This is a genomic window from Pedobacter zeae, assembly GCF_014196715.1.
GTDB lineage: Bacteria > Bacteroidota > Bacteroidia > Sphingobacteriales > Sphingobacteriaceae > Pedobacter > Pedobacter zeae.
The window spans coordinates 907,930-1,023,272 of record NZ_JACIEF010000003.1; the positions used below are offsets into that span (position 1 = coordinate 907,930).

A 115,343-nucleotide genomic window follows, 5' to 3' on the forward strand; every position below is an offset into this window, starting at 1 on the left:
GTTTCTATACCATTATAGGTTAAGCTTCCTATATTATAGGGAAATGCAAATACACCTGTTGATGAAGGTAGATCTACTGGTACAATCAAAGGATTGGTTCGTTTGTTATAAGCATTGATATAACCGCTCAATCTGTTCTTTAAAAGAACAAATTCAATCGATGTGCTGATCTGTCTGGTCTTTTGAGGTTCTAAGTTGGGATTTCCCAATGTGAGTAAACTTAAACCTTGTCCGAATGAGTTATATTGCGTGTTACTATTGTAGTTATAAATAGAAACCGAACTTAGATTTCCGAAATTTTGGTTTCCAGTGATACCGATATTTGCGGTCAACCTTAATGAATTGAGCCAGGAAGCTTGTTTTGCAAAATCTTCGTTGTGGATATTCCAACCCAGACCAAATGAGTAGTATGGAGAATATTGCTTATTGCTACCATAGGCTGTAGATCCATCTAAGCGGAAAACGAAATCGGCCAAGTATTTGTTTGCGTAAGAATAATTTAGGGCAACCGCACTGCTCAACGAGCGATAGATACCGCTGGTGGCGCTTGGTGCACCATCAAGTGCATAGGCATACGCGAAACGCGGGTTGCCCAAACTTCCGGCTGGAAAACCTTCTGCTTTAGATGAATATGAACTGTTTTTGTTTTGTTGTACGGTACTTCTCCAGTTTGCCGTGATCGAATTTTTCTGACCAAACATTTTATTGTAGCTCAGTGTCAAATTGGCTTGGTAAGAAAAGTTTTCAGCACGATTATCGGAATATGTTCCTTTTCTCAACGTTGGAGTATTAATGAAATCACTCATTTCTGGCGACTTGTATACTTTGGTCGTTGTTGTTCCCTTTGTAATTTGAAGGGCCCCATTAATCCTAAATGCGCTACTGATATCGTAGATTGCATTCAAGTTATTTTGAAATTCGCTATTTTTAGTTTGATCGTACTGCGGCTGTAAGGCATCGTAAATTGGATTGATGACGTTAAAACCAGAACCCGATGTCGTTCGGGGTCTTTCCAGATAAAGGCTTTCACTGTCTTTCCTAAAATATGGATTGGCATTGACGAAGTTTGAAAATGATCCGTACTGCGAATTCTGAGAAGAATAGCCCCTGATATAGGTAATATTATTGACGTTAATTTTCTGTTTTCGATAGTTCAGGTTGATACTGCCGCTATATGTATCTCTTCCAGAGCCGATCATTGCGCCTTGACCTGTTCTGTAATTCATCCCCACATTGTAGATAAATGCATTATCTCCACCGGATGCATTGATAGAATTATTAGTTGAATAGCCTGTTTGCAAGGGTACATTTAGCCAATACGTATTTATTCCTTTACGAACGTTGCCCAGGTGCGCATTATACAATGAATCCAAATACACGTTTTGAACAGGATTTGCTTCTGAGGTAACATATCGCCCAGAAAGTCTCTCAAATTCTAATTTTTCCGTTGCGTTCATCATATTGTATGCGCTTAGATCAGCCATTTCAAGTCTGAAATCTTGCGTGTAGCTAAAGCGCAGTTCTCCTGGTTTTGGTTTAATGGTTTCAATAACCACAACACCATTGGAAGCCTGCGAACCATAGAGCGCAGTTGATGCGGCATCTTTCAGAATGGTAACAGATGCTACCCTGTTCATATCCAAGTCGACGATTGTCTGTAAGGTTGTAGGAAATCCGTCTAACACAAATAAAGGCTGATTGGGATCTGAGCCAAATTGGTCTTTTAATGTACTACTGGGAATACTACTTTTCCCTCTCACCTCTATTACAGGAAGTACGTTTGGATTGGATCCGGCAAGGTTATTTTCAATTTGGAGAAAAGACGGATCTAATGTCCTTAAACTTTGAATGATGTTATTGTTCCCGATTGTCTTAAGCTCTTCGCCAGAGAAAACAGCAGTTGTACCAGTAAAGCTATCTTTCCTCCTGTTAATGCCGGTTCCGGTTACAACAACCTCTTTGTCCAGGCTGGTAGAACTTTCTTTCAAAACCACTGATAATGAAAAAGTTCCCCCATCTTTTACAATCCCTGTTACGATGTTGGATTCATAGCCAATAAAGTTGATGGTAAATCTATATGGCCCTGCTGCTAATCTTACAAAGGTAAATACCCCGTTTTTATCTGATGAGGTAGTCGTTCTTACCCCTGTTTGCACGTTTTGCGCAATAATGGTGGCTCCTACAATAGTTTCTTTGGCATCTTTCACAACTCCCTTAACTGCAGGCGTTTGCGCATAAGCCTTTACCCCGAGGTAAAGACAAAGCAGTAGCAGTAAGGTGCGTTTTGGAACGCTCCTTTTAGTAAAAATTTTAATCATGAAGTTAGTTTGGTTTAGTTGTACTCTGGTTTTATTTAATCTTCTTTATCGTATATCCCACATCAGTTTTATCTACAGTCAGGTTATTTAATGAACCAATCATTTTTAAGAAACCATCAATGTCATCGCGTCCGAATTCATATTGCCCTGTAAATTCCATTTTAATAAGCTCACTGGGAGTAAAATTTATTTTTATGTTAAGTTTAGTTTCAAGAGCATTAAAAACCCCTGACAGCGGTTCATTGTCAAAAACAATCGCTGCCTCGGTTACAATTGCTTTCCCTGGATCCAATGTCTCCAGTTGTTTAGGCGCTTCAACATTAAACGGCTTAACACTAGCCGCATAAGTCTGCATATTTACCGTAAATACCTTTCCCGGCAATAAATAAACCGTTTCTACCCCCGCCGATAGGAGCTTGCTTAGAGGTTTAACCATTACCTTTCCTTCTATTAACCGCACTTTAGTATACAAACCTTTTTTAAAGGCAGTAATTTTAAAAACAGTACCCAAGGCGGTGGTTGCCAGGTTATTGGCAAAAACAGTAAAAGGTTTGGTTTTATCTTTATGCACCCTGAATAAAGCCTGTCCGGTTAAATTAACATCCCTTTTTCCCTGATCAAAAGGGAAATAACTCACTTCACTTTTCGGATACAGTTCAACAATGGTCCCATCGGGTAAAGTATAGTTTTTTTTCACTGCTGACGTATTGGTAATAAACGTTTCAACCCTGGTAACTGGCTTCGAGCGATTAGAAGCAACGTAGCTTGGCTTTGCTACCCGGTTATTCGTCAATTTGTAGGCTACCAATCCTACTGTCGCAATTAATACAATTGATGCCGCGTAAGCCAGGTATCTGAAACGGATACGCCTGGTTTCCCGCTTATCGTGAATATGATCGAGCACCTTGACATAGATCCGGTCCGAAATTTTTTCATCAACCTTTTCAACAGGTTCAAAATGTTCCCATTCCTCGCTGTTTAAGTAAACTTCGCGGTTGTTTTCATCAGCCAGATACTTACTCACCAGGCGGGCTTCCGCGGCAGTACATTGGCCAGAAAAAAACTTCTCCACAAGCTTTTGGTTGATTTGCATAACTACATTACGTTTTTGAAAGTGCTTTACCCCTAGTGAAGTAAAAATATTTTAGATAATTTCTAAAAATAAGGTGCTGAGGTTTAAAAAAGAGAAAATCACTTCTTGATTATGGCCTCCATGATAACAGCCAGTGAAATAATAGAAGAAAAAGCAGCCCTTAGCTGTTTTAATGCCTGAGAAATATGATTTTCTACCGTTTTAGGCGAAATAGAAAGCATTTCTGCAATCTCTTTGTATGAATAACCCTCCACTTTACTCATTTTGAATACCTTTTTACGCACCGGTGCCATTTGTTCTATAGCCTGTTCCAGTGCATGTATCATTTCAGGTTGTTCAGTTTCTGTTTTTAGAGCAAAATGGTCTTCTACAACACTCAGGTGTTTTTTACTTACTGCTTCTTTTCTAAGCTGGTCGATTAAAATAGTTCCGGCAATCCTGAAAATCTGAGTGGAAATGTTGTATTCTGCTGATAAAGTTTCGCGTTTTTCCCATAAACGGATAAAAGTAAGCTGCACCACCTCTTCTGCCATGTATGCTGAATTGGTTTTCTTCAGTACATAAGCATAAAGTTTTTGGTTGAACAAACTGTAAACGGTCTGAAAAGTTTGTAAGCAACCCGACGCTAAATCAGCAACATAGTTCATTAGTTTGCTATCCTAACAAATATTAAAAAGGAATGATTTAATAGTTATTTCGAGAGGTTGATGAACCCAAAGATATTTTTTCATGAAGTAAATATCAACTTATAGTAAAGTTTTTAAAAGATTTTATTGAAAATATGACCTCTAAGTCGTTAAACAAACGTTTGCCTGATTTTAAACGATAAAATCGGTTTTTGCCTATTTTGGCACCAAACTGAAAAACACACGTACATAACCGATTTGTAATAAACACGTTATCCAATTACCGGTTTTCTTTTAATTGACTGGAACAATTTTTACATTTACAGAGATATGGTGAGCAATAATTACAACGATTTATTACGGAAGATAGATGAGTTTATCCGAAAATTTTACCTCAATAAAATTTTACGGGGCAGTATTTATGCCTCAGCTATACTTTTAGCCTTATACCTGATCGTTTTTCTAAGCCTTTATTATCTCAACCCCACAGCTGGTTTCAAAACCTTTGTATTCTTTGCTTATTTGCTTATTGCGGTATTGTTAGTTGGTTTTTTAATTGTTAAACCCCTGCTTTCCATGCTAAAACTGGGCAAACACCTTACTTTCGACGAAGCATCGGTTATCATTGGAAACCACTTTTCCGATATTAAGGATAAATTACTCAATACACTACAACTTCACCGTTTATCAGAAAACCAGCCCAATAATAATCACCTCATTATTGCCAGTATTGATCAAAAAATATTGGAACTTAAACCCGTTCCTTTTTACACTGCGGTAAGCATTAACGACAACAGAAAGTATCTAAAATACCTTTTTGTTCCCCTTTCCATCATTTTATTAATTGCCATCATTGCTCCCGCCATTTTACGTGAGGGTACCAACAGCTTTTTTAAGTACGATGAATACATTGCACCGCAAGCACCATTCAGTTTTAAGCTTTTAAATAAAAGCTTAACGGTTACACAGGGTGATGATATTACCCTAAACCTGAAACTATCAGGCGATCAATTACCTGCTGAAATCTATGTAGAAGACGGAAAAAATACTTACAAACTTCAGAAAGAGAATATCAGCAGGTTTAATTACAGCATTAAAAATATCCAGAACGATAAAAAACTGATTTTTAAAGGCGGAGGCTTTAGTTCTCAGTCGTTTACCCTTACTGTTAAACCACGGCCAGAATTGCTTAATGCAAACGCAACTTTGATTTTTCCTGCCTATCTGGGCAAAAAACCGGAGCATATTGCCAACGTTGGCGACATGCTTCTGCCAGAAGGAACAAAAGTTAGCTGGAACCTTAAAACCGGAAAAAGCAATTCGATCCTGTTTACCCTAAATGGCACAGAAAACGTTTTAAAAGTCGAAAACAACGAATCGGTCTTCAATGCCACTATAAAAAATAATTCGAAGTATAGCATTACCCCTAAAAATGAGTACGTTACCCTCCGCGATTCTTTATCGCACCAGATCACCGTGGTTAAAGACCAGGCCCCTGGTATTACCGTAGAAGAAAAACCTGATTCAGTGAGTAACAAAGCCCTGTATTTTAGTGGTCAGGTTACCGATGATTACGGTTTTAGCCGTCTGAGCTTTAAATACAATATCAAAGAAAACAACCGGATTATCGGTTCTGTAACCAAAAATATTGCGATTAAAAGCAATATTACCGAAAACACTTTCTTTTATTTCTGGGATTTAAAAGCTGCTCCGGTAAAACCAGGACAGGAAATCGAATATTATTTCGAAGTAGCCGACAATGATGAGGTCAATGGTGCAAAAGTTACCCGGTCGGAAATTAAAACTTTTAAACAGCCTACCAAAAAAGAAACTGCAGAACAGGTAAATGCCAATAACCAGGCCTTAAAACAGAAAGTACAATCGGCTATCCGTTTGGCCAACACCATCGAAAAGGAAAGTAAAAAAGTTGCCGAAAGCCTCATTGATAAAAAACAGATTTCTTTCGAAGATAAAAAACAGATTGAAGCCCTGTTGGATAAACAAAAACAACTCGATGAAGCTGTAAAAGAAATTAAAGAACAAAACGACAAAAACATCCAGCAACTGGAAGATCAGAAACAAACCGAAGAACTTTTAGAAAAACAAAAACAGATTAAAGACCTCTTTGATCATGTACTGGATGAAAAAACCAAAGAACTTTTGCAAAAGCTGCAGAATCTGATTAATGAGAAAAATAAAGATCAGACACAGAATGAGCTTTCCAAAATGCAATTAGATAATAAAACCCTTAAGAATGAATTGGACAGGATTTTAGAACTCTACAAACAGTTAGAATTTGAACAAAATCTTCAAGCGGATATCGATCGGCTGAATGAACTTGCTAAAGAACAAAAAGAGCTTGCAGAACAAACAAAAGACAAAAAACTTGACAACGAATCTTTAAAGCAAAAACAGGATGCGCTTAATAAAGAGATGAAAGACCTGAAAGATGATCTTAAAAAGCTGGAAGAAAAAAATAAATCATTAGAAAGGCCCAATCCATTTGAAAACCCTGAAAAAGATATTCAGGACATACAAAAAGAACAACAGGACAGTAAAGATGCTTTAGATCAAAAAGATTCTAAAAATGCGAGCCAAAAACAGCAAAAGGCTGCAGATCAGATGGAAAAGTTGTCAAAAAAAATGAGCGATATGCAGCAGCAGGGTGAAGAAATGGAAAACAACCTGAATGCCAAAGAGTTAAGACGATTATTAGAAAACCTGCTGACCACATCCTTTGATCAGGAAAAAGTAATGCTGGCTTTAAAGAAAATGAGCACAGCCGACCCCTCTTACACCAGCAATGTTCAGAAACAGCGAGGCATTAAAGATAACCTTAAAACCATTGCCGATAGTTTGTATAGTTTAAGCAAACGGGTTCCGCAAATAGAATCGACGGTTAACGAGGAAATGAATAAAATTAATTTCAACCTCGACAAAAGTTTAGAAAGTTTGGGGGATAGAAGAACTGCCGAAGCCAACCGGTTTCAGCAGTTTACCATGACTTCCATCAATAACCTTACGCTCATGCTGAGTGAAGCCTTAAGCCAGCTCCAAAACATGCAGAAAAATGGCAAGGGCGGTTCAGGAAAGAAGCAAAAACAAGGGATGAAACAGCTTTCGCAGATGCAGGATCAACTGAATAAAAGTATGCAGAAAGCAAGGGAGCAAATGCAAAAATCGGGTGGCAATGAAGGTAAGGTAGGTAAAGGACAGATGAGTCAGGAGTTCGGTAAAATGGCACAGCAACAGCAGATGATCCGTCAGGCACTTGAAAAAATCAACCGTGAAGAAAATAAAGATGGAACCGGTAAAATGGGCAACCTGAACGAAGCAATCAAAGAAATGAAACAGACGGAGAGCGATCTGGTTAACAAGCGCTTACAACAGGAAACTTTAAACAGGCAGAAAGATCTCTTAACCAAATTATTAGAAGCAGAGAAAGCAGAACGCGACCAGGAAGAAGATTCAAAACGTGAAAGTAAGGCGGCTAAACAGTTTCCACCATCCTATCAAAAAATGGTCGATCAGTTTAAAAAACAACAGCAGAATGGAAATGATATGTTGCAAAAGTTGCCTCCGAGTTTAAATTATTACTATAAAAATAAAATTGCTGAATATTTAAAATCGTTGAATATCATGCAATAATGTGATAAGTTAAACACAATAACCATCAGGTTTTTCGTTATATTTGATATTATGACCAGTACAGCAATAAGACAACGATTAATTACCTATTTATCTGATGCGGAAGATAATAAGATAAGAGCCATCTACACTTTATTAGAAAAAGAGATCGAAGGTGAACAATCCTTTAGCCTAACTGAAGAGCATTTAGAAATTCTTGATAGAGAAAGGGAACTCCATTTAAATGGCCAAACAAAATCTTATAGCAAAGAAGACTCCTTCGATATCATTAAAGGAATAAAAAGTTTATAATGTATACCATTCAAATAAAGCCTGCCGCCCTTTTGATGGCGAAAGAAGCTTATGATTGGTATGAAGAACAAAAACCAGGTCTTGGCGATCTATTTTTAGCAGAACTCGGCCGATGTTACCTCAAATTAGAAAAGAATCCTCTTCACTATCAGAAATTAAAAAGAAATTAACGGCATTTAGTTTTAAATAAGTTTCCTTACGTTTTAATATTCGAACTCATCGGAGATAAAATTGTGGTTTTTGCAATTTTTCATACTGCAAGAAACCCTAAACTCAAATTCAAGAAATAATTCCCTTTTGAATCTTTTAAAGATGCGAAACAGGTTCCAGCGTAGCAACCACAGAATATTTCTTAAATTTGCACCATAACAAACAACAATATGCCTGCAATTTCATTTTTCTCTGAATCGGTTAGCTATAATCTTCCACAAAAACTAAAAATCAAAAAATGGATTAAAGCTACCATTGAAAAAGAAGGTTATCAATTGCAACAACTCAACTTCATTTTCTGTAGTGACGAATACCTGTTGGGCATCAATCAACAATACTTAAATCACGATACTTATACCGATATCATTACCTTCGATAACTCAGAAGAAGAAAAACAGATCGTAAGTGATATTTTCATCAGCATAGAACGCGTAAAAGAAAATGCCAAAACCTTTAAAACTTCAGAATTTGATGAGGTTTGTCGCATCATGATCCACGGAACCCTCCACCTCTTGGGCTATAAAGACAAGGGAAAGGCCGCCAAAACCCTCATGACCGAAAAAGAAGATGAGCATTTAGGATACAGAATTGAATTTGGATTGGTTTAACCTTCCCAACATTCGCTCATTAGGTTCTGAACCTTCCCTATCCTCTTCATTATCCTTTACAGAGCACGGTATAATACCCTCATAAAAACAATAAACGCCCCAACGCTTCCTGTTTGTTATTGGCATTCGTCTAAAAGTTACTGGCGTTCGTCGACAATTACCCTTGGCTGGTATAATACAGCCAATTTCCTTGCAACTTTTTGTGTTTAGATCAGTCTTATATTCAAAAAACAAAAAAACTGATGTTTTAGAAGCCGTCTTCTAACATCATTCAAGATAAAAGTTTAGTTTTAGTTAATGATTGAAGCAGCGGTGGAGCGAGTCCAACCGCTGTTTTGTTTTATAATATGAAATACAATTAAACGTTCTGAGCGATAAACATCAAGTTTTTGCCATTTTTAGCTGATACAGAAGTCCTTTCAACTTGAATATGCCGTTGCAATTAATTATACTTACCTTTGCACTAATTTTCCTTTATAAATCCGAAATACAAAAAAATTGAGCACATTAATTGCGGCGGAAGGCTTAGGGCATGGTTACCATGACGAATGGCTATTTAAGAATTTAACCCTGGGGATCAACTCTGGTCAGCGCGTAGCGCTGGTTGGTATAAATGGTGCTGGTAAAAGTACACTTTTGAAATTATTGGCAGAAAGGTTTCCTCCCCTTGAAGGTAAAATTGTAAAAAATAAATCTGTTAAAATTGGTTTTCTTGATCAGGAACCCCAGTTTACCGAAGGTTTTTCCATTAGCGACCATATTTTTTCTTTAGAGAATAAACAACAGCAACTGATTAAAGAATATGAGGAACTGATTGAAGATCCCAATCCCGATGAGAAAAAGCTTAACCGTTTGTATGAAGAACTAAGCGAGCATAATGCCTGGGAATACGAGCATCAAATCAAAACCATTCTTAACCGGATGGGGATTACCCATCTTCAGCAAAAAATTGCTACACTATCTGGCGGACAAAAGAAACGCCTGGCTTTAGCTAAACTACTGATTGAAGATCCTGAAATCCTTGTGCTTGATGAACCTACCAACCATTTGGATATTGATACTATAGAATGGCTTGAAAAACTATTAACCACCGGGCAAAAAACAATTCTGTTGGTTACACATGACAGGTATTTTCTGGATAATGTTTGCAATACAATTGTAGAATTGGATAGAGGAAAATTATTTAATTATAACGGAAATTATGCTTACTTCCTCGAAAAGAAAAGCGAAAGGGAAGCTTTAGACGCAACGGTTTTACATAAGAACCAACAGCTATTAAAGAAAGAATTAGAGTGGATGAGGCGCATGCCACAGGCCCGTGCAACAAAATCTCAGGCCAGGATAGATGCTTTTTATAATTTAGAGGAAAAAACCAAGAAAAAGACTGACAATCAGAACATTACGCTTAATATGAAGATGTCCCGTCAGGGAGGTAAGATTATTGAGCTCGAGCATATCAGTAAGTCCTTTGATGGCCGTTCTATCATTAACGATTTCAGCTATACCTTTAAAAAAGGCGATCGCATTGGCCTGGCTGGAAAAAACGGAACCGGAAAATCAACCTTATTAAATATTATAACCAGCCATCTACAGCCCGATGCGGGCAAAGTTGATACCGGCGAAACTACAGTTTTCGGTTATTATAAACAGGGAGGTTTAACATTCGATCCGAAAGAAAGAGTAATTGATATTGTAAAATCGGATGCTGAATATATTAAAATGGCTGATGGCTCCGTTATCACTGCTTCTGCCCTGCTAACCTTATTTCTTTTCCCGCCAAAGAAACAGCACGGCATGGTAGAGAAATTGAGCGGAGGAGAAAAGAAACGTTTGAACCTGATGAAAGTGTTGATGCAAAATCCAAACTTTCTGATTTTGGATGAGCCAACGAACGATCTCGATATCGACACCTTAAATGTACTGGAAGAATTCCTGGAAAATTTTCCGGGTATTTTAATGTTGGTTTCTCACGACAGGTACCTTCTGGACAAAATGAGCGATCAGCTTTTTATTATGGAAGGTGAAGGTGTAGTTAAAATTTATAATGGTAATTATTCAGAATACCGCTTAAGTTTAGAACAACCTAAAACGAAGGCCGAAGCTAAAAAACAACCCGTTCAGGTTGCAGAACAAACGCCCGTTAAAGCCACAAAAAAATTAAGCTATAAAGAACAAAAAGAATTAGAAGAAAGCGAAAGAGGTATTGAAGAAACGGAAAATAAAATAGCCGAATTAACCCAAACCTTAAATCGTATAGATGCTACCGATTATATTAAAATACAGGAAGTATCTTCTGAACTTGAAAAACTTCAGATTAAACTAGACGATTATACCATGCGTTGGCTCGAACTTTCAGAATAAACATGAAACAATTCTATGCTGTTTTCCGCGTTATGTTTCACGTGGAACATCAATAAAAATAAGAGCGATTTCATTCTGATGGGTAAAGGATCTAACGATTCTTATGAGTGCTGATAAAAATAAATAAACCAAATTGTTCCACGTGGAACAATTAATAAAATATAATAAAATGTTTGCAAAATATGATTTGATTGTTGTTGGTGCGGGTCATGCGGGCTGTGAAGCTGCTGCTGCTGCTGCCAACCTGGGATCATCTGTTTTACTGATAACCATGAATATGGGTACCATTGCTCAAATGAGTTGTAACCCTGCCATGGGCGGCGTAGCTAAAGGACAAATTGTTCGCGAGGTTGATGCAATGGGTGGATACTCTGGTATTATATCAGATAAATCGACCATTCAATTCAGGATGCTTAATAAATCCAAAGGCCCTGCTATGTGGAGTCCGAGGGCACAAATAGATAGGATGCGCTTTGCAGAAGAATGGAGATTAGCTTTAGAAAACACACCAAATGTTGACATTTGGCAAGATAGTGTAGTTGGGCTGATCGTTAAAGATCACACCGTTTACGGTGTAAAAACCTCTTTAGGCATAGAGATCGAAAGCACGGCGGTGGTACTAACCAATGGCACCTTCTTAAATGGAATCATCCATATCGGAGAAAAGAAATTTGGAGGTGGCAGAACTGCAGAACGTTCTTCAACCGGAATTACTGAGCAATTAGTAGCTTTAGGTATGGAAGCAGGCAGGATGAAAACTGGCACCCCACCCCGTGTGGATGGCAGAAGTTTAGATTATACTAAAATGGAAGAACAATGGGGAGATGAAAATCCGGGTAAATTCTCTTATACCGATACCACTGTATCTTCAGATCAACGTTGCTGCTGGATCACCTATACCAATAGCGAAGTACATGAAACCTTAAAAGAAGGATTCGAAAAATCTCCAATGTTTACAGGTCGTATTAAAGGTTTAGGTCCCCGGTATTGCCCTTCTATAGAAGATAAAATTAACCGTTTTGCCGAACGAGATCGTCATCAGATTTTTGTTGAACCAGAAGGATGGAACACTTGCGAGATTTATGTAAACGGATTTTCTACTTCGCTTCCTGAAGATATACAATTTAAAGCACTAAGATTAATACCCGGTTTTGAACAGGCAAAAATGTTCAGACCTGGTTATGCAATAGAATATGATTTCTTCCCACCTACCCAATTATCGCTAACCTTAGAAACTAAATTGATCAGCAATTTATTTCTAGCCGGCCAGATAAACGGAACTACCGGTTATGAGGAAGCGGCCTGTCAAGGTTTCATGGCTGGCATAAACGCACATCAAAAAATCAATGATAAACACGAGCTGATCATGAAAAGGTCAGAAAGTTACATTGGTGTTTTAATTGATGACCTGGTAACCAAAGGAACCGAAGAGCCGTATCGCATGTTTACCTCAAGGGCCGAGCACCGTTTACTTTTAAGGCAGGATAACGCTGATATCCGCCTGTCTCCTATTGGCCACGAACTCGGTTTAATTTCAGATGAGCGTTTAGAAAAAGTAAATAAGAAAATTGCAAATGCAGAAGCCCTGGTGAAATTCACGAAGAACCAGAGCATCGAAATGAGTGAGGTTAATCCCGTGCTAGAAAGTTTAGGGTCAAGCTCCCTAAATCAAAATGTAAAAATTCATAGTTTAGTAGGAAGACCGCATGTTGGCTTACAGGATCTGATCAAAGTTAGTAAACCTCTTGCTGATGCTACTAAAGATTTAGATAATGAAACCATAGAACAGGCCGAAATCAAAATTAAGTATGAAAGTTATTTTGAGAAGGAAAATGAAATTGTAGCGAAAATGCTAAAAATGGAAGATAAAGAAATCAAACCTGATTTCGACTACAATAAAATTGTTTCCATTTCAAAAGAGGCCAGGGAAAAATTATTTAAGATCAAACCACGCACTTTAGGCCAGGCATCTCGGATTTCAGGCGTTTCACCTTCTGATATATCAGTTTTAATGGTTTATATTAATAAATAACTGATAATCAGTATTTTAACAAAATAAATACAGGCTTTAAATAAAACGATATAAAGCATTAAAAAGATTTTTTAATATCACAGTTCCAAAAAGTATAAAAATTCGTCAGAACGCTTAAAATATGCCAAATTTAAAAGATCAATATTTTAACCTTAAAAATCTCTTCGCTTTGTTAGCCTTACTCCTATTTTTTGGCTGTGCGAGTATCCAAAGTCCTCAGGGCGGACCAAAAGATACTAAACCGCCAAAAGTTTTAAGTATGACACCGAAGAACCAGACCAGGAATTTTAATGCAAAAAAAATCATAATCGAGTTTGATGAATATTTTAACATCAAGGATGAATTTAAAGAATTTTCAATTTCACCTGATCAGGAAAAACTTCCGGTTTTAAAGAAGCGTCAAAAAAGACTGGAAATAGCACTTCAGGATTCTCTGGAAAAAAACACAACCTACACCTTAAATTTTGGTAAAGCAATTGCCGATGTAAACGAAGGTAATGTGGTTAAAAATTTATCTTACGTTTTTTCTACCGGTCCGGAGATTGATTCGTTATCCATTGGTGGTAAAGTAATCAACTCGCTAAGCGACGAACCTGAAAAAGATGCCACTGTGATGATCCTACCTTTGGAAAGAGATACTATTTTTGGAAAAAAACGTCCATCAATTTACACAACAACCGATAGCGCCGGAACCTATAAATTAAACAATTTAAGAAAAGGCACTTATAAAGTTTATGCCCTTAAGGAAAGCGGTGGTGGTGATAAAATTTACCAGCAAATTTCAGATGAAGTAGGTTTTATTAAAGAACCTTTAGTAATAGACAAAAACCTGGATAACATTAACCTTCAAATTTTTAAGGAATTAGCCCCAGAATTTCGCGTGGTAGATCGAAAACTGAATAACGATGGTAGTATATCAATTATCTTCAATCAGCAGCTTAAAAGCCCTAAAATTACGGTTATGGATCCACCTTCAGTTGATGTTGGAAAATATGTCCACTTTACCAAAAATAACGATACCGCCAAAATCTGGTTAAAGGATTTAAGTTTTGACTCTGTAAAAGTGGCCATTCAGGATCAGGGTAAAGTATTACAGACTTTAAATTTTACCCGCGGTAAAAAAGATACCTATACACGTGATGTAATTGTTAACGATAACCTTTCAGGGGGTAAATTAAATCCGTTCCAGCGGTTTACCCTGACCTTTCCGTTTCCGATGGTCAGTGCAGATCCATCAAAGATTACCCTACTGGAAGATTCTGTAAAACGCACCAATTTTGAGTTGGTAAAAGACAGCGTAGATCAACTGAAATATTACCTCTTATACCCATGGAAGAATAAGAAAACTTATGATCTGAAGCTTGGTGCAGGTGCATTTACGGCTATTTTTAATGCCAAAAATAAAGACGTATCCAAGAAGTTTACATTAGAAAGCCAGGATGCATATACCACGCTTGTACTAAATGTAACCGTTCCTGATACAAGTAAAAGTTACGTGGTACAGTTCCTGACAGAGAAAAAAGATATTATAAAATTCTACCCTGTCAATAAAAATTCAAAGATTACTTTTTCCAAATATCCAGCCGGGAAATACCTGCTGAGGGTAGTTTATGATGATAATAAAAACGGAATCTGGGATACCGGAAGCATTAAAGGCGGTTATCAACCAGAAAAAGTCTGGTACCTAAAAGCCCTGCTTGATTTAAAACCTAATTGGGAACGGGAAGACCCATTGGTAATACCACCTCCAACACCTTAGAAAAATCCGTCACCCTAAATTTATTTCAGGGTCTTAATAAAAAAGATGCTGAAATAAATTCAGCATGACGATACTAAGTGGTAAACCAGCCGGAATACATAATATAATTATCCGGTAATTTATCTAATAAAGCCCTTTGCTCTTCGGTAATAGGCTTTATTTTTTTTGCAGGTGTACCAGCATATAAATAACCGCTTTCGCATATGGTATTTTCCAGAACAACAGAACCGGCGGCAATAATACAATACTCTTCAATAATAGCATGGTCCATTACAATAGCACCCATGCCAATTAAAACATTATCCTTAACCGTGCAGCCATGTACTATGGCATTGTGTCCAACTGATACCCTGTTACCAATGTGCGTAGAAGCTTTTAAATAAGTAGCATGAATTACTGCTCCATCCTGGATGTTTGATTCATTTCCGATCGTAATGGCGTTTACATCTCCCCTGATCACAGCATTAAACCAAACTGAGCATTTATCTCCTATTATAACATCACCAACAATAGTGGCGTTTTCAGCAATGAAATTATCTTTTCCTATTTCAGGATACTTATTTTTTACAGGCAGTATTAAAGGCATTTTCTGATGTAATATGGTTAATGGATGATGTCATAAATCAATTTGTTATACTGACCTTTCTAAACGCATCATAAACGATGTTATAGTAGGTCTTTCGATAGGCCCAGGACGACAATTTTTTGTTTATAATACAAACTTTTTAAATTAATAATTTTACAGAATATTATAAAAACTGAACTAAATTCAGCATAACGATCCAAGTCTCCTTTAAGGGGATTAAAAAACAGTATCTACCAATTCTTTGGCATGTTCAGGATAATCTGTAGTGAAATGTAATCCCCTGCTTTCTTTTCTTTGCATTGCCGATTTAATCACCAGGTAGGCCGTTTGGATAACATTACGCAGTTCGCAAAGTTTAACTGAAACTTTATTCTTTTTATAAAACTCTTCAGTTTCCTGGTAAATTAAAAATAAACGGCGATGTGCCCGCTCTAAACGAAAATCAGAACGTACAATACCCACATAATCGCCCATCACTTTCTGCAGCTCCCTCAGGTTATGTGTTACCAACACATCTTCATTGCTTTGGGTAACACCCTTGGAATCCCACTCCGGGATATGATCCGGGATAATATTGTTTTTAAAATTTTCAACAGCATCCTGGTAAATACGGTGTGCAAAAACAGTAGCTTCAAGTAAAGAATTGGAAGCCAATCGGTTGGCACCATGAAGGCCTGTTGAAGAGCATTCCCCACAGGCATACAGGTTTTTAATTGAAGAACGACCATATTCATCAACAAGGATACCACCGCACATATAGTGTGATGCCGGCGTAACCGGTATATAATCTTTCGTCATATCAATCCCTATTGATAAACACTTCGCATAGATATTGGGAAAATGCTTTAATATATCCGCCTTGCTCCGCATCGTTATATCGAGGTATACAAAATCATCACCCGATTTTTTCATTTCGTTATCCACCGCACGGGCAACTATATCACGTGGAGCCAGCGATTTACGCTCATCGTACTCATGCATAAATTCCTCACCATTTTTACGTCTCAACACACCGCCAAATCCCCTTACTGCTTCTGAAATTAAGAATGATGGGTACTCGCCCGGATGATACAAAGCGGTTGGATGAAACTGAATAAATTCCATATTCCTCACTTTTCCTTTAGCACGATAAACCATAGCCATACCATCGCCTGTTGCAATAACCGGATTTGTAGTGGCAGAATACACATGGCCAGCACCACCCGACGCCATCACAGTCACATTTGCCACAATCTTTTCCACATCGTTAAGCTCTGTGTTAAAGGCATATATCCCATAACAGTTAATATCTTCCGTACGTTTATCCACAAATTCACCCAAGTGATGCTGTGTGATCAGCTCCAATGCAAAGTAATGTGTTAATATCTCTATGTTATTATTCTTGTGAATTTCATTTAACAATACCCGTTCAATCTCGTATCCGGTTACGTCTTTATAGTGCAAAACCCGGTGTTCAGAATGCCCACCCTCTTTAGCCAAATCGTAAAAACCGGAGTTGTCCTTATCGAAGTTTATACCATAATCGATGATCTCCTGAATACGCTGAGGACCCTCTTTTACAACGATTTCCACAATTTTTTCATCACATAATCCATCACCCGCAATCAAAGTATCCTCTATATGTTTCTCAAAAGAATCGCCCTTATCTACCACAACAGCGACACCACCCTGGGCGTATTTTGTATTCGATTCGTCTTCGTTCGATTTAGTAACAATTAAAACCTTACCAAACTTTGCAGCTTTAAGCGCAAAACTTAAACCCGCTATACCTGAACCAATTACCAGAAAATCTACTTTTCTCATCAATAAAACCTTTTAATTATCCACGATGTTAACAACTTATTGATAAATGTTAACTCTGTGTCTAAATTATCATAACAAATAAATTTGAATGTTTAAAGCTACTCTAAAAACACAATTTGCCACAATCTTTTGCGCAATTTTTAAGCAGCTTTATACAAGTAATTAACTTTTTTCCTACTTATAAACAATTAACATTCCAGTATTGATAAAAATTGAAGTGATTTTAGATAGTGCTGAAAATCAAAATTATAATATTAGAAAAATGTAATCTAAATGTTAGTAAACGATTAATAACTTATCTAAACGAAAGAATTTTATAAACTTGCCAACAATATTAACACACTAATAAACAAACAAGATTTATTTATTTAAAATAACTTATTAATTATTGAGACGTGGAAAGCTTTATCTTTGACAAACGTCAAAATTCAAAAAGAAGAAAATTTTAAAATGAACATAGATGTCTTAGAAGAAATCAATAAAAAAGGTTTCGCAGAAGAAGAAATTGATCCTACGCTCGATCTTTTTGCAGAGATTGGGAAATTGAAAAAGGAAAAGAATGCCATAATCCTTGCGCATTACTATCAAGATCCTGACATTCAGGATATTGCAGATTACATTGGCGATAGTTTAGGCTTATCGCAGGAAGCCGCAAAAACGGATGCTGATGTAATTGTGTTTGCCGGTGTACATTTTATGGCCGAAACGGCAAAAATTTTATCACCTAATAAAACGGTTTTATTACCCGATGTAAAGGCTGGATGCTCATTGGCAGATAGCTGCCCGCCACATTTGTTTAAAAAGTTTAAAGAGAGATATCCGGATCACCTGGTTATTACCTATGTAAACTGTACCGCCGAATTAAAGGCTTTAAGTGATATTGTTTGCACCAGTACCAATGCAGTGCAAATAGTAGAGAGTTTACCGAAAGATCAAAAAATCATTTTTGGCCCGGATCGTAACCTGGGTGCTTATGTAGCTAAAAAAACAGGCAGAGACCTCGTATTGTGGAACGGTGCCTGCATGGTACACGAAATTTTTTCGCAGGAGAAAATTACAAAACTGAAAGAACGCCACCCAGATGCCAAATTTATTGCACATCCGGAATGTGAAGAAGTGGTTTTGAAAATGGCCGATTACATTGGCTCTACCACCGGTTTATTAAAGTACACCATTACCAGTCCGGCAACCGAATTCATCGTAGCAACTGAAAGCGGAATTATCCACCAGATGGAAAAGGCAAATCCAACAAAAACTTTTATTCCCGCACCACCGAATAACAGCTGTGCCTGCAATGATTGCCCATATATGAAAAGAAATACTTTAGAAAAACTATATTTATGTATTAAAAACGGTTTGCCAGAAGTAACTGTTCCTGAGCACATTATCGAACAGGCACGTAAACCGATCCAGCGTATGTTGGATATTTCGGCAGAGCTGGGTTTGTAAATAATATAACAAACGTATCAGGTTTTAAAAACCTGATACGTTTATTTGAGCTATATGGAAAAAAACAACATTCTTAAAAATTATTCCGGCTTATTATGGCTTTTGGCAGGCATTACTGTTGGAAGCATAGTAGGTTTAATTTTTGGGAAAAGTGTTGAAAACATAAAACCTTTAGGTGATATATTTTTGAACTTGTTGTTTACTGCCGTTATTCCATTGGTATTTTTTGCTGTATCATCTGCCATTGCGAATATCGACCGGAGCAAAAAGCTCGGGAGATTATTAACCATAATGGTTTTGGTTTTCCTGGCCACGGTATTAATTTCTGCAGTTTTAACACTGGCAGCAACATGGGTTTTTCCAATTCATCAACAATTGGGAAATGCAACTTTGCCTGCCGAACAGGAAAAAATACAATCATTTGGCGAACAAATGACCCAGCTCTTAACGGTTGGCGAATTTTTTGAGATAGGCAGCAGGAAAAATATGCTGGCACTGATTATTTTTTCTGTTTTAGTAGGTTTTTCTACTTTATACGCTGAAAAAAAAGGTGAAAACTTTAAAACATTTCTCATTTCCGGTAATGAAGTGATGAAAAAACTCATCATTCTGATCATGAAACTGGGTCCTATAGGTTTAGGTGCCTATTTTGCTTATCAGGTTGGTGTTTTCGGTCCACAGCTTTTTGGTACCTATGCAAAAGCTTTAGGCCTGTATTATGGCATTGGGGCATTTTATTTTATTGTCTTTTTTACTTTATACGCCTTTATCGCAGGTGGATTTAAAGCGATAAAATTGTTTTGGAAGAATAATATAGTCCCTTCTCTAACCTCAATCGGAACCTGTAGCAGCATTGCCACAATTCCGGCAAATTTGGAAGGGACAACAAAAATGGGTGTACCGGCTTACATTACCAATGTGGCTATTCCCTTAGGATCAACATTGCATAAGGATGGCTCGAGCATTAGCTCCATTATAAAAATTGCGGTGGTTTTTGCCATTTTTGGTAAAGACCTGGCACATGTTGATACCATTATTTTAGCCCTGGGCATTACGGTTTTGGTGAGTATAGTAGAAGGCGGCATACCAAATGGAGGGTATATTGGAGAATTGTTGATGATTTCTGCTTATCAATTGCCACCGGAGGCTTTGCCACCTGCCATGATTATCGGAACTTTGGTTGATCCCATGGCTACTTTGTTAAATGCCACCGGCGATAATGTTGCAGCTATGTTGATTGCCAGGTTTACTGAAGGTAAAAATTGGATGGAAAATAAAGACTTGTCATCCTGACGAAGGAAGTATGTTTGCTATGAATTGCTGGCTTAAATCATTAATGATTCTTCGCTATGCTCAGAATGAGAGTAAATTTTTTAAATAAAAATAAGGGTTTAACCCTAACTAATGGATATGTTTGAGAACAAAGAGCGTACAGATATCAATAAATTAGGCGAGTTTGGATTGATTAAACACCTGACTGCCAATTTTAAAATTAAAAACGATTATTCGATAAAAGGTGTAGGCGATGATGCAGCCGTTTTGGATGCAAAAGGAAAACAGACCTTAATCTCTACTGATTTATTGTTGGAAGGAATCCACTTCGATCTGTCTTATGTACCTTTAATGCACTTGGGTTATAAGGCAGTACAGGTAAATCTGAGCGATATTTATGCCATGAATGGAAAGGCCAGTCAGATTACAGTTTCGTTGGGCTTATCCAGTAAATTTCCGTTGGAGGCCGTTGAAGAAATTTATAAGGGTATTGAGCTGGCCTGCAATAAGTATAACATCGATTTAATTGGTGGTGATACCTCGTCGAGTAAACAAGGTTTAGTGATCAGTATTACCAGTATTGGTTATGCCGATGCAGATAAAGTGGTATACAGAAACGGTGCGCAGGAACATGATTTACTTTGTGTTTCTGGCGATCTGGGTGGCGCTTATTTAGGCCTGCAGATTTTGGAAAGAGAAAAATTAATCTATCTGGAAAATCCTCAGATCCAACCCGATCTGGAAGGAAAGGACTATATCATTGAAAGACAGTTGAAACCGGAAGCAAGGATGGATATTGTTGCGCTCTTAGATGAAATGAATATTAAACCAACTGCTATGATCGATGTTTCGGATGGCTTGGCTTCGGAAATATTACATCTGGCAGAACAATCAGACAAAGGAATTACGATTTATGAAGAGAAAATTCCTTTAGATCCTATGACCTACGAAACAGCCCGTGAGTTAGGTTTAGATCCAACGGTTTGTGCGTTAAGTGGTGGCGAAGATTATGAGCTATTGTTTACCATTAAGCAGGATGATTATAAAAAGCTGAAACATGATGTAGACATTACGGTGATTGGCCATGTTACCGATAAAAATGCGGGATGTAAAATGATTTCTAAATCCAATAATGTACATGAGCTAAAAGCCCAGGGCTGGAATGCTTTTAGTAAATAGATTTTTGTAAAAAACGATACGTCGTCATCTCGACTGAAGCATAGCGAAAAGGAGAGATCTGCTAATATTAGATTTAGCTGTTCTCGACTCGTTGCACTTCGCTCGAAATGACGACATTTTGTAAATGCGATCGTTATACTGAATTTATTAGCAGCATATACTCAGAAAAACAAAAAATAATAAAAAAATCGTCCTAAGGATGTCAATAAAAATCACTAATTTGCCAGGTTTTTCACCTTATTTTTTAAAATAGTAAGAAAATCGAGGGGCTTCGCCCCCCTTTCCTGCAAAAATTTATTATTCGTTCATATCCAGATACTTGGTATCCAGTTGTTTAGTGGCTTTTGCCCCCAGTTTTTTAATCTTTTCTGAAGTATTGGTTAAATTTCCGGCACCTGCTGATAATTTATTAATCGCTTTATCATAAGCATCCTGCCCGTTTTTGATGTATTTACCAATGTTTTCCATATCGGCAACAAAGCCTACAAATTTATCGTACATACTACCGCTTAAACGGGCAATTTCCATGACGTTACGGTTCTGACGCTCCTGTTTCCACATGCTGGCTATGGTGCGTAAAGTTGCCAGCAAAGTAGAGGGGCTTACAATTACTACCCTTCTATCCCAGGCAAAATTGAAGAGTTCTGCATCTTTTTGTACCGCAATACTAAAAGAAGATTCAATGGGTACGAACAATAAAACAAAATCAGGCGAATTGATTTTATATAAATCCTGATAATTTTTTGATGACAGTTCCTGAATGTGATTCTTAATTGAGGCCAGGTGCTGTTTTACATAACCCTCGCGCTCTTCGTCGGTATCTGCCGATACAGAGCGCTCGTAAGCAACCAGGCTTACCTTAGCATCAATAACCAGGTGTTTATCATCAGGAAGATCGATCACCACATCGGGCTGATAACGGCTGCCTTCGGCAGAGGTATGTGAAGCCTGAATGCGATATTCCTGATCGCGTACCAAACCAGATCGCTCCAACACCTTTTCCAGAATGATCTCTCCCCAGTTGCCCTGTTTTTTACTGTCGCCTTTTAAAGCTTTAGTTAAGTTATTGGCATCTTCTTGGATGAGTTTGCTTTGAATCTGCAGTTCGGAAATCACGCCTTTCAGTATATTTCTTTCGTCTGATTCGGCCTTGTAAACCTTTTCTACCTTGTCTTCAAATGCCTTGATATTTTCTTTCAGGGGATTGAGGATGATATCGAGGTTGGTCCGGTTCTGCTCTATAAATTTAGTAGATTTCTCTTCCAGTATTTTATTGGCAATTAATTCAAAATCTTTATTCAATTTTTGTTGTGACTGCTCATAACTTAACTTTTGTTCGGCTAATTTTTCTTTTTCGGCCAGGTAGAACGATCTCGTGCTTTCAAGCTCACGGTTGGCATCTGCCAGGCGGTCGCGTTCGGCCTGCAGTTCTTCAATTAAGCGCTGTTGCTCTTGTTTAAGAAGTGCTGTAATATGCTCTTTTTCAGCCAATAAATTAGAAACGCGTTCGTCGGCTTTCGCTAAACTGATTTTTAGTGTTTCATTTTCGCTTTTCATCCGTTCAAAATCTTCTACTGAAACAATCGATAATGCGGCTTGGGGTTTCTTTAGCAATAAAACGATCAGCGCAATTAAAATAACAATTAGTAAAGCAATGCCAACAAATTCCATAATGATAAAAATTTTAGTAAAAATGAAAATTTAAAATAGATATACCAAAAAAAATTAGTCAGCAGAAGGTCGATAAAACCGTAAAAATTAATTATAATTGGACATTAGTATTTTATAAATGAGCGCATTAACGATCCTTATTTCTTGCCCCGATCAGGTAGGCCTGGTTACCCATATTACCCGTGTGCTGGCCGCACATCAACTTAATATTATTGCTATGCGTGAGTTTGTTGATGAAGCCAATAAAGCTTTTTTTACCAGGATTGCCTGTACCGGAAATTTAGAAGATGCGGAAAAATTAAAGGTTAAGCTTTTGGAAAACCTTCCTAACGCTGCCGAGGTAAATTTAATTTACGAACAGGAAAAACAGATTGCTGTTTTGGTAACCAAAGAATACCATTGTCTGGCTGAAATACTGATCAAAAATCACTTTAAAACTTTAGGTGCCAATGTTACATGTGTGATCGGTAATTATGAAAGTCTGAGGGATTTTACCGAAAAACTGGGTATTCCTTATTTTTATGTAGATCACAACAACAAAGATAAAAGTGTATTCGAAGCAGAAATAAAGGAAGTTATTAACCAATTTGAAATAGATTACCTGGTACTGGCCAAATTTATGCGGATACTTTCAGCTGATTTTGTACAAGATTATGCAGGTAAAATTGTCAATATCCATCATTCTTTTTTACCCGCTTTTATAGGCGCCAATCCTTACCGGCAGGCTTTTGAGCGTGGTGTAAAAATTATTGGTGCCACGGCCCATTTTGTTACGGATAGCCTGGATGAAGGTCCTATTATTACCCAGCATACCAATCATGTCGACCATAACTTTGGGGTGAAAGAAATGGTGCGTGCCGGTAAAGAAATAGAGAAAAAAGTACTTTTGGAAGCGTTAGAGCTTATTTTTGAAGACCGGGTTTTTGTAAGCGGGAATAAAACGATAGTGTTTAAGTAGAGCGGTTAGCGTTTTTGAGAGACTCTACTCACCTACTCATCATTGTGAGCGGAGTGAAACGTAGCCTATAAATCTACCGAAGTAGATCTCTGCATTCCACTGCGTTTCAGTCGGGAAGACGATGCTTTTCGTCCGTAATTTAAATATTAAAACTCCGCGTTCTCTGTGGGACAAGCAATTACAAGTGCTTCAGCAACAGCTCCGCCACATCTTCTCCTGTTTGCGAACCGATGGCAATACCCATGCCATTACACCTGGTTGCACAAAACACGTTTGGACGGATTTCCTTAATAAAGGGCTCTAGTATTTTACCAAAGGCCATAATACCGCTCCAACGGTAATCTATTTCAAAAGCAGTTTTTGGTAGGATTATGGTTTTTAGTAAATTTTCTAAGGCCAGCTGTACCGGTTGGGTTTGTCCGAAATTAGTCGTTTCTTCGGCGTTGAAATTAATATTTCTGCCACCACCCAATAAAACCCTGTTATTTATATTTCTGAAATAGTAATAGCCTTTATCGTAGTGAAAGGTTCCTTTTACCTTTAAATTTTTGATGGGTTTGGTAATTAAAACCTGGCCCCGGCCCGGCTTAATATCAACCTCATGATAAAGGTCTTTGATAAAAGCATTGGTTGTAACGATTAATCGTTTGCAGAAAAAAGTTCCGTTGCTGGTGACCAGGCGGGAACCTTTTGAGTCTTCTTCAATCCGATTTACAGTACACCCGTTAAAAATGCTAATGCCGAGCTGCTGCGCATAGTGGATTAAAGCAGACATCATTTTACCGCTATCAATCTGGGCCTCGTACTGGTTTTCTATTAAAGTACTTATCCCATCGAAACCAAAAGAATTGATTTTTTTATTTTTTAAACTAAAAGCATCAGACCCAATAATACCGTTAACAAGACGGTTAAAATGTTCAATTTTCGATACACCTGTTTCCGCTAAAAAATGATCTTCATTTTTAAATATTTCGTATCCGCCCAAACATTGGTAGTCTATGGTATTATCACCCAGTAAATTGCGTAGTTTGAGCAGGCCTTTCCAACGTTTTTCGATGAGTGCAGCAAGCCCGTTGATACCGATCATTTCTTCTTGCTCAATCAGTTCAGAAATGCTTCCAAAACAGGCAAAACCCGCGTTTTTTGTGCTTGCACCGGTAGGTAGAAATCCCCTTTCGAGTATTGCTATTTTTAGCGATAAGACTGATTTTTTGAGGTGTATGGCTGCGTTTAATCCAACAATGCCGCTGCCAATAATAATGGCATCATAATTACAAAAAAATGATTCTTTTTCCCAGTATGAAAGCTCGGTTGGCATGGTATAAATGTACTGTTTTTTAATACGAAAATAATATGGGAACGCTTTTTGATATATGCTGCGTGGAAAACATACATAAGAAAATGGGAGTTTATTTAATATTAATCGTCCCGGTATTATTGTTGAGCATGTTTGTACAATGGCGTTTTAGGAACAAGTTTTCTATGTATGCCGAAATGCAATTAAGCTCTGGTTTATCGGGAAAGGAGGTGGCAGAAAGAATGCTACATGATAATGGGATATACGACGTGAGGGTGATGAGTACCGAAGGGCAATTAACAGATCATTACAATCCATCAGATAAAACCGTTAATTTAAGTACAGATGTATACTATAGCCGGAGCGTAGCCGCGGCGGCTGTAGCGGCTCACGAATGCGGGCATGCAGTGCAACAGGCGAAATCATATAACTGGTTACAATTGAGAAGCAGCATGGTTCCGGTGGTGAGCATATCATCTAATCTATTACAGTGGGTTTTATTAATTGGCATATTGTTAATCGGTTTTACCGGAAACCCAATTGTTCTGGCCATTGGCGTAGTGGGTTTAGCATTGGTAACGGTATTCAGTATTATTACCCTTCCGGTCGAATTTGATGCCAGTAACCGGGCTTTAGCCTGGTTAAAAAATAATAGCGGCGTAATGCAGACACAGGAAGAAAATGCACAGGCAAAAGATGCACTTTGGTGGGCAGCCATGACTTATGTGGTGGCAGCTGTTGGTGCGCTTGCCAATTTGCTTTACTATGCATCTATGCTTTTTGGACGAAGCAGAGATTAAAAAAGCCTAACTATGAAAAACACCGGGCGGCCAGGATTAAATCCTGGCCGTTTTTGGTTATAATTAGTTTTTCAGGATAGTTTTTACCATACCTTCGTTTAAGCTGAATTTGTTTCAGCTTCATTACACTAATTTTTTGGAATCAGCTTGAGGTGGCACAGTAGGTTGTACTATTTGGGGTTGCAAGGAGCAGAATACTTCTTTTCACGCACTATGCCGTTAACCATTAATAGTAGCAGAATTATTGCATATTAAAGCTGATTGCCGTGAAAAGCCCGTAGCGCGGCGAGGACTTGAAACAAAAAGTAGGACTAACCTGAAAAATGAAATGCTGAAATTGCTTTTCTGACTGCAGATTTTACCCTCCGCTTACACTCGGGGCGAAAATTAATTTAATTTATAAGGGGCTACCAATTGAAATTCAGGAATATCAACATCGAATTCTGAGCCATCTATGTCACGCTTCATCAGGTAAGTGCCTTTCATGCTGCCCATGTCGGTTTTTAGGTTGCAACCTGAAACGTAAACATGTGTTTCGCCAGGTTGGATAACGGGCTGTAAACCAACAACGCCCTCCCCTTCTACTTTCCTGCGGCTGGAGTTAGAATCAAAAATTAACCATTGACGGCGCATTAGCTGTACAGCATAGTCAGAAAGATTAGAAATTTCTACGCGATAAGCGAACATAAAATGCTCGTTGGCCGGATTTGAATATTCTGGCTGGTAAACTGTTTCAACCGAAACTTTAACCCCGTCTGTAATAGCTGTAACCATGATAGTAACGAATGTATGAAAAAAGCTTTCAAAAATCAAGCCAGTACCTTAGTGGCATCATAGTTAGCAAATTTTTCTGCCACTTCTTCTAAAATGCTGTAAATGTTGTTGATATCGGGCTCGGCTACCAACCGCATGCGATATGGTTTAAAATCTGGCAGACCTTTGAAATAGTTGGCGTAATGGCGGCGCATTTCGAAAATTCCTGTTTTTGGACCTTTCCATTCCAGTGATTTATCTAAATGGGTACGGCAAACCTCAATCCTTTCTGCTATGGTTGGTCCGGGAAGGTGTTCGCCGGTTTTAAAGAAGTGTTTTACCTCGCGGAAAATCCAGGGGTAACCTATAGCTGCACGACCGATCATAATGCCATCTACCTCGTATTCCATGCGCCAGTTGGCCGCTTTTTCAGGACTATCTACATCACCGTTGCCAAAAATTGGGATTTTAATGCGCGGGTTGCGTTTAATTTCCCTGATCAGCGTCCAATCGGCTTCGCCTTTATATAATTGTGCCCTAGTCCGGCCATGGATGGTAAGTGCCTGGATACCCACATCCTGAAGTCGTTCGGCAACTTCGTAAACATTTTTGGTATTATCGTCCCAACCTAATCGGGTTTTTACGGTAACCGGCAAATGCGATGCTTTAACTACAGCATCGGTCATTTTTACCATTTTATCAATATCCTGAAGCAAGCTGGAACCAGCACCTTTACAAACCACATTTTTTACAGGACAACCGTAATTAATGTCGACTAAATCCGGGCCTGCGGCAGAAGCAATTTCGGATGCTTCGCGCATGTGTTCGATATCTCCACCAAAAATCTGGATGCCAATAGGCCTTTCGTATTCGAAAATATCGAGTTTTTGCCTGCTTTTAGCTGCGTCACGAATCAAGCCTTCTGAAGAAATAAATTCGGTATACATCATATCGGCCCCGTTTTTTTTGCAAACATAACGGAATGGCGGATCGCTTACATCCTCCATCGGAGCCAGCAATAATGGGAACTCACCCAAATCTATATTTCCTATCTTAACAGACATTTTCTATCTTCAACGATTAATAAAACATACAAAGGTACAAATAATGAATTTTGTAACACCCATCCGCAAAGGCAGCCACCCACTTTTACAGATATTTTTACTTTGCGTTTACTGGGCGGTTGGTGCGGTAATATGCACATTATTAGGCTTTATAGTGGTCGCAGTTGTTTATGGCTCTTCTATTTTTGGGGAGTTGGGAAGCATTATGAATGGCGATCCTAAATTTATCACAGCCTTAAAAATAATCCAGGTTTCCAGTTCCATCGGAATGTTTATTTTACCTCCCATTGCTTTAGCGTATACTGAGGGGCAAAAGCCGAATTCTTTTTACGGGTTCAACAAGCCTGCTTTTCTTCCTTTTGTTTTAGTTTTTGCCATTATGGTAGTAAGTATGCCTGTTATGGAAGGAGTAGCGGTTTTCAATCAAAAAATGGTATTGCCCGGATTTTTGAAGGAACTGGAAAACTGGATGAAAATGAAGGAGCAGGAAGCCATGAAAATGACCATCCAATTAATTACGGTGAGGAGTAACTGGGATTTTGTGGCCAACCTGATTATGATTGCAGTGCTGCCAGCTATTGGCGAAGAACTCTTTTTTAGGGCAGGGCTACAGGGTTCGTTGCAAAAAATGTTGGGCAATCACCATGTTGCCATCTGGAGTGCGGCCATTATTTTTAGTGCAATCCACCTTCAATTTTATGGCTTTGTACCTCGTATGCTGCTGGGTGCAGGCTTTGGCTATCTGTATTATTATAGCGGAAGCATCTGGTATGCCATGTTGGCGCATTTTTTAAATAATGCTTATGCGGTTTGTGCTGCTTTTTACATGCAAAAACATCATATGCCACTCGATAAAGTTGATGAACCGGTTGGTTTTCCATGGTATGGCTATTTAATTAGTGCAATAATTACCATAGCTTTGTTTAAATTTTTTAAAGATAACGCAACACGTGAGCGAAAATTGGGTTAAAGTATATACCACCAGTGATGCCTTTGCGGCCGAGGTATTAAAACAGGGATTAACAGAAGCCGGTATTCCGGCAGTAACGATGAACAAACAGCTCTCGGCCTACAACATCGGTGAAATAAATGTTTTGGTGAATAAAATCGATTTTGATAAGGCCATAGAATACATCGTTGAAAACGAAATTGAGTAACTGATTAAACATTACCTATTTTACATCTCCCATCTTACATTTTTAGCATGAAAACCAGGGCAATAACTGCTTTCTTTTTTACCATTGTAATGCTTGGCTCAATCCTTTTGGGGAGTTATACTTTTACCATATTTTATCTTGTTTTAAGCATTTTATCGTTATTCGAATTTTATAAGTTGATTAAGAACTCGGGCATCAGGCCACACCGGAATATTGGTTTGGTTGCCGGATCTCTGATTTTTTTAATGGCTGCAGGTTTACATTACTTAAAATACGATGTGAAGTACCTGCTGCTTTGCATTCCTTTTATTTTCTCGGTTTTTATTACCGAGCTGTATAAAAAGAATAAAATTCCGTTCGCCAACATTTCATATACTTTTGTGGGCTTTGTTTATGTAACCATACCTTTTTGTTTTTTTCATGCGCTGGGCTTCTTAAAAAACTGGAACGAATATAACTTTCATTTTCCCCTGGCCTTTTTATTAATGCTTTGGGCAAACGATACCGGAGCCTATCTTTTTGGTGTGAAATACGGTAAGCGAAAACTGTTCGAGCGCCATTCACCTAAGAAAAGTTGGGAAGGTTTTTTTGGCGGGATGTTTACGAGTGTATTGGTTGCCTTTGGACTTTCGTTCTGGTTTACCGAAAGTCCGGCCTGGGTATGGGCAGGTATGGCGTTATTGATTGCAAATTTTGGTACACTGGGCGATCTGGTAGAATCGATGCTTAAACGTAGCCTGGATACTAAGGATAGCGGAGGCTTGTTGCCGGGACACGGCGGTTTGTTAGACCGTTTTGACGGATTATTATTGGCTGCACCGGTAGTTTATGCCTATTTGTATCTGATTTTGTATTAAAAAAGAACATTTATCGTCCTCGTTACAAACGAATACTATTTATTCAATGGAAGCAACCACAACGTGATAGGCTCTCTGCACCTGCTCACCTGTTTTGGTTTTTAACTGTTCTGTTTTCCGGATAGCATTTTTAATTTTAAAGCTGGCACTATCCAATAATTCCTGTACTTTTTCTGCTTCATAAAGCGTGAAACCATAAGAAGTAAAAGGAAGATTTTGCATAAAGGTTTTATCGGCAAAGCATAAAGAAAAAATTCCATCTGGCTTTAAAACCCGTTTAATTTCGTTAAGATAATGCTCCGGATTGCGCCAAAAGTAGATGGTATTAACGGTAAAAATTTTATCGAACAGATTACTTTCAAAAGGCAGTGTATCGCCATTGGTTAGCTCAAAATGAACAATACCCTCATTAACAAAATCCTGATTGATTTTTGCTGCTTCGGCAATAATCGTTTTTGAAATATCAGCCCCGTAATATTTTAATTTTTCGGCTTTGGATAAGAGTTGAGCAATATGTCCACCATTTCCATGGCCGATTTCTAAAACGGTATCATTATTTTGAAGATTTAATGCATCAATAGCCGAGATGGTCATTCCAAGATTACTGGCGTGCATCATTTCGCCTGTTTTAATGCCGTGCTCGCCATCAGGACAGCTTAATTGTTTCGCAATAATTTTTAAATCTTCTTCTGAATATTGATGCTCCATCATCAAATTTAAAGATTTAAATCAGATGATTTTATACTGTTTTAGCTAAAAACTTATAAGGCTATTTGATTACCTGTGTTGGTTTTTTGTTTTCATCAATGGCTACAAAAGTGAAATCGCCATGTACAGCCAGTTCTCTTCCTTCGGCATACATCTGCTCGATATAAATTTCTACATTAACCTTTAAACTGGTATTTCCGACGTGGTTAACCTTACCGATAAGCTCTACAATGGTGCCTGCCGGAATCGGTTTTTTAAAATCAATCCTATCGCTGCTTACCGTTACCATAATCTGGCGGCTAAAACGCGTTGCGGTGATAAAAGCGACTTCGTCCATTAAGTGCATGGCGGTACCACCAAAAAGGGTATCGTAGTGGTTAGTTGTATTGGGAAAAACGGCTTTAAAAATACTGGTTTTGGAGTTTTCTATTCTTTCTTCTAAGGTCATGGGGTAAATATATGAGGAGTAAAAAGCTTTGACAACTTTCTGATCAGAAAGTTGTCAAAGTTGAGATCAGGACACAAAATAATAAAAGTTGTCATCCCGAGCCTGTCGAAGGACAATCTACTTCAATTATTTCACAACGAGGGTCTTCGACAAGCTCAGACTAACAACGGAGGAATATTTAACATCATAGCGTTAATGCTTCGGAGGCCGAAATGATATTAATTTACCTGAAGATCTGCTGCGGGTATTTTTTCAGTTTTACGCATCTCTTTTGCAGCTTCAACCATTTCGATCAATGCTTTTTTGGTTTCGTCCCATCCCCGGGTTTTTAAGCCGCAATCAGGGTTTACCCAAAGTTGCTCTGAAGGAATAACCGTTTTTGCTTTTTTGAGTAATCGAATCATTTCTTCGCGTTTAGGAACCCTTGGGGAATGTATGTCGTACACACCCGGGCCAATTTCGTTTGGATATTTAAAATCGGCAAAAGCATCCAACAATTCCATCTGGGAGCGCGAAGTTTCGATCGTGATTACATCAGCGTCCATATCTGCAATACTCTGGATGATATCGTTAAATTCCGAGTAGCACATGTGGGTGTGGATCTGGGTATCATCTTTCACACCGCTGGCCGAAATTTTAAAAGCTTTAACTGCCCAGTTCAAATAATTTTGCCATTCGGCTTTGCGTAATGGTAATCCTTCTCTAATGGCAGGTTCATCAATCTGAATAATTTTTATTCCAGCATTTTCAAGGTCGCAAACTTCATCGCGAATAGCCAAAGCAATCTGTGTACAGGTTTCTGACCTGGGTTGATCATTCCGCACAAACGACCATTGTAGAATCGTTACCGGACCTGTTAACATACCCTTCATGTATTTAGAAGTAAGCGATTGCGCGTAAGCCGTCCATTTCACTGTCATCGGTTCAGGACGTGAAACATCACCAAAAATGATGGGTGGTTTTACACATCGAGATCCATAGCTTTGTACCCATCCGTTTTTAGAAAAGGCAAAACCATCCAGTTGCTCACCAAAATATTCGACCATATCGTTACGCTCAAACTCGCCATGTACGAGTACATCCAAGTCGATTTCTTCCTGCCATTTAACTGCTTTTTCGGTTTCCTGGGCAATTAAATGATCATATTCTTCAGCAGAAAAAGTTCCGTTTTTAAGCTTTGCCCTCCAGCTTCTTACTTCTGCTGTTTGCGGAAATGATCCGATTGTAGTGGTAGCATAAAGCGGTAAGTTAAGCTCCCTTTGTTTGATTTTTCTGGTTGAAAATGGGCTCAAACGTTCCGAATCCTCCTCCTTTAAAGCCAAAACCCGTGCTTTTACTGCCGGATTGTGGATGATCTTGGAAATTTTACGGTTGCTGATGGCAACTTTATTTTCTTCCAGCTTTTGCAGGGTAGATGCAGGGCTTTCGTTGGTGATCAGTTTTTTTAAGGTAGCGAGCTCTGCAATTTTTTGTTTTGCATAGGCCAGCCACTGTTTAATTTCAGCTGATAAATTTTTCTCATTGGTTTCATTATCCAGATCAACCGGAGCGTGGATTAGCGAGCAGGATGGCGCAATCCATACTTTATCTAATCCTCTTTTTTCTATTGCCTGGTTGATAATGGAAACAGATTTTTCGAAATCATTTTTCCAAATGTTCCTTCCATCAACCAAGCCTAACGAGAGGATGGTGTCGTCTTTTAATGCAGCTAAAACATCAGTCAATTGATCTTCTGCACGTACCAGATCAACGTGTAAAACATTTACCGGCAGTGAAGCGGTTAAAGCAAGATTATTGCCTAAAGCCCCGAAATAAGTCGCCAGAACAATTTTTAATCTTGGGAAAGCCTTTCTGATTTCTTTATAGGCATATTCATATGCTTTTTTGTCTTTTTCAGTGAGATCCAATGTTAAAAAAGGCTCATCAAACTGAACATACTCGGCATCCAACGCATCTAATCGCGATAAAATGTCGATATAAACGGGAAGCAGGTTTTTGATCAGGTCTATTTTTTCAAATCCAGCTTCTTTTTCCTTGCCTAATAAAAGATAGGATACCGGGCCGATCAGAACAGGTTTAGTGGTAATGCCCAGTTGTTTAGCCTCGTAAAACTCATCAATAATCTTGGTGGAGAAAAGTTTAAAAGCCTGGCCTTTAGAGAACTCCGGAACGATATAATGGTAATTGGTATCAAACCATTTGGTCATTTCCATTGCTACCACATCCAGGCCTTCTTTTTGATAACCCCTTGCCATAGCGAAATAAAGATCAAGCTCTTCATTTCCTTTTTTCAGGATCACCTCATTATACCTCCTTGGGATTGCTCCAAAAGTTAAGGAATGATCCAGAACATGATCATAAAAAGAAAAGTCGTTCGATGGAATAACATCAATTCCAGCTTCTTTTTGAAGGTTCCAGTTTTCGCGACGAATGTTTTTTCCCACCTGAAGCACATTTTTGTACCCCGTTTTATCTGCCCAGTAATTTTCGCAGATTTTCTTTAATTCCCTTTGGCTACCTATTCGCGGATAGCCCAGATTTTGCGTTAGCATCTCTTTTAAAGATTAAGTAAATAAATCGTTTAAAAGCCCTTAAAGCAATATTTTGTAATACTTTGTGTTAAAAAATTAAAGGAAAGGTTAGGGCACAGCCTGCCCACTTCTCAGCAAACGCTTAAAGCAAGCATATAAAATTTTAATTTTATCGTGTACAATCAGACCTGACCAGTTACTTTATAACGCGAAAGCACCGTCAATTCAATATAGGCAGGTCTCCTGACTTATTCCCGGTTTTATCGCCTTCCCATCCCGGTAAACGGCACAGTGGCATGATTGATAAAACCGTTGTCTTCTTTAAAGACAGAATTTACAGTTGCGCGACAGCTCGTGATTTGCACACGATTCCCTATTAATCCCGGTTGTATTCCGGGAACCTCTATCGGTTGATGAAAAATAAAGTTAAGAACTTACATCAAGACAAATGTATGCATTAGGATTTAAAGATTAAGGTATTTTTGTAAGCATTGATTCTCGTGCTTCCCATTAATGGTTTTTAATTTATTTCACCACAGTGGTACACAGATAAACACGGATTTTTAAACTACGGATGAAAATCCATATGCGTCCTTTTTATCTGTAGTTAATGTTGTACTCATAGAATTACTTGTAACAAATTTACAGCAAGCGGTTTTTGGCGGCTATTCTCTATTATATTTGATTAACTAACTAAACCTCCTATTATGATAAAAATCTACTTTAAAAGGCTTTGCATTGCTTTTTTAATGGTAAGTAGCGGTATAGCGCTGGCCCAGCAGGTACCAACGCCAAAATCGCATTTCGGTTTTGATATCGGCGACGATTATCAGTTGGCCAATTATACCCAAACGGAAGCTTATTTTAAAAAACTTGCAGCAAATTCGAATCGTGTTAAACTGATCGACATTGGTAAAACTGAAGAAGGCAGAAGCCAATATATGCTGATCGTTTCCTCGCCGGAGAATTTAAAGAAATTAGACCGATATAAAGAAATTTCACAACAATTGGCCCATGCCGAAATTACGCCTGAGCAGGCAAAAGCGCTCTCGCAGGAAGGTAAAGCTGTAGTCTGGATAGATGGGGGCCTGCATGCAAATGAGGTGGTTGGTGCGCACCAGTTGATCGAAACCGCATACCAGTTTGCTTCCAGAACTGATGCTGAAACCCTGCGTATTTTAGATAATGTGATCATTTTGTTTACACATGCCAACCCTGATGGGCAAGAACTGATAAGCAATTGGTACATGAGGGATAAAGATCCAAAGAAAAGAACAACTTTCGGGCTCCCGGTTCTCTATGAAAAATATGCAGGACATGATAATAACCGCGATTTCTTTATGTTAAACCTTAAAGAAACACAAAATATTGGCCGTCAGCTTTTTATAGAGTGGATTCCGCAAATTATGTATAACCACCATCAGGCCGGTCCGGCAGGAACGGTGGTTGCCGGTCCGCCTTATCGTGATCCGTTTAATTACGTTTTCGACCCAACCCTGTTAACCAGCTTGGATGCCGTTGGTGCTGCCATGCACAACCGGATGAATGTAGAAAACAAGCCTGGTTATACGCAGCGCGGGGGATCGGTTTATTCTACCTGGTACAATGGCGGATTAAGAACCACAACCTATTTTCATAACATGGTTGGCCTTTTAACAGAAATTATCGGAAACCCAACGCCTTCTGAAATTCCTTTGGTTCCTTCGCGTTTATTGCCGAACGGAGATTCGCCAAACCCGATTACCCCAAGGAAATGGTACTTTAAAAACTCGATTGATTACTCTGTATCATTAAACTATGCCGTTTTAAATTATGCACAACGTTATCGCGACGAATTGTTGTACAACATTTACCAGATGGGTAAAAATTCAATTGAGCGGGGTAAAAAAGATACCTGGTCATTCTCTCCAAAGAAAATTGAAGCCATTAACAATGCTGCAAAAAGCGAAAGGGGTACTTCAGTTGCAGGTGGAGATGTCGATTTTGGACCAAGGCGGCAGATCAGTACAAAAGCTTTTGATACGGTCATGAAGGCGCCGGCAAACCGTGATGCACGGGGTTATATTTTATCTGCAGATCAGCCGGATTTTAACACTGCCATTAAATTTTTAAATGCATTGATCAGAACGGGAATCGTGGTGCAAAAAGCAACAGCAGCATTTACCGTTGCTGGTAAAAATTATCCTGCCGGAAGTTATGTGGTAAAAACCGATCAGGCTTTCCGTCCACATGTTTTGGATATGTTTGAGCCACAGGATCACCCAAACGATTTTAAATACGAGGGCGGTGCCCCGATTCCGCCCTACGATGCTGCGGGGTGGACATTGGCCTATCTAATGGACGTGAAATTCGACCGTATTTTGGACGATTTTTCTGGTCCGTTCGAAAAAAATCCTCATGGCGAACTCTTAAAACCAGAAAATAAATTGCCAAATGGATCGGGTTATGTGTTAAGCGCTGCACAAAATGATTCTTATACCGCAGTTAATGATTTATTGAAAAACAAGGTTGAAGTTTACCGATCTGCAGAAAATGGCGATTTTTATGTTTCGTCAGCAGGAAAATCCTTATTGGAAAAGGCAAATATTAAACTAAAAGTTGCGGCTGCTCCAAAGAATAAAATCAAAGTTTCGACAGCCAGAATTGCCCTTTGGGATACCTACGGTGGTTCAATGGCTTCAGGCTGGGTGCGGTTTTTAATGGAGCAATATCACTATAACGCTACGGTGATCTATCCGCAGGACGTGGATGCCGGAAATTTAAAATCCAAATACGATGTGATCATTTTTGTAGGAGGTGCAATTCCGTCGGTTCAGGGCGGAGGTGGAGGAAACAGATCTTTCGGGCCAAAAGCAGATGAAATCCCACAGGAATTTAGAAACCGTTTGGGCAGGATTACTGCTGATAAATCAATCCCTGAATTGAAGAGGTTTTTAGAGGCTGGTGGTAATATTGTAACCATTGGCAGTAGCACCAGCCTGGCTTATCACTTAAACCTGCCTGTACGTAACGCAATGGTAGAAATTGTAAACGGCGAAGAAAAACGGTTACCTGCTGAAAAATATTATGTTCCCGGAAGTGTGTTAAATGTAGGCGTAGACACCTCTTTGCCTACCAATTGGGGGATGGAAAAGGAAGCTGATGTATATTTTGATAATAGCCCTGTTTTTAAACTGACGGGTGATGCTATTGCTGCAGGGAGGATTAAACCATTAATGTGGTTCGAAAACGCCACGCCATTGCGCAGTGGCTGGGCCTGGGGTCAGACTTACCTGCAAGATGGCATAACCGCATTCGAAGCAAAAGTTGGCAAGGGAAAATTACTTGCTTTCGGGCCTGAAATAACCTTTAGGGCACAAACGCACGGCACCTTTAAGCTGATATTTAACCAATTGTATAAATAAGTTAAGCAATTATTTACTTTGTCACGTTGAGTTTAGCGAAACGCCCTATCTTAACATGATCTTTCTACATGCTCATGATGACAATTCTTAATCAAAGCTACTATCCCAAAGGATAGTAGCTTTTTACTTTGGTCTTACTATAGTCAATTATAATACGCTTAATTTTGTGTTATGAAAGTAGAAATCTGGTCGGATGTAATGTGTCCGTTTTGCTATATCGGGAAGAGGCATTTTGAACAGGCATTAGAAAAATTGCCCTTCAAAAAAGAAATTGAAATAGACTGGAAGAGTTTTCAGCTCAATCCGGAGTATCAAAACACCAGTAACGAAACGGTTTACGATTATCTTTCAAGAAGCAAAGGGATGCCGGTTGAGCAGGCTAAGCAAATGACCAGGCAGGTGGCTGATATGGCCGCAAATGCTGGCTTAACTCTTGATTTTGACACCAGCATTCCTGCAAATACCTTTAATGCGCACCGCCTGATCCATTTGGCAGCAAAACATGATCTGCAGGATTTAGCAGAAGAAAAATTGTTTGAAGCACATTTTCTAAAAGGCAGAAATATTGGCGAAAATGATGTTTTGATTGATCTTGCCGTAGAAATGGGTTTGGATAAGGAGGAAGTTACCGCTGTTTTAAATGGCAATGAATTTGCAGAAGCTGTTCGTTATGATATTTATGAAAGCCAGAATTTAGGGATTAGAGGAGTGCCTTATTTTGTGATGGACCGCAAGTATGGTATTTCAGGTGCTCAGCCTGTTCAGGCTTTTACCGATGCGCTTACCCAAAGTTTTAACGAGTGGAAAGCCGCTCAACCCAAAACTATACTTACCTCATTAAATAATAATAATAATGATGCGGTTTGTGACGAAAATGGTTGTGAAATATAAGTTTGTTTCCCGTAGATAACCGCTGATTTTCTGCCAAGATCATTTTGATCTGCGGGCATTATTATGCAATCCCTTCATGCTGAATTTTTTTCAGCATCTGCTGAGAAACTTAATACAGATTAGGGCGCTGAAACAGTTCGGGAGGGTGGATCGCGAGGGATCGTTCCGCTATGCTCAGGACAATTGGCAGGAATAAATGCCCTGATTTGTTAATAGACCCCATCTATCGATTTTGATTCTTCAATGGCGTTAATAAATATTCCAAGCCATTAACCCGGATTTCAAACATTGTAGCCATTAAATCGCCCAATTTACCTTTCGGAAAGCCCTTATCCTTATACCAAAGCAAATAACTTTCGGGGATGTTGCAGATCAGGTAACCTTTATATTTCCCATAAGGCATTTGCATTTTCACTAAATCGAGCAATAGGGTTGGGTCTAACATGTTTATTTTAAGGTAGTGCTGGTAATTTGAAAACGTTAATTGAGTCAATTAACTGACTCAATTAACGTTTTTAATCAATAAGTTCTAAGGTTTCAATTGCTTCTTCAACCGTATTTATATTATCAAAGGCAATCCTGAGGGTATTTTTTACCTCTTTTAAATTGCACATCCGCGGATGGTTCTGCGCAAATGTTAAAATTTTGGTGAAAGTATTCGAGTCGAAATAAGCAGATTGTTTATCGCTTAAAAAATAGCCGCGCAAACTGTTCTTCTTGAAACTGATTTTCTCAAAACCTAATTTCTTGCCCAGCCACTGCAAACGCACCACGCTGAGCATGGTTTTTACCTGCGGAGGAACAGGCCCGAAACGATCGGCCAGGTGTTTTTCGAAAACGGCCAGTTCGGTTTCGTTATCAAGTTTAGAAAGTTCCGTATATAAGTTGTAGCGCTCGGTAATATTGGTAATGTAAGCATCCGGGATGTACAATTCCAGATCAGTATCTACCTGCGTAAAGCCTACGAACGGCCGGGCAGGCTCATTTTCGAACAGCCCTTTAAATTCAGCTTCTTTTAGCTCCTGGATAGCTTCATCCAATATTTTATGGTACATCTCGAAACCGATTTCGGCAATGAAGCCACTTTGCTCTGCACCCAATAAATTTCCACTGCCACGGATATCCAGATCGCGCATGGCCACATTAAAACCACTGCCAAGATCAGAAAACTCTTCGATGGCACTTAAGCGCTTACGGGCTTCAGAGGTTAAAGTAGATAAGGGTGGTGAAAGCAGGTAACAAAATGCTTTTTTGTTACTCCGGCCTACTCTGCCACGCATTTGGTGCAGGTCGCTCAAACCAAACATGTGTGCATGGTTAATGATAATGGTATTTGCATTAGGAATATCTAAACCCGCTTCTATGATCGTTGTAGCGACCAGTACATCTTTTTCTCCGTTGATGAAATCGAGCATGACATCTTCCAATTGATCGCCATCCAGTTGGCCGTGTGCAATACCAATTCTTGCTTTTGGCACCAGTTTCTGGATTAATCCGCCCAATTGCATCAGGTCGTTTACCCGGTTATGGATAAAAAATACCTGTCCGCCACGATCTAATTCGAACTGAACAGCCTCTTGAATCAGTTTATCATTAAAAACATGTAATTCGGTGTTAACGGGCTGCCGGTTTGGTGGCGGGGTACTGATAATGGATAAATCCCTTGCCCCCATTAAAGAGAAATGTAGCGTTCTCGGAATCGGCGTTGCGGTTAGCGTTAACGTATCAACATTTACACGTATGGCTTTTAATCGTTCTTTTGCGGTAACACCAAACTTTTGCTCTTCATCAATAATCATGATGCCAAGATCTTTAAACTTAACATCCTTGCTTAATAAACGGTGTGTTCCGATTAGAATATCAACTTTGCCTGCAGCAGCTTCGGCCAGCGTATCTTTAATCTGTTTATTGGTTTTAAAACGGTTGATATAATCTACTGTAACCGGAAAATCTTTTAAACGGGAAGAGAAGGTTTTAAAATGCTGTAAAGCCAAAATAGTAGTTGGAACCAGAACTGCGGCCTGTTTGCCCTCCGCAACAGCTTTAAATGCCGCGCGAACGGCGATCTCCGTTTTTCCGAACCCAACATCGCCGCAAACCAAACGATCCATTGGATGTGGCGATTCCATATCTTTTTTTACATCCTGGGTAGCTTTCAACTGATCGGGGGTATCTTCGTAAATAAAAGAAGCTTCGAGTTCAGTTTGTAAATAGCTATCGGGAGAAAATGCAGTTCCCGCCTGGGTTTTGCGCAGGGCATAAAGCCTGATCAGGTCTCGGGCAATATCTTTAACTTTTTTTTTTGTAGTTTTTTTTAGCTTGTCCCAGGCATCAGTACCCAGTTTATTCATCTTTGGCACCCCGCTTTCTTTGCCGCTATATTTGGCTATGCGGTTTAACGAGTTGATGTTTACATAAAGCAGGTCGTTATCTGCATAAATTAAACGGATCATCTCCTGGGTTTTGCCGTTCACCTCCACTTTTTCCAGCCCGGCATATTTGCCGATCCCGTGGTCGATGTGGGTAACGAAATCACCTGATTTTAATTCCCTTAAATCTTTTAAGGTAATGGCCTGGCTTTTCTGGTAACCTTTTTTAAGCTTGTATTTATAATAACGGTCAAAAATCTGGTGATCGGTATAAAATGCCGTTTGGATTTTAGGATCTACAAAACCCTCGCGCAACATGCTGTTGATAGGGGTAAATTTGGCCGTTTTGTCTATATCCTCTAAAATGGCATATAAACGCTCGATCTGCTTTGGCGAATCGGTAAAGATAAAATTAATAATCCCCTCTTTTTCGTTTTCCTTAAGGTTGTGGATCAAGAGGTTAAAATCCTTATTGAAAGAAGGCTGTGGCCTGGTTTCGAACTCAAAACGGTTGTCTGTTTTATAAAAAAACTGTTTACCGAATTCAACCAGGGGGAAATCCTGAAGGTGATCGCCTAATAATTTCTCGTCGCTAAAAGCAAACTTAGGGTCGATCCATTCCGGGTTCTGCGTTTTATCTGCCGCTGGTAAAGCTTTCCAGAGCTCAACCGCTTTTTTAAACCCAGCCTTCACGATATCTAATGTAAATTCTACATCTTTAAACCACAGTTGGGTATCCCGGTCGATGTAATCCAGGATGCTGATATTGCTTTCTGTTAAAAATTTGGCCTGAACGTTCGGTACAATGGTAAACGATTTAACATCAGTAACCGAAAGCTGGCTTTCAATTTCAAAACTTCTGATGCTTTCTACCTCATCGCCAAAAAATTCGATACGATAAGGTAAATCAGAGGAGAAAGAAAAGATATCTACAATACCGCCTCGAATAGAAAACTGCCCAGGCTCATAAACAAAATCCCTGCGGTCAAAGTCGTAATCAATTAAAAATTCATTGATAAAATCGATGCCCAGTTTCGCTCCCAAACTGATTTCTAAAGTGTTTTTTTCCAGTGCAGAGCGATCAATCACTTTTTCGGCAATGGCTTCGGGATAGGAAACCACAATTTTTCCATATTCCGAATCGTGGTTCAGTTCGTTCAATACCTCGGCTCGTGCCAGTACATTGGCGGTATCAACCTGTGTAAAATCAAAAGATTTGCGGTAAGAAGAAGGGAAAAGTAAAACCTGTTTGTCGAGTACGCTTTCCAGGTCGGATTGGAAATATGCGGCCTCTTCCCTGTCCGGCAAAACGAACATTATAGGCTTATGCAATAAAAAATATGAAGAAAGGGCAACGATGGCATCGGCTGAACCCACCAATCCCTTTAATTGTATCTTGGGGTTTTTGGTCGCATTCAACGCTTTGGTAAATTGTGTTACCCTATCGTCAGTTTTGTATCGGTTTATTAAATCTCGAATGTTCAAGGCACAAAAATAAGCTTATCTTTTAATATTAACCCGCAATTTGTGTAAAGGTTTTTTTAACTATTTTTGACTGCGTTCTGATATAAGAATCAGATGTAAGAAAAACTGTAGCTTATTCTTAGATGGTATCGTTCGTTTGGTCGAAATATATTCCCCTTTCGTCGATTAAGGGCAAATCGATGTAACAAAGGTAGTTCTATAGCCTCTAAATAGTATAAAAAGTGAAACAATGAAGTACATTAAAAGCTTTCCACTAGAACTTGTTTTCTGGTTAACAGCTTTACTGTTACTGGCAACAGCGAATAGCCATGAGCATCATTTTACACTTTGTCCTTTAGACCGTTTGGGTTTTAAGGATTGGTGTCCGGGATGCGGTATAGGCAGGTCTATCAGTCATATTTTACATGGCAGGTTTACCGAAAGCTTTTCCGAACATTGGTTTGGGTTTCCGGCGCTTTTGATCATTGTTTACAGAATTTATACATTGATAAAAAATAAAAGAAAGTTTAAAATTTTACCAACAAATACATAGAAACCATGGATATATTTCAATCACCTCTAATGTCGTTACCAGGTATAACACCAGAGGAATACTCATATTTACAACAGGCAACAACCGGTTTAACCGAAGAGCAGTTGCGTAACTTCCTGATGGTTTACAGTAGCAAAAGAAAAAACCCGTCAGATATGTTGATTTTTTGCTTAATCGGACTGTTTGCTGTTCCAGGCTTGCAAAGGTTTATCATTGGCCAGATCGGTATGGGTATTTTATACCTTGTAACAGCAGGTTTATGCTTCATCGGATCGATCATCGATGTAATTAACCACAAAACCCTAGCTTTTGAGCATAACCAGAAAATGGTTTTTGAAAGCTTACAAATGGTAAGAATGGGCGGTGGATTTCAACAGGCAGGCAAATTCTAGTACACCACATTTAAAGTATATAATTTTCAAACCTATCAAGTTTCAAAACCTGATAGGTTTTTTTGTTAAATCAATCCGATAGCAGTGAAACACCCAAACCGGCCACTAAATGGAATATTGTTGGCGCCGGAGAAAGGAGTTAGCAGACAAGTTTTCGAAACCTGCAGGCTTTATTTATATTTATCGAATGAAATTAGCTGAAATTACCAATTATTTAGAAAGCATTGCACCACTTAATTACCAGGAAGATTATGATAACTCTGGCCTGATTGTGGGCGACCCGAATATGGAAATCCATGCTGCTTTGGTGGCCTTAGATTGTGTAGAAAAAATTGTAGATGAAGCCATTTCTACTGGCTGTAACCTCATCATTACCCATCACCCTATTGTTTTTAAAGGGATAAAAAAGCTGAACGGAAAGAATTACGTTGAGCGTGTAGTGGTAAAAGCCATTAAAAACAATATTGCACTTTATGCCATTCATACCAATTTAGACAGCATTCATACCGGCGTAAATGCAAAGATCTGTGAACGTTTGGGCTTAACAGGCACTAAGGTACTGTCGCCAAAAGCCGGACTCTTAAAAAAACTGGTTACCTATTGCCCGCATGCCCAGGCCGAACAATTGCGGTCGGCATTGTTTTATGCAGGTGCAGGGAACATTGGAAACTATAGCGAGTGCAGTTTCAATGCTGATGGTTTTGGCACATTTAAAGGAAATGAAGATTCAGACCCTTTTGTGGGCGAAAAAGGTTTCCGCCATCGCGAAAACGAAGTAAGGATCGAAATGGTGTACCCTACCCAGGCTGAGCGGAAAATTTTGGTTGCCCTTTTCGAAAACCACCCTTACGAGGAAGTGGCTTACGATATTTACAAGCTCGAAAACAAACACCAGTTGGTAGGTTCGGGTATGGTGGGCTGGCTGGAATACGATATGGATGCTTATGATTTTTTACATTTGTTAAAAGACAGGATGCAGGCCAAAGTGGTTCGGCATACCGAAGTAATTGGAAAAAGGATCAAAAAGGTGGCGGTTTGTGGCGGTTCCGGAAGCTTCCTTTTAAAAGATGCAATTGCCGCAGGAGCGGATGTTTTTATCACTGCTGATTTCAAATACCATGAGTTTTTTGATGCAGAGGAAAAACTGATCATTGCCGACATCGGACACTTTGAAACTGAACAATTTACCTCAAATTTATTGCTTGAAATTATTCAGAAAAAATTTACTAACTTTGCAATCCGTTTAACGGAGCAAAATACAAACCCCATAAATTACTTGTTTTAATGGAACAAACCGTAGAACAAAAGCTAAAAGCTTTATACGAATTACAAAATATCCACACCAAAATTGATAAGATTCGTCAGGTACGTGGCGAATTACCAATGGAAGTTGCCGATCTTGAAGATGATGTTTTAGGATTAGAAACCAGAATTTCAAAAATCAAAGGCGAACTTGATGATCTTGAGGATTCGATCGTAACCCGTAAAAATACCATCAAAGATGCGCAAGCTGCCATCAAAAGATATGATTCTCAATTAAAAGAAGTTAAAAATAACCGCGAATACGATGCTTTAACCAAAGAAATTGAGATTCAAGGTTTAGATATCCAGGTTTCTGAAAAGAAAATTAAAGAACATGGTTTCGAAATCAACTCTAAAACTGAAATCTACGAAGCTGCTAAAGCTGAATTGGAAGGCAGAAAAAAGGATTTGGAAGCTAAAAAAACAGAACTTGATGTAATTACTGCAGAAACTGAAAAAGAAGAACAGGATTTACAAAATAAAGCAGATAAAGCGGAAACGCAGATCGAAGATCGTTTATTGGTTGCCTATAAACGTTTACGCAAAAATGCAGTGAATGGTTTAGCTGTAGTAACCATCGATCGCGACTCTTGCTCAGGTTGTTTCAATCAGATTCCGCCTCAACGCCAGTTGGATATCCGTCAACGTAAAAAAATCATTGTTTGCGAACACTGTGGGCGCATCCTGGTTGATGAGGCTCTAACCCATGAGGTAGCTGAAGCCTAAATCCATTATTAAACTAATTTAAACGTCCCGGTCAAACCGGGACGTTTTTTGTTTAGGCCTGTTTTTTGCTTACACAAAACAAGAATAGCTTTTTAGCGTTTAATGTAGAAATTAGTAACATGTGAAGCTGTAGCAGCAGCACAGAACCAACCGAAATAGAACCCCTGATGAATAAAAGCTTCCGTTTTTTTGTAACCTCTGCCCTGCTCCTCTCTCCCTTGTTTTCGCTTGCCAACTTTGATTTTAACAACAATTGCTTAAACGCTTATAAAAGTATTTTCGAACTAAAGCTTGGTAATGCAAGGGCATACATCTCGACCGAAAAGAAACTGCATCCCAATAATTCAATTATCCCGCTGCTCGAAAATTACATCGATTATTTTACCGTACTCACCTCAGAAAGCAAAGCTGATTTCGACCGCTTGAAAGGCAATAAATCATCCCGGCTTGATCAGATCAGTGATGATGATAAAAGTTCACCTTATTACCTGTATGCACAGGCGGAGATCAATTTACAATGGGCGCTCATCCGCGGTCGTTTTGGAGAATATTTTAACGCGGCTATGGAAGTTAAAAGAGCGAACAGCCTTTTACAGGACAACAATAAAAAATTCCCCAACTTTCACCTTAATTTAAAGGGTTTGGGACTAATTAATGCTGTTTTGGGCAATCTGCCTGATGGTGCCCTAAAAAAAGCACTTTCAACCTTTGGCATTAAAGGCAATCTGCAGAGCGGATTGAACATGTTCGAAAAACTGGCCGATAACCTGCCAAAATCATCTTATGAGCCTTTTTACGAAGAAGTGGTGTTTTATTACGCTTACGTATTAACCGATGTGGCACATAGCCCGCAGGCTTATGCCAAAACCATGAAATATACCGAAAGGATTGCCGATACGAGCTTGCTTAAAAGCTACCTGCAAAGTTACGTGTGTATTAAAAATTCGCACAGCGACGAGGCGATAGCCATTTTAGCTAAGCGGCCTGAGGGAGGCGTTTATCAGCCCTTCCCTTATCTTGATTACCTGGAAGGAATTGCACGCTTAAATAAGCTGGACTTAAATGCAGCAACTTATTTTAACCGGTTTTTGCAGGCCACAAAGGGCGTAAATTTTGTAAAGGATGCTTACCTCCATTTAGGGTGGATCTCGCTGCTGAAAGGAGATAAAGCAGGTTATACGGCATTTGCTGCCAAGGCAGTTAAGAATGGCTATACCTATATGGAAAAAGATAAGCAGGCTAAAAGTGAAGCTGCTGCTGGAACACCGACCCTTGATCTCTTAAAAGCAAGGCTTTTGTTTGATGGTGGTTATTTAAACAGGGCCCTGCAGCTACTGGATGATAAAAAAGCAGGAGATTATACAAACGAAAAAGATAAAACGGAGTTTAATTACCGTTTGGGCAGGATATATGATGATCTTGGTAAAGATGAGCAGGCCCTGGCTGCTTACCAGGAAACAATCAATATTGGAAGAAACCTTAAATATTACTTTGCAGCCAATGCCGCCTTGCAAATGGGCAAAGTTTACGAGCGAAAGAAAAACGAGGCTAAAGCAAAAGAGGCTTTCAATACCGCCATTGCCATGAAAAACCACGAGTTTGAAAGCAGTATCGAAAGCCAGGCTAAAGCCGGATTAAGGCGCTTAGCTAATAATTAAAAACGGTATACAAAAGCGTTAATGTGCATGCCTGCACCGACTGAAGCAAAAACCGCTACATCGCCAGCTTTAACTTTATAACCTTTAACCTGTTCTTTTAAAACAAGGTCTAATAACGTTGGTACTGTGGCAACAGAACTGTTTCCTAGCCACGAAATCGTCATTGGAACCAGGTTTTCAGGAACAACGTCTTTACCGTAAAGCTTAAATAAACGCTTCATAATGGCCGTATCCATTTTACCGTTGGCCTGATGTACAAACACAATATTGATATCTTCTACGCTCAACCCGGCTTTATCAATAGCCTTTTTTATCACTTGGGGTACCTGAACAACTGCAAACTCATAAAGTTTACGTCCATTCATTTTAAGGTAAAAATTTCCACTGGTTTCATCCGGGTGCGATCCCTTTCCCATGGTTAGCAGGTTGCCGTAATTAACAGCGTGCGTTTCTGTTTTATGGGCCAATATTCCTTTTTGCGCAGCTGATTCTTCTGCTCCGAAAATTACCGCGCCGGCTCCATCCGAAAAAATCATACTGTCGCGGTCGTGCGGGTCGATAATACGGCTCAGGGTTTCTGCACCGATCACCATCACCCGTTTGGCATCGCCACTTTTAATGTAATAATCGGCCTGAATGGCACCCTGTACCCATCCCGGACAACCAAAAATGAGGTCGTAAGCTACGCAATCAGGATTGTGAATGCCCAAGTGTTGTTTAACTTTTGAAGCCAAGGAAGGTAAAATATCACTCCGGTTACTATTTAAGGGGATGTCGCCAAAATTATGGCAGAAGATAATATAATCTAAGGTTTCCTTATCTATACCTGCATTTTCTATGGCTTTTTCTGCTGCCTTAGCACCAATATGATTACTTAACTGCTCCGGACAGGCATACCGCCTTTCTACGATTTCGGTGATTTCGGAAAATTTGTGAATGATCTCCGCATTCTCTTTCTCCAGGCGGTTTCCGTTCTCGAAGAATGTACTGTTTAAGAATTCGTTTCCAGAGATGATGTTCTGTGGAATGTAACTTCCGGTACCCAATATTACCGTATTAATCGACTTGCCCATAATCATAACACCGGAGACTAAAACGGTATATAGTATAAAAATAGCAATTTTATCGTAAAAACGAAAATATATTTGATTTTATCGCAGCTTATTTTCGAGGGCGAATTTTAATAATCCTGTTTTCCCGGTCACATTTAACTTTTGCGCCATGTTTTTCCGGTGTGTATCAACGGTGTTTAATGCTATAAATAATTTTTGTGCAATTTGCTGGGAAGAGTAATCTTCGCTGATCAATTGGAGAATTTCCATTTCCCGGGCGGTTAAATTATGGCTTTTTTGAAAATAGTCCCCATTGCTAAATACCGATGGCTGCATATCGGGTTTTATTTTTTGGAAATGTTTTTCTCCCCTTTGCACGCCAGAAATGATTTTGAACAAGGTTTCGGCATCAGTATCTTTCTGAACAAATGCCATTACGCCTATTTCTTCGAGCTTGTTCGCTAATTGAGCAGAATAATACATCGATAAAACCATTATTTTGACCACAGGAAAAAGCTGCCTGATTTTTTCGGCGGCGATTTCGCCATCTAAAACCGGCATATTTAAATCGAGGATTAAAATATCGGGTACCTGATTGTTCAAAAGGTGCAGGATCTCCTTTCCATTTGAAGCCATACCGATTATATTAAAATCGGGCTGCTCAGAAAGAATGGCCGATAATCCTTCGGCAAATAATTTATGATCATCCGCGATCATTAATGTAGTGGGTTTCTGCTCGGTCATGTTCATGGTTTCAGTGGGATATCGATTACTATAGTGGTTCCATTCCGGTTACTGTCTATCTGGATTTTTCCGCTCAGGTAATTTACCCGTGAGAGAATATTCTGCATGCCCAGGCCTTTTTTATCCTGATCTGGATCAAAACCAATACCGTTATCTTCAGCCATGATATTGATCCTTTCGCCAAAAGATAAAATCTGGATGGTTGCTTTTGTGGCCATGGAATGTCTGTTGATGTTATTGATCAATTCGTTCACAATACGGTAAATGGTAATTTCTGTAGCACTTTCAATGGGATGTTCAACCTGGAAAACAAATTCGAAGGCAATTTTGCCTGAATGGTTTAAGCTGTTGAAATGCTCTTTCAGGGTTTCGATCAAGCCCAGTTTTTCGAAATTTTTGGGCATTAAATTATGCGATATTTCCCTTAAATCGGCACAGGCTTTTTCGATCATGCTAATGGTTTGATCATAAAACATCCGGTCGTTTTCGGTCAGTTTTAACACTTTTTGTTGGAAAGCGGTAATGTTTAATTTGATGATGGATAATGTGCCACCCAAATCATCATGGAGGTCGCGGGCCAGGCGGGTTCTTTCATCTTCCTGCGCATTGAAAATGCCGTCGGCCAGATCAACCTGGTGTTTACTTTTTTCTTCGAGCAGGATTTCCTTTTCTTTTTTCAGAAAATTATAACGCTGGGTTAAAGCAAAAGAAAGAAAGATAATTTCGGCGGTTAAACCTACCACTAGGCCGTTTGGCTTTAACAGGTTAAAGTTGGTAAGGCCTAAGGTGTTAAAAACATAATTGAACACACCAAACAAAAGCATTACGGTAGCAATAAAGTAATACCAACCCAATTTATAACCTGCCCTGATGCGTTCGACCACGCAAATAATCAGTACAATAACCGTAAGCAGGGCTAAAAAGTTGTTGATGTAAAAAACGGTTTTCTCGAGTGCGATAAACGATTTAAACAGCATGAAAACTGGGATAATGGACATCAGCCAGCAAAAACGTTTATAATAGGTGGTAAAGCGGTAGAGCCTGCTGTTTTCAGGGTTTTGATTAACGAACAGCTGCATCACCTGGATCAATAGCCCACAGCTTAACGAAGCCATAATAAGCCGCATGTAATCCTGTAAACCGGGCAAATCGGGGTAAAACCATTGGAAAGCAAGTCCTTCCTCTTCAAGGATAAAAATCAGCGTACAGAAAATATAGATGGCATAATAAAGGTGTATCTTATCTCTGACAGAAGCATAGAGCAGCATGTTGAATATAACAGCAAATACAAAAATACCCGTATAAAATCCAAAAAGGGTATGCTGCGGGATTTCCGCCTGGATAATATCAATATCGCGCCCTATCGACATGGGCATGTACATGTTCTGTCCACGCTTATCGGCCCAGAGGTAAAAAGTGGCTTTTTCGTGTGGGGCGAGTACAAGCGGATAAATAAAACTTCTGTTGTGATACGGGCGCTGTCTAAATGGGAAATGATCGCCGGTTAAACCAAGCCGATGTATTTTCCCAGTTGTATCTACCTTGAAAAGCTGAAGCCGGTTAATACTTGAGCTCTGCTCCTTAAACATCAGGTGGACAGATTGGTTTAAGGTATTTTTGATATCGAAAGCAATCCAGTAATACGACTGGGTATAACCCTTACTAAAAACTTTTCCAACGGTTAACGGACTGAGTTTGTTTGCCTGTTTAAGGTTGATGATAGAATCGATATTGAGGTTTAAGTTCCTGTCCTCATAAAAATAACCATGCCTGCTGATGTCGAACTTTTTGGCGGTATCGATTAGAATGGGATTGCCCTGTTGAGCAAAGCACAAATGGAATGGTAATAATAAGAATAGTAATAAAACTTTATTCATTAAGCGGATTATTGAAAAGATATAATCAATATTCCATAAATATAACAAGATTAAAGAACTACTAAATATACCGAGTACTCGGTATATAAACCACTTTGGCTATCGATTACTTTTATATCAAACTAAACGATATAAAAACAAGACCTTCCTGACTACTATTTATAGCACAGATAGCAATGTCAAATTGCTTGTTTTGCGGAGAGAATATGCCTTTTATAATTACAATATATATTATTTAAAATCTAAATTGGCACTATTATGAAGAGCAAATTATTTTTCCTTTTAGGAGGAATGGCGTTATTCTATTGTTCATGTGCAAAGATATGTACTGTTCAACCAATAAGTACAACTGTAAACGAAACAGTAGTTTCTTTCGCATCCTCCAAAATTCCTTGTAAAAAAGTAGCGGAATATGAAGAAGCAGTTAAATTATCAGTCAATGCAATTTATTCTCAAAAGTTCGAAACTGAACTTGAAAATTATGTAAAGGATAGTATTGGTAGCGGGCCGCATGCAAAAGCCTGGAAAGGGTTGGTAGCCAAAGAAATAGTAGATAAAATACGCAGACAGATTAATGGGGAGTATATAGAAACTTACGGTGGAGCAATTGGATGGTTTCGCTATACTTTTTACCATAACATTGCCTACGACGGTACAGCAAATGGCCCGATTTTGCTAAATAGAATTCCATTAAAGCATCGTAATGCAGCTAGCATTGCAAATACAATAGCCCATGAAACGGCGCATAGAATAGGATTGATACATCCCAACAGCAACATTGACCTTAAAATAGCTTATAAAGAACCGCCTTATGTAATTGGTGACATAATAGAAAATCTTTGTTCAAAGAAATTATTAAGTTCTGATACCAAATAAACTCAATTTAAGATAAAATCATGAAAAAATTCGCCCTCATCACTTTAATAATTTTCATCTGTAACGGCACTAAAGCGCAAGATCAGGATCCAATTAAATCAGATACTACACGTTATCTTAATCTGAAATATATCGGTTTTTACAGACAGAATCACCCATTATCCTATATTGCTCCATTGGGAGAACTGGGCTCTAAGAATAAATACATCTTTAGCTCAAGACTAAGTACATCTTTCATGATTCTTGGAACCAAGGGATCTCGACTGGCAGCTGCATTAATTCCTGACTTTACAATAAGGATGCTTGATCTAAATTCTAAACCTGTATATACACCGGATTTTAGAATCGGAGGAGCATTTTATTACCGGCTGAATAATGATGAAAATAATTATAAATATGCAACTCTGGGTTTCATGCATCACTCTAATGGACAGGATAATACACCAAGACAAGTTGTAGGCACATTGAATTATAAAGATTGGGATTTCTCTACCAATTACATTTATGGGAGGTATAATTGGGGGAGAGTTAAAAGTAACGGTAATATCTTAAAATCTTCACTCAATCAACAGGTTGAGTTTAAATCAAATGGATTGTTTGGCTATGACAATGTTATAAAAGGAGACTATGGTTTTACGAGAATCGGCTATAGTGTTTCTTACAGGACATATTCCTATTTTTACGATCTTTTAACCAAGGATGAGAAAGAAAACAATAAGCGAGTTCCTAATAAAGAAGATGATAGAAAAGGATGGTTAAATAAGGAGCGGTTCAGATGGAATCTAGAAACAACTTATGCAATAAATAAATATGACAGTTATAATTTCTTTGCGGTTAAAAGGCGATTAAATATAGAAGCAACGGCATATTATTCGCCATTTTGGATGAGACAAACCTCACTTATGTTGGGTACAGGCTATTATGGGGAAGACCCATACAATATTTACTTTAAAGATAAATATGCCTGGGTAAGGTTTGGTATCGCTGTGGGATTCTTAAAATATACGGCAAAGGCGAGAGGTAAAAGCTATGAAAGTCAAGAGCTTAACTAAAATCGTCGATCAAAAACACAAACAGCTCTTTAGGCCCATGTGCACCTAAAACCAATGTTTTTTCGATGTCGGCAGTTCTGCTGGGGCCGGTAATGGTGCTGATCATGGACGGGATTTGGTTGCCATATTTGTTTTTTAACAACTGAAAGGCATCTTTAAGATCTAAAACCAGCTGACTTGTTTTGGCAATCACAATGTGGTGATGTGGGAAAATGCTCAGTCTCCTGCCGGCAGCACCGCTGTTGCTTACCATAACACTTCCGTTACGCGCAATCAATGTTTCGCAGAGGGTAATGCCAACCTCTGCCTGGTCAAAATCTTTATCGGTTTGGTAAAATGGAAATTCGTACTTATTTAAGAACTGCTGCAGCTCGGGCTCCCAACAGTAAATTTTACGCCACTTAAATTTATCGGCCAGCTGGAGCATATTTTCAAAAAAATCTATCCCATCCTCACAGAAGATAAAATTACCCGATACGGCAGTAAGCTGTTCAGCAAACAATACCTCTAACTCATCGGTGTTTTTTTTATACAATGCACTCTCTTCCAAATTAGGATAAGGGCTTTCGCGCTTTTCCAAAAGTGCTTTCCTTATCTTTTTTAGTATTTGCTCTTTCGCTGTCGTATTATCCTTCATTATAAAAAAAAGCTACCCCAATGATTAAACCAGGGTAGCAAATGTAATAATAGAAATTATTTATTTATGCTTCTACCGGAGTAATATGTCCGGGAGTTCCGCTTTCTGCTTGATTTTCGAATAAACGTTTACCAAAAATGACTTCTAAATCATCTTTAAATAAAACTTCTTTTTCGATCAAAATATCAGCCAATTGAATCAACTTATCTTTGTTTTCTTCCAATAATTTGATCGCTCTCTGGTATTGGCCTTCAATTAATGCCGAAATTTCCTTATCGATGGTTAAAGCAGTGTCTTCTGAGTAAGGTTTTGAGAAATTATACTCATTCTGACCTGAAGAATCGTAATAAGTAATGTTACCTAATTTCTCGTTCAAACCATAAATGGTAACCATTGCCCTGGCCTGTTTGTTTACTTTTTCTAAGTCACTTAAGGCACCTGTAGAAATGGTATCGAACATTACTTTTTCAGCTGCCCTACCGCCCATCGTTGCGCACATTTCATCGAGCATTTGATGAGGGCGAACAATTAAACGTTCTTCTGGTAAATACCAGGCCGCACCTAGGCTCTGTCCGCGTGGAACGATCGTGACCTTAACCAATGGCGCTGCATGTTCCAGCAACCAGCTTACTGTAGCATGACCGGCCTCGTGAATAGCGATAGCACGCTTTTCGCTTGGCGTAATGATTTTGTTTTTCTTTTCTAAACCACCAACAATACGGTCTACTGCATCTAAGAAATCTTGCTTATCAACCGCCGATTTATTCTTACGCGCTGCAATTAAGGCCGCTTCGTTACAAACATTTGCAATATCTGCACCTGAAAATCCAGGGGTTTGTTTGGCTAAAAATTCAGTATCAAGCTCTTCTGATTTTTTAAGCGGAGCAATGTGGACTTCGAAAATTTGTTTACGCTCTATAACATCCGGTAAGTCAACATAAATCTGTCTGTCGAACCTTCCGGCTCTTAATAATGCTTTATCTAAAACATCGGCGCGGTTGGTTGCAGCCAAAATGATCACGTGTGTATTGGTTCCGAAACCATCCATTTCAACCAAAAGCTGGTTTAAGGTGTTTTCGCGCTCATCATTTCCGCCCATCACACCATTTTTACCACGGGCACGGCCAATGGCATCAATCTCATCAATAAAGATGATACATGGTGATTTATCTTTTGCCTGTTTAAATAAATCGCGCACACGTGATGCACCCACCCCAACAAACATTTCTACGAAATCAGATCCTGATAAAGAGAAAAAAGGAACCTGTGCTTCACCCGCAACGGCTTTGGCCAACAAGGTTTTACCAGTACCCGGCGAACCTACCAATAAGGCGCCTTTGGGGATTTTTCCACCCAGATCCGTATATTTTTTAGGGTTTTTAAGGAAATCAACAATTTCCATTACCTCTGTTTTGGCCTCTTCTAAGCCTGCAACATCATTAAAAGTAATGTTTACCTGGCTCTCTTTATCAAATAAAGTGGCTTTTGATTTTCCGATGCTGAAAATCTGACCACCACCGCCAGCACCGCCGCCCATTCTGCGCATCATAAAGATCCAGAAACCGATTAAAAGCAATACGGGTAAAATAATGCTTAAAAACCAGCTTGCCAATGGATTGCTGCGGCTCGTTTTTTCTGCCAATACCCTCGGTTGGTTGGCAGGAAGGTCTTTTTGCGAATCGGCAAGTTGTTTATCAAGGCCATCCATAGTGCCGGCATTGAAAAATACAATCGGGCCATTGTTTGCATTTACATTAAAGGTGCTATTGCTTTTATATGCATTGTAGATGGGTTTTTTCAGGCTATCTTTTTTGATGTAAACCTCCACCCTTACTAAATCGTCTGATTTATAGGCAACAACTTTCTGAACATCACCTTTAAGTAACATCTGTTGTTCAAACTTTTGGTAGGTAACTTCTTTACCTCCATCAGTAGTAAATAAAAACTGTGCTGCTATAATCGCAATGATAATGGCCGCATAAACCCAGAAAATATTAAATTTTGATCCTTTCTGTGGTTTTTTCGGAATATTTGGAATTCTTTTTCCCTGTTTCTCGTTGGTATTTTGATTGTCGTTCATTTGTCTTTGTCAAAAAAATTGGTGCTAAGGGTTATGCGCTTTGATAATTTGTGCTTTCTGCATCCCCCCAAAGTTCTTCTATGCCATAAAAGTGGCGCTTTTCGGTTTTAAAAATGTGCACAACCACATCAAAATAATCAAGAATAATCCAGTCTGCTGATTCAAAACCTTCTTTATGCCGTGGATCGGCCTGGGTGGCCTTATATATTTCTTTTTCTACACTATCAGCAATAGCTTTTACCTGCGTAGCAGAGTTGGCGCTCGCAATAATAAAATAATCCGCTACTGAAGTATGAATATTTCTTAGATCTAACCGCACAATATCTTCTCCTTTTTTTTCTTGTATGCCATGTACGGCCAATTCAGAAAGGTATGTAGAAAGGGCTACTATTTTCTTTTTTACCATTAAAATGCTTTAATTTTGGAATTAAAATAATATAAATTCAACACTTGCAAAATAACACTTTTTCGACACTATTTGTTGGTCAAAATTTAATCAAATTAAAAGAAGTTGATTCTACCAATAACTTTTTAAAAGATTTGGTGTCAAAATCCGAGCCATTAGCCGAAGGTACTGTAATTATGGCAGATAATCAGTTTGCAGGCCGCGGACAGCAAGAAAACGTTTGGCAAACCCAGGCGGGTAAAAACATCAGTACCAGTATTTATTTAAAACCATCTTTCCTGCCCTTAAATAAACAGTTTTACCTTAATATAGCGGTTAGTTTGGCTGTAAGCGATGCTTTAACCTGTTTTGTAAGCGAGGGTATAAAAGTAAAATGGCCTAACGATATATATTATGGGCAAAAGAAACTGGGGGGCATACTGATTGAAAATATACTGACAGGTACCACGATTAAATCATCGGTAATTGGCATTGGTTTAAATATAAATCAATCAGAATTTTCAGAAAATATCCGTGAACGTGCCACTTCGGTCATTCAAATTTTACAAAAAAATGTTCCTTTACTGGATATTATGAAGAAAATATTCCTGTTTATGGAAAAATACTACTTAATTTTGAGAGCAGGGAATTATCATATTTTACAAAATGATTACCTTGCAAGACTATACAACTATCAGGTTTCTGCGTTATATAAACATAATGGAGAGATTTTTGAAGGTCTGATTACAGGAGTTGAAGATGGCGGGAGGTTAGCTGTTGATACCAAAGATGGCTTAAAGAGCTTTAACTTTAAAGAAATAGAATTTATACACACAAAATAAACACGAATGAAAAAAATCACCTTAGTGCTTTCGATGGTACTTTTTACCATTGCCGGCGCATTTGCTCAGATCGAAAAGCCGGTAACATGGGCTTACTCAGCAAAAAAAACAAGTAAAACAGAAGCGGTAATCTATTTAAAAGCGACAATTGATGACAGATGGCACATCTACTCGCAAAATGTTAAAGACGGCGGGCCTGTAAAAACCACCTTTACATTTGCTCCGTCTAAAGATTTTAGTCTTGTTGGCAAAACCATCGAGCCTAAGGCCATTGTTAAGTACGAAAGCACCTTTAAAATGAACGTAAGTTACTTTGAAAAAGCAGTTATTTTTCAACAAAAAATAAAATTAAACAAAGGTACTACTGTGGTTAAAGGTAAAGTAGAGTTTATGGTTTGTAACGATAAACAATGTCTTCCTCCTGAAGAAGTTGAATTCAGCGTACCCGTTAAATAGTTGAGCTCAAAATATTTAGAAACAGTCCCGAATTTTCGGGACTGTTTCTTTTTAAAGTAAAATCTATTCCGTATACAGGTTTATGGAGAGCCATTTATAAAATTATGCTTAATTTCACGGGCTCAAACACACACATAATACACAAATGAAAAAGGTTTTATTATTGTTACTAATGGCCGGCTTGTTTATCGCATTGCCAGCGGTTAAAAGTTTCGCCGCCGTAACACAAGATACTACAGCAACCGCTCCTCCCGATGATATTGTTTTTACTGAAGTAGGTTCAGCACAGGATAGTGCAGCCAATAGCCAGGTAAAAACTGAAAAAGACACCCTCAAAAAGGATACAGCCAAAGTTGAAAAGGCTACCATAGGGGGTAAAGATGCTCCCAAACAATCACTTTGGGTAACTTTTGGCTTAGGTTTATTGGCCGGTATTGCCGCTTTTTTTCTTCCATGTATTTTCCCGATGGTGCCACTTACTGTTGGTTTTTTTACCAAAAGGGCCGAAAGCAGGGCAAAAGGAATCAGAAGTGCCATTATTTATGGTTTATCGATCATTGTCATTTATGTTGGATTAGGCGTTATTATAACCTTGATTTGGGGTGCCAGTGCATTAAATGAAATATCGACTGACGGATTTTTTAATATTTTTATCTTTCTTATTCTGGTCGTTTTCGGCGTATCCTTCTTAGGGGCTTTCGAAATTACCCTGCCGAGTTCATTTGTAAACAAACTCGATGCAAAATCAGATGCCAAAGGCTTAAGCGGAATCTTTTTTATGGCCGCAACTTTAGCCGTTGTTTCTTTCTCTTGCACAGGTCCGCTTATTGGAACCTCTTTGGTGGCTATTAATACCGATCTTTTAACCCCTATTGTGGTCATGTTTGGCTTTTCGCTGTCGTTGGCCTTAATTTTTACCATGTTTGCCATTTTCCCAAGTTTGATGACGGGTTTGCCAAAATCCGGAGGGTGGTTAAACTCGATTAAAGTTTTCCTGGGCTTCCTGGAACTGGGTTTATCTTTAAAATTCCTTTCAACGGCAGATCTGGCTTATCATTGGGGAATATTAGACCGTGAGGTATTTTTGGCCATCTGGATTGTACTTGCCATAATTCTGGGTGTTTATTTACTGGGGAAAATCAAATTCTCTCATGATAGCGATCTTCCTTATGTTTCTGTACCCAGGTTATTTGTTGCTACTGCAACTTTTGTATTTGCGGTTTATTTAATTCCGGGCCTGTGGGGAGCGCCTTTGAAAGCAGTTAGTGCGCTGGTTCCTCCGCTTTCTACGCAGGATTTTGTTATCGGCCAGGATAATGGTGGTGGTTCAAACCAAACTGCAGCAGCTAATCATGCTAAACGTAAATATTCTGAATTTCTACATATTCCACATCATATTGATGGTTTCTTCGATTATGAGGAAGCTTTAGCCTATGCGAGGGAAGTAAAAAAACCGTTATTCCTTGATTTTACCGGGCATGGCTGTGTAAATTGCCGCGAAATGGAAGCCCGTGTTTGGTCTGACCCCAGAGTGCTTAAAAAATTAAAAGAGGATTATATTGTGGTATCGCTTTATACCGATGACAAAACAGATCTTCCCGAAGCGGAAAAATTTGATTCGAAAATTTTGGGCACCAAAGTAAATACGGTTGGTAAAAAGTTTAAACATTTACAGGCTGAAAGATTTAATACCATTTCGCAGCCATATTATGTACTTTTGGGTACCGATGAGAAAGAATTAGTTTCACCCCCTATCGGAGTAGAATTTAATATAGACAAATATTTGCAATATCTGGACAAAGGATTATCGGAATTTGCCAAGAAACAAACAAATGAATAAGATCAAGAATATTGGCGTTTTAACCTCTGGTGGAGATTCGCCAGGCATGAACGCCGCCATTAGGGCTGTAGTTAGAGGCTCTATTTATTATAACATTGAGGTAACCGGTTACATCCGGGGCTATGAAGGGCTGATCAACAATGATTTTATCCCCATGGACCGGAAATCTGTGGCCAACATCATTCAGCGCGGGGGTACTATTTTAAAAACAGCACGAAGTGAAGCTTTTAGAACCGTTGAAGGCAGGAAGAAAGCGTATGAAAACCTGAAAGCTAAAGAAATTGATGCTTTAATAGTAATCGGTGGAGACGGAACGTTTACGGGAGCCAATATTTTTTCTAAAGAATTCGATTTCCCGATTATAGGTTTACCCGGAACAATAGATAACGATTTAGCGGGTACCGATTTTACCATTGGTTATGACTCTGCCATTAATACGGTTATCGATGCTGTAGACAGGATCAGGGATACTGCCGAATCGCACGACAGGCTTTTTATTGTAGAGGTAATGGGCCGTGATTCGGGATTAATTGCTTTAAGAAGCGGAATTGGTGCCGGGGCTGAAGCCATCATGATTCCGGAGGCGAATATGAATGCTGATGATGTTTTGCATAAATTAGAGCACAGCCGTAAAGACAAGTCTTCGAAAATTATTATCGTTGCCGAAGGTGACGATACCGGGGGTGCATTTAAAGTAGGCGAAATTTTGCAGGAAAAATATCCACACTATGATACAAAGGTTTCAGTTCTGGGCCATATTCAGCGGGGAGGTAAACCTACCTGTATGGACCGTGTATTGGCCAGCCGTTTGGGTGTTGCAGCCGTAGAAGGTTTAATTAGCGGGGAAAGCGGCGTAATGGTAGGACAGGTAAACCGGGAAATTATTTTTACCCCCTTCGATCATGCTATTAAACACATTAACGCAGAAAAAGTAAGCACCAAATGGCTTAAACTAATCGATATACTTTCGTTTTAAAACGAAAACAGGATATAAAAAGAAAAGTCTTTCCCGCACCGGAAAGACTTTCTTGTTTTTGCTTAGTGTTCGCAATAAGCAATTTCTTAGTCTTCTAAAATTACCGCAGTACCATTGGCACTTACCATGAGCATGCTGCCACCGCTACCAACGGTTTCATAGTCCAGATCTACACCAACAATTGCATTGGCACCTAAAGCGGCTGCGTATTGTTGCATCTCATTAACGGCGGTATCTTTTCCTTCGCGTAAAACACGTTCATAAGAACTGGATCTGCCCCCTACAATATCGGTTATACCTGCAAATAAATCTTTAAAAATATTTGCGCCAATAATTGTTTCTCCGGTAACCAGACCAATATATTTTACAATTTTTCTGCCCTCAACTGTAGGCGTTGTGGTTACTAACATCGTTTCAGTTTTTATAATTAGAACTCATTTTCTGAAAAATGTTACATTTTCCGAACAGCTTTTTTAAAGTTTCTAAAGTGGTTTTGCGGTACCAACTCCTCCAGGGCTAGCGCCCTAAAAAATAAATTTATGAAATCGACAATGCTTTTGCATCACTATTAAAAATCATTGTTATGAGCACATCTAAAACTTTACTCGTACTCCCACTATTGTTGGTTGTTTTTTTTGCCAATGCACAAATGCCAACGTTAAAGGTACAGCAGGCCGGAACGGCCGAACAGAAAGAAGCGGTTAAACTTAAAAAACTGGATATAGACGTACAGATAACCGGGAATATTGCCACAACAGTGATGACCATGACTTTCCATAATAACAGCAACCGCATTTTAGAGGGTGAACTTACTTTTCCTATGCCCGAAGGGGTTAGCATAAGCCGTTATGCTTTGGATATCAATGGAAAAATGCGTGAAGCGGTACCTGTAGAAAAAGCAAAAGGAACCGAAGTTTTCGAAAGTATTGAGCGCCGCCGGGTTGATCCTGGTCTGCTGGAGAAGGTCGAAGGAAATAATTTTCGTACCAGGATTTATCCTTTGCCTGCCAATGGTAGCAGAACCATCATGGTAGGCTACGAAGAGGAGTTAAGTTTTAATAACGCCAATGTTTTACGGTATCACCTGCCCCTGGATTATAATCAGGCCATTGAAAAATTTACCTTAAAGACAACCGTTTTTGAAAGTGTTATCAAACCGGAACTTGGCGAGCAACCTGATGGCAGTTTTGATTTAAAAGCCAATGGAAACACTTATGCTGGTGAAATTAATAAAACCAACTACCAACCCAGAACCGGCCTGACCATTAATCTGCCAAAGCGAAATAACCTCCCTGAGGTACAAATGCAAAAAGCCTCATCCGGTTATTATTTTTTGGTGAATGTTTTTCCAAAAATGGAATACAGGAACCGCAAATGGGCCAATCGTATCGGTTTGATCTGGGACGTGTCATTAAGTGGCCTTCAACGCAATACCGATAAAGAGATGGCATTGCTGGATTTAATCATCAAACAAAAACAAAACTTAACCATCCAATTGGGCTTAGTAAACAATGGTTTTAAAAACGCGGGTACCTTTGTTATCTCAAACGGCAATTGGTCGGCATTAAAAGATAAATTGCAAAACCTGGTTTATGATGGGGGTACAAATTTAGGGGCGATAGATGCAAAGAGCATTCAGGCAGATGAGTATCTTTTATTTACCGATGGCTTATCTACCTTCGGAAAAAATACAATTGCTTTGAATAAACCTGTTCATTGCATCAATACGGCATTAAAGGCTGATTACAGTACTTTAAAATACATTGCTTTAAAAACAGGAGGGCAATTTATCAACCTCAATTCCATTGCTGTTAACGATGCTTTTAACCAGTTAAACCAGCAGAACCTCCAGTTTTTAGGGATCAAAAACGGAAACAGTATCCGGCAAACCTACCCTTCAATGAAGGTAAATGTAAACGGGCATTTTTCGCTGGCGGGCATAATGAGCGATTTTAATACCGAATTTACGCTACAATTCGGCTTCGGAAACACCGTAGTCGCCGAACAGACCGTTCGCTTAAATGCTACAGAACACGCTTTAAGCAGTATCGATGTACGCCGGGTTTGGGCGCAGAAGAAAATTGCTGAACTAGATATTCAATACGAAGAAAATAAAGATGACATCAGCGTTTTAAGCAAACAATTTGGGATCGTTACCAGAAACACCAGTTTAATTGTTTTAGAAAACCTCGATGATTATCTCCGTTATGATATTACCCCGCCTGTAGAATTACAACAGGATTATAATGCGGTATTGAAACAGCGCAGGGTAAGTCTTTTAGAACAGAAACAGGATCTGATCAATGCTGCAATAGCCATGACCAAAGAATTGAAAACCTGGTGGAACACTGATTTTTACCATAAAGGGCAGGAAAAGAAAAAAGAAAGATACCCTGATCCCGATCAAAGGGTTGCAGGGGTAGAACCAATTGGCGATGTAACAAGAACGGAGGTTGTTAAAGCAGCTGAGATGGTGGTTCCGCCCATGCCGCAAGCTGCAGCTGCCAGCAGAGATAAAGAAACGAACCAACTCAATGAGGTGGTGGTTATAGGCTATACTGCCCAACGAAAGAGCGCTGTTGCAGCAGCGGTTACAACCATAAGGGGAAATGTTTCAAATGCGCTTGAGGGCAGGCTTGCGGGCGTGCAGGTAAATCAGAATAGTGCCTTGAGAATGCCGCCGGCACCAGCGCCGCAACAACCCGCTATCTTGATCCCCGAATTTAAAAGCGATAAGGATTATATGAAGCATTTGGCGGGTAGCCCTGACAGTGCTTACCAGGCCTATTTAAAAATGCGATCGAAATATATTTCTACACCCATGTTCTATTTTGATGTAGCCAATTGGTTTTACCAGCAGAAAGACAGTGTAAGGGCTTTAACCATTTTGAGCAATATTGCCGATTTGGATCTCGAAAACGCTGATTTATATAAAACCCTGGCTTATAAATTAAAACAGACAGGTAATTATAAAGATGAACTTTTTATTACCCAAAAGGTTTTGCAATGGCGGCCAATGGATGCGCAGAGCTATCGCGATTATGCCCTGGCCCTTGCCGATAATAGGCAGTACCAGGCGGCGCTCGATAACCTGTACAAAGTGCTTACCCAAAGCTATAATCCTCAGATTGCCGACAGGGATCAGGGGATTGAAGAGATTGTAATTTCAGAAATGAATAACCTAATTACCAAATATGGCAATAGCATCAGCACGAAGGGAATTGATAAGCGCTTGATCCAGCCGCTGCCTGTAGATGTTCGTGTGGTACTCAACTGGAATAAAAATGATACCGATATCGACCTTTGGTTAACCGATCCTACCGGCGAAAAGGGATTTTATGGAAATTCGAGGACGAAAATAGGCGGAAGAATCAGCAACGATTTTACCTCGGGTTACGGCCCCGAACAGTTTATGATTAAAAAAGCCATAAAAGGCAAATACAAGATAGAAGTGAATTATTATGGCGACCGGCGGATCAACATCAGCGGACCAACAACGGTAACTGCTGAGATTTATACTCAATATGCAACCGGTAAACAGCAGCGCAAGGTAATTGTAATGCCGCTGGTAGCCAACCAGGGAAAAGGAAATTTTGTGGGTGAATTTAATTTTTAATTGAAATTACGCCGATAAACGGATTATACAAGTCATGTTGGTTTGTTGCTTCATTAAATTAAAGCAACAAACCAGCTACTTCTTCCCAGGTGTTTACGCGTTCGTATTGGGTAATGAGTAAGTTATGTGGTGAGGTAAACAACAGTGGCCTACCTTTAAATCCAACAAAATTTTTAATACGGTCGTCGATCATGATGTCTGCTTCACAATTTTGTTTCCACAAAACATGATGTGCTGCCAGTCGATAAAAGGAAAATGTTCGGCCATCCAATCGTATTTGTCTATAAGCGAGTTACGGAATTCCATCGCCGCCGAAACGATATAGACATCGTATTTTTGTTGCAGGGCTTTAATTACCCGCTGGCTATCAGGAATGACTTCCATATCGCGAAAAAAGCCTGGTTCGTTAATATATTCGAACCATTTTTGGTTAACTTCTTGCGGAACATGGTGATAAATTTCATTGCCGGCTTCTATTTTTAAATCGAGCGGAACGTTATAATCGCGGTTATAGAGTTTAATAAATTTTCCGAGGGCGTCGGCAATTACCTCGTCCATGTCAATTGCAATTCTTTCCATTTGGTATCTGCAAATATTTTGGCGCAAATATCCTGAAAACAAAGAAATTAAACTATGTTTTTAATTTCCAGTATTTTACTTATCTTTGCAGCCCGCAGCATGAAGCTCCGGGACTATGTTGAATACATAAATACAAAAGAAAATGGCAACTAAAATCAGATTGCAAAGATTCGGTAAAAAAGGGAAACCTTTTTTCCACGTTGTGGTAGCAGATTCACGTGCTCCACGTGATGGTAAATTTATTGAGCGTTTAGGTTCTTATAACCCAAACACCAATCCTGCCACCATCGAAATTGACTTCGAAAAAACTTTAGCTTGGGTTAACAGTGGTGCACAACCAACTGATACTGCCCGTGCTATCCTTTCTTACAAAGGTGTTTTATACAAAAAACACTTGGAAGGTGGTGTTAAAAAAGGCGCTTTAACTCAAGAGCAGGCAGATGAAAAATTCGCAGCCTGGTTAGATGCCAAAGCAGGTAAAATTTCTGGTAAATCAGAAAGTTTAGCGGCTTCAAAAGCAGATGCGCGTAAAGCGGCATTAGCGGCAGAAGCGAAGAAAAAAGAAGATAAAGCAGCAGCTATCGCAGCTAAAAATGCACCCGTTGCAGAAGAGGTTGTGGAAGAAGAAGCACCAGCTGTTGAGGCTGAAGCAACTGAAGAAGCTCCTGCAGCAGAAGCTCCTAAAGAAGAAGGAGCAGAATAATTTAATTATTCCGTTCAAAAAAATAGCGTTCCGAAATCCGGAACGCTATTTTTATTTAGAAGATATTATTATTTACAGTTCGTCATGCTGAACTTGTTTCAGCATCTGTATCACCACAAGGTCCAGAGCTAAATTACTTTCGGTGGGCTCGTAAAAGCTCGGTTCGGGGAGACGATTGAATTTGAATATGAAACACGAAGAAGCATTTTACATCGGTTACGTTACCAAAACCAGGGGTTTAAAGGGAGAAGTTCAGGTATTTTTCGAATTTGATGAATACGAAGAGCTTGAATTTGATGTGGTTTTTGCTGATATGAACGGCAAGTTGGTGCCTTATTTCGTGTCTTCGGCAAAATTGCAGGCCAATAAAACGGGTTATTTTAATTTTGATGATGCCGATCATATCGATAAAGTACAACCCTTGTTAAAAAAGAAATTGTACCTGCCCCTGTCGAAAATGCCCGAACGCGAAGAAGGAGAGTTTTTCTATACGGATTTTAAAGGTTATTTGGCCATTGATGAAACTTTGGGCGAATTGGGCGAAATTTTGGAAGTAAACGAGTATCCACAGCAATTTTTGGCCTCGGTGATGTATAAAGAAACTGAAATCCTGTTCCCCTTAAATGAAGATTTTATTGTAGAATATGATGAGGATGAAAAGATTTTAACAGTCGATTTGCCTGAAGGCCTGCTGGATGTTTATTTAGAGAAATAGACCTTGCAGAAACTTTTTAGGCGGTATTTCGTTTTACCTCGTATGAGGTGCTTATCTATTTTAATACTTGTAGTACTAACCATAGGCTGTAACCGAAAAGAAAATAAAACGATACAGGTTGCAAAAGTACGGCAGGTAACTCAGCAGGATTCAATTGAAGCGACGGGCTTAAAAGCATTAACCGCTTTGCAAGCCAAAAATTACGAGGCTTTTGCCGCACTATTCCATCCCACAGAGGGCGTTCGGTTCTCGCCTTATGGTTTTATCGATCCTACACACAAACAAGTGCTGGCCAAAGACTTTCTTGAAGCAATAAAACGTAACTGGATTTTAACCTGGGGCCATGTTGACGGAAGCGGCGAAGCCATCAAAATCAGGGTAAAGGCCTATATTGATCAGTTTATTTACAATGCCGATTATCTGCATGCACCGCAGAAAAGCTATGATGCGGTAATAGGCAAAGGCAATTCAATCGATAACCTGAAGGATGCCTACCCACAACTCCATTTTACAGAATATCATTTTAAAGGTTTTGACGAAAAGTACAAGGGACTGGATTGGACCAGCCTGCGGTTTGTTTTTAAAAAATACAACAATTCCTATTACCTGGTTGCCGTTATTCACGACCAGTGGACGGTTTAAGTGAATCGAACTATAGTTTCTGATAACCGAAGAGGAAAAACGGATTTTTAAGCTTTTCCCAAAAACGCAGGTGATTATCAATGATAAAGGGCCAGAACTGAAAGTAATAAAAGAGATGAGGTAAAAATCTACTTTGGTTTAAAGACTCAGACTAAAGACTTACCTTTGCGCTATGCGTTTCGATATAATAACTGTTTTACCCGCCCTGCTGGAAAGTCCTTTTGCCCATTCCATTCTGCACCGTGCGCAGAAAAAGGGGCTTGCCGAAATTGTAGTGCATAACTTACGTGATTATGCGACCAACAAGCAAAAAAGTGTAGATGATTATCAGTACGGTGGTGGCAGTGGGATGGTGATGAGTATTGAACCTTTTGCGGCCTGTATTGAAAAACTTCAATCTGAAAGGGAGTACGATGAAATTATTTTCATGACTCCTGATGGCGTAACCTTAAATCAGAGCACAGCCAATGAGCTTTCCATTAAAAAGAATATCATTATTTTGTGTGGCCACTATAAAGGCATAGATCAGCGCATACGCGATATCTTTGTAACCCGGGAAATTTCGGTGGGCGATTATGTTTTAAGCGGAGGAGAGCTACCTGCTGCGATTGTGGTTGATGCGGTAGTACGTTTAATCCCGGGTGTTTTGAATGATGAAACCTCTGCACTGTCAGACAGTTTTCAGGGCGACTTGCTTGATGCCCCGGTTTATACCCGGCCGGCCGATTGGCGCGGGCATAAGGTGCCTGATGTTTTACTAAGCGGACACGAAGCAAAAGTGAATGAATGGAGACATGAACAGGCCTTGGAGCGAACCAAAATCCGCCGTCCTGATCTTTTGGAATAGAAGCATTTAACACGCCGTAATGTGGAATTCGTAAAGATTGTGGAAAAAATTAAAATAGGTTTTTTTATATCAAAAAAAATCCCTAATATTGCAATCCGATTTTCAAGGTAAAGAAAGTTGGTTTAATAGCTTAAAATCATGGATTTAGTAAAATTTGTTGAAGAGCAGGCCATCGCGAAAAAAGATTTTCCTGCGTTCAAGTCTGGCGATACAGTGAGCGTACACTATAAAATTCGCGAAGGTAATAAAGAACGTGTTCAAATTTACCAGGGTGTTGTAATACAACGTAACAGTGCAGGTGCTAATGAAACCTTCACCGTTCGTAAAATGAGCAACGGCGTTGGTGTTGAGCGTATTTTCCCTTTTAGTTCTCCAAACATCGAGAAAGTAGAAGTGAATAGCTTTGGTAAGGTTCGTAGAGCGAAATTGTTCTATTTACGTGCTTTAACCGGTAAAGCTGCCCGTATCAAATCTTTAAGAAAATAATATTCTTTATTATAAGATATAGCCTTCACGATTAATTTCGTGGAGGTTTTTTTGTTTGTACCTTTGTTAAATGTTAGATTCTGCTTTTTTCAACCAAGTATTTTGGGGCAATACCGTAAAAGCCTATTTCCTTTTCGGAGGCATACTTTTTTTAGGCTTAGTTTTTAAGAATATCGTTTCTAAACTGTTAAGCAGGTTACTGTTTAAGCTTTTCAGGAACTTTTCCAATCAATCGCATAACGATGCTTTCGTTGCCTTATTGGTAAAACCCATTGAAGTTTTTATCCTGCTAACTACCCTTTATCTTTCCATCAACCAGTTAAAACACCCCTTAGAGGTGCCTGTATTCCATTACAGCAAATTAATCGGAAAGGTTAAAGAGTTGATACCGGTAACTATAGGCGATTGTGTCGACCGGATATTTCTATTTGGCATTATCCTATCAATCTTTTGGATTATTTTAAGAATAATCGACTTCATTAGCCACGTGCTGCTCTATAAAGCTTCGCTTACCGATAATAAGGCCGATGATCAGCTGGTACCCTTTTTAAAGGAGTTGTTTAAAACGATCGTCATTTTTATCGGTTTTTTCACCCTTTTAGGTTTTGTTTTCGAGGTAAATGTATTAACGCTCATTACCGGATTGGGTATTGGCGGTATTGCCATTGCTTTGGCGGCTAAGGAGAGTTTAGAAAACCTGATTGGCTCTTTTACGATCTTTCTGGACAAGCCTTTTACTGTTGGCGACCTCGTAAAAGTTGACGGTGTGGAGGGAACAGTAGAAAAGGTAGGTTTTAGGAGTACCAGGATCAGAACTTCGGAAAAAACCATGGCTACCCTACCGAATAGGGGTATGATAGACGGTGTTTTAGAAAATCTTTCGTTAAGAAATTCACGTAAGGTATCGTTTGTGATCGGACTTACTTACGAAACCAGTTCTGATTCGTTAAGAAAAATTATAACCGAAATTGAAAGTTACATCAATGATCACGAGGGTACCAGCGACGATGGCAATGCTTCTTTTAAAAGCTTTGGTGATTCGGGATTAAACGTTGAGATCAATTATTTTGTAACCATACTTAATTATGCTGATTTCCTTAAAATCAGGCAGGAAATCAACCTGGAGATTATGGATATTGTGATCCGGAATAAATCAGATTTTGCCTACCCGACACAACGCTTGATCAGCGACAGGCCCGCTAGCAATACTTCCGAAAAAGAAGTGGGTAATGATACTACGGATTAGATCAATTTCCATGAAGGACTTCTGGCGGTATTTATCTTTACGAGTTTCGATTAATACCCTATCTTCCGAGGTATGCCATTGAGATTTTTGCGAAGAGTTGTCACCCTGAATTTATTTCAGGGTCTATTTTGTAAGGAAGATGCTGAAATAAATTCAGCATGACGATTATTATTGTATAAGTCGCTGAAAGATACAGGTGTTTGTATAAATTAATTATATAGCTTAGGTTGATATATCATAAAAAAGCCGACTTAGTATAACTAAATCGGCTTTTATTATAATTGTATTTTTCTTTTAACTTAAAGTGGCCAAGGTAGTGATCCCGCCTTTTACCACCTGGTTAAGTTCTACATTTACCTTGGTACCTACCGGAAGAAAAACATCTACTCTCGATCCAAATTTAATGAAGCCAAACTGTTCTGTTTGTACTACCTGGTCGCCTTCTTTTACGTACCAAACAATCCTACGTGCCAGAGCGCCTGCAATTTGACGGAATAGTACCGGTGTACCGTTTTTATGCTCTACAACGGTGGTTGTACGTTCGTTTTCGGTAGATGATTTAGGGTTCCATGCTGCAAGATATTTACCAGGATGGTATTTGAAAAATTTAACTACTCCTGAAATGGGGTTACGGTTAATGTGCACGTTTATTGGCGACATGAAAATGGATACCTGTAAGCGTTTATCTTTAAAATATTCGCCTTCTTCGGTTTCTTCAATTACCACAACTTTACCATCTGCAGGGCAGATCACCAGGTTTTCTCCTGAAGAGAAGCTGCGGCTTGGGTTGCGGAAAAACTGCAGTACAATGATGAATAATGCGGCAGAAAAAATATAAATAAACCAGCGTAACCAGGTGATGTCGTGATATTTATAATCAACAACAGCGTTGATAACGAAAATAAACAATATGCTTAAGGCAATGGTGGTGTAACCTTCTTTGTGTATGGTCATTGTGTTTAAAATTATTGGGCAAAGGTGCGAAAAATAAATTAATCCAATTTAAAAATTATGCGCCCGTTGCTCTGTAAATATCGGTCAGGTTTCTACCAAGACCATTATAATCTAATCCATAACCCACTACAAATTCGTTCGGTATTTCAAAACCAACATATTCCAGCTCTTCAATTTCATGCTTCAGGGCGCTTGGTTTTAGCAAGAGCGAAGCAACCCTGATTGATGCCGGTTTTTTTTCTTTAATCGTTTTTAAAATATGGGTTAGGGTAAGTCCGGTATCCACAATGTCCTCTACAATGATAATATCCCTTCCTTCAATATTTGCAGGAAGGCCGATCAGTTCTTTCACTTTGCCCGAACTTGATGTTCCTTCGTAAGAAGCTACACGCATGAAAGTAACTTCGCACGGAACGTTGATTTCTTTGATCAGATCGGCCATAAATAAAAAGCTGCCATTTAATACCCCAATAAATAATGGGCATTTTTCCTCATAATCAACATTCATCTGGATACCCAGCAAACGGATCCGCTTGTTTAAAGTGTCGTTTTCTAAAAATATCTCGAACTCTTTATCCTCTACTTTTATTTTATGCATGTTGCTATTGAATATGGTTTTAATGTTGGGGTTGTAAGCTGCTAACCGCCAATTGCAAACTGAAAGTCGGCTACTGCTGCAGGCTTTTCTCCAGTTCCCTCTGTCGCCTGCGTTCTTCCCTGCGCTCCTGTCTTAGTTGTTTTTTGGTTTTAGTGGTATCAGGCTGGCTGGCCGGTTGTTTATTTGTGGTGGTGTCTTTTTTAGATCTGCCACCAAAAAGGCGCTCAAAAAAGCTTTTATTTTTGTCTTGTACAATTACAACCGGCAAACCATCGCCATCGTCATCGAAGGCTGTCGTATCAACAACGGCGGTATCTGGTGCTAAATACCGGCGTAGCCCTTCTCTTAGGCGTACATTGTAAAAACCATACCCGGAAGTATCACTGGCAATTAAACCTTTCCTCGCCATAATATTTCCCATGAACCTGAAGTAGTTGAACATGTAGGGTTTCAGGCTACCATCAGCCATGAACTTATACATCGATGCTTTAGGCTTAGGTACTATACTGGCCAGGAACAATCCATCTCCGATCGTTAGATCAGCAGGTTGTTTTCCGAAATAATACCTTGATGCCTCTCCTATCCCATAAATGTTCTGGCCAAGTTCCATAATGTTGAAATATACTTCCAGCATGCGCTGTTTGCTGATCAGGTGGTTATGTTCGATTAACCAAACAATCAAAATCTCCTCTGCTTTACGGGCCAAAGTTTTCTGACGGCTTAAATACACGTTTTTAACCAGTTGCATGCTGATGGTACTGCCGCCACGTTTAAATTTCTTTTCCTTAAAGTTTACTGCAATAGATTTACGGATCGATTCTTCTACAAAACCATTGTGTGTAAAAAAAGAAGGGTCTTCTGCGGTTAACACAGCATTGATGAAATTTTTGGAAATGGCTGATAAAGGCGTAAAATTCGGGTTGGATGGGCCAATGGTAATATCGCGCATCGGTTTACCATACTCGTACGGTGTGTATATGAAGGTGCTGTTTATTTTTTGTAGGTTGGTTTTGCCCCACTGCACAATTTTAAAATTAACCGATGTTAATGTAGAGTTGAAACGTACGCTATCGGGTACTTTGGTATCCAGGTAAAACCGGAGGTTGTATTTAACCTTACCCTGTACTTTTAACCCTTCCAACGATTCGAACAGGCCTTGCGGAAAGGCATCTAAAATGCTTTGGGCATCCTGTTCTTCGGCATTTAATTTTAATTCGTATATCTTATTTTTACCTAAGGTATATTTAATGAAAGGATGTATCTGTGCATTTTTTAAATAAGCAGTTGATGAACTGTCGAGCGCAATATAATTTGGCCCGACGAGGATATCGGCATCCAGTTTTGCACTTTGTACAATAATGTCGTTTGAAGCAATACGCGGTTGATTAATGAGCATATTTTTTACCGACCAAGAGCCCGATATTTTATAGTCGTCGCCACTGTACTTTGCATTTTTAAGCTCTGTTTGCAGGGTATCGAAACAGATTTTTGCGTGGAGTTTATTGTTCAGGTAGGGCAACTCGAGTTTTTTGCCGTCAGCATAGGCCGTAAAACGTAATTCTTTGCTTCCGGGGTTTACATAGCCATCCACATGCCAGGTAGATTCGCCATTGTTTACACTTATGGCCGATTTAAGGTCGCCATCATTAATGGTGGCCATGGTAGAAAAGCTCAATTTTGCGGTATCATGATCATTCAGCTTAAAAACCATGTTCTGCATATCCATATCGTCAGGTATTTTGTATAAAACCTGGTTTAAGATGTTACTCGCTATTTCTGATAAATTAACTTTCCCTTTTGTTTCGGTACTGTCTTTTTTCTTTCTTTTTAAAATAAAATCGATATTGGTGGTCGAATCTTTAAGCACTACACTGACAAAACCTTCTTTGAGTTTAACTTCAGAAAGTTTTACATTGCCAAAAATAAGTGGAAAAAGCTTTACGCTTACGCTCAATTCGTTGATGTTTGAAAGGGTATCGCGCTCTTTTGGAACCACCGAGATTTTAGTCATTTTTACGGTGCTTAGGCCGGTAAATCCAGCAGATCCAATTTTAACTTGCAGTCCGTAATCTTTGTTGGCCTTGGCAATTGCCTTGGCTACCATTTTTTTGAGGAGTGCTTCTCTTTTGCTATAAGCTACAGCCCCTAATGCCATACAAACAACTAAAAAAACACCTAAAACCCAGGCTCCGATTTTTAAATATTTTTTGGGGATCTTAATTTTTGGTATTCGCATATAGTCGTTAAAATGGTTAATTGCTTAAACGTAACAATTAAATGTTTATTTCGTGTTAAAATTACAGTTTAAAAGGCTAAATAAAAGTATTTATGGCTATGTTTTGTTAATTTTGAGTTTAAATTAATACAATGCAGATTAGCCCGCAACAAGTTTTAGATGCGCTTAAAAATGTAGAGGATCCCGATCTTAAAAAAGACCTGGTAACCTTAAACATGATTAAGGATTTACAGATAGCAGATAACCAGGTCAATTTTACGTTAGAGCTTACTACACCGGCATGCCCGATGAAGGATATGCTGAAAAATGCCTGTACAAATGCCATCAAACATTTTGTATCGCCAACGGCAGAAGTAGCCATCAATGTAACGTCACGGGTTACCCAGCCGGCCAATTCATCTTCACTAGATAACATCAAAAACATCATTTTGGTTTCATCTGGAAAAGGGGGCGTAGGTAAATCTACTGTATCGAGCAATTTAGCCGTTGTATTGGCTAAGGATGGCGCTAAAGTTGGCCTTATTGATGCCGACATTTATGGCCCATCGGTGCCTACCATGTTCGATTTAGTTGATGCAAAACCTGGCGCTGAAGAAACTGCAGATGGGAAAACCAAAATTTTACCCATCGAAAAATATGGGATTAAATTATTGTCGCTAGGCTTTTTTGCCGACCCTGGCCAACCAGTGCCATGGCGTGGTCCGATGGCATCTAACGCGGTTAAACAACTTTTTAACGATACTAATTGGGGAGAACTTGACTATTTAATTGTCGATCTTCCCCCTGGAACAGGCGATATACATATTACCATTACGCAGAGTTTCCCGGTTTCCGGGGCTGTTGTAGTAACCACACCACAGCAGGTCGCTTTGGCCGATACCCATAAAGGCCTTGCAATGTTCAGAATGCCCGGGATTAATATCCCGATTTTGGGTGTCATTGAAAACATGTCGTATTTTACGCCTGCAGAATTACCTGAAAATAAATATTATATTTTCGGAAAAGGTGGTGGAACAGAGCTTGCTGCACGTTTTGACGTACCGTTTTTGGGCGAAATCCCGATTATACAGAGCATCTCGGAGGCCGGTGATAACGGAAAACCGGTAGCCCTGAACCAAAATCCTTTGTTGGATGGCATATTTGGCGATATTGCCAGCAAGATTGCACAGCAAATCTCCATTAACAATGCGCAAATGGTGAATTGCTAAAAAATTACTATTTTTATAACCTTAAAAAACATATAATGAATTTAACAGAACAAGTAGAACAGGCATTGGAAACCATCAGGCCATATTTAAAGGCTGATGGAGGTGATGTTTCTGTTGAAGAAATTACATCCGAAGGAACGGTAAAACTTAAACTTTTGGGCAATTGTGGCTCTTGCCCGATGAGTTTCATGACCATGAAATCTGGTATCGAACAGGCAATTATGAAAGCTGTTCCACAGATCACTTCGGTTGTTGCCGTAAATATGGCAGAGCAAGAGTAAGCTTTAACACTATTTAACTAGAAAGTTTTATTTTAAAAATTACTTTTGTCTTAATGAGATATTGTATTACCCTGATTTGTCTAGTTTTTTCCATAACCGCTTTTGCGCAACAAAAGCCGGCACAGGATAAACTTATCCAATTTTCAGGGATTATTACCGATATCGATAGTTCGAACGTAATACCCTACGTAACCATCACCAATCTTTCGGCGAAGAGTAAAAGAGTTGGTGCCGATTACAGGGGATATTTTACCTTTATTGTTAACCCTGGCGATACCATCCTCTTTACTGCCATCGGGTACAAAAAGTTTTCAACCGTAATACCGCAAAGTACACCTGATAGTAAATACACTATTATGGTTAAATTGAAAGCAAATGTGATCGATTTACCGTCGGTACGTGTTTTTCCATGGGCTACCACAGAAGAGTTTACCCGCGAGTTTTTATCAATGAAACTGGCAGATGACGATATGGCAATTGCCAAAAAGAACCTTTCGCGATCATCAATTGATGGGTTGATCCAAACACTTCCACGCGACGGACAGGAAATTGGCAGCCAGAATTACCGCTATAATTTCGACAGGATGATTAATAAGAATATGGTTCAAACCAATCCGCTACTCAATCCTTTTGCCTGGGGCAAGCTGATGCAGCAGATCTTCGATGGAGACAAAAGCAGGGGTAATAATTAGTCTGCACTCTTAAGTTCGCAGTCATAGTCTTGGTTGCTAACCGCTTTCAATCGTCATCCTGAATTTATTTCAGGATCCTTATAATATGATACATGAATTTTTTCCCCTCTTAATCATTCGGATATTTCGGCCAGTGAAGCCTTGGATAATTTATCGAAGGCACTAACAAAAGATCAAAAACTTACGCTACGTTTCGTCCCCGAAATCCCAACGAAATCCCTTTTAAGGGATATATCTATGGTTCCAGATTTAATATCAAGAGGAATTTATTGTACAGAAATTCTTTTCAGGCAGATATTTCCGGAGAAATCTTTGTGGAGGATGATGGTTGTAAAATAAATGTCGAATTAGGTTTAATGCCTCTTGTTAAAGGATTTTTAGTGCTTTGGAGTTCATTCGCTACACTTTTTTGCCTTATATTTCTTTTTGGAGCGATAAAGAAACAGGAGCTGAATCTGGCGTTTGGTTCATTAGTCGCATTGGGCATGCTTGGATTTTGCTATTTAATAACTTCTTCTGGCTTCAAATCTGATTGTGAAGAGTGCCGGAGAGATTTAAAAGCAGTTTTTAAGGTTGAGTTATAATAGAAAGTTTCGTCATTTCTGCCGAAACACAGTGGAATGGAGAGGTCTGCCTCGAGATAGATTTAGCTTCGCTGAGCACTCCGTGGTTCTCGACTACGTTGCACTTCGCTCGATGACGAGTCTTTGGGATGGTGATGCGTGGAGTATTTTTGTAATAAAAAAAGGGAAAACGTTTCCATTTTCCCTCATACATCTTACATCAAAACCTATCTTTTCTTGCTCTTATTTGGAAACTTCATTTTGTAATCGGTTCTGATATTTCCTTTCGAAATCGCATCCAACTTGCTTTTTAGCATAGTTTTGCGTAGTACACTTACCTTATCTGTAAATAATTTGCCTTCAATATGGTCATATTCGTGCTGGATTACCCGCGCAGGCATTCCATCAACATCATCGGTATGCTTTACCCAGTTTTCATCGAAATAGGTAATCTTGATGTTCGGTTTACGCATGATGTTTTCGCGGATATCGGGGATACTTAAACAACCTTCATTAAAAGACCATGGCTCGCCGCTTTCTTCCAAAATTTCGGCATTGATGAATACTTTTTTATAACCAGGATTTCCGTCTTCATCTTCACCGGTATCAACAATAAATAAGCGGATGGGTAAGCCAATTTGGGGGGCTGCCAAACCGACACCACTGGCATTGTACATGGTGTCGAACATATCGCTGATTAATTGATTTAATTCGGGATAATCTTTATCAATTTCAGTTCCTACCTTTTTTAAAACAGGATCTCCGTAAGCTACTATGGGTAATTTCATTGTATTGTATTTTTTTCAGACCTGGGTCTGAGCTCATTAATTGTTGCAAAGTGGTGTCTGCCAGAGCCTGTCGAAGACCCCATTGTTCAGCCCTTTGACAGGCTTAGGAAGACCAACCAAAATTTAAACTACAAAAATAGCAATTATTCCTCTATTGGACAGAATGTAAAGAGATTCAATTGTTCAACATCGAGCACTTCATTAACTACGTCGGCCATTTGAAGTGGCGTAACCGCATTAATCTTTTCAAAAACGGTATTTAAAGAATCTATTTTATCATGATCGATCAGGCTTTTGGCCATCGAAATAATTAAACCGATACGGTTCTCTTCGCTTAAGGCAATTTGCCCGATAAATTTGTTCTTGGCCTTTTGTAATTGCAGTTCATTCAGCGGTTTTTCCCTGAGTTTTTTAATCTCTTTAAAGATTAAAGCGAGTGCCCTGGCCTGTTTTTCCTTATCTGTTCCGAAATAAATGGTAAAAATGCCTGTATCGCTTAGGGGAGAAAAATTTGATTCGATGGTATAGGCGATGCCGTATTTTTCCCTGATCTGCAGGTTTAAAACAGAGCTCATGCCATTACCGCCAAAATAATTGTTGAGCAGCATCAATGCCGCCTTCTGTGGCTGATGAGTGGAATAAGCCTGCGAACCCAAAATGCAGTGCGCCTGCATAATCGGTTTATAAATGGTGGTATTGCTTGGTGCAAGAATAAGGGGTTTAATCCGGTTTTTCTGCGGGTTGTTGGCCTCAACATCGGCAAAATGTTTGCTCCCTTTGTTGATGATGCTGTTTAATGTATAATTTCCCAAAACAGCAACTACAATTTCATCTGTGCGATAATTTGCTTTCCTGAAATTGATCACATCTTCGCGGGTAAAAGCCTGAACAGAATCTGTAGTACCCAGGATATTATTACCAAGCGGATGCCCGGCGAAAAGCATATCTTCGAAATCGTCGTTTATTGCTTCTTCCGGCTGATCGAGATAAGAAGAAATTTCATCCAGAATTACACTTTTTTCCTTCTCCATTTCTTCTTCAGGAAAAGTAGAATGGAATACGATATCGTTAAACAGGTCTAATGTCCGGTCGAGATATGGATTTAAAAAAGAGGCATGAACACAAGTATATTCTTTTGTGGTGTAGGCGTTTAAGTCGGCCCCAACACTTTCCAAACGGTTTAAAATCTGGTGGGTACTGCGTTTTTCGGTACGTTTAAAAATTAAATGTTCGATAAAATGTGCCAGGCCGGCTTTATTCACGGGTTCGTCGCGCGATCCGGTATTAATAATGATGCAAGCGTGCGATATGGCTGAAGCCGAAGGCACATGCAGTAAGCGTATGCCGTTTGGCAGGGTATGAACATTGTATTCCATTGAGGGGCAAAGATAAGGCTAATTGCTTACAAAGCCTCTGTATCGGGGTATTGCAATTGTAAGGCGGAAATCAATTTATCTTTGGTTGGCCTTTTTAAGACTAAAAAGACAAAATTAGCAAGACCAAAAATCAAAAAGAAGGAATTACGTGTCATGAAAAAGCCTACAATATTAAAAAGTGCCCCTCCTTCTAAAAGCGCCGAACTGATGATAAAGGCACTTTGATACATATTGATCTTGGCGTCGGCTGCGGCAGATTTGTCGATTTTAGCAATTAAATTCCTGAAAAAGAAGATGCTTGCAGATATCGTAATCAGCCCCATAATCGGAAATATTGGATTAAAAGGCGCAGTAGTTTGCGGATTGGCATCAAAGAACATGGTTTCGCGGTTAAGGAAAACCGTTACCAATGCAAATAGGAAAACGCCCGAGCATAGTGCAAGGTGGATAATCTGGAGTGTTTTTAGTTTGGTGTTCATGCTGAATATGATGTTAATAAAAGTGTCAGGTGAGCCTGTCGAAACATTATCGGAAAGTTCTTCGACAGGCTCTGCATGACAGTATAAATAAAAAAGCTACTTATCGATCCCCTCCAGCGCAAACAAAAATGCCCATCTTAACGAAACATCTTTGAGGTAATCGAATCGGCCTGAGGCACCCCCATGGCCAAATTCCATGTTGGTTTTAAGCAGCAGCACATTTTTATCGGTTTTGGTTGCCCTTAATTTGGCCACCCATTTTGCCGGTTCGAAATACTGCACCTGGCTATCGTGCAATCCGGTGGTAACCAGTATATTCGGATAAGCTTTTTTCTCTATATTTTCATAAGGCGAATAGCTTTTCATGTAATTGTAAGCCGCTTTTTGTTTCGGGTTTCCCCACTCATCAAACTCGTTTGTTGTTAAAGGGATGCTTTCATCCAGCATGGTGTTTACCACATCTACAAAAGGAACATCGGCAATGACACCGTTCCATAAATCAGGGGCGATGTTTATTATTGCTCCCATCAATAAACCACCGGCGCTGCCACCATGTGCATATAAATGCCCTTTTGAAGTGTATTTCTGATCAATCAGGTACTCTCCTGCTGCAATAAAATCGGTGAAGGTGTTTTTCTTTTTCATCAGCTTTCCATCTTCATACCATTGACGGCCCATTTCCTGTCCGCCGCGGATATTGGCGATGGCGAAAACAAATCCCCTGTTTAATAAACTTAAACGGGGTGAAGAGAAATATACATCCGAATTTGCGCCATAAGAACCATAGCCATATAGCAATAAAGGCGATTGTCCATCCTTTTTAAAACCTTTTTTGTACACCAGGGCAATGGGTACTTTGGTGCCGTCTTTAGCGGTAGCAAAAACACGCTCTGTTACATAATCTTTGGCATTGTACCCGCCTAAAACCTCCTGTTGTTTCATCAGTTTCTGCTCTTGTTTTACCAGGTCGTAATCGTAGGTAGAACTTGGGGTGGTTAATGAGGTATAAGTATAGCGCAATGTGGTGCTGTTATATTCAGGATTGGCACCAACGCCGGCATCATAAACAGGCTCATCAAATTTAATGTAATAATCACTACCATCGTTTTTCAATACACGCAGCTCTGTTAAACCATTTTTACGTTCTGATAAAACCGTATAATCTTTAAACTCTTCTACACTTTCCAACAAAACGTTTGCACGGTGCGGCACCACCTCTATCCAGTTTTCTTTTTCGGTTTTATCCAAAGGGCACTGCATCAGACGGAAATTCTTGGCGTTCCAGTTGGTGAGGATCAAAAATTTGCCATCAACTGGTATTACATCATACAATACATCTTTGGTACGGGCCGCAAAAACTTTAAATGGACTTTCGGGATGGTCTGCATCGATTATTTTATATTCTGAGGTGAGTGTTCCCTGTGAGGCGATAAAAATGTACCGGTCGTTTTTCGATTTTCCTACACCAATGTAATTGGTATTATCTTTTTCATCGTAAACCACCGCATCACTTTTGGCATCGGCACCCAGCACGTGTTTCTTTATTTTTTCGCTTAATAAAGTAACCGGATTTTTGGAGGTATAAAAGAACGTTTTATTATCGTTAGCCCAGGCCACTGCCCCCTGTGTATTGGTAATGGCATCTTTTAAAGTCTCCCCTGTTTCTAAGTTTTTTACCTGGATGGTATACTGGCGACGCGAAACCATATCCACTCCGTAGGCCAGCAGCTTATTATCGGGGCTGATACTAAATCCGGTTGCGCTATAATAAGCATGTCCTTTTGCCAATTGATCTACATCCAATAAGATTTCTTCAGGCGCTGATAAACTTCCTTTTTTACGGCAATATTTAAAGTATTGCTGCCCATCTTCTGTGCGGCTATAGTAATAGTAACCGTTTTTAAAAACCGGAACCGATTCGTCTTTTTCTTTAATCCGGCCTTTCATTTCTTTAAACAGATCGGACTGAAACTTATCGGTACTTTTCATCATGGTATCGAGATAAGCATTTTCGGCTTTCAGATAATTCACAACTTTTGTACTGTCGGGGCCTTTTTTAAAATAATCGATCATCCAGTAATAATTGTCGACCACGGTATCGCCATGGATAACTCTCCGGTGAGGAATAATTTCTGCTATTGGTGCTTTTGCATTAGGCCATTTTATCGGTTTCATTTCTTTTTTTTGTGGGTTATTGCAAGCTATAATTGTGCTGAGGATAATTAGAGCGGGTAAGAGATACTTCATAGCGGGTTGATTTAGGTTCAACCGCAATTTAATGAAATAGTTCATTAGTTCAATGGTCATTGGTTTATTAGTACATGGTGGTTAATTGTTCTGGGCAACTAACACTTCTAACCCCGGTCCTCTGACTCCGGACTTATGAAATAGTTCATTAGTTCAATAGGCATCGCTCCATTAGTGCTATGGAGGTTCATCGATGCCAAATGCTCACCACAAGCTAATTATCATTTTGGCAAAAATCCATCAAGCCTATAGATAATTATCCAAATTAGAAAAATTGATGTTAAATTGCCGCATTCAAAACTCCCTCAAGGTAATAATGAAAATTGGTTATAAAAAAATAGTTGTTAAAGTTGGTTCAAACGTAATTACACAAGCAAATGGTTTTCCTGATGAAGCAAGGGTTAAACACCTTGTAAATCAATTGGCCGAGATTAAAAAGCAGGGTATTGAGGTTATTCTGGTTTCTTCAGGAGCAGTAGCATCGGGCAGAAGTTTGATTAAGGTATCGGATAAACAAGATGCGGTAACTACCCGCCAACTTTTGGCAGCCATCGGGCAGGTAAAGCTGATTAACACCTACTCCAATTTCTTTGAGGGGCATGGCATACAATGTGCGCAGGTTCTGGTTACAAAAGAAGATTTCCGTGACCGGGCACATTACCTGAACATGAAAAACTGCCTGCAGATTTTGCTGCAGAACGGGGTAATCCCGGTAGTAAATGAAAATGATGTGGTTTCAGTAACCGAACTGATGTTTACTGATAACGATGAACTGGCCGGATTAATTGCCTCGATGCTGGATGCCGATGCCCTGATTATTTTATCGAATGTAAATGGCATTTACAACGGCGACCCGAAAATTGAAGGTTCGGAAGTGATCCGCGAAATTAACGGTTCTGTTGCGAACCTGGCCTCCTTTATCCAAACCGGGAAATCGCAATTTGGTCGTGGCGGAATGATTACCAAATCAACCATGGCTCAAAAGGTGGCTAAATTGGGCATTTCTGTACATATCGCTAATGGAACCAAAGATGATGTACTGATTTCTTTGTTAAATAATGATCTGGTACACACCCGTTTTGTACCGGAAAAAAGTAAATCGGGCAAGAAAAAATGGATTGCCCATTCAGAAACCGCCGCAACCGGTGTAGTAAAGCTGAATGAACGCGCTAAAGCTGTATTAACCTCAGGCAAAGCCACCAGTTTATTGCCTGTAGGGGTTATTGAAATCAAGGCCGACTTTTTAAAAGGCGACATTATTAAGATTGTAGACGAACAGGATCAATTAATCGGCTTGGGAATTGCAGAATACGGATCGGATAAGGCCAGGGAGCGCATTGGGCTGAAAAAGCAAAAAGCCCTGGTGCATTACGATTATTTTTACTCGGCGATTTAAGCTGAAGGGTTAAAGCGGAAAGACCAAAATATATATCGTAAAGGGTTACCTAGATATCTAATACAAAATGAATACGATTAGACCAAATTATAGCGATTATGGACTTTCCAGTCCAATGAGTGCAGAACTAAGAAAAGTTGTAGAATCTCAGCTTATTGAGGATTTAAGATTTTATGGGATAGATGACACCGACCTAAAATTTGATTGGTCTAACTCCTGTATTGAAGGTCATGATGGAGAATATTTAGGTAGCTATTTTGAAAATTATTCTGGAATTTTAGTTTTTGATAAAAACGATAATTTATTGGCTGATGGATGGATGGACTTTATAGATGGACCAGAATTAGTGGTGTACTGGGATTTTATTGATACTTGGAAGGGGAATAAGAGAATAGCAGAAAAATCTGAACCCGGCGTCCCAGAGCATATATTGGATAAGATTAATAAAATTTAGACACCGGATTTAAGTCCATAGAAGGCAATAAATTTTTGTTTTCTCTGTGAAAACTCCGTGACCTCTGTGGTAAAAAAGAAAACAATGAATTACAAACAATACTTCGAAATGGCAAAGCAGGCAAGCCGTACCTTGGTTAGCCTAAGCAAAGAAACAACGGATGCAGTGCTGACCGATCTGGCTGAAGCTTTGGTAGCAAATGCGGCCGAAATTCTTTCTGAAAACGCTAAAGATTTGGCTAAAATGCCCGTCGAAGACCCCAAATACGACAGGCTGAAGCTTAGTACAGCACGTATTGCCGATATTGCAAACGATCTTGTTAATGTAGCGGGTTTAAACAGTCCATTGGGGAAAATTATTTCTGATAAAACGCTGGATAATCAGCTGCATATACAGAAGGTGAGTGTGCCCTTAGGTGTTGTTGGGGTAATATATGAGGCAAGGCCAAATGTAACTGCCGATGTATTTTCACTCTGTTTTAAAACAGGGAATGTAGCGGTACTAAAAGGAGGTAGCGATGCCGAATTTTCTAATCTGGCCGTTGCAAGAGTAATACACCAGGTATTGGATCGCTATAAAATTAACCGGGATGTTTTAACCTTATTGCCTGCTGAAAGAGCTGCAACAGAAGCTTTATTAAATGCGCGCGGATTTGTTGATGTGCTGATCCCAAGGGGAAGTCAATCGTTGATCAACTATGTACGCGAAAACAGTAAGATACCTGTAATCGAAACTGGTGCGGGCATTGTGCATACTTATTTTGACGAATCAGGCGATTTAGAGAAAGGTAAATCGATTATTTTTAATGCAAAGACCAGGAGGGTAAGCGTTTGCAATGCTTTAGATTGTGTGCTGGTTAACGAAAACAGGCTGTATGATCTGCCTGAACTTTTATCTCCTTTAGCTGATGGAAATGTAGAGTTATATGCAGATGAAAAGAGCTTTGAAGTATTAAAATCATCTTATCCCGCTCACTTATTAAACCAGGCTACTTCAGAGCATTTCGGAACAGAGTTCTTATCGCTAAAACTGGCTGTTAAAGTGGTTGATAATTTAGCAGGCGCATTGAATCATATTGCACATTATAGCTCGAAACACAGTGAGGCTATTATTTCTGAAAATGCCGATAATATCGCTCAGTTTCTAAATGAGGTAGATGCTGCTGCGGTATATGCCAATGCTTCTACAGGTTTTACCGATGGCGCGCAGTTTGGCCTTGGTGCCGAAATAGGTATTAGTACACAAAAACTTCACGCCCGTGGGCCAATGGGCCTGGACGAATTGACCAGTTATAAATGGGTGGTAAGAGGCGACGGGCAAGTAAGGGGATAATGATGGTTGATGTAAGATGTATAATGGGCGAGGATGAATAATAAGCTAAGAATCAATAGCTACTTCTTGTATCTTTTTTGTTGATGGTTTAATAGATCATGGTTGATGGCTTAAGTATCTGTGAGCTATTAACAAAAAAAATCAACTAAAAGCCACTAATGAACTAATGGCCAATGAACAACTGAACTAAAGCTCGAATACCGCTCCCCTCTCCGGCACTTCAACATTAAAACCATCTTGCTGCAGTGCCATTGACAAACTTTGCAGGCTTTTATCTTCGCCATGGACCAGGAAAACTTTTTTAGGCTGGCCGGTTTGTTTAATTGTTTTCACTAAATCGTTATGATCGCCGTGCCCGCTTAACAGATCGGTTTGGCGGATGGTGGCATAAACCATCATTTCGCGGTCTTTAATCCTTACAATCGGTGCCCCGCTTAATAATTTGTAGCCCAACGTTCCTTTTGCGCAATAACCGATAAAAAGAATGGTACAATAATAGTTCTGAATGTTGTAATACAAATGATCCTGAATCCGCCCGCCTTCTAACATACCCGCAGAAGAAATAATGATGCAGGGGTCAAAATAATTGGAAACATCTTTACTTTCTTTCATGGTTTGCACGTAGGCCAGGTGCTCAAACTCGAATTCGTCGCCCATGGTCCGGTAAAAATCTTTTGCTTCCTGATTCACCAGGTTATGGTGTTTACGGTAAACATCGGTAGCCTGAACAGCCATCGGACTATCTACAAAAATCTGGATTGGCGGGAGAAGTTTTTTAGTAAATATCTGGTTTAAGGCAAATACCAACGATTGCGTTCTGCCGATGCTAAATGCAGGGATGATCAGGCGGCCGGGACTTTTAATGCAGGCTTCTGTAATTTCCTGAACCAGGCGTTCTTCGAGTGTTTGGTCTTTGGTGTGCATCCTGCCTCCATAAGTTGCCTCGCTTACCACGTAATCTACTTCTGGCAGTGGCTCAGGATTAACCAAAACCGGATAATTTTCTCTGCCGATATCGCCGGTAAAAGCTATTTTTTTCTCTATGCCGTTATCGTTTATGGTTAAAATGGCAGCAGCAGCACCCAGCAAATGGCCAACAGGAACAAAGGTTAAGGTAATATCGCCATTAATTTTAAAAGGTTTGTTAAAGGCAATGGTTACAAAACGATCGATCGTATCCATTACATGCTTATGCAGGTATAAAGGTTTCGGTCCGCTAAAATTGCCGTGTTTGGTGCGGGGTTTTCTACCCGCTTTTCTCAGAAACAGTTCAACAGAATCGAACAGCAGTATCGAAGTTAAATCGGCAGTTGGTGGTGTACAAAGCACCTGCCCACCAAAGCCCATCCTAACCAGTGTAGGTAAATTACCAGAATGATCGATATGTGCATGGGTTAAAATGACCAGGTTAATGCTTGACGGATCGAATGGAAATTGCTGGTTTTCTTCCTGATAGGTTTCCTTTTCATAGTCTAATCCGCAATCTATCAATATTTTGTAATACCCGATTTCGAGTAAATGCATACTCCCGGTAACCTGTTGCGCTGCGCCCCAAAACGTTAACTTCATCTTCTTATCTTTCGCGTAAATTCTTTCGCCGTAAAGTAATATAATTGAAGGGATTTTTAAACAATCAGGCGTAATTTTTTAATTAGGTTTGATTCACTGACCAAATTATACTCGGCAAAAGATTTTTATCTTTGCAAAAAATATCAGCTATGCAAGAACCTTTTGATGTACAAATCGGGCCGGTAAATTATTCAGTATTTCCTGAAGGAAATCAAACTTATACAATCTTTAAAGAGGGTAAAGAATATATGCAGATCCAAAAGGATACTTCATCGATCTGGTTAAAGATGGACTATAAAACCGAGCTTCCGATTTTTGAGGAAGATGAAGAGGTAAATGCAGTGGGACAGGCCATTGAAAACTATGTACCTGAAGAGGATGATGAAGAAGAGTTATAAAAATACACCATACAGGCTTGCTTAGTGAGCCTGTATGGGATATTAAATTTATGCAAGAAGTTTTGAAAGTTCTTCTGCAACTTTTTCTGATGAGGCCGGGTTTTGTCCGGTGATTAACAAACCATCTACTACCGCATAAGGATTCCAATCTGCTGTTTTGCTGTAGTTCCCGCCGTTTTTAACCAGCATATCTTCTACAAGGAAAGGCACTACTGAAGTTAATTGAACCGCGTCTTCTTCGGTATTGGTAAAACCAGTTACATTTTTTCCTTTTACCAGGTACTCGCCATTTATTTTAACATCTTTTAATACACCCGGTGCATGACATACAAATGCCACCGGTTTATTGGCGGTATAAAAGGCTGTAATGAGCTGTTGAGAGGTTGTGCTTTCAGCTAAATCCCATAGTGGGCCATGTCCACCCGGATAAAATACTGCATCGTAATCATCCATTTTTACGTTAGCCAAAGGGAGGGTATGCTTTAACTTATCTAATAGAACAGTATCCTTGTCCATTCTTTGCGTGCTATCGGTTTGGAATGCAGGATCTTCACTTTTTGGATCAATTGGCGGCTGACCGCCTTTTGGCGATGCTAATATAATATCAATACCTTTATCAGTTAAGGCATAATAAGGTGCGGCTAATTCTTCTGACCAAAATCCTGTTTTTAAACCTGTGTTTCCTAATTCGTCGTGGCTCGTAAGCACGAATAAAACTTTCTTATTCATATCTTTTATGCTAAGTGTACCACAAAATTAAGCCTATGTTTTTTGGAGACAAAGGACTTCAATCACAGATTTCATGTGCGCCAAATCACACTTTTGTGGCAAGCCGGCTCAGTGTTTCTCTCGAAATACCCAGATAAGCAGCAAGTATTGTTTTAGAAGCGCGTTGCATAAGTTGCGGGTATTGCTGTGCCAGTTGTTCGAAACGCTCTTTGGGACTAGTGCTGAGCAGCGATAAAATTCTTTGTTGCAGGGCTACATAACCAAAATTGCCTTTTACACGGAAAAAGTGCTCCATCTTATGGCTTTCTCGGCATAATTTATCTAAATTTTCTTTCGAAATATAAAGCAACTCGGAATTTTCGAGACAGGAGATATTGGTAATGGATTTAACATTCGCATAAAAGGCCCGAAAATCTGAAAGCCACCAGTTTTCCATGGCAAACTGGATAATGTATTCTTTACCATTGGCATCAGTAAATGCCGCTTTTAACAAGCCCTTAACCACGAAATAGATGTTGTGTACAAATTCATCTTCCTGGATAAGGTATTGATGTTTTTTGAGGGTTTTAGATTTGAAATGTGAAGCTATATGTTCAAACTCCTGATCGGTAAGGGAAATGATTTCTTCGAGGTGTGTTTTTAGTTCGAAACTCATGCTATAAATTTAGCTAAATAGCATTAAACCCGTTTAATTTTTTGCCTGTACCGAAACAAGGATAAAAAACAAAGGCCCGATTATCAATCGAGCCTTTGTTTTTTTGAAGTATTACCTGGTACAATTTGCCGTCCAAGTTTGCCCGTCTTTTGAAACCAGCATTTTAAGTGTGCTGGCATCAATAGTGATTCCTGTTACACCTGAGCCGACACTTACATAAGTATTATCGCCCGATTTTTCGAACTTTACACCTGTAATATCCGGAATGTTGTTGCCAAAGTAAAAATTATAGGTTTCGCCCACTTTACTTACAGTTACTTTACCGTCGGTGCTCGTAATGGTCGATTCGCCATTGCGGTATGAAACGGAGCCTTTATAGGTGCCTACAAAGAAATCCCTGTCGGCAGGATCTGTATCCTTTTTACACGAAACCATCACGGTTAATGCTATTAAAAGCATGCTTAAAATTTGAACTGTCTTTTTCATCTCTTTCACTTTTTTAGTTTTAAATAGGTAATTAATGTAACACGTCTATGACAATGACTGTGCCAAAGGGGAACCGGTAGAAGCGAAAAGCGATGCCGAAAAACTTTTTGTGATGGCTTTAATTATCTGTTAATTAGATGGTTATTTGATGTTTAAAAATAATTTCAATTATTTTGGGAACAGGAAGAATACTTTAGTTTTTCCCGAAAGAATTGGTAATTAATGGACAGTTTTAAAATATTTAAATCTTTTAATAATTACCCCGCCCAACCGTCCCTGTCTAAGCTTCTATAATTAATGGATTCGGCCAGGTGTTCGAGTTCTACATTTTCGCTTCCGGCCAGATCGGCAATGGTACGGGCCACTTTTAAAATCCTGTCGTAAGCGCGGGCAGATAAACCCAGGCGTTCCATCGCCGTTTTTAAGAGCATAATCCCATCCTCGCTGATCTCGCATACTTTCCGTACCATTTTGGTGCTCATCTGTGCATTGTAGTGCAGCTTGGGCTTATCCGCAAAGCGCTTATCCTGTATTTCTCGGGCTTTAATTACGCGGCTCCTGATGGTATCGCTTTTTTCAGCATCGACTGACGAAGCGAGCGAAGTAAAATTAACAGGAGTAACCTCTACATGCAGGTCGATACGGTCTAACAGGGGCCCTGATATTTTACTCAGGTATTTTTGAACCACCCCCGGGGCACACACACAATCCTTTTCGGGATGGTTGTAAAAACCACAGGGACAAGGGTTCATTGAAGCGACCAACATGAAACTGGCGGGATATTCTACAGAGAACCTTGCCCGCGCAATGGCCACCTTACGGTCTTCCAGTGGCTGGCGCATTACTTCTAAAACCGTACGCTTAAATTCTGGCAGTTCATCTAAAAACAGCACTCCATTATGGGCAAGTGAGATTTCGCCAGGCTGTGGGTTTATCCCTCCACCTACCAAAGCTACATCGCTTATGGTATGGTGTGGAGAACGGTAAGGCCTTGAGTTCATTAACGAATCGGCGGCAGATAGCTTGCCGGCAACAGAATGAATTTTGGTGGTTTCGAGTGCTTCGCTTAAATTTAATGGCGGCAAAATGGTAGGTAAACGTTTGGCGAGCATGGTTTTGCCTGCTCCCGGTGGACCAATCAGTATAACATTATGTCCTCCTGCTGCTGCAATTTCGAGTGCACGTTTTATATTTTCCTGTCCCTTAACATCAGCAAAATCGTGTTCATAACTATTGATGTTTTTTAAGAATTCCGCTTTCGTATCCACTTTCACCTGTTCCAAATTTTCGTGCTGATTAAAAAATGCCGCTACCTGGGCAAGATTTTCTACACCATAAGCCCGCAGGCCATCTACAATGGCGGCTTCTCGTACATTCTGCTTGGGCAGGATAAAGCCTTCAAAACCATCTTGTTGGGCTTGTATGGCAATCGGTAAAGCTCCTTTAATGGGCTGAATACTGCCATCGAGGGAGAGCTCGCCCATAATAAAATATTTTTCGAGTTCCTCGCAGGGGATCTGCCCTGAAGCCGCTAAGATGCCAATGGCAATGGGCAGGTCGTACGAAGACCCCTCTTTTTTAATGTCAGCAGGGGCTAAATTGACTACTATTTTTTGCTTTGGCATGCGAAAACCAGAAACAGTAATCGCGCTGGCTACCCGTTGTAAACTTTCTTTTACTGCATTGTCCGGTAAGCCCACCATATAATATTTGGTGCCGGCACTGATATTCACTTCGATGGTTATGGTTAGTGCATTTACGCCATAAACAGCACTCCCGTATGTTTTTACAAGCATTGATTTTTAATTAAAATAAATTTGGATGTAAATTATTCGGGATGAATATTGATTACTAATATAAAAATTGTTTAGGTAAAGGTCAAGTTTTAGCCTCATTAGTTATAACTGAGGTGGTTTCACTCATACTCTATTGGCCACCAAATACCGATTCCTGCTTATCGGCAACAAAGCCAGAACCCTCAAACAAAAAATCCCAACCATTACTGATTGGGATTTTTATTTTTATGAGAAATAAGGCTCTATAGCCCTGGCTTTTACCTTAAACCTTGGGCTACCTCTTGCCAAATGGCATTTTAGGCATACCTTTCATCATGGCTGCTGCGGCCGCAGGGTTAGAAAACTGTTTCATCATTTTACGCATATCTTCGAACTGTTTAATCAGCTTGGTTACTTCCTCTACCTTGCTGCCCGAACCTTTCGCAATACGTAAACGGCGGCTTTGCTGGATGGCATCCGGGTTTTCTTTTTCAAAAGGCGTCATCGAATTGATAATGGCTTCGATCGATTTAAAGGCATCATCCTGGATATCCACATTTTTCATCATTTTACCCACACCCGGTATCATGCCCATCAAATCTTTCATGTTACCCATTTTCTTGATCTGTTGGATCTGGTTGTAGAAATCGTTGAAGTCGAATTTGTTTTTACGGATTTTTTTCTGAAGTTCTGCCGCTTCTTTCTCATCAAACTGCATTTGTGCACGTTCAACAAGCGAAACCACGTCGCCCATACCCAAAATACGCGAAGCCATACGGTCAGGATAAAACACATCAAGTGCTTCCATTTTCTCGCCTGTACCAATAAATTTAATCGGTTTGTTTACTACCGATTTAATTGAAAGGGCTGCACCACCGCGTGTATCGCCATCTAATTTGGTTAAAACTACACCGGTAAAGTCTAACCTGTCGTTAAATACCTTTGCTGTATTTACCGCATCTTGCCCGGTCATTGAATCTACTACGAATAAAATTTCATGCGGATTGGTTTTTGCCTTCACTTCCGAAATTTCGTTCATCAATGATTCATCGATCGCTAAACGACCCGCGGTATCGATAATGATTACATTATTTCCGTTTTGTTTACCATGTGCAATACCCTCCAGTGCAATACCCACCGGATCGTTTGATGCGCGGTTAGCATAAACAGAAACACCAACTGTAGTACCTAAAACCTCTAACTGATCAACAGCAGCAGGGCGGTACATATCGCCGGCAACCAATAAAGGTTTTTTACCTTTGCCTTTTAAATACAGGGCAAGTTTACCTGCAAATGTGGTTTTACCCGCACCGTTTAAACCTGCAATTAAAATAATGGTTGGATTGGCCTTTGTATCTAATTCAGTAGCTTCGCCGCCCATTAAGGCTGCTAGCTCATCGTTCATGATTTTGGTAAGCAACTGGCCTGGCGAAACTGCTGTAAGTACATTTTGCCCTAATGCTTTTTGTCTTACTTCGTCAGTAAATGCTTTTGCTGTTTTATAGTTAACGTCGGCATCCAATAAGGCTTTGCGAATCTCCTTCATGGTTTCAGCCACGTTGATTTCCGTAATGCTGCCTTGTCCTTTTAATACTTTAAACGCCCTGTCTAGCTTGTCCTGTAAATTATCAAACATCTTTTTTTAAGCTAAAAGCTTCATGCCAAAAAAGCAAAAAGCTACTTGTTTTTAATAAAAGGCAAATGTATCAAATTTTGCTTGTAAATCGCTGCACCCCAAAGTCAAAAATCTTTTTTTGAAAATGAGCGGTTTGGTTTTCACAGGGGCTGTATTTCGGCCATCTGTTTCAATCTTTTCTGCCTCCACAAGACCGCTTAATTTGAGAGCAATGCAACATTCACTTTGAAAGGTTGTCCCTTATTTAAACCGAACATATACAAATGAAAATAATTTTGAATACTTCCTTGTGCCTTATTTTAATGTTAATGACGTTATTAACACGGGCCCAAACCTTTAAGGTTAGCGGTAAAGTTATAGAAAACAATAAACAAAAAGGCCTGGATTATGCATCGGTAACACTGCTTCAGCTGCCTGATTCGGCTGTCATAGGCACCCGGTACAGCAATCAGCAGGGAATATTTGAATTTCAAAGCATCAAACCAGGGAAATACACTGTTTTGGCCTCTTATTTAGGCTACGAAAGCGCAAAATCCGCAAGTTTTGAGATTGTTTATGCCGATTTTATGGTACCTGCCTTAATATTGAGCAGCAGCGCTGGCAGGCTCAAGGAGGTAACTATAAAAGGAAGCAGGCCATTACTGGAAAGGAAGATAGACAGAATAGTTTTTAACCTCGAAAATTCAATCGCGGCAAAAGGTACCGATCTTACCCAGGCCCTGGCATTAACGCCTATGGTGCGGGTTGACGAGAGTGGAATTTCCCTTATAGGAAAAGGTGGTGTGGCGGTAATGATCAACGAGCGCATGATACAGCTTCGTGGTAACGACCTGATTAATTACCTTAAATCGCTGAGATCAGACGATATTGAAAAAATAGAGGTAATTACCACGCCCCCTGCTAAATACGAGGCCCAAGGCAACAGCGGACTGATTAACATTGTGGTTAAAAGCAATCCAAACCTGGGCTGGAGCGGCAATTTTAGTCCTTCGTTTGTGCAAAATACCTATTCCTCTTATGCCAATAACCTTAACCTTAATTATCAATCTCAAAAACTGAGCAGCTCTGTGAAGCTGAGGCAATACCACCGTTTATCACATATTGAAGAGCAGACCAATAACCTTGGTGTAAATTCTATTTTGAGCAGCGATCCGAGGAAAACCATTTCCGATGGCGTGGGTGTAAATTTGAGCCTGGATTATAAGGCAGGCAAAAAGGCAAACCTGGGCCTGATTTACGATCTGGGCAAAACCAGCTCAGATATGAATATTGACAATGTAACGGTTTACCAGACCAAGGGCTTGACCGATTCGGTGCTTCGTACGGTTTCGCACAATGAAAACCCCAACCTGAATCAGACACTTAGTCTTTATTACGACCAGAAGCTGGATAGTTTAGGAAAAAAACTGAGCACGGGTTTCAACTTTTTTGCAACACAGCCAGAAATTACCAATAACTTTCAAACCAGCTCAGATCAAACCGGCCAAACCTACCGTGTGCGGAATTTTAATGCTATTAAGAACAATGTATGGTCGGCACAGGCAGATTTGGCATTGCCCTACAAGTGGGCATCGATTGAAACAGGCTTAAAGTTTATTAATTTTGATAATAATGCGGAGATGGCTTATGCCAATTTTATTCAGAATGTATTCCAGGTAGATCCTTTAAAAAGCAATCAGTTCGAGTACAACGAAAAAAACATGGCTGGTTATATCAGCCTGGAAAAAGACCTGAGCAAAAAATGGACTGCAAAAGCCGGACTACGCTATGAATATACCTGGCTTGATGGCTATTCTCCAACCATAGATTTGCGAAGTCAGTCTGAATATGGCAAACTTTTTCCCACAATTTATCTTAGTTATAAACCAAACCCCAAAAACACTTTTTCTATCAACTATTCAAAGCGGATCAACAGGCCAAGTTTAAGGGCCATTAATCCGGCCAAATTTTACTCTAATCCATACACCTACTATACGGGAAATCCATTTTTAAAACCCTCTTATAATCATAATATAGAATTATCGTACTTGAGGGGCAATTTGTCTTTTACTGCTTATGGTCAAAAACTGGTTAACGGATATGGTTATGTTGTAGAGGTTAAAGATGCCTTTAAGATCGTAAATGCATACAATTACCTTACCCAATATAATGTGGGATTAACGGTAAGCCTCAACCAAAAAATCTTTCCTTGGTGGGAAAACAGCAGTTACGCCTCTTACAGCTTTTCAACCGCTGAGTCGGTCCTCACCCAGGTACTAACACAAAGCGGATCGGCCTTCTTTTACAGCACCAATAATACGTTTAAAACCAGCAGGCAAACGTCGGCCTTCGTTAATTTCAGGCAGTCTTTATCTTCCAGACAGGGCAATATGTACTACGAAGGCCGGTATGTGCTTTCGGGAGGTGCAAGGGTTACGTTTGCCGAAGATAAATTTCAGGTCAATGCTTCTGTCAACGATATTTTGAAAGGCGATTTAGAGCGGAACAGGTTGTACTTTGCCGGTGCGGTTCAATATGGCAGCACCTATTATGATACCCGTTCGTTTAATCTAAATTTCACCTACACTTTTGGCAAATCGAAAGTGAAGGGCAGCCAAAAACAGGTTAATTTTAGAGAAACGCAAAGAGCCAATTAACGAGCTCATTAATAATACATACGGTATAAACCCGACAGTCCTATCAATTAAATTTTTTCTCTTGGTGCAACATTTTATTGTAGATACAGTCTTATAGGTAATCAACCTAAACAAATGAAACGCTGTATCCTCTTTTTTTTCATATTTATTTGTGCTTTTTCTCAAGCTCAGGATATTTCAAAACAAAAACAGCTGGATGCTAAAAGAACATCAAAAACGCCCAGGATTGATGGCGTTTTAGATGATGAATGCTGGATCAATGTTCCCATTGCGACTGATTTTATTCAGATCAGGCCAAATCCCGGCAAGGTAGAAACCAAAGACCGCCGTACCGAAATGAAGGTGCTTTATGATGACGTTGCCATTTATGTTTACGCCCGAATGTACGATCATCCCGACAGTGTTTTGCACGAGCTGGTTTCGAGGGATGATATAGGTAATGCCGATTTTATCTCCATTATTGTTGATCCTTTTTACGATAAAATGAACGGGAACGGCTTTTTTGTTACAGCTGCAGGTGTGCAATTTGACGCCAAATACTCGCAGGTGGGTGATGAAGATCCGAACTGGAATGCGGTATGGGAAAGTGCAGTTAAACTAGACGATCAGGGCTGGACCTGTGAAATGAAAATCCCCTATTCGGCTTTACGTTTTTCGGGCAAAGATGTGCAAAACTGGGGGTTGAACTTTAGCCGCAGGATACAGCGCAGCAACACACAGACTTTTTGGAATTTTGTTGATCCTAAAGTAAATGGCTTTATCAACCAGGAAGGGCTCTGGGTGGGGATAAAAGACATTAAACCGCCCTTAAGGTTGTCTTTTTCGCCCTATATTTCAGGATATATCAATCATTATCCCGTTAACTTGCCGGGGGTAAAAAACACCACCTCGAGGTTTAATGGCGGTATGGATGTGAAGTATGGGATCAACAACAGCTTCACCCTCGACATGACTTTAGTACCCGATTTTGGCCAGGTGCAATCCGATAACCGGATCCTTAACCTTACCCCTTTTGAGGTAAAGTTTAACGAAAACCGTCAGTTTTTTACCGAAGGAACAGAGCTTTTCAATAAGGGAGACCTGTTTTATTCTAAACGTATCGGTTCCATTCCATCTTATTACGATTACAGCGGGGTGGGTAACGATAAAATTATAAAAGATCAGAAAGAGGCCAAGGTATTAAATGCCACTAAAATTTCGGGGCGGACGGCAAAAGGCCTGGGCATTGGGATTTTTAATGCGGTTACCAATAGCATGGAAACTGAAGTGGAAGATGCGCAGGGCAATACCCGCCTGATAGAAACCCAACCGCTTACCAATTACAACATCCTGGTTTTCGATCAATCGTTAAAAAACAACAGTTCGGCTACTTTTATTAATACCAATGTATTAAGGCAAGGGAGTGCCTACGATGCCAATGTAAGTGCGTTGCTTTTTAATTTAAATAACAAAAGCAATAGATACTTTGTAAATGGAGGTGCTAAAATGAGCTATTTACGAGGCGAAGAAACCAGCACAGGGTATAGCTATACCTTTCGGTTTGGAAAACAGAGCGGCAATTTTACATGGAGTTATAACCAGGTATATGCCGATAACAAATTCGATCCGTCTGATTTGGGATTTTTTACCAATAACAATTTTTTAGATCAGCGCATTGGCTTTGGGTACAATATATACAAACCCGGTAAATGGTATAACCAGTTCGAAAGCTGGCTTAATTTAACCTATTCGCGCAGGGCAATTCCGGCGGCTTACCAGAAAATCGGCCTTAATGGTGGTTATTGGGTCCGGTTTAAAAATCTATGGTCGGCAGAGCTGGATGTAAGCTGGGATAGAAAAAGCAACGACTTTTATGAAGCGCGGAACGGGCAGCTTTACCACACTCCCGAAAATTATGGCATAAGCTTGTATATTAACCCTAACCGGGCCAAAGCCTATAATTTTGGCGGAAATATCCGCTTTTTTGAACAGCAGCTTTTTAAAGGAAAAATGTATAATTTTTACTTTTTTCAAAACCTGAGGCTGAATGATAAAGTGGCGTTTGGACTGGATTTAAACTTTAATCCCAGTTACAATTACGTAAACTGGGTAACAGCGCAGGGCGATAAGGCCATCTTTTCTAAATACGACCGCCAGACGGTTGAAAACTCTTTCGATGCGAAATATACTTTTACCAATTTAATGGGGGTTACGGTAGTTTTGCGGCATTATTGGAGCGACAGAAGGAACAAAGAATTTTTTATACTTAAACCTGATGGCAATTTAACGGATTATGCCGGGCTGCCGTTAAACGGACTGGATAGAAATTACAATGTATTCAATATCGATTTAATTTATACCTGGCAGTTTGCCCCGGGAAGCACACTTTCTGTTTCTTACAAGGATGCTGCAGAAACCTATGATACCTTTTATACACAACGTTATGGTAAAAACCTGGGTAATATTTTAAATTCTCCGCAAAATAACAGCCTTTCGGTTAAGGTTCTGTATTATGTAGATTATCTGGACCTTAAGAAAAAAAGAAAGAAGAGTTAAACCATAGACTTTAACAAGCATTCTGTGACTAAAGACTAAGGACTTTGGATTCCAAACGCTCAATTAACTTACCGCGCTTTGCCCGGGCTTATCCCAAATTTTTTGCTAAAAGCAGTACTGAAATGTTGTACCGAAGAATAACCGAGCTCATCTGAAATGCTTTTGATGTCTTTACTGTTGTCTGCTAATAATTCTTTGGCTTTCATGAGTTTATAATCGCTTAAATAGCCAAAAACAGTATTTTTAAACACTTCCTTAAAGCCATGCTTTAGTTTAAACTCGTTTATGCCGGCCGTTTTTGCCAGTTCGGCTAAAGATGGCGGATGGTTTGCATTGGCCAGCAGGTATTCTCGGGCGTAATGGATTCTTTCCTTATCGTAAGCCCTAAGCACAGGACGCTCCGTTTTTTTTGCAGCTTCTTCAAAAGCCTGGGCCTGCAGGGCCAGTAATTCCAGGCATTTAGACTGAAGAAACAATAATTTTAAGCCACCTGTAAAATGACAGTTCATAATATCATTAATGCAGCTGTGCATGGCCAGGGTTATGGGCAGGTTCTCTGATGAAATTTCTACCGAACGGCCATTCATAATATTTTCTGCAAAACTCTTTAACAGCATGCTGCTTTCGCTTGTTAAATCAATAAAACGTGACCTTTCGAAATTTATCTCAAAAAATTTGTGCTGATTCCGGGTATCAAATTCGGCCGTCCCGTCAAAGTCGGGGCTGTAAATAATGTTATGCTGGTTGGCTTTAATATCCAGGCGTTTATTGGTGAGGTAGTTTTCCATAATGCCACCGCCGGTAAGCGAGAAGTGTAGCTCTACCATATCAGGTTCATCAAAAGATTTAACGCGAAGGCGGCTTTGTCTTACCATCACATCGCCATAAACAATATAAATCCCCGAAAAAGCGATCTGTACAATCTCTGCATCGCCAAAAGGGAAACTGTATTTTTCCCTCCTTTCGGTTACCATTGGCTGATTAAACTGAGAAATGTCGAACTTACTTCCTACAACATAGTATTTATTATCGCTATCGTAAATGTTTAAGGCCATAAAATCCTTTTGATATAAACTTTAATCCTTTTGATATAAAAAGACCGGTTTATTAGACAATTAATTTTGTTCAAAGTTACTAAACAAAAGAATACGATGCCTAAATCACCTTCATGGCTGAACAATACAACGGAAACCGAAGTCAGCAATAAAACATTTCATGTAGAAGTTGCAGAAATCAAAATGTTAAGCAGCAACTTAAAGTGCGTTACCTTTAAAGGCGATTTTTTTGATGCCGGATTTATACCGGGAAACGTGGTGCTTTTTAAGGTAAGCGCCAACGATTACCGCCATTATACTTTATCGGCTTTTGATCAGGAAAAAGATACCTGCAAGGTTATTTTTTATTTAAACCAGCAGGGCCCGGGTTATAATTTTGCGGTTAATATCCAAAATGGCGATCGTTTGGAACTGATAGCCGATTGTGCCAGGGTAAAATATAACGAAGCGTCTAATCAACATTTTTTCTTTGGCGATGAAACCAGCATGGGGCTGTACGAATCGTTAGGGAAAAAAGCAGTTGATGAGGAAGTAGAGTATTTTGGTATATTGGAATTGCAGGAAGAAAATTTTGATTCGGTTAATCACCTCAACCTGTTAATTGATGTGGTGCCGTCAGATTTGAGTGCTCCCGCAAAAAATGCCATCACCTGGATGGACAATATGCACCCCCTCTGCTGGAACATGTGGCAAAATGCGACCTTTTACCTCACCGGAAGATCAAAATCGGTACAGCAGTTTAAAAAATACCTTAAACAACGAGGGGTACGTTTTAGCCAATTGGTTACTATGCCATACTGGGAACTTGGTAAGGTTGGCGGTGGAGCTTAAAATTACAGGACGAAATAGTTGAAGATAACCGTTTGTACCATAATCGTTTTGTTATCTTCAACTACCTTGGGAAGGTAAAAGCGAAACCCAGCGCCAGGGTTTGATTGGCCTGTATTTTATTCGTATCCATATCGGTATCGAACAACAATACACCGGTTAAGCTGGTATTCATAAAGCGGTTGATTTTTGCCGTTAGTGCAATATCCAGCCTGTGGTCAATTTTACTAGGCTTAAAATCTTCATAAGGTATAAACATGGCATACCTCGCTTTTAGGTTGGTATTGGTAAAAATATCTTTATCAATTGCACTTACAATCTGAAAAGCCAGTTCATTTTTGATTTTTTTGCCTTTGTCTACCGCGTATGCTTGAGTTTTACCTTTTTCGTAAACTGCAGTATCGAGTACAAAGGTCTGCCTGGCGGTACCTGTACCAATTCGAGTAGAGAAGTACTTAACAGGTTTATACTCAAAACCGATTGATTCAGTTAAGTAACCCGGGGCCATAAATTTGGAAATCAGAACCTGCTGTTCGTCCCCGTTTCCATCTCTGTAATACCTGAAACCTTTGTCAAATTGCGATTCGAAACTTACTGATCCAAAGAAGAACCAACTTTTCGACAATTGAAAAGAGCCCTTGTTATCCCAAAAAATACGGTCGTTGGTTTTCTTTTGCAGCTGGTCTTTGTTTTTGATTTTTCCATACTGTAAAACCACTTCGCTAATATAACTATAACTGTTTTTGCTATACTCTGCCTTCCAGTTAACCAAACCGCCAACGGCTACCGAGTTGGTACCCCCGCCCTTCCAGTTATTGCTAAACTGTGCCTGGTTAATATTTACGCCGATACTGGTTTTGGTTTTCCAGTAATTGATTTTTGCATTAACTACCAAAGGTTTGATTTTTACCGGCTCAAAGTTTAACGGGCCCTGCCTGCTTGGCAGCGGACTGCGTTTTAACTTAATGTTCATGTTTTTGGTATTGATCGGAATAGTATCAATCTCCTGTGCATGTAATTGGTTAGAGCAGAAAGTTAGAATCAGGATGATGGCAGCTAAACAGTTCTTCATTGTTACAAAGAAAAAGAAAAATTTTAGAGATAAAAAGCATTTAACAAAATGATTGGCAGATTGACAATAGAAATGGTGCTGAAAATAATGCCGTTAGATCTTTGCAATCCACCCATACCAATGTCCGGTTCTGAGGTAATCAAGATCGGTTTCATGATCGTAGGCTTCTTTTTCGAAAATAATATTGCGATAGGCCCTATTATGGTTGCGGTATTTAAAAAGATTAATGAGGTAGTTAAAAAAATAGAAGATGTAAAAGGGGAAAACAAGTAGTTCTAACTGCTGGCGCAGGTGAATTTTTTCGTGGTTAATCATTTCCATATCTTTTTTAAACCTTTCTGATTTTAGCAATATAAAAGGAAATATGGCCATGCCGGCCGCCGGAAGTTTTTTAATGATGATAATTGGCGCCCTCACAGTTTATCGATGGTTATTTTGGGCAGTTTAGGTAATTGCAGTGCCTTCGGGTTTAACTTGTAACTTTTATAAGCATTCCGGATAAACTGGTTGAAAGAATAATCTGTTGCATCGAGCACAAACTGGTAGGTTGGACGGTACTGCTGCATAAAATCGGTCAGTTCATCACCTTGTATGCCCAATACCTGCCGCACCAGGTTGGCGTTGAAACGGTAATCGATCAGATCTTCGCGGTAATCTTTTTCGAGGATTTTTTGCAGGTGGCGTGCATTTCTTCCCTGTCGGCTCAACAGGTTGTAAATGGCATCGATACCCAAGCCTACCCCACCATTGCCGAGGTTTAATAAATCTTTGCTACTGCCTTTCATGGTTTGATAACGGTATTCCTGCACATTTTTTTCGTAGAGCTGCTGCGGGGTTAACCTTTTCTGCTGGATTACCACATCCCGCAACCTGATCCCTAATGTTTTTAACTGAAAGTACATGGCGGTTTGCCCCTTAAACACCATCGTATCTACCCCATAGCCCGATAAAGCGGCAACCAAAGTATCGCCCGGAATGGCAAAGGTGCTAAACTCTCCTTTTGTATTGTTGTATAAACCATCGCCGGTGCGAATGTTGTAAATGTAAACCTTGGCCAGGCGTTGTTTGGTTTCTTTTTCAATAACAATTCCCTGCACAGGTTTTGTTTGTGCGTATAACAGCTTAGAGAGCCCTGTAAGAAGAATAAAGGTGAAAAAAAATCTCATCAGGTTACAAAACTACAAATATCTGGCAGGCAATGTTTGTACTTAACATTATTTAACCTTAAGTACCTGGCCTAATTTAATCCCATCTGTAGTTATTCCATTCAGCATTTTTAACTGATCAACGGTTAAGTTAAAACGTTTTGAAATATTATACAAGGTATCGCCCTTAACTACCGTATAGGTGCCGTCAGGAACAATTGGTTTTGCACCAGGGGGAGGTGTATCAACCGGTGTAAATTTTGCTTTTTCCTGTGGAATATTTTGATTGATCTCTGTAAAAACCCTGTCTTCTCTTGCAATTTTCTGTTTTTCACTTTCAGGTTGATCGTATTGATAAAGCTGGTATTTCTCGATGGTATTGATCAGCAGGTCGGGATATTTAGGATTAGTGGCATAGCCGGCTGTTTTTAAGCCCTGCGCCCAACTTTTATAATCGTTTTTATCCAGCTGGAAAAGAAAACTGTAGCGTTTGCGTTTTAGAAAATCGGAATGATCCCTGAACGATTCGCGGGCATCTTTATAAACCCTGAAACAATCGTTTTTTTGGTCATCGTCACGGAAATAGTTTTTTCCTTTCCAATCTGATGTACACTTAATGCCAAAGTGGTTATTGGCATACTTAGCCAGATCGCTGTTGCCACTGCCCGACTCCAAAATCCCCTGCGCCAGCGTAATGCTGGCGGGTATGCCATAGACATTCATTTCTTCTATTGCTACGCCTTTAAATTCGTCGATATAACTTAAAGTATTATAACTTTTGTAACTATTGTTGTTTGCTTTATTGGCTTCTTTTTCAATCTGTTTATTGTTTCTCGAAAATTTTCTGGTGCCACATGAGCTTAAAAAAACAAGGGTAGCTGCAATTAGAAGGTAATAATGGGTTGAACGCATATGGGGTTAATTGTTAATCGGTTAATTGTGAACTGAATAAGGTTAATTGTAAAATTCTGCTTTGGGCTCATAAATGCAAGACTCAAAACTTCAACTTTTGTCCTGGTTTTAAATTTGCTTTTTTAATGCCGTTTTTCTGCATCAGTTTTTTAACCGTAGTACCTTTCTTTTTGGCAATGGTACTGAGGTTATCTCCAGGTTTTACCGTATAAGTTTTGGTTGTTCTTTTGCTCCTGCTATGGCGACTTACCGGTGAGGCGTAGACAGGTTCTTCATAACCTTCCGGCCTTTCGTCATATTGGTAAAGCTCATATTTTTTGATCAGTCCGATTACCTGGTTTGCCCAGGTTCTGCTACGGGCATAACCACAGCTTCTGATGCCGTAAGCCCAACCCTTATAATCGTATTGATCATATTTTTTAAAAAGATTGTTGAAAGGTTCGCGGGTTTCCATGATTTCGACAAAATGACTGTAAGACTCGTCGGCATTTAAATAATCGCGATATGAAGAACGGATTTCTGCACTGTTGTTGGGCCCTTTTACCCCGAAATGGTTGTTAAGGTGTTGTGCAATTTTACTGTTTCCAGAAGCCGATTCGTGTATGGCAACCGCTAAGATAATACTCGCCGGAATTTTGTGGTCGCGCATTAAACCCTGTGCATATTCTACATGTTCTGCAATATATTCGTCTGTATCTTGGGCTTTAACAGCAATTCCTGTTAAAAGGAACAGACAAAAAGTTAAGATTTTCTTCATAATTTTTTGGTTAATAGACCCATGGTTTAATGGTTGATAGCCTTGGCTTATAAGGCTATCAACCATTAACTATATGCCATCATCAGTTCTTCCTGATCACAAACAAACCATCGCGAACAGGTAATATTAATTTCTCAACCCGTTCATCTGCAGCGATTTTATCATTAAAACTAGTAATATTTCTAGTGTCTTTATCCTGTTTCTCCTGAAGTACTTTTCCACTCCATAATACGTTATCCACAACGATTATTCCTCCAGGGCGAACACGTTCAAAAATAAGATCGTAATAGGTACCGTTGTTTTTCTTATCGGCATCGATAAAAACGAGGTCGAAAACATCGTCCAAATCATTTAAAGTGATGCTGGCATCACCCAAGATGTACTTAATCTGATCGTTGTAGGCTGATTTCGCGAAATTGCTGCGCACCATATCCTCCAATTCCACATTAATGTCTAGTGTGTATAAAATTCCGTCGGGGGTTAAGCCTTCGGCCAGGCAAAGGGTAGCATAACCGGTAAAAGTGCCGATTTCTAAAATCCTTTTAGGCGAAACCATTTTACTCAGCAGGCTAAGTACCCGGCCCTGATAATGGCCGGAAAGCATGCGGGGCATTAAAACTTTCAGGTTGGTTTCGCGGTCGATATGCTGCAGCAGTTCACTTTCAGGCTCGCAATAGGTTAGCAGTAAATCTTGTAAATCGTCGTTTATCAGGCTCATTTGTTGGTTATAAACGGTTACTTTCCATAAAATATTGTAAAATGATGGTCGCGGCAATGGTATCTACCCTTTCTTTGTCCCGCCGGTCGTGCTTTTTCAGGCCGCTTTGCATAATGGCCTCATGTGCCATTTTGGAGGTAAAGCGCTCATCAACCCAATGCCGTGGAATATCGGGGAACGATTTCTTTAAAAGCGTGGCAAAACCTTTTACATGTTGTGCCGAATCAGAAGGTGTGCCGTCCATTTGTTTGGGATCGCCAATAACAAAAGCGTCAACCTGCTCTTTAAGCAGGTATTTTTTGAGGTACTCGATCACATCTTTGGGGTGCACGGTATCCAAACCGGTTGCAATAATCTGCAAAGGATCTGTTACCGCCATGCCGATGCGTTTGGTACCGTAATCAAAAGCTAAAATCCTGGCCATAAATGTAAGCGTTGGGTGTTTGGCGTAAAGCGCTGCCCCATCTTTAAATTTTAAAAGTTCAAAGGTAAGGTTTTTTAGGAAATGGATTTTGAGGCAAAAAGGCCTCCTCAGCGCTTATCTAAACCCTATTGCAGCGGCATCCCCAAATTTCAATTTGGGATATAGCGGAAAGAGGGACCGAACCGGACAAAAGCGTAACCGGAGCCTGTTTTTCTAAAAAACAAAATGTCTTTTTAATCTAAAAAATGCAGCTTCTGAAACAAGTTCAGAATGACGAGGCTGCGAATCTCATATCTATTTCTTATTTTGCACCAAATGCAGTTTAAAGAAATCATAGGACAGGAAAGAGTGAAGCAACAATTGGTGCAAACGGTTAAGGAAAACCGCATTAGCCATGCGCAGTTATTTTTATCGCCTGCCGGTTCCGGTGCTTTACCGCTGGCTATTGCCTATGCACAGTATATCAATTGCCTGGACAGGGGAGAAAAGGATAGTTGCGGGGAGTGCTCAAGCTGTAGAAAATATGAGCGGTTAATTCATCCCGATCTGCATTTTTCCTATCCTTTCTTTGCTTCTGCCAATGTGAAAACTGCAGTTGATGTGCTGGATGAATGGCGCAACATGGTATTGGGTGATCCTTATTTCGATATGGATATCTGGCGTTCCAAACTCGATGCAGCCAATAAACAGGCCAATATTAACATTGCCGAGTGCCACGATATTATTAAAAAACTAAGTTTTAAAGCTTTCGAGGCCGGAACCAAGGTTTTAATTATGTGGCTGCCCGAATATTTGGACAAAGCCGGCAATGCGCTGTTGAAATTAATCGAAGAACCCCCTGCCCATACCTTATTTATTTTAATTGCCCAAAGCCAGGATCAGATTTTAAACACCATCTTATCCAGGACACAGATTGTGAAGATCCCAAAACTCTCAGCAGAAGAGGTGACGGGATTTTTATTAAACAACAGTGGGTTAACAGAAAACCAGGCCATCGATTATTCGTTTCTGGCCGATGGAAATTTAATCGAAGCAAAAGCTTTGGCAGCCGATACACAGAGTGATAGTTCGGGTACGTTTACAGCCTGGTTAAGAATGGGATTTGGCAATAAAGTGCCCGATCTGATCGAGTTTACCGATGAGGTAGCGAAATGGGGGAGAGAAAACCAAAAGAATTTTTTAAAATATGGCGTAAATTATTTACGCGAATGCTGCTTAATTTTAAGTGGCGCGGAAGAACTGGTGAAATTACCCCCTCTTACCTTCGAAACAGCGAAAAAACTGAGTACCCACGTACTTACATTGCCCATGGCAGAGGCCATAATCGGCGAACTGGAAAGAGCACATTACCACATTGAAAGAAACGCAAACCCAAAAATTCTGTTTTTAGATGTATCTTTACAATTGGTAAAAATTATCAAGTTTAAAACGCTCCCTGCGGGGACTCAATATATATATAATTAATTATGGGATGTGGAAGTTGTTCAACAGGTGGTGGTTGCACCCCTAATGGATGCAAAAGTAATGGCTCATGCGGCACTGGTGGTTGCCAAACAATGGAAGTTCACGATTGGCTGTCTAATTTGGATATGCCTTCTAATTATAAACCTTTTCAGGTTACCGAAATCAAATTTAAAGGCTCGCGTAAAGAGTTTTTCCTGAATAACGATAACATTTACCTCGAAATCGGGGAACTTGTTGCTGTTGAGGGGCCAACGGGTGGTTTTGATGTAGGGCATGTTTCGCTTACGGGCGAACTGGTAAGGATCCAGATGAAACGCCGTAAAACAACGCTCGATCAGGTAACCAAAAAAATCTACCGGAAAGCTACCGAAGCGGATGTGGAAAAATGGAATGCCGCTAAAGGGATGGAATGGGAAACCATGCACAAGGCCCGTAAACTGGCATTGGATTTACGTTTGCAAATGAAAATAAGCGATGTAGATTACCAGGCCGATAAAACCAAAGCCACTTTCTTTTATACTGCTGACGGACGTGTAGATTTCCGCGAACTGATCAAAAAAATGGCTGAGAGTTTCCGGATCAGGATCGAAATGCGCCAGATCGGTATGCGCCAGGAAGCCGGCCGTTTAGGAGGGATTGGCTCTTGTGGCCGCGAATTATGCTGCTCTACCTGGTTAACGAACTTTAAAACGGTATCTACGGCTGCAGCGCGTTATCAAAACTTATCACTAAATACGTTGAAGCTTGCAGGGCAATGTGGTAAATTAAAATGTTGCTTAAACTATGAGCTTGATACTTATCTGGATGCTTTGAAAGATATTCCGGATAAAATCGAAAACTTAGATACCGAGGCGGGCTATGCCCGTCACCAAAAAACCGACATTTTCAAAAAAATAATGTGGTTTAGCTACCAGGGCGACGAAAACTGGATCCCGGTTAAAGCCGCACGTGTAAAAGAAATCATGGCGATGAATAAGGCTGGTAAAAAGGCGCCAAACCTTAAAGAAGACGCCATTCAGATCGCCACACCTTTAGTGGTAGAGAAATCTTTCGATTACGAAAACGTGGTTGGCCAGGATAGTTTAACCCGTTTGGATGAGCGTTCGCGCGCTAAAAACAACCGGAATAATAATCAGAAAAATAACCGCAGTAATCAGAAAAACAATCGCGACAAAGGGTCTTCCGGTGAGAAAAATACCCAGCCTCATACTAACGGCAGACCGCAGCAGCAAGGTGGACAGAAACAACAGGGTGGGAAGCAGCAGCAGCAGAAACAGCAACAAAATGCCGCACCTAAAGGTCAGCAGCAAGCTGTGCCAAAACCTGCACATGTTAACGGGCCAAAACCGCAAAACAATAAACCTAAGCAACAACCGCAGCAGCCTCAGGTGCAAAAAACGGTTGTCAAAGCAGAAGGAAATGCGATGCCAGGCGAAAAACCAGAACAGGGCAGAAATAAAAACAGAAATAACCGTAGGAAAAACAATAACCGCCGAAACAATAACAATGGTTCAGAAAATAAACCTGCAGCTGAATAAAAGACAGGTATTTTTAATTGGTTTTTTATTCATTACTTCGCTATTTGTTGGCTGTGTACCTAGTGTAATCGATAGTAATGTAGGAATTGCCAACCGCAGATGGACCTATCGTAACCATATTTTGGCGCCGTTTGATATTAAGGATAATACTAAAGCCTACAATATTTATTTTAAATTAAGGCATACCGCCGATTATAAATATGCCAACATATTTATTCTGGCCCATTTTAAGGATGGTAAAAAGATGGTAACCAGGCGCTATCAGTACAAACTGGCTAAAAATGATGGCGAATGGTTGGGCAGTGGGTCTGGAAATGTATTCAGTTATACTTTACCCCTGCTTACCAACTATCATTTTCCGCATAATGGCAAATTTGAAATCGAAATTGAGCAGAACATGCGCGATAATCCACTTTTGGAGGTGAGCGATGTGGGTGTTTTGGTTAGTTTGGCTCAATAGTTTGTTTATTTTTCTGGTTCTGATTTAATTTTCGCACTATTTTGATTTTTTGTCTTTAATTATCTACAGAAAAAGCATATTTATTTATATTTTACTCTTTTTCAGTCTGTTGTGGTGTGAAAATGTGTAATAAATTTGTTATTATTGTTTATAAACCTATGAACTATGATAAGAATTTTATTCAAACACACCCTCGTTATTCTCCTTTTTCTGACATCGGCCCAGTTATTTGCGCAGGGCTTAAAAGGTAAAGTTACTGATTCGGCCGGCCTGGCAATACCGGGTGCTACTGTCCAGGTAGTGGGCGCGAAAATTGGAACATCTTCAGATGGAAATGGGCTATATACGCTAAAATTTCCTTCAGCCGGGGCTTATAAAATCCGGATTTCTTTTACCGGTTACCAAACTTCGGAGGTGGCTGTCGAAATTGATAATACCGTAAAAACAATGGATTTCGCGCTTCAGGATACCAAAGAATTATTAAGTGATGTAGTAGTGGTTGGGTCAAGGTCAACGCCAAGAACGAACATCGAAAGCGTGGTTCCTGTTGATCTGATTTCTGCCAAAGAGGTTAAAGTATTTGCGCAAACAGATTTAACGCAGATTTTAAATTTTGTGGCGCCATCTTTTAGCTCTAACCGGCAAACGGTTTCTGATGGAACGGACCACATTGATCCGGCATCTTTACGCGGTTTAGGGCCCGATCAGGTTTTGGTGCTGGTAAACGGCAAACGCAGGCATACCACTGCATTGGTTAACATTAACGGCACCTTTGGTCGCGGTTCTGTTGGAACTGACTTAAATTCTATACCGGTTTCGGCAATCGAACGTATTGAGGTACTGCGCGATGGGGCTGCTGCACAATATGGCTCGGATGCGATTGCCGGGGTAATCAATATTGTGTTGAAAAAAGTAACACCATACAGTTTCTCCACTTCCTTCGGTCAATCTTCATCAAGTGCCCTGGGCCGCGATTTTAGCGATGGCCGGACTTTTCAGTTTGATTTTAGCAAGGGCTGGGCGTTTAAAAATGACAAGGGTTTCATCAATTTTGCGGCCCAATACCTTCAACGTGGTTATACCAACAGGGGTGGTTTAGATACCCGCCCATTATTGTATTCTGCCAGTCCAACTAAAGGTGCAACAGAAACAGAAGCTGCTTTTCAGGCCCGTTTTGCCAGTTTGAAAGCCGCAGATGATGCCAGGGCCGCAGCCAATGGTTTAGATAGAAACAACATGCGCGTAGGCAATTCCGACTCTAAAAACGGAGGAGGGTTTTTAAATGGGCAGTTTAATTTTGGAAAAACCACCCAGCTTTATTATGCCGCAGGTTTTACCCATAAAACGGGCAGTGCCGCGGGGTTTTATCGCTTGCCAACACAGACCACCCAGATAGATTTATCGATCTACCCTAACGGATTTCTACCATTTATAGATACCAAAATCAATGATTATTCATTTTCTGCCGGTTTAAGAGGTAAAATAGGGGCATGGGATTATGACCTAAGCAATACCAGTGGAGAAAATACGATTAAATTTGATATTAATAACACGGTTAACGCTTCTCTGCCAACAGGAACAAGTCCGACTTCATTTTATGCCGGGCAATTGCTTTTCAGACAAAATACCAGTAACCTTGATATAAATAGAAAATTCACTTTTGACGGCGGATTTTTAACGTCGTTAAATACTGCCTTTGGCGGGGAATTCAGGATTGATAGCTATCAGATCAAAGAGGGCGAGCTTTTATCCTATTCAAATGGCGGAAGATTGATCGGAACCTCTCCTACTGCATCCGGTGCACAGGTATTCCCCGGTTTCAAGCCGAGTAATGCATTGGATAAATCGAGGCACAATGTTGGTGCTTACGCCGATTTTGAGGCTGAATTTGGGCCGAGGGTAACCTTGGGGGCTGCAGGCCGGTACGAAAATTACAGCGATTTTGGTTCTAATTTTTCTTACAAATTTACAGGTAAGGTTAAACTTTTTGGAGATGTTGCGTTACGCGGGGCTTACGCCACGGGGTTTAGGGCACCATCTTTACATCAGCAATATTTTAATAATGAAAGCACACAGTTTGTAGGTACGAATGCCACGCAGGTTTTAACGGTAAATAATGCAAACCCAATTGTTGCCCAGTTTGGCGTTGGGGCCTTAAAACCTGAAATTTCTAAATCAGGAAGTTTAGGTTTGGCCGGTAAAATTGCTAAAACCTTTACTTTTACCATCGATGCTTATAATATTGATATCAGAGACCGTATTGTATTCTCGAGCCAATATGCTCGCGAACGTTCTGGTGGCGTTTTGGTTCCAACCGGTGTAGTGAATCAGATTTTAAATACGGTAGATCCAACGGCACAGATTAACAGTGTACAGTTTTTTACCAATGCCATTACCACCAATACCGCAGGATTAGATGTGGTTTTAACAAACCGGTTCAATTTAGGAGTAAAAAGCAGCTTAATTTTAAGCGTTGCCGGAAATTTAAATAAAACCGTGGTAAGAAGCATACAAGGTTCTGATAAAATTGAAAGCGACCCCACCTTGAAAGCAAAATTATTCGATCGTTTGGAACGCTCCCGTTTCGAAAGTTCTGTGCCTAAAAATAAATTAAACATTACCGCCACCTATAATGTGCATAAATTATCGTTAGTGGCCAGAACAGTCCGTTTTGGAGAGGTTACTTATTTAAATGCCATCGACCCAAATGTCCCTTCCAATGGTTTGCCACCACAGTTGGATCAAACTTTTGCTCCGAAATGGGTAACAGATCTGTCTGTAAGTTATGCTGCGAGCGAAACCTGGTCGGTAACCGTAGGTGCAAATAATATTTTTGATGTTTATCCCGATAAACTATATATCGATCCCCGTAACAATGAAAATAATTTCAGTGGCAATGCGAGCAGTAATTATTCTGGTGGATTGGATAATACTTCTAATGGTCGGTTCCTGTATTCGAGGGCTGTTAGCCAGTTTGGCTTTAATGGGAGGTATGTGTATGGCAGAATTGCCTGTACTTTTTAATTTCGTTCAACGTTTTTTAGCCACAGATGCATAGATAACACAGATTTTTATAACGGTGTACATCCTTTACATCTGTGGTTATTAATACCTGGGCTTAATCCATTTTACGTTAAGGGATTGAAACTACAAATACTGCAGCAAACTTTCCAGTTTCATTCCCCTTGATCCTTTTAGCAATACTAAATGATCATGAACCTGGTTTTCCTGCAGGTAAGTGGCTGCCTCGGCCGGAGTTTCGAAAAATATGCCATTAAAATCGTCTTTAAATAGATAGAAATCCTTCCCGATAAAAATGAGTTGATCCAAACCACTTTCATTGGCCTGTTTTACAATAAGTTCGTGCTGGCCAAGAGACTCAGGACCAAGCTCGAACATGTCGCCCAAAATAGCGGTTTTTTTATCGGCCGATAGCACGGCGATGTTCTTCAGGGCTGCCGCCATGCTACTGGGATTGGCATTATAGAAATCGCAGATGACCGTGTTTTTTTCTGTTTTTGTGAGCTGCGAGCGGTTGTTTTTTGGCTGATAGTTGGATAAACCCGTATTAATTTCTTCAGGGCTCATGTCGAAAAAATCTCCGATGCAGATTGCAGCAAGGATATTTTCAAAATTATAGCTGCCGGTTAAATGGGTTTTAACGGAAGAAGAAACCTCATGGTTGGTCCAGTTTACTTCAATAAAAGGATCGCTGCTTTTTAACGTGCCTTTAATGGCATTGCCATTTTCCGTTCCGTAATAAATGAGTTTGTTTAAACCTGCGGCAGTGCTCATTTCTAGCAAGTTGGGGTTGTCTCTATTAATGAAGGTGTATCCATTGGTTTGTTTAAGGTAAGCGTAAAGTTCTGCCTTGCCTTTTTTTACGCCTTCAAACCCGCCAAAACCATCTAAGTGAGCCATCCCTACATTAGTAATGATACCATGGGTAGGCTGGGCAATGGTACAGAGCAGTTCTATCTCTTTTTGGTGGTTGGCTCCCATTTCAATTACGGCAATCTGCACTTCATTTGTAATGGATAATATGGATAAAGGAACACCAATGTGGTTGTTTAAATTGCCAAAAGTGGCAAAAGTTTTATAACGTTCGGCCAGTACAGCATTTACCAGTTCTTTACTTGTGGTTTTTCCGTTACTGCCGGTTAAACCGATCACCGGGATGTTGAGTTGTTTGCGGTGATGGCGTGCCAGATCCTGCAGGGTGCTTAAAACATCCCCTACCAATAAAAATTTATCATTCTGGGCGTATTTTTCTTCGTCGATTACCGCATAAGCTGCACCTTTCCCGATGGCCTGAGCAGCAAATTCGTTGGCATTGAAAAGGTCTCCCTTAAGCGCAAAAAAGATGCAACCGGGGGTAATGTTCCTGGTATCGGTAGAAATAATGTTATGCTGTAGGTAATGCTGATAAAGGGTTTCTGTAGTTGTCATTTCAAATGAATTGCAAAAGTAAAATTACGAATCAGGCCCAAATAAAGCACTCTTTTTCCAATCTTCACTATTTCTTCACGAATTTCCTTCAGAAAGACTCTACATTCATTGCTTGTAAACGAACTGCGCTGTTTAAAAACACCGCTTTCTATCATTATTAACTAAACTAATTTTATCATGAAGAGACTCGTACAAAGTTTGTTCATCCTGTTGCTGTTTGCCTCTACCGCAATGGCACAAGAGAGAACCATTACAGGTATAGTAACCGCTAAGGAAGACGGCGCACCAATTCCCGGAGTAAGTATAAAGGTAATCGGCACCAGCATTGGGGTGTCAACCGGAGCAGATGGAAAGTTTTCCGTGAAAGTTTCACCAGAGGCCAAGAGCCTGCAATTTTCCTCTATCGGATTTTCTACTCAAACCGTTAATATTGGCACCTCTACTGTAATTAATATTGTGCTGGCTACCGACTCGAAGATTTTAGGTGAGGTGGTTGTTACGGCTTTAGGCATAAAAAGGGAAAAACGAACACTTACCTACTCAACCCAGGAGGTTAGTGGAGGAGCATTGGTTGATGCGAAAGAAAATAACCTGGTTAATGCACTGGCGGGTAAGGTTGCCGGTGTGCAGATTACCAATTCGAGCGGAGCAGCCGGTGGTTCTTCAAAAATTGTAATCCGGGGTAATACTTCCTTAACAGGCGAAAACGGGGCACTTTTTATTCTTGATGGTGTGCCGATTGATAACTCAGAAGCGGGTAATCCCGACGGAGCTTTAAGTGCCGGAGGAACATCCAACCGTGCCATTGATATCGACCCGAACATTATCGAAAGTGTAACGATATTAAAAGGAGCAGCAGCAAGTGCATTATATGGAGCAGCAGCGGCAAGGGGGGTTGTGATTATTACCACCAAAACAGGAAAAGGAAAACCATCTGTAACCTTAAGTTCTGGCGTAACGTTCGATAATCCTATTCTTCCTGAATTTCAGGATAAATATGCCCAGGGAAGCCAAGGCGTTTATGTTGATGGAAACAATGGTAAGTTAAGTTCATCTTCATGGGGTCCGCCTATTGATGGCTTAATGGTAAATGGACAGCCGGTACAGAAGCACGATCCCAGGAAAGAATTTTTCAAAACAGGTTTTACAACAGATAATACCCTGGCTGTAAATGGTTCGACAGATAACTCTACCTATCTCGTTTCTTATTCCTATTTAAAAACGAATGGAACTGTGCCTTCTACGGATTTTGGAAGGCATTCGTTATTTACCAAGTTTTCAAATAAAATTACAAAAGACATCACACTTACCGGTCAGTTTAACTACGTTAATTCAGTAAACGATCGTTTGGCTGAAGGTAACGGACTGGCCAGCCCGTACTGGACGGTGTATGCAGCGCCGATCTCATGGAATCCATTTCCGACCACAAATCCCGACGGTTCACAGCGTGTATACCGTGCAGCCAGAAATAATCCATACTGGTTGGTAGATAATACCAAGTTTGTATCGGCAGTTAACCGCTTTTTACCGGTACTTACGGTGAGTTATAACCCGTTGCCCTGGTTAACCATAACCGAACGTGGCGGGGCTGATATTTATAATGATGGTAGTAACTACCATGAAGCACCCGGCATAGTAGGTGGAGAATCTGCTGATGGTAAAATGTATAATCGCGAAATAAACTACAAACAGTTTAACAATGACATTATTGTAGAGGCGAAAAAGAATTTTAGTGAAGATTGGTTTGGTAGCATACTGGTTGGTAACAATATTCTGAGTAACTCGCAACGGATTGTGTTTGATAAGGGGATTGGCTTATCCGTTAATGATTTTTACAACATCAACAATGCCTCTACTCAAATATCGTCTATCAATAATTATACAAAAAGAAAGGTTGGCTATTATGCGCAATTAACAACTGAATATAAAAGGATGGTCTCTTTATCTTTAACGGGGCGTTATGACGGTACTTCGGTTTTGAGCCAGGATAAAAACTATTATCCTTATGGCTCTACATCAGCAGCTTTTATTTTTACAGAACCCCTTCACTTAGAAGATAATGCGATACTGAATTTCGGTAAAATCAGGGTGTCGTATTCTTATGTAGGAAACGATAATGTTGGCCCATATGCACTAAGCACCACCTACCTACACCCTGTAATTTCTAATATAGAATTTCCTTACCAAGGGCAAAATGGATTTTTGCTTACCAACACTTATGGCGACCCAAATCTTAAAAATGAAGGATTAAAGGAGTTTGAGACCGGAATAGAATTAAAGATGTTCAGAAGCAGGTTGAGCTTGGAAGCCACCTATTTTGATAAGAAAAGTGTCGATTTAATTACTACCACTCCTATTACACCCTCGTCGGGTTTTAATGCTGCCACTATTAATGCGGCGAGCATGTACAATAAGGGTATAGAGTTAATTTTAAATGGTACGCCTGTTAAAACCAAGAATATTACCTGGAATATTGGCCTTAACTTCTCTAAAATTAAAAATGAGGTTACAGAAATTGGTCAGGGACTGGAAAATATACAGTTTGCAGGTTTTACAAACCCCGGAATTTTTGCTTATAAAAACCAGCCTTACGGTGTAATATATGGTTCGAGGTATAAAAGGAATGGCGATGGTAAATTATTAATCGATGATAATGGCTATCCGATTATTGATGATCAGCTTGGCGTAATCGGAAACACTACACCAAAGTGGAATGCTGGTTTAACCACAAGCTTCTCCTATAAGGCCTTTACCTTATCTGCTGTATTTGATGTGCGCTATGGTGGCGATGTGTATAATTTAGACGGTCATTACCTGGATTTTTATGGTACCACCAAAAAGACAGAAGACAGAACAGCAACCACAGTCTTCGATGGGATCAGGGAGAGTGACGGCAAGGTAAATACAACTGTTGCCAAACTTGATCAGGCATATTATCAAAATAACGAGAGTGCGGTAGATGAAACGGGTGTAGAGGATGGTACTTATTATAAGTTAAGACAAGTAACCCTGTCTTATAATTTTAATCCATCGCTCCTAAAGAGAACTCCATTTAAAGGATTAAGTATAGCCGCCACAGGAAGAAACTTATGGATTTACGCACCACATTATACAGGTTCAGATCCAGAGGTGAGTTTGTACGGGACAGGCAATGGAGCCAGTTTTACCAATTTTGTTACCCCAACAAACAGGAGTTATAATTTTGCCATAAAAGCAACCTTTTAATCTAGAAAACATGAAAATTATATATTATTCAATAGTTACTGTAATGCTGCTTTCTTTTACAGGATGTAAAAAATTCTTGGATATTAATCAGGATCCCAATAACCCTACAACGGTACAGGAATCGTTGATTTTATCTCCTATCGAACTTTATACTACCACGCAAATTGCTGCCGGTTATCCATCGGTTACTACTGCTTACTGGACCCAGCAATTGGCATTAAATCAAGAATCGCCCAATATCGATACCTATCGCATTACCCCAACCGATGTAAACAATACCTGGAGCTTTGATCTTTATCCCGCCATCTTTTATAATTTACGCAAACTGATCAGTAATGCAGATCAGAAAGGTAATACGGCTTATTCGGGTGTTGGCAAAGTATTATTGGCATACAATTTAGCAGTTTGTACTGATTTATGGGGCGACATTCCCTACTCTCAGGCATTCCAGGCACTAAACGGCACCAAACCAATATATGATTCGCAAGAAAGTATCTATAAAGTTATTCAAAGTACACTTGATGAAGCGATTGCCAAATTAAACAGTACATCATCCGGAAAAGCGATTGGTTCTGACGACTTTATTTATGGCGGGAATCTGGCGGCCTGGAAGAAATTTGCGTACACGCTTAAGGCCAGATATTATCTGCGTTTAAGTAAGGCGGCAGGCTATAATGCTGCAACCCAGGCTGATTTGGCGCTGGCAGCACTTCAGAATGGTTTCACTTCAAATGCAGATAATGCTTCCATTACCTATGTTGGAACGGCAAAAGCAGAAAATCCCTGGTATCAAAATACCTTACCGGGTGCTGGTGGCGTTGTTTTGTCTTCTTATCTGGTTAATATTTTAAAAGCAAATAACGACCCAAGGCTGCCCGTTCTGGCAAATCCAGGCTCCGGCAACGATTACATAGGAAGAACGAGCGGTACCGCTGCAGCCACAGACCCAAGCATTTATGCTACTGTAGGAACATTTTATGGCGGATATATTGATGGGAATGGCAGTGGATCATCAGCACCTGTTTTCCTGGCTACCTATGCCGAAGCCTTATTTATTAAAGCAGAGGCTACGCTTTACAAATCAGGGGCTGCTGCGGCAATACCGGTATATAACAGCGCCATTAGTGCAAATATGGATATGTTAAAAGTTTCTGCTGCAGATAGGGATACCTATTTGGCCGCTCATGCAACACTCGATGCAGTGGCACCATTAAAAACCATAATAGGCGAAAAATACATTGCCGATTTTTTATCTCTTGAGGCGTATAACGATTGGCGCAGAACAGGGTATCCAAGTTTGTCTGTGGTACAAAATGCCTTTAAGCCATATATTCCACAGCGTTTTCCTTATCCATCGCAAGAAATCACTTCAAATCCGCAGCCACAGCAAAGTATAGCTACTTCAACCAAAGTTTGGTGGGCGAATTAAACTTTTTTTGGTCTTTTTAGAGGCAATCCGGTTTTTGGGTTGCCTTTTTTTTGTCCCCGGATTTGCTTTTGCAGGTATTTAACCACAAAAATGATATAAAATCACCGCTTCAAATAAAATTTATTTTATGTATTATTGATTAAACTATTAATTTTCATGAAATACCACCTGTTTTACGTTGCTCTATTTATTAGTATAAGCAGTTTTGCCCAAATACAAACTCCCGATCAGTTTTTAGGTTACTCACTTGGTTCGCATTTTACGCCTCACCATAAGGTAGCTGATTATTTCAGGCAAACTGCTGCGACTTCTGCGAGGAACATGAAACTGATAGAATATGGTAAAACCAACGAGGGCAGGCCATTGATGGTGGCAGTTGTTTCTTCGCCAGAAAACATCACCAGGCTGGAACAGATCAGAAGTAACAATTTAGTTTTGGCAACAGGTGCGAACAATAGTGTCGATTTAACCAATCAGCCTGCTATACTTTGGTTAAGCTATAATGTGCATGGCAATGAGGCAAACTCGACAGAAACAGCCATGAAAATGCTTTATACGCTGGTATCAGGTTCAAATAAACCAGCTACGGAATGGCTAAAAAATACAGTGGTGATAATCGATCCCTGCTTGAATCCGGATGGAAGAGACCGTTATGTTAATTATTTTAATAGTGTAGTGGGTAAAACTCCAAATTCCGATCCACTGTCAAGGGAACATATAGAGCCGTGGCCAGGCGGCAGACCAAATCATTATTATTTTGATTTAAACCGCGACTGGGCCTGGCAAACACAGGTTGAAAGCCAGCAGCGATTGGCCCTGTATAACCAATGGATGCCGCAGGTGCATGTAGATTTTCATGAGCAAAGTTATAATGAGCCTTACTATTTTGCACCGGCAGCAGAACCTGTTCACCAGGATATTACCCCCTGGCAAAAAAGTTTCCAGGTAGTTGTGG

Annotated in this window: 96 protein-coding genes, 1 pseudogene and 1 riboswitch (2 of these 98 only partly in view); of the genes and pseudogenes, 53 read left to right on the plus strand and 44 right to left on the minus strand. The window is 39.7% G+C overall.

The window, feature by feature from the left end; translation table 11 throughout:
- The 3 genes from GGQ60_RS16960 to GGQ60_RS16970 form a co-directional block, all read right to left on the minus strand.
- On the minus strand, positions 1–2,318 hold the 5' portion of the coding sequence (locus GGQ60_RS16960; protein ID WP_183766574.1) for a SusC/RagA family TonB-linked outer membrane protein. It extends 766 nt beyond the left edge of the window; 2,318 of the gene's 3,084 nt are visible here — the first part of the coding sequence; its start codon is at positions 2,316–2,318; its stop codon lies off the left edge, out of view.
- A 31-nt stretch (positions 2,319–2,349) separates the two neighbouring features.
- The gene (locus GGQ60_RS16965) at positions 2,350–3,411 is read right to left on the minus strand and encodes a FecR family protein (protein WP_183766576.1); all 1,062 of its coding nucleotides are present in this window, start codon (positions 3,409–3,411) and stop codon (positions 2,350–2,352) included.
- A 98-nt stretch (positions 3,412–3,509) separates the two neighbouring features.
- Entirely contained in the window at positions 3,510–4,058 is a 549-nt protein-coding gene (locus GGQ60_RS16970; protein WP_183766578.1) for a sigma-70 family RNA polymerase sigma factor, read from the minus strand.
- Between the two features lie 309 nt (positions 4,059–4,367).
- Between GGQ60_RS16970 and GGQ60_RS16975 the strand changes: the two genes are divergently transcribed.
- From GGQ60_RS16975 to GGQ60_RS17005, 7 genes are all read left to right on the plus strand, one after another.
- The gene (locus tag GGQ60_RS16975; protein WP_183766580.1) at positions 4,368–7,685 is read left to right on the plus strand and encodes a DUF4175 family protein; all 3,318 of its coding nucleotides are present in this window, start codon (positions 4,368–4,370) and stop codon (positions 7,683–7,685) included.
- A 51-nt stretch (positions 7,686–7,736) separates the two neighbouring features.
- Entirely contained in the window at positions 7,737–7,976 is a 240-nt protein-coding gene (locus GGQ60_RS16980) for a hypothetical protein (RefSeq protein WP_183766582.1), read from the plus strand.
- Positions 7,976–8,146, plus strand: a complete 171-nt coding sequence (locus GGQ60_RS16985; RefSeq protein WP_183766584.1) for a hypothetical protein — start codon at positions 7,976–7,978, stop codon at positions 8,144–8,146. The genes GGQ60_RS16980 and GGQ60_RS16985 overlap by 1 nt, the downstream gene beginning before the upstream one ends.
- Before the next feature lie 210 nt (positions 8,147–8,356).
- A complete protein-coding gene (ybeY, locus tag GGQ60_RS16990; RefSeq protein ID WP_183766585.1) occupies positions 8,357–8,794 on the plus strand; it encodes an rRNA maturation RNase YbeY in 438 nt (145 codons plus the stop codon).
- Positions 8,795–9,292: 498 nt separating this feature from the next.
- Positions 9,293–11,155, plus strand: a complete 1,863-nt coding sequence (locus GGQ60_RS16995) for an ABC-F family ATP-binding cassette domain-containing protein (protein ID WP_183766586.1) — start codon at positions 9,293–9,295, stop codon at positions 11,153–11,155.
- A gap of 169 nt (positions 11,156–11,324) precedes the next feature.
- Positions 11,325–13,187 carry a tRNA uridine-5-carboxymethylaminomethyl(34) synthesis enzyme MnmG gene (mnmG, locus tag GGQ60_RS17000; protein WP_183766587.1) on the plus strand — a complete coding sequence of 621 codons (1,863 nt, stop codon included), beginning with the start codon at positions 11,325–11,327 and terminating at the stop codon, positions 13,185–13,187.
- 121 nt (positions 13,188–13,308) lie between these two features.
- Positions 13,309–14,946 carry an Ig-like domain-containing protein gene (locus GGQ60_RS17005; RefSeq protein WP_183766588.1) on the plus strand — a complete coding sequence of 546 codons (1,638 nt, stop codon included), beginning with the start codon at positions 13,309–13,311 and terminating at the stop codon, positions 14,944–14,946.
- Between the two features lie 73 nt (positions 14,947–15,019).
- Here the strand turns inward: GGQ60_RS17005 and GGQ60_RS17010 are convergent, their stop codons facing one another.
- Together GGQ60_RS17010 and nadB are read right to left on the minus strand one after the other, a co-directional pair.
- A complete protein-coding gene (locus GGQ60_RS17010) occupies positions 15,020–15,532 on the minus strand; it encodes a gamma carbonic anhydrase family protein (protein ID WP_183766589.1) in 513 nt (170 codons plus the stop codon).
- A gap of 216 nt (positions 15,533–15,748) precedes the next feature.
- A complete protein-coding gene (nadB, locus tag GGQ60_RS17015) occupies positions 15,749–17,335 on the minus strand; it encodes an L-aspartate oxidase (protein WP_183766590.1) in 1,587 nt (528 codons plus the stop codon).
- A 450-nt stretch (positions 17,336–17,785) separates the two neighbouring features.
- Here nadB and nadA point away from each other — a divergent pair, with 450 nt between their 5' ends.
- From nadA to thiL, 3 genes are all read left to right on the plus strand, one after another.
- Positions 17,786–18,784 carry a quinolinate synthase NadA gene (nadA, locus tag GGQ60_RS17020; RefSeq protein ID WP_183766592.1) on the plus strand — a complete coding sequence of 333 codons (999 nt, stop codon included), beginning with the start codon at positions 17,786–17,788 and terminating at the stop codon, positions 18,782–18,784.
- Between the two features lie 54 nt (positions 18,785–18,838).
- On the plus strand, positions 18,839–20,077 hold the full coding sequence (locus tag GGQ60_RS17025; protein ID WP_183766594.1) for a dicarboxylate/amino acid:cation symporter: 1,239 nt from the start codon (positions 18,839–18,841) through the stop codon (positions 20,075–20,077).
- A 117-nt stretch (positions 20,078–20,194) separates the two neighbouring features.
- Positions 20,195–21,235, plus strand: a complete 1,041-nt coding sequence (gene thiL, locus GGQ60_RS17030) for a thiamine-phosphate kinase (protein WP_183766596.1) — start codon at positions 20,195–20,197, stop codon at positions 21,233–21,235.
- Between the two features lie 297 nt (positions 21,236–21,532).
- Here the strand turns inward: thiL and GGQ60_RS17035 are convergent, their stop codons facing one another.
- Complete coding sequence (locus tag GGQ60_RS17035) at positions 21,533–22,906, minus strand: DNA recombination protein RmuC (protein WP_183766598.1); 1,374 nt, start codon at positions 22,904–22,906, stop codon at positions 21,533–21,535.
- 118 nt (positions 22,907–23,024) lie between these two features.
- Here GGQ60_RS17035 and purU point away from each other — a divergent pair, with 118 nt between their 5' ends.
- Entirely contained in the window at positions 23,025–23,864 is an 840-nt protein-coding gene (purU, locus tag GGQ60_RS17040; protein WP_183766600.1) for a formyltetrahydrofolate deformylase, read from the plus strand.
- A gap of 178 nt (positions 23,865–24,042) precedes the next feature.
- Here purU and GGQ60_RS17045 read toward each other — a convergent pair whose 3' ends face one another.
- The gene (locus tag GGQ60_RS17045; RefSeq protein ID WP_183766602.1) at positions 24,043–25,182 is read right to left on the minus strand and encodes an NAD(P)/FAD-dependent oxidoreductase; all 1,140 of its coding nucleotides are present in this window, start codon (positions 25,180–25,182) and stop codon (positions 24,043–24,045) included.
- Positions 25,183–25,265: 83 nt separating this feature from the next.
- Between GGQ60_RS17045 and GGQ60_RS17050 the strand changes: the two genes are divergently transcribed.
- Positions 25,266–25,961, plus strand: coding sequence for a zinc metallopeptidase (locus GGQ60_RS17050; protein ID WP_183766604.1), 696 nt, complete (start codon positions 25,266–25,268; stop codon positions 25,959–25,961).
- 387 nt (positions 25,962–26,348) lie between these two features.
- Here GGQ60_RS17050 and apaG read toward each other — a convergent pair whose 3' ends face one another.
- Together apaG and dusB are read right to left on the minus strand one after the other, a co-directional pair.
- Complete coding sequence (gene apaG / locus GGQ60_RS17055; protein ID WP_183766606.1) at positions 26,349–26,735, minus strand: Co2+/Mg2+ efflux facilitator ApaG/CorD; 387 nt, start codon at positions 26,733–26,735, stop codon at positions 26,349–26,351.
- 35 nt (positions 26,736–26,770) lie between these two features.
- Entirely contained in the window at positions 26,771–27,778 is a 1,008-nt protein-coding gene (gene dusB, locus GGQ60_RS17060; RefSeq protein WP_183766608.1) for a tRNA dihydrouridine synthase DusB, read from the minus strand.
- A 43-nt stretch (positions 27,779–27,821) separates the two neighbouring features.
- Between dusB and GGQ60_RS17065 the strand changes: the two genes are divergently transcribed.
- Genes GGQ60_RS17065 through GGQ60_RS17075 form a run of 3 tightly spaced genes read left to right on the plus strand, consistent with a single transcriptional unit; the run spans position 27,822 to position 29,792 of the window.
- Complete coding sequence (locus GGQ60_RS17065; protein ID WP_183766610.1) at positions 27,822–28,748, plus strand: CPBP family intramembrane glutamic endopeptidase; 927 nt, start codon at positions 27,822–27,824, stop codon at positions 28,746–28,748.
- Positions 28,729–28,935, plus strand: coding sequence for a putative signal transducing protein (locus tag GGQ60_RS17070; protein WP_025141658.1), 207 nt, complete (start codon positions 28,729–28,731; stop codon positions 28,933–28,935). The genes GGQ60_RS17065 and GGQ60_RS17070 overlap by 20 nt, the downstream gene beginning before the upstream one ends.
- Before the next feature lie 47 nt (positions 28,936–28,982).
- On the plus strand, positions 28,983–29,792 hold the full coding sequence (locus tag GGQ60_RS17075; RefSeq protein ID WP_183766612.1) for a phosphatidate cytidylyltransferase: 810 nt from the start codon (positions 28,983–28,985) through the stop codon (positions 29,790–29,792).
- A gap of 39 nt (positions 29,793–29,831) precedes the next feature.
- On the opposite strand, the gene GGQ60_RS17080 is transcribed toward GGQ60_RS17075, so the two are convergent.
- The 3 genes from GGQ60_RS17080 to metE form a co-directional block, all read right to left on the minus strand.
- A complete protein-coding gene (locus GGQ60_RS17080; protein WP_221235985.1) occupies positions 29,832–30,503 on the minus strand; it encodes a class I SAM-dependent methyltransferase in 672 nt (223 codons plus the stop codon).
- A gap of 58 nt (positions 30,504–30,561) precedes the next feature.
- Complete coding sequence (locus GGQ60_RS17085) at positions 30,562–30,948, minus strand: acyl-CoA thioesterase (protein WP_183766614.1); 387 nt, start codon at positions 30,946–30,948, stop codon at positions 30,562–30,564.
- A 218-nt stretch (positions 30,949–31,166) separates the two neighbouring features.
- A complete protein-coding gene (gene metE / locus GGQ60_RS17095) occupies positions 31,167–33,500 on the minus strand; it encodes a 5-methyltetrahydropteroyltriglutamate--homocysteine S-methyltransferase (RefSeq protein ID WP_183766619.1) in 2,334 nt (777 codons plus the stop codon).
- A 195-nt stretch (positions 33,501–33,695) separates the two neighbouring features.
- Positions 33,696–33,899, minus strand: a riboswitch (cobalamin riboswitch).
- 287 nt (positions 33,900–34,186) lie between these two features.
- On the opposite strand from metE, the gene GGQ60_RS17100 reads away from it, so the two are divergent.
- Together GGQ60_RS17100 and GGQ60_RS17105 are read left to right on the plus strand one after the other, a co-directional pair.
- Complete coding sequence (locus GGQ60_RS17100) at positions 34,187–36,883, plus strand: M14 family metallopeptidase (protein ID WP_183766621.1); 2,697 nt, start codon at positions 34,187–34,189, stop codon at positions 36,881–36,883.
- Positions 36,884–37,054: 171 nt separating this feature from the next.
- Positions 37,055–37,774 (plus strand): DsbA family oxidoreductase, encoded by a 720-nt coding sequence (locus GGQ60_RS17105; RefSeq protein ID WP_183766623.1) that lies wholly within the window; start codon positions 37,055–37,057, stop codon positions 37,772–37,774.
- 223 nt (positions 37,775–37,997) lie between these two features.
- On the opposite strand, the gene GGQ60_RS17110 is transcribed toward GGQ60_RS17105, so the two are convergent.
- Together GGQ60_RS17110 and mfd are read right to left on the minus strand one after the other, a co-directional pair.
- On the minus strand, positions 37,998–38,219 hold the full coding sequence (locus tag GGQ60_RS17110) for a DUF3820 family protein (protein WP_029274918.1): 222 nt from the start codon (positions 38,217–38,219) through the stop codon (positions 37,998–38,000).
- Between the two features lie 70 nt (positions 38,220–38,289).
- Complete coding sequence (gene mfd, locus GGQ60_RS17115) at positions 38,290–41,628, minus strand: transcription-repair coupling factor (protein ID WP_183766625.1); 3,339 nt, start codon at positions 41,626–41,628, stop codon at positions 38,290–38,292.
- A gap of 229 nt (positions 41,629–41,857) precedes the next feature.
- Between mfd and GGQ60_RS17120 the strand changes: the two genes are divergently transcribed.
- From GGQ60_RS17120 to GGQ60_RS17140, 5 genes are all read left to right on the plus strand, one after another.
- Positions 41,858–42,160, plus strand: coding sequence for a DUF2752 domain-containing protein (locus tag GGQ60_RS17120; RefSeq protein WP_183766627.1), 303 nt, complete (start codon positions 41,858–41,860; stop codon positions 42,158–42,160).
- A 5-nt stretch (positions 42,161–42,165) separates the two neighbouring features.
- Positions 42,166–42,552, plus strand: a complete 387-nt coding sequence (locus tag GGQ60_RS17125; RefSeq protein WP_183766629.1) for a TM2 domain-containing protein — start codon at positions 42,166–42,168, stop codon at positions 42,550–42,552.
- 187 nt (positions 42,553–42,739) lie between these two features.
- Positions 42,740–43,837 (plus strand): Nif3-like dinuclear metal center hexameric protein, encoded by a 1,098-nt coding sequence (locus GGQ60_RS17130; RefSeq protein WP_183766631.1) that lies wholly within the window; start codon positions 42,740–42,742, stop codon positions 43,835–43,837.
- Positions 43,837–44,580 (plus strand): zinc ribbon domain-containing protein, encoded by a 744-nt coding sequence (locus GGQ60_RS17135; protein ID WP_183766633.1) that lies wholly within the window; start codon positions 43,837–43,839, stop codon positions 44,578–44,580. The genes GGQ60_RS17130 and GGQ60_RS17135 overlap by 1 nt, the downstream gene beginning before the upstream one ends.
- Before the next feature lie 167 nt (positions 44,581–44,747).
- Positions 44,748–46,238 (plus strand): YfgM family protein, encoded by a 1,491-nt coding sequence (locus GGQ60_RS17140; RefSeq protein ID WP_183766635.1) that lies wholly within the window; start codon positions 44,748–44,750, stop codon positions 46,236–46,238.
- Here the strand turns inward: GGQ60_RS17140 and GGQ60_RS17145 are convergent.
- From GGQ60_RS17145 to GGQ60_RS17155, 3 genes are all read right to left on the minus strand, one after another.
- Positions 46,235–47,317: a 3-oxoacyl-ACP synthase III family protein gene (locus GGQ60_RS17145; protein WP_308421199.1), complete on the minus strand. Its 1,083-nt coding sequence runs from the start codon at positions 47,315–47,317 to the stop codon at positions 46,235–46,237. The genes GGQ60_RS17140 and GGQ60_RS17145 overlap by 4 nt on opposite strands.
- A 72-nt stretch (positions 47,318–47,389) precedes the next feature.
- Positions 47,390–48,034 carry a response regulator transcription factor gene (locus GGQ60_RS17150; protein WP_229685138.1) on the minus strand — a complete coding sequence of 215 codons (645 nt, stop codon included), beginning with the start codon at positions 48,032–48,034 and terminating at the stop codon, positions 47,390–47,392.
- Positions 48,035–48,036: 2 nt separating this feature from the next.
- A complete protein-coding gene (locus tag GGQ60_RS17155; RefSeq protein WP_183766640.1) occupies positions 48,037–49,911 on the minus strand; it encodes a sensor histidine kinase in 1,875 nt (624 codons plus the stop codon).
- Between the two features lie 258 nt (positions 49,912–50,169).
- Between GGQ60_RS17155 and GGQ60_RS17160 the strand changes: the two genes are divergently transcribed.
- Positions 50,170–50,787, plus strand: a complete 618-nt coding sequence (locus GGQ60_RS17160) for a hypothetical protein (protein WP_183766642.1) — start codon at positions 50,170–50,172, stop codon at positions 50,785–50,787.
- A 20-nt stretch (positions 50,788–50,807) separates the two neighbouring features.
- Positions 50,808–51,839: a hypothetical protein gene (locus tag GGQ60_RS17165; RefSeq protein WP_183766644.1), complete on the plus strand. Its 1,032-nt coding sequence runs from the start codon at positions 50,808–50,810 to the stop codon at positions 51,837–51,839.
- Here the strand turns inward: GGQ60_RS17165 and GGQ60_RS17170 are convergent.
- The 3 genes from GGQ60_RS17170 to rsfS all read right to left on the minus strand — a co-directional run bounded on the left by GGQ60_RS17170 (position 51,832) and on the right by rsfS (position 54,962).
- Positions 51,832–52,476: a LutC/YkgG family protein gene (locus GGQ60_RS17170; protein ID WP_183766646.1), complete on the minus strand. Its 645-nt coding sequence runs from the start codon at positions 52,474–52,476 to the stop codon at positions 51,832–51,834. The genes GGQ60_RS17165 and GGQ60_RS17170 overlap by 8 nt on opposite strands.
- A gap of 64 nt (positions 52,477–52,540) precedes the next feature.
- Positions 52,541–54,556, minus strand: coding sequence for an ATP-dependent zinc metalloprotease FtsH (gene ftsH, locus GGQ60_RS17175; RefSeq protein ID WP_183766648.1), 2,016 nt, complete (start codon positions 54,554–54,556; stop codon positions 52,541–52,543).
- 31 nt (positions 54,557–54,587) lie between these two features.
- Positions 54,588–54,962 carry a ribosome silencing factor gene (gene rsfS / locus GGQ60_RS17180; RefSeq protein ID WP_183766650.1) on the minus strand — a complete coding sequence of 125 codons (375 nt, stop codon included), beginning with the start codon at positions 54,960–54,962 and terminating at the stop codon, positions 54,588–54,590.
- Between the two features lie 44 nt (positions 54,963–55,006).
- Between rsfS and GGQ60_RS17185 the strand changes: the two genes are divergently transcribed.
- The 4 genes from GGQ60_RS17185 to pfkA all read left to right on the plus strand — a co-directional run bounded on the left by GGQ60_RS17185 (position 55,007) and on the right by pfkA (position 59,055).
- Positions 55,007–55,783 carry a biotin--[acetyl-CoA-carboxylase] ligase gene (locus GGQ60_RS17185; protein ID WP_183766652.1) on the plus strand — a complete coding sequence of 259 codons (777 nt, stop codon included), beginning with the start codon at positions 55,007–55,009 and terminating at the stop codon, positions 55,781–55,783.
- Positions 55,784–55,789: 6 nt separating this feature from the next.
- Positions 55,790–56,239, plus strand: coding sequence for a protein-disulfide reductase DsbD domain-containing protein (locus GGQ60_RS17190; RefSeq protein WP_183766654.1), 450 nt, complete (start codon positions 55,790–55,792; stop codon positions 56,237–56,239).
- Positions 56,240–56,384: 145 nt separating this feature from the next.
- The gene (locus GGQ60_RS17195) at positions 56,385–58,079 is read left to right on the plus strand and encodes a protein-disulfide reductase DsbD family protein (RefSeq protein ID WP_183766656.1); all 1,695 of its coding nucleotides are present in this window, start codon (positions 56,385–56,387) and stop codon (positions 58,077–58,079) included.
- The gene (gene pfkA / locus GGQ60_RS17200; RefSeq protein WP_183766658.1) at positions 58,072–59,055 is read left to right on the plus strand and encodes a 6-phosphofructokinase; all 984 of its coding nucleotides are present in this window, start codon (positions 58,072–58,074) and stop codon (positions 59,053–59,055) included. Before GGQ60_RS17195 ends, pfkA begins: the two co-directional genes overlap by 8 nt.
- A gap of 86 nt (positions 59,056–59,141) precedes the next feature.
- Here the strand turns inward: pfkA and GGQ60_RS17205 are convergent, their stop codons facing one another.
- Positions 59,142–59,465, minus strand: coding sequence for a heavy metal-binding domain-containing protein (locus tag GGQ60_RS17205; RefSeq protein WP_025141635.1), 324 nt, complete (start codon positions 59,463–59,465; stop codon positions 59,142–59,144).
- A gap of 173 nt (positions 59,466–59,638) precedes the next feature.
- Here GGQ60_RS17205 and GGQ60_RS17210 point away from each other — a divergent pair, with 173 nt between their 5' ends.
- Positions 59,639–62,671 (plus strand): DUF2135 domain-containing protein, encoded by a 3,033-nt coding sequence (locus GGQ60_RS17210; protein ID WP_183766660.1) that lies wholly within the window; start codon positions 59,639–59,641, stop codon positions 62,669–62,671.
- Between the two features lie 58 nt (positions 62,672–62,729).
- On the opposite strand, the pseudogene GGQ60_RS17215 reads toward GGQ60_RS17210, so the two are convergent.
- Positions 62,730–63,250, minus strand: a pseudogene (locus tag GGQ60_RS17215) (5' nucleotidase, NT5C type).
- A gap of 142 nt (positions 63,251–63,392) precedes the next feature.
- Between GGQ60_RS17215 and GGQ60_RS17220 the strand changes: the two are divergent.
- From GGQ60_RS17220 to GGQ60_RS17245, 6 genes are all read left to right on the plus strand, one after another.
- Entirely contained in the window at positions 63,393–63,953 is a 561-nt protein-coding gene (locus GGQ60_RS17220; protein WP_183766662.1) for a 30S ribosomal protein S16, read from the plus strand.
- A gap of 187 nt (positions 63,954–64,140) precedes the next feature.
- Positions 64,141–64,668, plus strand: a complete 528-nt coding sequence (gene rimM / locus GGQ60_RS17225; protein ID WP_183766664.1) for a ribosome maturation factor RimM — start codon at positions 64,141–64,143, stop codon at positions 64,666–64,668.
- 42 nt (positions 64,669–64,710) lie between these two features.
- The gene (locus GGQ60_RS17230; RefSeq protein ID WP_183766666.1) at positions 64,711–65,310 is read left to right on the plus strand and encodes a hypothetical protein; all 600 of its coding nucleotides are present in this window, start codon (positions 64,711–64,713) and stop codon (positions 65,308–65,310) included.
- A 172-nt stretch (positions 65,311–65,482) separates the two neighbouring features.
- Positions 65,483–66,157 carry a tRNA (guanosine(37)-N1)-methyltransferase TrmD gene (trmD, locus tag GGQ60_RS17235; RefSeq protein WP_183766668.1) on the plus strand — a complete coding sequence of 225 codons (675 nt, stop codon included), beginning with the start codon at positions 65,483–65,485 and terminating at the stop codon, positions 66,155–66,157.
- Positions 66,158–66,295: 138 nt separating this feature from the next.
- On the plus strand, positions 66,296–66,643 hold the full coding sequence (rplS, locus tag GGQ60_RS17240) for a 50S ribosomal protein L19 (protein WP_183766670.1): 348 nt from the start codon (positions 66,296–66,298) through the stop codon (positions 66,641–66,643).
- Positions 66,644–66,713: 70 nt separating this feature from the next.
- On the plus strand, positions 66,714–67,889 hold the full coding sequence (locus tag GGQ60_RS17245; protein ID WP_183766672.1) for a mechanosensitive ion channel family protein: 1,176 nt from the start codon (positions 66,714–66,716) through the stop codon (positions 67,887–67,889).
- A gap of 294 nt (positions 67,890–68,183) precedes the next feature.
- Here GGQ60_RS17245 and GGQ60_RS17250 read toward each other — a convergent pair whose 3' ends face one another.
- The 3 genes from GGQ60_RS17250 to GGQ60_RS17260 all read right to left on the minus strand — a co-directional run bounded on the left by GGQ60_RS17250 (position 68,184) and on the right by GGQ60_RS17260 (position 71,677).
- Entirely contained in the window at positions 68,184–68,843 is a 660-nt protein-coding gene (locus tag GGQ60_RS17250; protein WP_108197006.1) for a phosphatidylserine decarboxylase family protein, read from the minus strand.
- A gap of 55 nt (positions 68,844–68,898) precedes the next feature.
- A complete protein-coding gene (gene hpt, locus GGQ60_RS17255) occupies positions 68,899–69,441 on the minus strand; it encodes a hypoxanthine phosphoribosyltransferase (protein WP_183766674.1) in 543 nt (180 codons plus the stop codon).
- Positions 69,442–69,511: 70 nt separating this feature from the next.
- A complete protein-coding gene (locus tag GGQ60_RS17260; protein ID WP_183766676.1) occupies positions 69,512–71,677 on the minus strand; it encodes a transglycosylase domain-containing protein in 2,166 nt (721 codons plus the stop codon).
- 131 nt (positions 71,678–71,808) lie between these two features.
- On the opposite strand from GGQ60_RS17260, the gene GGQ60_RS17265 reads away from it, so the two are divergent.
- The 4 genes from GGQ60_RS17265 (at position 71,809) to GGQ60_RS17280 (ending at position 74,442) form a co-directional block, all read left to right on the plus strand.
- The gene (locus GGQ60_RS17265; protein WP_183766678.1) at positions 71,809–72,885 is read left to right on the plus strand and encodes an Mrp/NBP35 family ATP-binding protein; all 1,077 of its coding nucleotides are present in this window, start codon (positions 71,809–71,811) and stop codon (positions 72,883–72,885) included.
- A gap of 35 nt (positions 72,886–72,920) precedes the next feature.
- The gene (locus GGQ60_RS17270) at positions 72,921–73,166 is read left to right on the plus strand and encodes a NifU family protein (protein ID WP_025141622.1); all 246 of its coding nucleotides are present in this window, start codon (positions 72,921–72,923) and stop codon (positions 73,164–73,166) included.
- 53 nt (positions 73,167–73,219) lie between these two features.
- Complete coding sequence (locus tag GGQ60_RS17275) at positions 73,220–73,858, plus strand: peptidase associated/transthyretin-like domain-containing protein (RefSeq protein WP_183766680.1); 639 nt, start codon at positions 73,220–73,222, stop codon at positions 73,856–73,858.
- Positions 73,859–74,127: 269 nt separating this feature from the next.
- On the plus strand, positions 74,128–74,442 hold the full coding sequence (locus tag GGQ60_RS17280; RefSeq protein WP_183766682.1) for a hypothetical protein: 315 nt from the start codon (positions 74,128–74,130) through the stop codon (positions 74,440–74,442).
- A 206-nt stretch (positions 74,443–74,648) separates the two neighbouring features.
- On the opposite strand, the gene def is transcribed toward GGQ60_RS17280, so the two are convergent.
- From def to GGQ60_RS17300, 4 genes are all read right to left on the minus strand, one after another.
- Positions 74,649–75,209, minus strand: a complete 561-nt coding sequence (gene def, locus GGQ60_RS17285) for a peptide deformylase (protein WP_183766684.1) — start codon at positions 75,207–75,209, stop codon at positions 74,649–74,651.
- Positions 75,210–75,352: 143 nt separating this feature from the next.
- Complete coding sequence (locus GGQ60_RS17290) at positions 75,353–76,585, minus strand: M16 family metallopeptidase (RefSeq protein WP_183766686.1); 1,233 nt, start codon at positions 76,583–76,585, stop codon at positions 75,353–75,355.
- A 26-nt stretch (positions 76,586–76,611) separates the two neighbouring features.
- Complete coding sequence (locus GGQ60_RS17295; protein WP_183766688.1) at positions 76,612–77,064, minus strand: hypothetical protein; 453 nt, start codon at positions 77,062–77,064, stop codon at positions 76,612–76,614.
- A 96-nt stretch (positions 77,065–77,160) separates the two neighbouring features.
- Entirely contained in the window at positions 77,161–79,311 is a 2,151-nt protein-coding gene (locus GGQ60_RS17300; protein WP_183766690.1) for a S9 family peptidase, read from the minus strand.
- 316 nt (positions 79,312–79,627) lie between these two features.
- On the opposite strand from GGQ60_RS17300, the gene proB reads away from it, so the two are divergent.
- The 3 genes from proB to GGQ60_RS17315 all read left to right on the plus strand — a co-directional run bounded on the left by proB (position 79,628) and on the right by GGQ60_RS17315 (position 82,493).
- Positions 79,628–80,707 (plus strand): glutamate 5-kinase, encoded by a 1,080-nt coding sequence (proB, locus tag GGQ60_RS17305; protein ID WP_183766691.1) that lies wholly within the window; start codon positions 79,628–79,630, stop codon positions 80,705–80,707.
- Positions 80,708–80,774: 67 nt separating this feature from the next.
- Positions 80,775–81,161 (plus strand): hypothetical protein, encoded by a 387-nt coding sequence (locus GGQ60_RS17310; RefSeq protein ID WP_183766693.1) that lies wholly within the window; start codon positions 80,775–80,777, stop codon positions 81,159–81,161.
- Between the two features lie 66 nt (positions 81,162–81,227).
- Complete coding sequence (locus GGQ60_RS17315; RefSeq protein WP_262891942.1) at positions 81,228–82,493, plus strand: glutamate-5-semialdehyde dehydrogenase; 1,266 nt, start codon at positions 81,228–81,230, stop codon at positions 82,491–82,493.
- A 186-nt stretch (positions 82,494–82,679) separates the two neighbouring features.
- Here GGQ60_RS17315 and GGQ60_RS17320 read toward each other — a convergent pair whose 3' ends face one another.
- The gene (locus GGQ60_RS17320; RefSeq protein WP_183766697.1) at positions 82,680–84,062 is read right to left on the minus strand and encodes an MBL fold metallo-hydrolase RNA specificity domain-containing protein; all 1,383 of its coding nucleotides are present in this window, start codon (positions 84,060–84,062) and stop codon (positions 82,680–82,682) included.
- Positions 84,063–84,211: 149 nt separating this feature from the next.
- Between GGQ60_RS17320 and GGQ60_RS17325 the strand changes: the two genes are divergently transcribed.
- On the plus strand, positions 84,212–84,460 hold the full coding sequence (locus GGQ60_RS17325) for a hypothetical protein (protein ID WP_183766699.1): 249 nt from the start codon (positions 84,212–84,214) through the stop codon (positions 84,458–84,460).
- A 48-nt stretch (positions 84,461–84,508) separates the two neighbouring features.
- On the opposite strand, the gene GGQ60_RS17330 is transcribed toward GGQ60_RS17325, so the two are convergent.
- The 5 genes from GGQ60_RS17330 to ffh all read right to left on the minus strand — a co-directional run bounded on the left by GGQ60_RS17330 (position 84,509) and on the right by ffh (position 89,741).
- Positions 84,509–85,189 carry a type 1 glutamine amidotransferase domain-containing protein gene (locus GGQ60_RS17330; RefSeq protein ID WP_183766701.1) on the minus strand — a complete coding sequence of 227 codons (681 nt, stop codon included), beginning with the start codon at positions 85,187–85,189 and terminating at the stop codon, positions 84,509–84,511.
- An 85-nt stretch (positions 85,190–85,274) separates the two neighbouring features.
- Positions 85,275–85,844, minus strand: a complete 570-nt coding sequence (locus tag GGQ60_RS17335) for a Crp/Fnr family transcriptional regulator (RefSeq protein ID WP_183766703.1) — start codon at positions 85,842–85,844, stop codon at positions 85,275–85,277.
- Positions 85,845–85,955: 111 nt separating this feature from the next.
- Positions 85,956–86,330 (minus strand): hypothetical protein, encoded by a 375-nt coding sequence (locus GGQ60_RS17340; RefSeq protein ID WP_183766705.1) that lies wholly within the window; start codon positions 86,328–86,330, stop codon positions 85,956–85,958.
- Positions 86,331–86,587: 257 nt separating this feature from the next.
- A complete protein-coding gene (locus tag GGQ60_RS17345) occupies positions 86,588–88,126 on the minus strand; it encodes a YifB family Mg chelatase-like AAA ATPase (protein WP_183766706.1) in 1,539 nt (512 codons plus the stop codon).
- A gap of 274 nt (positions 88,127–88,400) precedes the next feature.
- Positions 88,401–89,741: a signal recognition particle protein gene (gene ffh, locus GGQ60_RS17350; protein WP_183766708.1), complete on the minus strand. Its 1,341-nt coding sequence runs from the start codon at positions 89,739–89,741 to the stop codon at positions 88,401–88,403.
- 308 nt (positions 89,742–90,049) lie between these two features.
- Here ffh and GGQ60_RS17355 point away from each other — a divergent pair, with 308 nt between their 5' ends.
- Both GGQ60_RS17355 and GGQ60_RS17360 read left to right on the plus strand, forming a co-directional pair.
- On the plus strand, positions 90,050–92,377 hold the full coding sequence (locus tag GGQ60_RS17355) for an outer membrane beta-barrel family protein (RefSeq protein WP_183766710.1): 2,328 nt from the start codon (positions 90,050–90,052) through the stop codon (positions 92,375–92,377).
- A 114-nt stretch (positions 92,378–92,491) separates the two neighbouring features.
- Positions 92,492–94,912 carry a DUF5916 domain-containing protein gene (locus tag GGQ60_RS17360; protein ID WP_183766712.1) on the plus strand — a complete coding sequence of 807 codons (2,421 nt, stop codon included), beginning with the start codon at positions 92,492–92,494 and terminating at the stop codon, positions 94,910–94,912.
- Positions 94,913–94,980: 68 nt separating this feature from the next.
- Here GGQ60_RS17360 and GGQ60_RS17365 read toward each other — a convergent pair whose 3' ends face one another.
- Positions 94,981–95,967, minus strand: a complete 987-nt coding sequence (locus GGQ60_RS17365) for a helix-turn-helix domain-containing protein (protein WP_183766714.1) — start codon at positions 95,965–95,967, stop codon at positions 94,981–94,983.
- A gap of 96 nt (positions 95,968–96,063) precedes the next feature.
- Here GGQ60_RS17365 and GGQ60_RS17370 point away from each other — a divergent pair, with 96 nt between their 5' ends.
- Entirely contained in the window at positions 96,064–96,798 is a 735-nt protein-coding gene (locus GGQ60_RS17370) for a ferredoxin reductase domain-containing protein (protein WP_183766716.1), read from the plus strand.
- 61 nt (positions 96,799–96,859) lie between these two features.
- Here GGQ60_RS17370 and GGQ60_RS17375 read toward each other — a convergent pair whose 3' ends face one another.
- The 7 genes from GGQ60_RS17375 to ruvX form a co-directional block, all read right to left on the minus strand.
- Positions 96,860–97,867, minus strand: coding sequence for a DUF3078 domain-containing protein (locus GGQ60_RS17375; protein ID WP_183766718.1), 1,008 nt, complete (start codon positions 97,865–97,867; stop codon positions 96,860–96,862).
- A gap of 93 nt (positions 97,868–97,960) precedes the next feature.
- Complete coding sequence (locus GGQ60_RS17380; RefSeq protein WP_229685141.1) at positions 97,961–98,284, minus strand: hypothetical protein; 324 nt, start codon at positions 98,282–98,284, stop codon at positions 97,961–97,963.
- Positions 98,281–98,964, minus strand: a complete 684-nt coding sequence (locus GGQ60_RS17385) for a hypothetical protein (RefSeq protein WP_311635511.1) — start codon at positions 98,962–98,964, stop codon at positions 98,281–98,283. The genes GGQ60_RS17380 and GGQ60_RS17385 overlap by 4 nt, the downstream gene beginning before the upstream one ends.
- Before the next feature lie 117 nt (positions 98,965–99,081).
- Positions 99,082–99,924: a glucosaminidase domain-containing protein gene (locus GGQ60_RS17390; protein WP_183766722.1), complete on the minus strand. Its 843-nt coding sequence runs from the start codon at positions 99,922–99,924 to the stop codon at positions 99,082–99,084.
- An 82-nt stretch (positions 99,925–100,006) separates the two neighbouring features.
- The gene (locus GGQ60_RS17395) at positions 100,007–100,681 is read right to left on the minus strand and encodes a glucosaminidase domain and LysM peptidoglycan-binding domain-containing protein (protein ID WP_183766727.1); all 675 of its coding nucleotides are present in this window, start codon (positions 100,679–100,681) and stop codon (positions 100,007–100,009) included.
- 82 nt (positions 100,682–100,763) lie between these two features.
- Positions 100,764–101,399 carry an O-methyltransferase gene (locus GGQ60_RS17400; RefSeq protein ID WP_183766729.1) on the minus strand — a complete coding sequence of 212 codons (636 nt, stop codon included), beginning with the start codon at positions 101,397–101,399 and terminating at the stop codon, positions 100,764–100,766.
- A 7-nt stretch (positions 101,400–101,406) separates the two neighbouring features.
- On the minus strand, positions 101,407–101,823 hold the full coding sequence (gene ruvX, locus GGQ60_RS17405) for a Holliday junction resolvase RuvX (RefSeq protein WP_183766731.1): 417 nt from the start codon (positions 101,821–101,823) through the stop codon (positions 101,407–101,409).
- Between the two features lie 315 nt (positions 101,824–102,138).
- On the opposite strand from ruvX, the gene GGQ60_RS17410 reads away from it, so the two are divergent.
- From GGQ60_RS17410 to GGQ60_RS17425, 4 genes are all read left to right on the plus strand, one after another.
- Positions 102,139–103,287 carry a DNA polymerase III subunit gene (locus tag GGQ60_RS17410; protein ID WP_183766733.1) on the plus strand — a complete coding sequence of 383 codons (1,149 nt, stop codon included), beginning with the start codon at positions 102,139–102,141 and terminating at the stop codon, positions 103,285–103,287.
- A 2-nt stretch (positions 103,288–103,289) separates the two neighbouring features.
- Positions 103,290–104,825, plus strand: coding sequence for a PSP1 domain-containing protein (locus GGQ60_RS17415; RefSeq protein WP_183766735.1), 1,536 nt, complete (start codon positions 103,290–103,292; stop codon positions 104,823–104,825).
- On the plus strand, positions 104,794–105,285 hold the full coding sequence (locus GGQ60_RS17420; protein WP_183766737.1) for a gliding motility lipoprotein GldH: 492 nt from the start codon (positions 104,794–104,796) through the stop codon (positions 105,283–105,285). The genes GGQ60_RS17415 and GGQ60_RS17420 overlap by 32 nt, the downstream gene beginning before the upstream one ends.
- A 165-nt stretch (positions 105,286–105,450) precedes the next feature.
- A complete protein-coding gene (locus GGQ60_RS17425) occupies positions 105,451–108,309 on the plus strand; it encodes a TonB-dependent receptor (RefSeq protein ID WP_183766739.1) in 2,859 nt (952 codons plus the stop codon).
- A 123-nt stretch (positions 108,310–108,432) separates the two neighbouring features.
- Here the strand turns inward: GGQ60_RS17425 and GGQ60_RS17430 are convergent, their stop codons facing one another.
- A complete protein-coding gene (locus GGQ60_RS17430; protein ID WP_183766741.1) occupies positions 108,433–109,734 on the minus strand; it encodes a UDP-N-acetylmuramoyl-tripeptide--D-alanyl-D-alanine ligase in 1,302 nt (433 codons plus the stop codon).
- Positions 109,735–109,911: 177 nt separating this feature from the next.
- On the opposite strand from GGQ60_RS17430, the gene GGQ60_RS17435 reads away from it, so the two are divergent.
- From GGQ60_RS17435 to GGQ60_RS17445, 3 genes are all read left to right on the plus strand, one after another.
- The gene (locus GGQ60_RS17435) at positions 109,912–112,959 is read left to right on the plus strand and encodes a SusC/RagA family TonB-linked outer membrane protein (RefSeq protein WP_183766743.1); all 3,048 of its coding nucleotides are present in this window, start codon (positions 109,912–109,914) and stop codon (positions 112,957–112,959) included.
- A 10-nt stretch (positions 112,960–112,969) separates the two neighbouring features.
- A complete protein-coding gene (locus tag GGQ60_RS17440) occupies positions 112,970–114,388 on the plus strand; it encodes a SusD/RagB family nutrient-binding outer membrane lipoprotein (protein WP_183766745.1) in 1,419 nt (472 codons plus the stop codon).
- Between the two features lie 156 nt (positions 114,389–114,544).
- On the plus strand, positions 114,545–115,343 hold the start of the coding sequence (locus GGQ60_RS17445) for a M14 family metallopeptidase (protein WP_183766747.1). Its footprint extends 1,691 nt past the window's final position; 799 of the gene's 2,490 nt are visible here — the first part of the coding sequence; the start codon lies at positions 114,545–114,547; its stop codon lies off the right edge, out of view.

Bases quoted from the DNA above. Each gene is read 5' to 3' on its own strand.
- GGQ60_RS17295 (WP_183766688.1), bottom strand. From the start codon at position 77,064: ATGAACACCAAACTAAAAACACTCCAGATTATCCACCTTGCACTATGC.
- GGQ60_RS17140 (WP_183766635.1), top strand. From the start codon at position 44,748: ATGAATAAAAGCTTCCGTTTTTTTGTAACCTCTGCCCTGCTCCTCTCT.
- GGQ60_RS17410 (WP_183766733.1), top strand. From the start codon at position 102,139: ATGCAGTTTAAAGAAATCATAGGACAGGAAAGAGTGAAGCAACAATTG.
- apaG (WP_183766606.1), bottom strand. From the start codon at position 26,735: ATGGTTACAGCTATTACAGACGGGGTTAAAGTTTCGGTTGAAACAGTT.
- GGQ60_RS17025 (WP_183766594.1), top strand. From the start codon at position 18,839: ATGGAAAAAAACAACATTCTTAAAAATTATTCCGGCTTATTATGGCTT.
- GGQ60_RS17310 (WP_183766693.1), top strand. From the start codon at position 80,775: ATGAATACGATTAGACCAAATTATAGCGATTATGGACTTTCCAGTCCA.
- GGQ60_RS17170 (WP_183766646.1), bottom strand. From the start codon at position 52,476: ATGAAGGATAATACGACAGCGAAAGAGCAAATACTAAAAAAGATAAGG.
- GGQ60_RS17400 (WP_183766729.1), bottom strand. From the start codon at position 101,399: ATGAGCCTGATAAACGACGATTTACAAGATTTACTGCTAACCTATTGC.
- metE (WP_183766619.1), bottom strand. From the start codon at position 33,500: ATGCTAACGCAAAATCTGGGCTATCCGCGAATAGGTAGCCAAAGGGAA.
- GGQ60_RS17100 (WP_183766621.1), top strand. From the start codon at position 34,187: ATGATAAAAATCTACTTTAAAAGGCTTTGCATTGCTTTTTTAATGGTA.
- ruvX (WP_183766731.1), bottom strand. From the start codon at position 101,823: ATGGCCAGGATTTTAGCTTTTGATTACGGTACCAAACGCATCGGCATG.
- GGQ60_RS17105 (WP_183766623.1), top strand. From the start codon at position 37,055: ATGAAAGTAGAAATCTGGTCGGATGTAATGTGTCCGTTTTGCTATATC.
- GGQ60_RS17165 (WP_183766644.1), top strand. From the start codon at position 50,808: ATGAAAAAATTCGCCCTCATCACTTTAATAATTTTCATCTGTAACGGC.
- GGQ60_RS17075 (WP_183766612.1), top strand. From the start codon at position 28,983: ATGAAAACCAGGGCAATAACTGCTTTCTTTTTTACCATTGTAATGCTT.
- ffh (WP_183766708.1), bottom strand. From the start codon at position 89,741: ATGTTTGATAATTTACAGGACAAGCTAGACAGGGCGTTTAAAGTATTA.
- GGQ60_RS17370 (WP_183766716.1), top strand. From the start codon at position 96,064: ATGCCTAAATCACCTTCATGGCTGAACAATACAACGGAAACCGAAGTC.
- GGQ60_RS17415 (WP_183766735.1), top strand. From the start codon at position 103,290: ATGGGATGTGGAAGTTGTTCAACAGGTGGTGGTTGCACCCCTAATGGA.
- GGQ60_RS16975 (WP_183766580.1), top strand. From the start codon at position 4,368: ATGGTGAGCAATAATTACAACGATTTATTACGGAAGATAGATGAGTTT.
- GGQ60_RS17230 (WP_183766666.1), top strand. From the start codon at position 64,711: ATGAGGTGCTTATCTATTTTAATACTTGTAGTACTAACCATAGGCTGT.
- GGQ60_RS17425 (WP_183766739.1), top strand. From the start codon at position 105,451: ATGATAAGAATTTTATTCAAACACACCCTCGTTATTCTCCTTTTTCTG.
- GGQ60_RS17430 (WP_183766741.1), bottom strand. From the start codon at position 109,734: ATGACAACTACAGAAACCCTTTATCAGCATTACCTACAGCATAACATT.
- GGQ60_RS17210 (WP_183766660.1), top strand. From the start codon at position 59,639: ATGAGCACATCTAAAACTTTACTCGTACTCCCACTATTGTTGGTTGTT.
- GGQ60_RS17340 (WP_183766705.1), bottom strand. From the start codon at position 86,330: ATGAAAAAGACAGTTCAAATTTTAAGCATGCTTTTAATAGCATTAACC.
- GGQ60_RS17345 (WP_183766706.1), bottom strand. From the start codon at position 88,126: ATGCTTGTAAAAACATACGGGAGTGCTGTTTATGGCGTAAATGCACTA.
- GGQ60_RS17160 (WP_183766642.1), top strand. From the start codon at position 50,170: ATGAAGAGCAAATTATTTTTCCTTTTAGGAGGAATGGCGTTATTCTAT.
- GGQ60_RS17435 (WP_183766743.1), top strand. From the start codon at position 109,912: ATGAAGAGACTCGTACAAAGTTTGTTCATCCTGTTGCTGTTTGCCTCT.
- GGQ60_RS17145 (WP_308421199.1), bottom strand. From the start codon at position 47,317: ATGATTATGGGCAAGTCGATTAATACGGTAATATTGGGTACCGGAAGT.
- rplS (WP_183766670.1), top strand. From the start codon at position 66,296: ATGGATTTAGTAAAATTTGTTGAAGAGCAGGCCATCGCGAAAAAAGAT.
- GGQ60_RS17365 (WP_183766714.1), bottom strand. From the start codon at position 95,967: ATGGCCTTAAACATTTACGATAGCGATAATAAATACTATGTTGTAGGA.
- GGQ60_RS17270 (WP_025141622.1), top strand. From the start codon at position 72,921: ATGAATTTAACAGAACAAGTAGAACAGGCATTGGAAACCATCAGGCCA.
- GGQ60_RS17325 (WP_183766699.1), top strand. From the start codon at position 84,212: ATGCAAGAACCTTTTGATGTACAAATCGGGCCGGTAAATTATTCAGTA.
- GGQ60_RS17125 (WP_183766629.1), top strand. From the start codon at position 42,166: ATGGATATATTTCAATCACCTCTAATGTCGTTACCAGGTATAACACCA.
- GGQ60_RS17260 (WP_183766676.1), bottom strand. From the start codon at position 71,677: ATGCGAATACCAAAAATTAAGATCCCCAAAAAATATTTAAAAATCGGA.
- GGQ60_RS17190 (WP_183766654.1), top strand. From the start codon at position 55,790: ATGAAAAAAATCACCTTAGTGCTTTCGATGGTACTTTTTACCATTGCC.
- trmD (WP_183766668.1), top strand. From the start codon at position 65,483: ATGCGTTTCGATATAATAACTGTTTTACCCGCCCTGCTGGAAAGTCCT.
- def (WP_183766684.1), bottom strand. From the start codon at position 75,209: ATGAAATTACCCATAGTAGCTTACGGAGATCCTGTTTTAAAAAAGGTA.
- GGQ60_RS17300 (WP_183766690.1), bottom strand. From the start codon at position 79,311: ATGAAGTATCTCTTACCCGCTCTAATTATCCTCAGCACAATTATAGCT.
- dusB (WP_183766608.1), bottom strand. From the start codon at position 27,778: ATGTCTGTTAAGATAGGAAATATAGATTTGGGTGAGTTCCCATTATTG.
- GGQ60_RS17360 (WP_183766712.1), top strand. From the start codon at position 92,492: ATGAAACGCTGTATCCTCTTTTTTTTCATATTTATTTGTGCTTTTTCT.
- ftsH (WP_183766648.1), bottom strand. From the start codon at position 54,556: ATGAACGACAATCAAAATACCAACGAGAAACAGGGAAAAAGAATTCCA.
- GGQ60_RS17050 (WP_183766604.1), top strand. From the start codon at position 25,266: ATGGGAGTTTATTTAATATTAATCGTCCCGGTATTATTGTTGAGCATG.
- rimM (WP_183766664.1), top strand. From the start codon at position 64,141: ATGAAACACGAAGAAGCATTTTACATCGGTTACGTTACCAAAACCAGG.
- rsfS (WP_183766650.1), bottom strand. From the start codon at position 54,962: ATGGTAAAAAAGAAAATAGTAGCCCTTTCTACATACCTTTCTGAATTG.
- GGQ60_RS17110 (WP_029274918.1), bottom strand. From the start codon at position 38,219: ATGTTAGACCCAACCCTATTGCTCGATTTAGTGAAAATGCAAATGCCT.
- GGQ60_RS17045 (WP_183766602.1), bottom strand. From the start codon at position 25,182: ATGCCAACCGAGCTTTCATACTGGGAAAAAGAATCATTTTTTTGTAAT.
- GGQ60_RS17335 (WP_183766703.1), bottom strand. From the start codon at position 85,844: ATGAGTTTCGAACTAAAAACACACCTCGAAGAAATCATTTCCCTTACC.
- proB (WP_183766691.1), top strand. From the start codon at position 79,628: ATGAAAATTGGTTATAAAAAAATAGTTGTTAAAGTTGGTTCAAACGTA.
- GGQ60_RS17395 (WP_183766727.1), bottom strand. From the start codon at position 100,681: ATGAAGAAAATCTTAACTTTTTGTCTGTTCCTTTTAACAGGAATTGCT.
- GGQ60_RS17120 (WP_183766627.1), top strand. From the start codon at position 41,858: ATGAAGTACATTAAAAGCTTTCCACTAGAACTTGTTTTCTGGTTAACA.
- GGQ60_RS17265 (WP_183766678.1), top strand. From the start codon at position 71,809: ATGCAGATTAGCCCGCAACAAGTTTTAGATGCGCTTAAAAATGTAGAG.
- GGQ60_RS17440 (WP_183766745.1), top strand. From the start codon at position 112,970: ATGAAAATTATATATTATTCAATAGTTACTGTAATGCTGCTTTCTTTT.
- purU (WP_183766600.1), top strand. From the start codon at position 23,025: ATGAGCGCATTAACGATCCTTATTTCTTGCCCCGATCAGGTAGGCCTG.
- GGQ60_RS16970 (WP_183766578.1), bottom strand. From the start codon at position 4,058: ATGAACTATGTTGCTGATTTAGCGTCGGGTTGCTTACAAACTTTTCAG.
- mnmG (WP_183766587.1), top strand. From the start codon at position 11,325: ATGTTTGCAAAATATGATTTGATTGTTGTTGGTGCGGGTCATGCGGGC.
- GGQ60_RS17290 (WP_183766686.1), bottom strand. From the start codon at position 76,585: ATGGAATACAATGTTCATACCCTGCCAAACGGCATACGCTTACTGCAT.
- GGQ60_RS17420 (WP_183766737.1), top strand. From the start codon at position 104,794: ATGGTTCAGAAAATAAACCTGCAGCTGAATAAAAGACAGGTATTTTTA.
- GGQ60_RS17320 (WP_183766697.1), bottom strand. From the start codon at position 84,062: ATGAAGTTAACGTTTTGGGGCGCAGCGCAACAGGTTACCGGGAGTATG.
- GGQ60_RS17130 (WP_183766631.1), top strand. From the start codon at position 42,740: ATGAAATTAGCTGAAATTACCAATTATTTAGAAAGCATTGCACCACTT.
- GGQ60_RS17330 (WP_183766701.1), bottom strand. From the start codon at position 85,189: ATGAATAAGAAAGTTTTATTCGTGCTTACGAGCCACGACGAATTAGGA.
- GGQ60_RS17205 (WP_025141635.1), bottom strand. From the start codon at position 59,465: ATGTTAGTAACCACAACGCCTACAGTTGAGGGCAGAAAAATTGTAAAA.
- hpt (WP_183766674.1), bottom strand. From the start codon at position 69,441: ATGCATAAAATAAAAGTAGAGGATAAAGAGTTCGAGATATTTTTAGAA.
- GGQ60_RS16980 (WP_183766582.1), top strand. From the start codon at position 7,737: ATGACCAGTACAGCAATAAGACAACGATTAATTACCTATTTATCTGAT.
- GGQ60_RS17085 (WP_183766614.1), bottom strand. From the start codon at position 30,948: ATGACCTTAGAAGAAAGAATAGAAAACTCCAAAACCAGTATTTTTAAA.
- GGQ60_RS17245 (WP_183766672.1), top strand. From the start codon at position 66,714: ATGTTAGATTCTGCTTTTTTCAACCAAGTATTTTGGGGCAATACCGTA.
- GGQ60_RS17005 (WP_183766588.1), top strand. From the start codon at position 13,309: ATGCCAAATTTAAAAGATCAATATTTTAACCTTAAAAATCTCTTCGCT.
- GGQ60_RS17195 (WP_183766656.1), top strand. From the start codon at position 56,385: ATGAAAAAGGTTTTATTATTGTTACTAATGGCCGGCTTGTTTATCGCA.
- GGQ60_RS17135 (WP_183766633.1), top strand. From the start codon at position 43,837: ATGGAACAAACCGTAGAACAAAAGCTAAAAGCTTTATACGAATTACAA.
- GGQ60_RS17275 (WP_183766680.1), top strand. From the start codon at position 73,220: ATGAGATATTGTATTACCCTGATTTGTCTAGTTTTTTCCATAACCGCT.
- GGQ60_RS17150 (WP_229685138.1), bottom strand. From the start codon at position 48,034: ATGACCGAGCAGAAACCCACTACATTAATGATCGCGGATGATCATAAA.
- GGQ60_RS17390 (WP_183766722.1), bottom strand. From the start codon at position 99,924: ATGCGTTCAACCCATTATTACCTTCTAATTGCAGCTACCCTTGTTTTT.
- ybeY (WP_183766585.1), top strand. From the start codon at position 8,357: ATGCCTGCAATTTCATTTTTCTCTGAATCGGTTAGCTATAATCTTCCA.
- GGQ60_RS16965 (WP_183766576.1), bottom strand. From the start codon at position 3,411: ATGCAAATCAACCAAAAGCTTGTGGAGAAGTTTTTTTCTGGCCAATGT.
- GGQ60_RS17080 (WP_221235985.1), bottom strand. From the start codon at position 30,503: ATGATGGAGCATCAATATTCAGAAGAAGATTTAAAAATTATTGCGAAA.
- nadA (WP_183766592.1), top strand. From the start codon at position 17,786: ATGAACATAGATGTCTTAGAAGAAATCAATAAAAAAGGTTTCGCAGAA.
- nadB (WP_183766590.1), bottom strand. From the start codon at position 17,335: ATGAGAAAAGTAGATTTTCTGGTAATTGGTTCAGGTATAGCGGGTTTA.
- GGQ60_RS17250 (WP_108197006.1), bottom strand. From the start codon at position 68,843: ATGACCATACACAAAGAAGGTTACACCACCATTGCCTTAAGCATATTG.
- thiL (WP_183766596.1), top strand. From the start codon at position 20,195: ATGTTTGAGAACAAAGAGCGTACAGATATCAATAAATTAGGCGAGTTT.
- GGQ60_RS17220 (WP_183766662.1), top strand. From the start codon at position 63,393: ATGGCAACTAAAATCAGATTGCAAAGATTCGGTAAAAAAGGGAAACCT.
- GGQ60_RS17355 (WP_183766710.1), top strand. From the start codon at position 90,050: ATGACGTTATTAACACGGGCCCAAACCTTTAAGGTTAGCGGTAAAGTT.
- GGQ60_RS17375 (WP_183766718.1), bottom strand. From the start codon at position 97,867: ATGAAGAACTGTTTAGCTGCCATCATCCTGATTCTAACTTTCTGCTCT.
- GGQ60_RS16985 (WP_183766584.1), top strand. From the start codon at position 7,976: ATGTATACCATTCAAATAAAGCCTGCCGCCCTTTTGATGGCGAAAGAA.
- GGQ60_RS17155 (WP_183766640.1), bottom strand. From the start codon at position 49,911: ATGAATAAAGTTTTATTACTATTCTTATTATTACCATTCCATTTGTGC.
- GGQ60_RS17010 (WP_183766589.1), bottom strand. From the start codon at position 15,532: ATGCCTTTAATACTGCCTGTAAAAAATAAGTATCCTGAAATAGGAAAA.
- pfkA (WP_183766658.1), top strand. From the start codon at position 58,072: ATGAATAAGATCAAGAATATTGGCGTTTTAACCTCTGGTGGAGATTCG.
- GGQ60_RS17035 (WP_183766598.1), bottom strand. From the start codon at position 22,906: ATGGAATTTGTTGGCATTGCTTTACTAATTGTTATTTTAATTGCGCTG.
- GGQ60_RS17065 (WP_183766610.1), top strand. From the start codon at position 27,822: ATGAATTTTGTAACACCCATCCGCAAAGGCAGCCACCCACTTTTACAG.